Consider the following 114,486-nt stretch of genomic DNA (forward strand, 5'->3'; position numbering starts at 1 on the left):
TGCAGCGTAAAATATAATTGACACCGCTCAAGCGGTTGTTGATCTGCTGCTTCTCCCTCTTTTACACACATCTTAAAAAATACACAGGCGTATGTCATTGACCCAGGTGGGCTATCAAGAAATCTCAGCAAGAGTTTCAGCGGAATAGACGTGTGAGCATAAAGCCTTAAAAGAGACATGTTAAAATGACACGATGTCTCAATATCATGTCTTAATCCCCAGTGCTGGTCGTGGTTCGCGTATGCAATCATCACGACCGAAACAGTATTTACCATTGAATGGTGAGCCGCTGTTGAAGCATGTAATCCAGACATTTGAGTCGTTTGCAGCCATCGCTAGCATTTCGGTGGTTATCGCAGAGAATGATCAGGACTGGCAACCGGCTTTACTTGCGGGATGCCAGAAAACACGCGTGCTGCTGTGTGGTGGTGCGACCCGCGCTGAAAGTGTGCTAAACGGATTGCGTGCCCTGAATACTCAAGTTCAGGCGCGAGACTGGATTCTGGTGCATGATGCCGCGCGGCCTGGCATAGATCATGAGATGCTATTACGGTTAATAGACAGCGTGGGTGATGACGATACTGGAGCAATTCTGGCTTTGCCGCTGGCCGATACGCTAAAGCGTGCCGGGACGCAGACCACGATTGCAGAGACCATCCCGCGTAATCATTTATGGCAGGCTCAAACGCCACAAATGTTCAGATATGCGGAGTTGCAATCTGCGCTCAGTCACTCGATCGAAAAACAACCTACCGATGAAGCGCAAGCCATGGAGTGGATGGGACATCACCCAAAACTAGTCCAAGGTAGCCTTAAAAACATGAAAGTCACTTATCCTGACGACCTGCAAGTGGTTGCTGCGTTGATGCAGATGAGCCAGTCATAGAAAGCAAAAAGTATGATTCCTGTGAGAATTGGGCACGGTTTTGACGTGCACGCCCTGGTAACCGGGCGGGATTGCATTATCGGTGGCGTGAATATCCCGCACAGTCATGGACTGGATGGGCATTCGGATGCAGATGTCTTGTTACACGCTATTTGTGATGCCTTGTTAGGGGCTGTCGCGTTGGGAGATATCGGTAAGCATTTTCCACCAACAGATATGCGCTTTAAAGGCATAGATTCACGCGAGCTTTTGCGGCATGTGGTGCGCTTGCTGCATGACAAGGGTTATCTGGTTGGTAACATTGATGCCACGGTGATATGTGAGGCGCCACGACTGGGCAAGCATACTTCGCAGATGTGTATGAACATTGCCAGTGATTGCGATGTGGCGATTGAACAGGTCAACGTCAAAGCGACGACGACTGAAAAGCTGGGCTTCACTGGCCGCAGTGAAGGTATTGCGGCAGAAGCCGTTTGTACTGTGTATTCCAAGTAGTTGATGATGCGATTGTTTAGCCGTTTTGAAGCACTGGTTTCGCCGTTTCCTGCCGAAATCCTGACGCGTTTACCTACGCGTTTCTGGCCTTTTATGTGGGCCTGTTCGTATGGGATGCGCCGTTATATTTTAATCATGACGCTGCTGACAGCCTGTATCGGCTCGTTTGAGGCTTTGCTGTTTGCCTTGATGGGCAAGGTGGTCGATAAGTTGACAGCCATCCAACCGTCACAATTATGGACGACGCATCAATCTACATTATGGCTAGTGGCGGCGGTATTGGTTGGCAGTACCGTGGTCATTCTGTTCCAGACCTTACTCAAGCATCAGACATTGGCTGGTAACTTCCCAATGCGTTTGCGCTGGCAGTTTCATCAGCATATGCTCAATCAAAGCATGGGGTTTTATCAGGACGAGTTTGCTGGCCGCGTGTCGGCGAAAGTGATGCAGACTTCATTGGCTGTGCGCGAGGTGTGGTTTATTCTGGCCGATATCATGGTGTATGTGTTGCTGTATTTCACTACCATCGTCACGGTGGTGGGCAGCTTTCATCCTTGGATGGTTTTGCCGTTTTTAGGCTGGTTAAGCTTGTATGCCTGCGCGCTGGTTTATTTTATTCCGCGTTTAGCCAAAGTCTCGCAGCATCAGGCAGATGCGCGTTCTCTGATGACCGGCCGGATTACGGATGCCTATACCAATATTTCCACGGTTAAACTGTTTTCGCATGCCGGGCGCGAGGCCAGCTATGCGCAATCGGCCATGCAAGAGTTTTTGGATACCGTGCATGGGCAAATGCGCATGGTGAGCTGTGTCGAGAGTATCAATCACTTTTTAAATATGTGTTTGATCATTGCCAGTGGCAGCATGGTGCTATGGCTGTGGTCAAAGGGCCTGGTCGCTGCCGGTGCGGTTGCGGCGGTGATGGCAATGAGCCTGCGCTTAAATGGCATTTCACATTGGGTCATGTGGGAGCTGACCTCGTTGTACGAGCAAATTGGCACCGTACAAGATGGCATGAATACGCTGTCGATTGAAAACCGCGTGCTCGATCAGCCAGATGCCGTCGCGTTAAACGTCCCTAAGGGTGAAGTCGTATTTGAGAAAGTGGAGTTTGCTTATGACAAGCAACCACCCCTGTTGAAGCAGTTCGATTTGCATATCCGTCCCGGAGAGCGTGTCGGCCTGGTCGGCCGCTCTGGCGCGGGCAAGTCCAGCATCGTCAATTTGCTGATGCGGTTTTATGACATTCAGGCCGGGCATATTTGTATCGATGGGCAAGCGATCGCTTCAGTGAAACAAGACTCCTTGCGACAACAGATTGGTATGGTGACGCAGGATACTTCTCTATTACACCGCTCCGTCAGGGAAAATATTTTATATGGCCGCCCAGATGCAAGCGATGAAGAGATGATAGTGGCTGCCAAGCGGGCCGAGGCACATGACTTTATCCTCACCTTGCGCGATGCTAAAGGCCGTACCGGCTATGACGCCCATGTCGGTGAGCGCGGGGTTAAACTGTCTGGTGGGCAGCGGCAGCGCATTGCCATTGCCCGTGTCATGCTGAAAAATGCGCCTATTCTGGTGCTGGATGAGGCCACCAGTGCCCTGGACTCTGAAGTCGAGGTCGCTATTCAACATCATTTGTCGCAGTTGATGGAAGGTAAAACCGTCATTGCGATTGCGCACCGCTTGTCCACCATTGCAGCCATGGACCGGTTGATTGTGCTGGATCAGGGGCGGGTGGTCGAAACCGGCACGCATCAGGCCTTGTTGGCGCAGGATGGGATTTACGCCAAATTATGGACGCATCAGAGTGGTGGTTTTCTGGGCGAATAGCCCGTTCAACTACCAGACGTTTCCTTTTCTAATATCACGTTTGAATCATCAGGCCATTCGGCCTGATTTTTTTATGGCTGTGCTTGGCGTCGCCTCTGTTCAATTGTGACAGTCTGTCATATTACCGCCACTTTTCTGCAATCTAATCTGCTTAGTATTGTCATCAAATTTTCATGGAGTATTTTCGATGGCTAGTCTTGCTATCCGTTGTAATCGCGGGTTTACCTTGCTGGAGTTATTGGTGGTGATGGTCATTATCGGCCTGTTGGCCGGCTATGTCGGCCCCAAATATTTCCAGCAGATTGGCAAGTCAGAAGTCAAAACGGCCAAAGCGCAGATCGCCGCGCTGGAGCAGGCTCTGGATCAGTTCCGTCTGGATGTCGGGCATTATCCGAGTACCGAACAAGGTTTGACGGCCCTGATGAATAACCCAGATAACCAGCCAAACTGGGCCGGCCCTTATTTGAAAAAAGAAGTGCCCAACGACCCTTGGGGCAAGCCTTACCAATACCGTATGCCCGGCCAGCACGGCGAGTATGATCTCTACAGCCTGGGTAAGGATGGCCAGGTCGGTGGCAGTGACGAAGCGCAGGATATCAGCAACTGGTAAATGCCATGCAATATCAGGCAAAAGTGTTGAATGGCAGCACCCTGACCATGGTGGAGCTGCAAGCCGATGATGAGCAGGATGCTTACGCCCAGTTAAAGGCGAAAGGCTTGTTGCTGGTCTCGCTGCAGGCACAAAAGCAGGGCAAAGTAGCCAAGCGCCAGGCGTTTCCGTTGGCTTTGTTCAGCCAGGAGTTGCTGGCCTTGCTCGATTCCGGCTTGAACCTCGTCGAAGCCATTGATGCACTGGCTTTGCGGCAGGATCACACGCGTGGTGTTTTGCAAGGCATCTTGCAATCACTGCAGCAGGGTAAGTCGTTTTCTGCGGCTTTAGAGCGTCAGTCAGCTGTATTTCCGCCCCTCTATATCGCCACGGTGAAAGCCGCCGAGCGCACGGGCGACCTGGGCAATGCCTTGTCTCGCTATATCGCTTATGACAATCAGGTGTCATTACTCAAAAAGAAAATCGTCAGCGCGTCAATTTACCCGCTGCTGCTCATCGGGGTTGGCGGCTTGGTCATTGCGTTTTTGATGGGCTTTGTTGTACCTAAATTCAGCAGTGTCTACGAAGGCACGGGGGCAGACTTGCCCTGGATGTCGCAGCTGATGCTGCAATGGGGCAGCCTGATTGCCCAGCATGGCGAGCTGATGTTGACGCTACTGGTCAGTGTATTGGTCATGCTGGTCGTGTTATTGAAACATCCAGCCATGCGGCAGTGGATGTTACGCACCTTGTGGCGTATTCCTGCCATCGGTGAAAAGCTGCAACTCTATCAATTGGCACGCTTTTACCGCACGTTGGGGATGTTGCTGGCGGGAGGGACCCCTGTGATGGTGGCGCTTGATTCGCTGGAAGGATTGCTGGATAGCAGTCTTGCGTTGAGTCTCAAGCAGGCACAAACCATGATTAGCCAGGGGCAACCCCTGTCGCAAGCCTTCCAGGTCAACGGCATGACGACGCCGATTGGCGAGCGTATGTTGCTGGTGGGCGAACGGGGGGGCAATGTGGCACAAATGATGGACCGCATCGCCAGCTTTTATGATGAAGAGCTGGCACGCTGGATAGACTGGTTTACCCGGCTGTTTGAGCCCTTGCTCATGCTGTTTATTGGCCTGGTGATCGGCGTGGTGGTGCTGTTGCTGTATATGCCCATTTTTGAACTGGCAGGACAAATTCAATGAACCAGCCTCTCCCCAATCAGCACGTGCCTGCTGAGCCACTACAGTCGCTCTCTGCAGAACTATTATCGCAAGCACAAACGCAGGCCTTGCAACAGCAACGGCGCGTGATCGAGGTGCTCGAAGACCTGCTCCCGGTGGACACGGAAATCCTGGTGAGCCAACTGGCTGACTTGCTGCATTACCCGGTCGCCACCATGCGCGATATGCGCGAGTGGCAGGTGGCTTTTGAGGTCATCAGCTATAACGAAGCCCAGCAAAAAGAGTGTCTGGCGTTTTATGACGCGCAAAAAACACTCATTCTGGTGTTTGCTGACCCGTTTAACCGCCAATTGCCATTGTGGGTACAGCATGCCGTAAAGCAGCCGTTTGTCTGGCAGTTGGCACATCGGCTGGAGATTAGCGCCTACCTCGCGGGCGAAGAAGAAACCATGCGCGCCATGGATGGCGTAGGTTTGCCCAGTGAGCAAATGCAAGAAGGCGAGGACGAGCTGGTCATGCAGCTCTCGCTCAAGTCCATTCACGAAGATGCCAACCCCATCGTCAAGCTGATTAACTCCACCTTATATGATGCCCTCAAAACAGGCGCCAGCGATATCCACCTCGAAACGCATGCAGGCGGTCTGGCCGTGAAATACCGGATTGACGGCGTGATGGCCAGTATCGCCAATAGCCCCGGTCTGGACAGTGCCGAGCAGGCTATTTCGCGGATCAAGGTCATGGCGCAACTCGATATTGCTGAGCGCCGGATTCCGCAAGATGGCCGCTTTAAAGTGCATGCCATGGGCCGCCTGATTGATTTTCGTGTCTCTATCATGCCCAGTGCGTTTGGCGAGGATGCCGTACTGCGGGTGCTGGACCGCAAGGCCTTGACCGAACAGGCGCAAGGCTTGAGTTTGAAAGCGCTTGGCTTTGATGCCGATGTGATTGCCAGATTCCGCAAATTAGCCAGCGAGCCGTATGGCATGGTGCTGGTCACTGGCCCAACCGGCAGTGGTAAAACCACCTCCTTATATGCCGCCATTTCAGAGGTGAATACAGGGTTTGACAAGATCATCACCATTGAAGATCCGGTTGAGTACCAGTTGCCTGGCGTGCTGCAAATCCCGGTCAATGAGAAAAAAGGCCTGACCTTTGCGCGCGGCCTGCGGTCAATTCTGCGGCATGACCCGGACAAGATTATGGTGGGTGAAATCCGCGATGCCGAGACTGCACAAATTGCCGTGCAAGCGGCGCTGACTGGCCATCTGGTGTTTTCTACCGTGCATGCCAACAGTGTGCTCGATGTCATCGGCCGTTTCATGCATATGGGCGTAGACCCTTACCATTTTGTGTCAGCAGTGAATGGCATTATTGCCCAGCGCCTGGTGCGCGCCTTGTGTCCGCATTGTGCCGAGCCGTTTGTGCCGGATGCTGACTTGCTCAGTGCCTCTGGCTTAAGCGCTGAGCAGGCCGCCAGCATGCAGTTTATGCATGCCCAGGGCTGTGGCCATTGCCGCGGCACGGGTTACAAAGGCCGTAAAGCGGTGGCCGAAATACTGGTGCTTAATGACGAGTTGCGCGAGATGATTATTGCCCGCCAGCCGATCCGCCAGTTGAAAGAGGCGGCTGCCAGAAATGGCATGCGTACCATCCGCGAGGCGGCGATCAGCGCCGTGGCTGAAGGCATGACCAGTTTGCAGGAGGTTAACCGTGTCACGTTTGTTGCCTGAGTTCAGCGTACTTGGCCTGACGCGGATCCTGGTGTTGTCTGACCAGTTGCAGGCCGAACATATTCCGGTGGGTTTTGCTTCGTCCCCTGTCTTTGCGACGACTGCCTGGTCAGGCGCAGATGCACTTGCGTTGCAGCCAGCATTACAGGCAGTGCTGGCACAGTTGCCAGCCACACGCTGGCAAAAGATAGAACTCTATCTCGCTGACCAGCATGTGCATCTGATGCGCTTGCCTGCCATGACCCAAGGTCTGCAGGCATTTGACTGGAGCGGGCAGGATCAGCAAGCCTATGCGCGCGCCATGCTTATGCAAACTTATGGTGAAGCCGCACGTAGCTGGCCTTTCCGCTTACAGGATGTTTGCCAACCACAAGATAGCCTGCTGGTGGCTATCCCGGTGTTGCAGACACTGGATTGGACTGCGTTGTTACGTCCGCATGCCCTGCAATGGCAGGTGCAAGCCTATGCTTGCGCCTTGTGGGCCAACACCCGGCTGCCCAAAACCGGTACCGTGCTAACCGCAGAGCCGCAAATGCTCAGGCTGTTGCAGCTTGAGCAAGGGCGTATCATGCATGTGGCTGGGCTGGCGACCTCTCTGCAGGCAGTGGAAACCATGGCAGACTGGGTGTTGCGTGAACGTACTTTGCTGGGCGTGCAGGCGTCAGCGTGTTACTGGGTAACCGAGCCCGGCAACCACAGGGCGTTAAATACCGGTCATCGCCTCAAACAAGCTTTGGCGGGTCAGGTCAACTGGCAGCTGTTGCCATCAGCGAGACCGCTCACTCAGTTGCGTCAGGAGGTCAGTCATGTGGCTGCAGCCTGAGTATCATATGGATTTTGCGCGTCCGTTATTTGCCTGGCAACGTGTGCGTTGGCCAGGACTGGCGCTGGTGGCAGCATTATTGATGACGGTATGGCTCACCTATGCCGAAGAGGCCGGGCAAACCGCGCACTTGCAGTCACTCACTGAGCGGCAGCAGCAACTGACCGAGCAGCAGTCCGCAATGCAGGGCGCTGCACCGCGTACTGAGCAAGACCCACTGAGTCAAGCCAACATCAAGCCGGTAGCGGTATTAAGCCAGCCGCAACAAAAGGCGGCGCAAAAAATTGTGCAGCAACTCAATGTGCGCTGGTTTGACTTGTTGCAGGCGCTAGAAGCGAGCCAGGTCGCCGATATCGCGTTGTTGCAATTGACCCCTGATGCCAATCGCGGCCAATTTGTATTGTCAGGCGAGGCGAAGAGCTACGCGGCGTTATTGAATTATGTGAGTCATTTGCAAGGCCTGACGACGCTGCATGAGGTGCATTTGCAAAAACACCAGGTCAATGACAGCCATCCGCAGCGCCCGGTCAGCTTCGAAATTCAGGGGGGCTGGCAACCATGAAATCGGCACGTATGTTTTCGGCCCTGACTATGGTCTGGCTGCTACGCCGTGCGGCTTGGTATCTTGGCTGGCTGCCCATGCTGATGAGCGTCTTGTTGCTCGTCTTATGGGGCGTGTTGTCGCAGCAGCAGTCTGCCACCACGGCGCAAATTGCCTTGCTCACGCAAGCCATCCAGCAGCTTGAGAGCCAACCGGTAGCACCTGTGGCCCCGGCCTCAACCGTCATTGCCAAACCGGTGGTGAGCGAAAATGCGCCGGAATACCTGGCCGCCTTATGGCAGCAATTACCAGAGTTTGCCGACCTGTCACCGCGCATGATGCAGATTGCGCGCCTGGCGCAAAAACGCCAGATGGCCTTGAATGTGGGCGATTACCAGTGGCAACTGCATGCCGCCAGTGATGCCACGCAAGAGATTCAGCAATATGACATGCGCTTCAATATTCAGACCGATTACCTAACTTGCCGGCAGTTTATTGTCGATGTGTTGCGGCAATATCCTGCCATGGCCTTGACTGGCCTTGAGTTGCGCAAAAACGAGACCATGCAGCCGATGCTGGACGCGACGCTGACGTTTTCAGTGTTTATCCGGGGAGGGCGCAAGCATGGCAGTTAGCGCCAAATCCTCGACTTCGCCCGTGATTTGGCTGGCCTTGCTGTTAACGTTGGGCTTGGTCTACTGGCAATGGTCGGCAGCGCCTCAAGCGGAGCTTGATCTGGTTGCGGTCAGACCTGCCAAGAAGACAGCTGTGGCTCAGTCTGTGCCAGTCAGTGTCGACCGCAGTGACAGTCGCACAGATACGCATCAGCCGTCCGCGCGTGTGGCGAGCAGTCAAACTGCCAGCCCTCAAGACGAAACCGTAGCCATGCCAGAGGCCGCGTATTTTAAGCGCAAATTGCCCGCGGGCAAGCCTGCGCATGTGTTGTTTGCAGCGCATGAGTGGTTACCGCCCCCGGTCAAGCCGCCCCCACCCCCTCCGCCGCAGGCGCCGCCTTTGCCTTATAGCTATGTCGGTAGTCTCAAGGAGATGCCGGGGGGCGACTTGGTGATTTTAATGCAGCAGAAAAAGATGTTGATGCCCAAACTGGGCTCACAGGTCGACACGCAATGGCGCTTGGACCGCGAGGATATGCAGGCGGTGTATTTCACCTACCTGCCATTAAACAAAGGGGTGGTGTTGAGTAAAAGCAAAGCGGCAACCACGCGTCAGGTTGAGCCAGAAAACAATCCAACAGAAGAAATGTTAAACCAATGAATGTTTTGAATCCAAGTCTGCGATCATGGTCAAGCGTGCCACGCAGTTTGTCTTTCGCTGCCTGTACGCTGGTACTGTCATCGTGCGGCCTGTTTCCGCACAAACTGACGGCGACGACCCCGGAAGGCAAAGTCCAAGAGCTGGCCCAACAGGTGGCAGAGCATCCTGCGGATGTGACTTTGCGCAACCGCTGGTTTCGCGAGCGTGAGCTGGCAATCAACGCCTTGCTGGCGGACGCCGCTGCGGCAGATGCCAAAGGCGATATTGCCACGGCCAAGCAAGCTTATGCCCGCATCCTGACGCTGGATCCTTATCAACCTAAAGCGCTGGATTATGCGCGTGCCAGTGATCGTGAAATTGTGCTGCGCAAGCAGTTAGAGATTGCCAAGCAGCATATCAACCAGCCCAAGCAGGCACTCAAGGAAGTGCGCGATATTTTGTTGGAGCAACCGACCAATAGCGAAGCACAGGCGCTGGAAAAGCAACTGATAGCCATGGAGCCGCGTGCACGTGCCAGCCTGCCGCAATTGCAAACCGCCATCAACAAACCGGTCACGCTGGAATTGCGGGATGCCAACATCAAGGTAGTGTTTGAGGCATTGTCCAAAGCCACCGGGATTAATTTTGTGCTGGATAAAGACATTAAAGCCGAGACCAAGGCCTCGGTGTTCGTCAAGAAAATGCCAATTGAAGAAGCGGTGGAGATGGTGCTGGCCAGCAACGGCTTGCAGAAAAAAGTGCTGTCCCCCACCAGTGTGTTGGTGTATCCCGCCACCCAGCAAAAAAACAAAGACTATCAGGACCTGTTGATCCGTAACTTTTATTTTGCCAACACCAGTGCCAAGCAGTGCGCGGATATGTTACGGACGATTTTAAAAATCCGTGATGTGTATGTCGATGAGCGCCTGAACATGCTGGTGTTGCGTGACCGGCCGGAAGTGTTGGCCTTGGCAGAAAAAATGATCAAGGCGCAGGATATTGCTGACCCTGAGGTCATGCTCGAAATTGAGGTGATGGAGGTCACGCGTGGCAAGCTGCAACAACTGGGCATCAGCTATCCCACCTCACTCACGGTGCTCAATAGCCCTTTGACACTGGAGGCGCTCAAGAGCATCAAGTCGAGTGATATTGGCGTCAGCCCAAACCCCGGGGTACAGTTCAAAACCACAGACAGTGATTTGAATCTGTTATCCAATCCACGGATCCGCGTCAAAAATAACGAAAAAGCCAAGGTGTTGGTGGGTAACAAGGTGCCGGTCATCACCACCAATACCACCGCCAATGTGGGGACTTCCGAGAGCGTGTCCTATGTCGATGTTGGCCTCAAGCTGGAAGTCGAGCCGCGCATCATGCTGGATGATTTTGTCAGCATCAAGGTGAACCTCGAAGTCAGCTCACTGGGTGAGGCTGTGACCTTGAGCAATAACTCCAAGGTTTACAATATTGGTACCCGCAATGCCAGCACCATCCTGCGGCTTAAGCATGGCGAAACGCAGATCCTGGCCGGCTTGATCCAGGATTCCGAGCGCAAGAACGCAACCAAATTACCTGGGCTGGGCGAAATCCCGATCTTGGGCCGCCTGTTCTCCAACAACACCGATGACAAGAGTAAAACAGAAATTGTGTTGGCGATTACGCCCAAGGTTATCAGTAACGTCACTTTGCCAGAAGCCACCTTCTCTGAGTACTGGAGTGGCACCGACAGCGTGATTTCAGACAAACCACTGATGAACAGCATGCCAGCTGCGCCTACCCTCACACGTAGCCAGCAAATCCGTGAGCTGCAGTTACAGCGGCAAAATGAGTTAAATGAGGGCAGCAACACACCTGCCAATGAGCCCGCCAATGATACGCCTGACGCTGCGCCGCCGCCCGAACCGGCCTTACCCGCGCCAGACACGACACCGGCCAATACAAATGCCGCGCCACAAGCGACGCCCTCATCAGATGGTCTTTCAAACAATATCAGGGACTTGCCCGAACAGGGCACGACCAGTTTGCCAGCGCCCAAGGAGATCCCCTGATGCGCCAACGCGCGTGCTTGCAGTCTAGTGCTTGCCCAGACTGTGGATTCACGTTGATTGAGCTCATGGTGTCGCTGGCGATTATCGCCATCATGGCCAGCATTGCCACGCCCATGATACAAGTCACCGTGCAGCGGCAAAAAGAACAACAGTTGCGTACACATTTGCATGATATCCGCCGCGCGATTGATGCCTATAAAAAGGCGGCGGAGGATGGCCGGGTGAAAAAAAATTCAGATGCCAGCGGTTACCCGCCCAACTTGCAAGTGTTGGTCGAGGGCGTCGACGACCTTAAAGACCCCAAGCACAAAAAATTACGTTTTTTAAGGCGCATCCCTTTTGATCCCATGCTCAACAAGCGCGACGACACAGCACCAGTGGCGGCTTGGGGCTTGCGTAGTTATGACAGTCCACCCGACCAGCCGCGCTATAACCAGGATGTCTATGATGTGTATTCACTGAGCCCGCGCATCGGCCTGAATGGAGTTCCCTATGCGCAGTGGTAGTCGTTGGCGGCGGTGGCGTGGCTTCACGCTGGTGGAGTTATTGGTGGTACTGTCGATTTTAGCCTTGCTACTGTCGCTGGCACTGCCGCGCTATTTTTCTGGCGTACAACGGGCCAAAGAGCAGGCGCTCAAACAACAGTTAATCACCACGCGCAAGGCGCTGGATGAATTTTATGCCGATCAGGGGCAATACCCGGAAAGCTTGCAAGAGCTAGTGGACAAGCGCTATCTGGACAAATTACCTTGGGATCCAATCTTGGAGCATAACGATACCTGGGTAATTACACCGCCAGAGCTGCCTTTGCTGGGTGGCGTTTATACCTTGCATAGCAGTGCGACCGGCCAGGCTTCGGATGGCAGCGCCTATACGGACTGGTAATGGGCCAGGGCTATGTCGCTTGATATGAGGCCTGTTAAACCAGCAGTCACCTCTCTGCCTGGAGGCGTGTTCCTGCGCGGCTTTTCGTATTTAGGCATCATGGTCACCCTGGCGATTGCCGCCATTGCCATGCAGGGCGCGGCCAGCCTTTGGCAGCAACAGTCCCAGCGTAGCAATGAGGCGCTCTTGCTTGAGGTGGGAGAGGCTTACCGGCTGGCAATCGGCCGCTATTATGAATCTACGCCGCAAGCCGTTAAACAATACCCGGGGAGTCTTGAAGAGCTGTTAGAAGACAAACGGTTTCCTGTGCCTAAAAGACATCTGCGCAAAGTGTACGCAGACCCTTTTGCGGTCAAGCAGGGCATGCGCCTGATCCTCAAGGACGGGCGCATCATCGGCGTCTACAGTCCGTCTACGCTTGTGCCCATCCGTCGCAACGGTTTTCAGGATACGCAAGCCGACTTTCAGGCGGCCAAGCATTACAGTGACTGGAAGTTTGTATACGAGCCGAATAGCCTGGCCGGGTTGGAAGAGGCCTGGGCCAACCGCTAATGCAGCGGCTGGATGAGTTTGGACTTAAATACCTGATAGTAGCGCAATACTTTAGGCACATATTGCTGAGTCTCAGCATAAGGCGGCACCGTCCGCTGATGCGATTTGACCGCTTGCGGACCAGCATTGTAAGCCGCCAGCGCCAGCACCACATCGCCTTCAAACAAGTCCATGAGCTGCTTTAAATAGCGGGATCCCCACAAGATTTGCTGCGAGGCAGACCAGGCACGCACCGGGGTAGGGGTCAGCGTTTTAGCAGTGGCAGGCATCACCTGCATCAGGCCATAAGCACCTTTGGGCGAAGTGGCTTTGGCATTGTAGCCAGACTCGGTAGCAATCACGGCATGAATCAATGCAGGCTCGAGTTGTGTGACTTGTGCCGCCGCTTGTACTTCTGCCTGATAGGGCAAGTGCGCTGTGGACCAACGAGACCCTGTCAAGGTTTTGCGCCCGTCGTCTGCAATTACTGGCTCGGTTTCTGTGTCCGTCCCCCCGGTATTGCTGATCACAATTTCTGTGTCATCAGAAGGGTCCAGTACAATTTGTCCGGCCAGGTGTTCAATCGCGTCAGCCGCGTGTGCTGGAATGCACACCAGTAAGGTGAGCACAAAAAATACACGCAATTTGACTACGAGGTTTCGCATTTCTCAATAGTCTCATGCGCAAGTGACATTCTTAAGACACGTAGACTGGTTATATTGTTAATGAGCGCTCAGTGCGTGAATGCTTCTATAACCATTGCTGTTGCTTGATGACTGCTTTGTCTGATGAATTTCTCTCTTCGTAAATAATAGTCCGCGTATTAATCCATTGTCATTAATTCATCAACAAACTGACGCTGTGCAATCATTTTTGTGTCACAAATTTTGAGCACACTTGCTGCACATTTATATCAATGTGCACAACACATGGACACCATAATCACAGGGAACGATCAGGCCAATGATCAATGGACGTTGGCACTGAATGAGGAACAACGCACGCTATTTATGGAGGTGATCGAGGAATCACTTCGTCTGCAAAATCGTGCACATTTATTTAACTGGCTGCAGCGTGGCTTTCAATATTTGCTTGCCCACGAAGTGGTGATTATCGCTGTGCGTGGCATGGAGCGTGCCAGTTACGATTACGAGTATCTGACCTCTAGTCGTTATTTCGGTGATGCGCAGTTCGATCTGGTGTTGCACGAACAAGACGGTCTTGTTAATCAGGCTTTTATGCAGTGGGGAAAACTTGGTACCCCTCTGTTCTATACCACCGAACACGCATCACAGGTTCATAGTCATTATGCAATAGAACAAATTGCTGCCGAGCATATGCTAGCTTCTGAGCTTAAACGGTTCGTGGTGCATGGATTTGGCAATGAGCATAGCCGAATTGCCACCATGGTGATGTTTGGCCGCTTGAGCTCCCCATCCAACGCACGTACTGCACATCTTCTTGAGTTGTTGATGCCACACTTGCACTGTGCGATTGTCAAAGTTACCTCTAACAAATGTCCATCTGTATTATCAACCGCAACCAAAAACGGTCGAGTCAAGCCGTTAAGCAAGCGGGAGGTTGAGGTGCTTGAGTGGTTGCTGGTCGGAAAAACCAATTGGGAAATTGGCAATATTATGCAAGTCAGCCCGCTCACAATCAAAAACCACGTCCAGAATATTTTGCGTAAGCTCGATGTTGAAAATCGTAGTCAGGCTGCGAGCAAGGCGCTAAAACTAGGGTTAATTCATAGAAAGCAGTAAACCTGCTGTCGTTTATTTTGTACCGTCTTCAAGCCAATATAGTCCGATAGGACTAGTCTTTGTTGAATGGATGTCATCTCCTCTCCTTACACTCTGCTGGATTAATCGACTGGCAAATTCTTTTTGTTTTGAACTAGTCCATGTGGACTAACTGCAAATCATATGTATGACATGCCAGCCTGACAATATTTCTGATGTTGTGTTTTAAATCGCCATCTTGATGGTCTGTTCTTTCAGCTGTTTTTAATAATTCTTAGGAGAGGTTTATGAAATTTCAATATAAAGCATTGGTAGCCGCGTTGGCGTTGTCTACAGCATCCTTGTCTGCACAGGCGGCGTTTGATCTGAACGCAAGTGGAGACTCCAGTTTCTTCCTGACTGTAGTTGATAACACCAATAATGTTTCTGCATTGTTTGATCTTGGTTTTAATAATAGCCAGTTCAGCGCTATGGTTTCCCAAGCAACAGCAAATGGTGGTGTATTGAGCTGGGATCTGACAAAAGGTGACTACGCAAGCGCATGGAGCAGCTTCTGGTCAATTGCCCAAGATAATGCTGCTTTGCAATGGGGTGTAATGTCTGCTGACAACACAGGTGGTGCAGCAGGTTCGAGAAACGTTATCACTACTTATGCATCAGGTACCAAGTTTGTTTCAACTACGCAAATGCAATCATCATTAACAAACTTTGATGACTATTTGAAAGCTAACCAGAGCTTAGGTAACCACGCTGATGTTGCAAATGGTGCTAGTACTGCTACAGCAGGAGCAGCTTTTGCTGAAAGTAAGGCCTATGGCACATCTGGTCGTATTAATGGTACTGGCTACGATACAACAAAACGCCTGGGTGAGGTAGCTGATATTCGTCAAGTGTTTACAGGCGCTAACGCACCTGCTCCAGTTACAGAATTTACACTGGGCAATGCAAATGGCCGCTATACATTTAGCCTGAGCAGTGCCGGTGTGTTGACCTTTGCTGCTCCTGTTCCAGAAGCTGACAGCTACGCCATGTTGTTGGCAGGTTTGGGTGTGATTGGTCTGGTTGCACGTCGTCGCAAGGCTTAAGAACAACATTAAAAGCCATGAATTGAAAGCCAGCCAAAAGCTGGCTCCTCATCATATAGATACTTTTACTGAAGGAAGCGAAAATGTTTACATTAAATAAACTGTTGCTGGCTGTTGCTGGCACTTTGATGGCAGGTCAAGTATTTGCTGTGCCAGTGACGCCAGATGATATTAAATCAGCCAAGCAAAATGGCAGCCTGCATGAAGCTTGGATTTCAGGCGCTTCTGCACCTACATACAATGTGTTCCAGGGGTTTGCTGCTGGTTGTGATCCAGATACCTTGTCATTCTTCCATGATCAAACAACCACAAATGCTGTAAGACCAGGCTCTGCAGGCGATAACCTTGGTTATGCTTGTAAGCGTGGCGGCACTGTTTCAGTGTTGTATCACACCATTGCTGGTGGCTCTTATAACGCATTTGCGCCCCACGTTGATGGCGTTAAATTAACTCGTCTTAAAAATCTGAATAGCTTATCCAACAACGGCTGTGTGGCTGGGCCTACTATCCGTGTGAATGACAACCAGACTGCTGTTCGTGTTTATCGTACTTGTGCTACTGGCGTTGGTGCAACTCTAAATGACAATGCACCAACCTTGCCAGCAGGTGGTTTTTCTGATGTTGAAGCGCAATTGTTTGGCAAAGATGTCAGTGCTGTGGGTTCACAAGCACCTGCTAACGTAGGTCAGGTATTTGGTGTTGCAGTGTCTGCCCCTCTGTATCGCGCATTGCAAACTGCACAAAAAATTGCCAAAAATACTGATGCGTTAGACCCAGGTTTCGATCCAGAAAACGCACCTAGTATCAGCAGCGCGCAATACACGGCCTTGATTACTGGTACTTATACTGACTGGAACAATATTGTTCCAAGAGCTACTTGGGACAATATTATTGGGAGCAATAAAACGGCTCAAATACGTATTGGTCGTCGTGTCGATACTTCAGGTACACAAGCCTCTTCAAATGCGTTCTTCTTGAAGAACCCATGTAATGGTGATCCTGCGATTTTGGGTGCATTGCCTCCACAATCTGCAGCATCTGCTGCAAGCCTTGAGGTTCCTACATACATCGTGACTGAGGATTCCTCTACCTCTTCACTGAAGTCCAAGTTCAAAAATTCCACATCAACACAAGAAGATGATTATGTAATTGGCATTATGTCGCTGGAAAACAACTGGCGTACAGAAGTTAATACTGCACGCAATGGTTACCGTTTTATCAAGGTTGATGGAATTCACCCTGAAATGCCACAAGCAGGGAAGACTTACGCTGCTCAGGAAGCTGTGAATGGCGTATTGGTAGACGTAACAACGACTAAGTATGATCCAAATGCCCGTTTCAATGCTGCCAATGGCCAGTATGGTTTCCACATGGAAATGGTTTCATTTGTGGCTAACTCCGCTGCTGGTACTTTTGGTGAGACAGTGATTGGTGAGATCGTGGGTGCATTTGCAGGCTTGGCTTGTGCTGATGTTCCACGTGGTTTGACATTGAACCCACTGGCCGGCTCATCATGCGTCGCTGGTGAAGAAGTGGCAAAAATGACACGCAGTGGTAACAATTGCCAAGCAAACCAGATGTTGTTCTAAGTCATAGTAATCACTACGATCAAAAGTCGTAGTATGCTGATTTAAAGCACACCTTACCAGGTGTGCTTTTTTATTTATGCTCTGGTTTTTGAATGCTCGTTGATGTATACACAGCACCATTCAAACGCATTTTTCAGCCACCCACTGATTCATTGATTCGCATTCGATTGCTATAGAAACGACTTGATCTCATCGGATCGCTGCAATGACCCACTCGGGCTAACCAAATCAGCCACCGGACTAGTCCGCATTTCATCTTTGTGACACGGTGTGCTCTCAAAATGGCAAGCCTTAAGAAGCGCCTTTGGCGATTCAACTGATTTTGAAAGGGCTTGCAATTGTTGCTACGTGTAATAACTTTGACCTGTGCGCTTTGGTCTTTTGCCTTGTATGCGGAGGAGACCGAGCTATCTGCACCAAAACCGATGAATGCATGGGGCACAACAATTAGCGACGAGGCTAAGGCGAAAGCACTGGTCGAACCACAAGCAGAAAACAAAGATCAGTTTGATATTTTTGAATATGTGATTGAGGGCAATACTGTTCTGGGTATTTCTGACATTGAAAAAGCGGTTTACCCCTATCTTGGAGAGCAACGCACGATTGAAGATGTCGAGAAGGCACGCAGTGCGCTTGAGAAAGCGTTTCATGATGCGGGTTATCTCACCGTATTTGTGAATATTCCCGAGCAGGAAGTCAATGCCGGGCTTGTGAAGCTGGACGTGCTGGAAGGCAGGGTTGAGCGGCTCAATGTTGTTGGCTCCCGGTACTACTCTCTCGGTAAGATCAGACAAAGTGTTACCGAGTTCAAGGAAGGTCAGGTTCCACATTTTCCAACTGTGCAGAAACAAATTGCCTCAGTGAATATCAATCAGGATCGTGTTGTCGCGCCTGTGTTGCGCCCTGGCAAAACACCTGGCATGGTCGAAGTGGATTTGAAAGTAGACGACAAGCTTCCATTACACGCCAGTATGGAATACAACAATCGCTATACGCCTAACACGACTAAAACGCGGCTTTCCGGCAACTTGAGATACGACAATCTATGGCAGAGCGATCATAGTCTTGGTTTAGGTTTTCAGGTGACCCCTGAAGATACAAATCAGGTCAAGGTCTTTTCAGCCACCTATGTGATCCCTTATGCCGGAGACTACTGGGCCATTTATGGTGCGGTTAATGAAAGTGATATTAGTGCTGTGGGTGATTTGAATGTGGTCGGCAGGGGGGATTTGTACGGACTGCGCTACATCCATCCGATGCCTAGCCCGATTTCTGGATTTAATCACAATGTGACACTCGGTGTCGATTACAAGGATTTTCAGCAAAATACTCGGCGATTGGGTGCCGACTTGGACAGTAATCCGATTACTTACTTGCCTTTTTTGATTGGCTACAACGGCAATCTATCTACCTCTGCAAGTACAACCAAACTGGACTTGAACTTTGTGTTTTCTACCAAAGCGTTGGTCAATGATGAAAAAGAGTTTGCACTCAGGCGTTATTTGGCGCGGCCAAATTTTTCTTATTTGCGCGGTCAGCTTGAGCACACACACACCTTGCCATACCAATGGCAAGCCTACGGTTCTATTGGTGGTCAGGTCACAGGTGACTCTTTGGTTTCCAATGAGCAGTTCTTTTTGGGTGGCCTAGATACCGTACGCGGCTTTCTTGAAGCCAGTGCGCTCGGTGACAATGGTGCCAACCTCACGATGGAGTTGCGGACACCGCCCTTGCAAAAATATGTTGGCTCTTGGGTGAAAGAGTTACGCCTGCTGGGTTTTTATGACTATGGTCTGGCCAAAACACGTAATCCACTTTCTTTTGCCGACGACAGGATTTCACAAATTGAGCGCTATATTTTGTCGTCTTATGGATTTGGCGTAGATGTAAAAGGCTTGCGAGGGTTATTTATGCGGCTGGATTTTGCCCGCGTTTTGCAGTCAAGCTGGGAGCTTGAAAATGGGCGGAGAGCAACCAAACCTGCTGGTATGTATGAAAGCGGTGATACGCGGTTGCATTTTAGAGTGGGTTTCGACTGGTAATACAAAAACTGACTTTTGTCAGTGGGTTCCTGAAGTATATGAGGTGATGTGATGAACAAGTTACGATTCAAATTGGTATTTAGCAAACGTTTGGGCATGCTAGTGCCTATTGCGGAAATTGCTCGGACGCATCAGAAAACAGAGAACTCTTCCAGCCGCTCTTCAACAGGTGTACGGGCGGCAACGATTCAACCCTCTTTATGGCGCATCTCCAGCGCAAGTGTTGCCTTGCTATTGGCAGGCTATTTGAGCTGGGTTTCATCGTCAGTGTTTGCAATGGATGCTAATACCTTGCCAACAGGCGGCAGCATCGTTTCTGGTGCTGGCAATATCCCGACAAATCCAGTTGGGAATATTCTGGATGTGACCACGACGACCAGAAATGCTGTCATTCGCTGGGATAGTTTCAGCATCGGTTCAAACGCAGCCGTCAAATTTATAATGCCTGATAGTTCCTCTAGTGTGCTTAACCGGGTGATGGGTAGTACTCCCAGTATCATTAACGGCCTGCTTGAGGCGAATGGCCATGTTTATATCGTCAATCACAATGGCATTTATTTCGGCGCTGGTTCACAAGTCAATGTTGGTTCGTTGACTGCGACCACACTGGATAACGTGTTCGACAAGAGTATTGAGGATGTTTACAACCGGGGCATTTTGTCTAACCAAAATGAGCCAGTGTTTTCATTTGCTGATGCTGTTGGCATCATTGAAGTCGCTGGGGCCGTTTATAACGAAAAAGGCGAGTTGGTCAAAAAAGGCGCTGAGATCAGAACAGCTCCTAATGGTCGCGTGATGTTGTTAGCACCAGATGTGAAAAATAGTGGTTTGATTTCAACCCCGGATGGTCAAACCCTGCTGGCGGCGGGTAAAACCATTTACATGGCCAAACAAAATGAAAATATTCTGGTAGAGGTTTCCTCTGGCGGTACGGTAAAAAATATTGGTCAGATTGTCGTCGGTAACGGCAATGCGAGCCTAGTTGGTTTAGCAGTAAACCAGGAGGGCAGAATCACAGCTACTACCTCTGTCAGAAACAACGGTAAAATTCTTTTAAAGGCTGAAGAGATTCAATCTAAAGGTACACCTGCGAATAACCGTTTGGGCACCGTTACGCTGGCAAAAAACAGTACCACAGAAGTGTTGGTTGATATTGCGAACACTGAAGAGGCCGTTCTTGCTCAGAAGGTCGGGGAGAAAAATCAGTCTATCGTTGAAATTCTGGGTAAAACCATTGATATTCAAGGCCGCGTGACGGCCAACGCTGGGCAGGTGAATGTGACGGCAAACTCAAATGGTATAGGAGAGTCCAGAATATTTTTGGGTGAAAATGCGATTATTGATGTGTCTGGCGTAGATGCAAATGCCCCGATGTCACGTAATCAACTCATCATACAGCTTTACTCAGAGCAGTTGAAAGACTCACCTGTGCTGCGGGGCGGCCCATTGTTTGGCGAGTTCCTGTATCTGGATTCAAGAGACGGAACGCCTATTATTAGTCAGGCAGTCATCGAGCAGGCCAAGCAGTCACAAAAACAAACCATTGCCGAAGCTATGACTAATGGTGGTAGCGTGAAGTTTACAGCAGATGGGGTGGTAACCAAAGCAGGTTCTGTGGTGAATACTTCCGGAGGTAAAACTACCTATGCATCTGGAGCAATTAAAGAAAGCAGGCTGCTCTTCAATGGTCTATGGGTAGATGCCTCTGATGCTCAGGCCGGGGTCGCTTATGAGTCTACGGGTACAAAATTCACTATCAAAGATCCACGGTGGAGTGCGACACGCACTTGGGATTTAGCTTCAAGCCCTGATGGCACATATCAGGCTGGCTACGTACAGGGTGGTAATGCAGGGTCTTTTACTGTTAACTCAAGTCAACTGGCATTGCAAGGTGATCTCGTTGCCAATACGACAGCAGGTACTTACCAGCGTGGAGATACAGCTAATCGTCTGACACCTCAGGGAGGTGCCCTCAATATCAACTTTACAGGTAACAGTACCCTGAACTTTGTCAACCAGTTGAGTGACCCGTTGAACACGGCTTTTAATGCCAATAGTGATTTAAGTGATAAGCAAAAAGCCGTTTCAGAAATTGACACCAAGGTGTTGCGTCAAGGGGTTAATCGATTAGTTGTGAATGCGAACAGCCAGATCAATGTCAACACGCAATTACAAGCCAATCCTAATGGCAGTATTCAACTGGATGCCAATGGCGGTTTAAATGTCAATGCCAATATCATTGTGGCAGGAGGCAATATTACGTTGGCTGCCAGCGAGCGTAACAATGTAGTTTTGGCTAAGGGAGTCAACATCAATACCTCTGGCCTGTTAACCAATGATAAACCTGGCATTGCAGGTGCCATGACAGGTTTGGTAATCAAGGATGCTGGCAATATTACGGTGGCTGATGGTCTAGTCATGCAAGATGGCGCAAGGCTAGAGGCTAATGCAGGCGCTTGGATCACGCAGGACAAAACTACAGAAACCGGGCATGGCGGTGATATTAATGTCACGCTGGCACAAAACAAGGTGGATCGAGAAGCTTTTTCAGCTTATGGTTTCTATGATGATGCTAAAACTAGTCAGGGCGGCAAGCTGACAGTCAACTTACAAGGTGATACAGGTTCGAGTCAGGTCCGGAATATTCAGTTGGGAGGAGTTAATCCTGAAAAAGCCGAGACTTTGTGGCTTGATGAAGGCTTTGTCAGTCGCGGTGGTTTTTCGAATTATGTGTTAAGTAATGAAAGTCGCGTGGATGGTGATATTGTTATTGGTCAATCTGGTGTGAGCACTCTAATACAACCACAACAAAATGCTCGTATCTTGATTGATAGTGCCCTAGTTGCAAGCAGTGGTAGTGCAATCAATAGCGTTTCATCAGTCACTGCACCTCCTGCTATTTTCCGCAGCCCCGTGGCATTAACCATGAAAGCAGGAGACGATCTTACGCTACACGAAGGTGCCGCGATCATCACACAGGCACCTAACAGCAAAAGTGACTTAAGAGGAAATGTGAATTTAACTTCCAAAGGGCAAATGACCATTTTGGGAGATATTACAGCACCGGCCGCAAGCATTTCATTGACGGTTCAGCGGCCAGATGGAATGGATCCGATTACGCCTAACAAGCAGTTTGATCCGACCTTAAGCCTGTTTGTCGGAGAGAAGTCGGTACTCTCGGCCAGAGGTCAATATATTGCACCACCAACAGTAGACGGGACTCTTAATAACGCAGTGGTACTCGATGCAGGCCATATTACAGTTAAGTCTGGTAACGGTGTAGTCATCCTTAAAGAAGGAAGTCAGCTTGACGTGTCTGCCGCTTCAGGTCTTGTAGATTTGCCAACCGTTAACAACTTTGTGCGGCAACAGGTGGATGGCAAGGCCGGTATCATCGAAGTCGAGGCGCGTGATGGCTTGGCGTTAGATGGCAGCATGATAGGTAAATCTGCAGGTCAAGGTGAAGGCGGTACATTAAGAGTCACGCTCGGCGGTGATACTTGGAGTGCGATTGAGAAAGATGATAACAATCCCTTGTTTTTCGCCAATGGTAAGCGCTTGTTAACGGTGACACAAACCAAGAAAATGATGGCTGGCTTAAATCAACCTGGCAGTGATGCAGGCAATCTCATCCAAACCAATGACCCTGATCTGCCTTTAACTAATGCTGTTGGTAAAGGGCAGGTTTCGCAAGCCCAAATCGCCGAAGGCGGATTCGATCATGTGCAGTTAAAGGTGAATAATGCAAACGGCAATCCGGACAGCAAGATTATTCTAGAGTCTGGCACTGTACTCTCAGCACCTGCTAGTGTGACTCTAGATGCAACTGCAATTGCGGGTGCTGGCCGGATCCAAGCTTCGACAGTGAGTTTGAAAAATACCGGTAGTGTAATACTGGATGCACCTGCTAACGGCAATGGAGAGATGGTGGTTGATGCCAATTTCATTGACCTGATTGGTAATGTGACACTGGACCAAGTGTCATCAGTAAAGCTTAACAGTAAAACCGACATCCGTGGACGTGGTGTAGCCAATGGCTTACAGAGCATTGGTTCATTGACCGTCGCTAACAAGCTGGCGATGGATGCAACGCAAATTTATCCAGTCAGCGCAGCCACTTTTAATATTAACGCTCAAGGTAACCAGAGCCGAGTTGAGGTCACGAATTCACAGGGCATTAAGCCACAAGTTCCTATGTCTGCTCAGGGCAAGTTGACTATTAGCGCCAATCAAATTTTGCAAGAAGGTAATTTGCGCGCGCCCTTAGGTGAAATCAATTTAAATGCCAAGCAAAGTTTGGTGTTGGGTAAAAACAGTCTGACTTCTGTTTCTGCCGAGGGGAGTGTGATTCCTTATCTCATGACCGTGTTAGGGGGTACAAGCATGGTAGAGCAGGAAGGGAATGAGCAAGCAATTGCAAAAAGTAAGCTAAACGAAAAGAAAATAACACTGAATTCCAGCAGTATTGACTTACAGGCTGGAGCCAAGGTAGATATCTCTGGTGGCGGGGATACACTCGCTTACGGATGGATACCAGGAATAGGCGGCTCAGAGAATGTGCTTGCCAAGCAGGGGTACTATGCGGTCTTGCCTAAATTGGGTCAGCAATATGCGCCGTATGATTACTTGATGTATGGCAGCAATAATCCCTCAGATCTAAATGTCGGGCAGGCCATTTACCTGAACGGCGGGAGTGGACTGGCGGCAGGGACTTATACCTTGTTGCCTGCGAGATATGCCTTGGTCCCAGGCGCTTATCTGGTGAAGGTCAATACTGACAGCGTGCCTATCAATACCTCACTGATCCAGTTAGATGGTTCCAGCAATATGTCGGGTTATTTTACCCGTCTGGACGGCACCAGCCGAGGCCAGTTTGCCAGCTTTAATGTCATGAGTGGACAGGTCTTTTATAACAACGCTGGCACAAAAGACTATAAAGGTCCTGCAGAGTATTTAGTGACGTTGGGCAACCAGTTTTTTATGAATAAAGCCAGCCAAGATGGAACTGTTACTCCTCAGTTGTCTACAGATGCCGGGCAACTCTCTATCAGTGCAACATCGCAGTTGAATCTTGACGGTCAGATTGTGGCGCAAAAGCCAACTGGTGCAAAAGGCGGGTTGGTTGATATTTCATCTAACAAAATCCAGGTTGTCTCGAATGTGGGGGCGGTGCAAGACGGGGTACTGCAATTAAGTGCCAAACAGTTATCTAATATTCAGGCTGACAGCGTACTGTTGGGTGGGGCGCGCAGCGTTTCTGGTAATGCGCAAACCATTACCACGCAAGCGTCCGAAGTCACCTTCACTAATGATGCAAACCATGTGGTAGAAAATGCAGAGTTGATTGTCAGTGCGAAAGACAAAGTCAGTGTTAAGTCAGGTGCAGTCATTAAAACAACAACCGCTGCAGCCAATCCTGGAAATGTGACTTTAAATACTAATGGTGATGGTGCCTTGCTGGCCGTTTCCTCCAGTAATCATTTAAGCTTTAACCGGACAGGTGCCAATGGTGCAGCTGGCGAACTTGAGATTGATCAAGGCGTCAAGGTAGATGTTGCTCGCTCTGCAGTTTTTGATGGAACAAAGGTTTTTGACAAATCTGGTGATGTGAATGTCGCCACTGGCGGCAGCTTGACATTAGGCTCGCAGCAGTTTGCGCTGGGTGACAGTAACCCGAATGCCGCCACCAAAATTGATGCTGCCACCTTGCAAAGTTATGGTCACTTGTCCTCGGTAGCGCTTAATAGCTACAAGCAAATTGATATCTATGGCGCACTAGATTTCGGATCTCGTAATTTGAATCTTATGTTGAATTCGAGTGGTTTGGCGCATCATGGTGACGGCAGTGTCGTCATCAATGCAAAAACGCTTACCTTGAGTAATACGCTGGGAAATAGTTTTGTGACTCCTCAGGATACAGGAACATCACAGTTGACGTTGAATACTGAAAACACAGTATTCGGTGCTAGCAATCAATTGAATATTGATGGTTTTGATCAGGTCAACGTCAATGCAGCGCAACAAATCAAATTTGCGGATACGGGCAAGCTCAATATCAATGCCGCAGAAACTAATTTGCGCTCTGCTGTGGTGACAGCAGACACGGGGGCCAAATATGACCTGAGCACAACCGGCGCTTTAGACCTGCTCAATAACGGCAATACTGCTGCAGCGACCACTGGCCTGGGGGCAAATGTTGCCTTGACATCGCGTGCAACGACGATAGCCAATCGGGTAGAAATGCTGGCTGGGCAGTTTAAAGCCACTTCAACTAATGCAGACTTAACGGTGGCTGCTGGTGGGCAGTTGGTTACGAAAGCGGCTACTGTCCAATTTGACCAAACACATAGTAAAACGACCAATGCGGGCAATGTGACACTCGTTTCAAATACTGACAATGTGGCGGTGGCCCAAAATGCGTTGATAGATGTCTCTGGTGGTCAACAGGCCGGTGATGCTGGCAGCTTGACTGTAGAGGCCAAGCGTGGACGGTTTACTGTCGCAGATGGCACGCTTAAAGCCAGTGCTGCTGGCAAGCAAAAAAATGGGCAGTTTAATCTGGATGTCAACCAGCTAGATAACTTTAGTGGTGTGAATCGGGCACTGGAGAGCGGCCAGTTTAATCAGACGCGTGATATTCGTGTCAGAAGTGGCAATGTTGATATTCAGGCTACGGATATGGTGACTGCTAAACAGTTTTCCTTGGGGGTAGATAACGGCAATATTCAGGTAGCGGGTACCGTGAATGCGGATGGCGATAAAGGTGGAGATGTCGCCATGTATGCCAGGGGCACGGTCACCCTTAAAAACTCTGCCAAAATTACCGCTAGAGGCACACAAACCAATCAATCTATTGGCGATGCGCAAACTGGCTCAGGTGGTAAGGTGTTGCTATCATCCAATAGCTTGGCAACGACAGATGCAGTATCGGCTGAGAGCGGTGCATTGATTGATGTAAGTGGCTACGACAAAAAGACAAATAGCAATGTAGGTGTGGATGGCGCAGATGGCACGGTTACTTTACGTGGTCGCCGTGGCATCAATGACACTGCTGATACCGTTAATGTGGCTTTTAATACCACTGGCGCAATTAAAGGCGCAAGTGAAGTGAGGGTCGAGGGTGTCAGGACCTATACACAACCTAACCTCACGCTCGCCAATCTGGCTCCAGTCATTAATGATACCAATAGCTTTTATAACGCTAACCTTGGTGCGGGCAGTTATGCCAATACACAAGATGGTTTGGCGGCGCAAGTATTGCCTTATATCGAACTTAGAAGCACCGCTGGTAATACTGCGACTAACATGACCTCCAGTACCGACCTTAACTTGCGTGCATTAGGCACCTTGATAGCAGGCAGAGGAGGTGTGTTTGCATTGCGTTCGAGTGGTGACCTAAGTCTGAATAGCGTCAGTGATGGTTTTAGTACTGCATTAGCAAACACAGGCGTCTTGCAGGATAAAATCAAGACTTTTGATTTGAATTTTGTGGCGGGAGCAGATTACACCTCGGCAAATGTGAATAAAACAGTCGCAGGCATAGGTAATTTCACACTGGCCAATAACAAGATTATCCGAACTGGCGAGGGCGATATTACTATCTCATCAGGTAATAATATTACGCTCGGCACAGGTGTTATTTACACAGTTGGTAAAGCGGATATCGGTGCCGATGGTTTTACCAAACCATCGGCAGCCACCGCGGCTAGCTATGTGAACAACGGGGGTGATATTCATATTGAAGCACAAGGGAATATTTCAGGCACTGCTACTACGCAAAGTGTCAACCAGTGGTTGTTGCGTCAAGCAAGTAACGCTTCCAGTGAAACGGATACCAGCTGGTGGGTACGGCCTGATTTGTTTCAACAAGGCGTTGCCGCACTAGGCGGTGGTGATGTGAATATCACTGCTGGTGGTAATATCACTAACGTCTCAGCCTCGTCTGCTACCAATGCGCAGTTTGATAACAGAGGGGCTAATGCCACCAACAATAGTGTTGTCAAAGGTGGTGGCGATGTGAATGTCAGCGCGGGAGGGAATGTCACTAATGGTGTGTATTATGTTGGTCGTGGTAAGCTGAATATTGATGCCGATGGAAACATTGGTAAACCAGAAAATGCGCCTGCCAACTCACAAGGTCTGTTGATTGCCCTGCAAGATGCAAGTGCTAATGTCAGTGCCAATGGCAACGTCAAGGTGGATACTGTATTTAACCCTACGTTATGGGCACAAGGTTCAACCAATTCTAGTGTGGCAGCTAATAATAGCTATTTTAATACATACTCAAATCAAGCTAGTTTTGAAGTTTCTTCTCTGGTTGGGGCAGTGCAACTCGGCTTGCAACACAGAGACAATATCTCCTCCGCAGGTTTAAGTACCGCAACGGGGTCGCTTAAGAATCATGACTATGGTGCAATACATCCAGGTATAGTCAAAGCAACTGCGTTTTCGGGTGATATCACAGCGTACAAAATGATATTGGCACCTTCGCAAAATGGACAATTGCAATTGTTAGCCGCTAATAATGTCATTGGTGTTACTTCAACATCAACAGGTGGGCAACTCCCCACTGCATCAGTCATTATTTCGGGTGCGGATGTTTTAAATCAGTTTACGATTAATCAACCCTTTGTTGGTAATGCAGCAGATGGCACATTAGTTGACTTTGTTGCAGCATTCAAAACTGGTCAAGCTGCAATACCTGTGCACACGGGGGATAGCAGTCAATCGATCATTATTGCAAGAGCGGGTAATGTTGAGTTTAAAGGCCGACCGTCTTCCAATGCCTCTGATAATGTTTATGGCTTGAAGTCATCGATGCCTGTTTATATCAGTGCGGGCCAGGATGTGACCATGCACGCTTCTATACAGCATAATAATCAGGGTGATATTTCTATTGTCAAAGCGGGTAATGACTTTGTCATGGATCTGCCCAATCCGGACGCCGCGTTTGTGGTCCATGGTCCTGGCGATTTGTTGATTGAGGCCTCCCGTAATATTAATCTTGGCAAGACCAACGGCATATTGTCTGTCGCCAATACTGTTAACGCTAATTTGCCCGAAAATGGTGCCAATATCACCATACTGGCTGGTTTGAGCAAAGATGGTGCAGCAATTAACGAGTTTGTAAATACTTACATTAACCCAAATGGTACGGGACCCCAAGCGATTGCTGGAGATACGCAAAAATTAAGTGCATACCGCACTGTGGTGGCCGATAGTGTTCAAGTATATATGCAAAATAGAACTGGCAAAGTACTGAGCAAGGAGCAAGCGATGGCCTTATTTTTGGCACTTTCTGTCGATGAGCAGAAGCCACTTGCTTACGCAATGTATGGTATAGAAATGACCAATGCTATAGTTGATTATGTACAGACTGGCAAACCCATCCGAGGTGAGGAGCTGATCGCAGCCATGTTCCCCAATACTCGTAAATATGAGGGGGATATGTTGATGTATCAGAGTCAGGTTAAAACCTTGCGCTTTGCGGACATTAATCTACTCACACCTGGTGGGCTGATTAATGCTGGTGTCCCGGCTACAACTGGTGATGATGCCGGTAAAGATATCGGTATTGTTACCGAAAAAGGTGGTGCATTAAGAGTCTATGCTGATAAAGGCTTTGAAATCAATCAGTCCAAAGTCTCTACGTTATTTGGTGTTAAGGGGGGGGGCAGTGATCAGGATGCCAATGGAAACTTGCTTGGAGTTCGAGGCAAGGGAAGTGATTTGAGTGCATGGGTGAATAACGGAGATATTGACGCAGGTCGAGGCTCCAAGACTGCGTTGGCTGTACCTGAGCGCTTGGGCAAACTTGACGATTTTGGTAATCGGATTGTTGAGCTGAAAGGGGTCGCTGCAGGTAGTGGTATCAGTACCTCAACCTATGATCCTGATGGGCCAATAGGCATTCAAAAAGAGGTTAAGGCTGGTGTCGTGTTTTTAGCCGCGCCCAATGGTGTCCTCGATGCTGGTGAGGCAGGTGTTTCATCTGGTGCAGATTTGTTTGTTGGCGCGCAAGTGATCAACAACGCAGCTAATATTTCTGCCGCCGGCACTTCTGCTGGCGTGCCGGTTTCTGATACTGGCAGCTTGGCCGGGGCCGCTTTAAGTGCAACCAATACTTCAGCGGGGGCCACCAATGCGCTGACTGAGAACATCGCCAATCAGATGAATAACCAGAGCGTTGCGCCCAAGGAATTGCCACCGATTGTGACAGTTAAAACGATCCGCCTAGAAGATTAGCCGGTGACGTTTCACAATTTTACGCCCGCCTTTTGGTGGGCGTTTTTATTTCTGATCCCTACCTCTGCTGAGTCATGAAGAAGTGTCTTTCTATGGGCTGTTCTGACCACAGCCGGACTACCAGTCCGTAGTCAAGCAAGACTAAAAAAGTACAAATCCCCCCTTGTTTTTAGCAGATTTCATAGTCCGAGCTACCTAGTGTTATGGCGCGAAAATTAATATTGGCAGCAATCTAAGTTGCTAAAGTATTCAGGATTTTACGTGAGCAGATAACGACGGAGTTCTGAATGAAACTAAAAAAAATGCATTGGTTGCTGGCTTGTCTGGGCTGGTCTTCTTTAAGTCTTCCTTTACATGCCGAGGTGGTGATTAGTCAGGTGTATGGCGGACAGGGCAGTGTGTATAACCAGGACTACGTTGAGTTATTCAACAACGGTAGCGCTGCAGTTGATATCAGTGGCTGGTCTGTGCAGTATGCCAGCGCGACAGGGACGGGGAATTTTTCTGCCAATGGGGTGACTACTCTGTCTGGCTTGTTGCAAGCGGGTCAATATTATCTGGTGGGTTTGCGTAGCGCAGCCAATGGTTCAGCCTTGCCAACGCCTGATGCCAGCAATAATGGCACTGATATGAGTGGCACCAATGGCAAGGTGGTGCTGGTTAAGAGCAGTACTGGCCTGACTTGTAATGGCAGCTCTAACCCATGTAGCAGCAGCCAGTTGGCGCAGATTGCTGATCTGGTGGGCTACGGCACGGCTAACTTTGCTGAGGGTTCAGCAGCGCCGGCGATTAGCAGCAGCAAGGCCTTGTTGCGCAAAGGCGACGGTTGCCAGGATACCAACCAGAACAGCAGCGATTTCGTCGCTGGCACGCCTGCGCCACGCAATAGCAGCACGGCCGTGAATGTCTGCGGTGGCGGCAATAGTGGTGGTGGCAGCACAGGTAATCAACCGATTGTGACCTCCTGCCCGGCGATCACGCTGCAAGTGGGCGAGACAGGTGCAGGTCAGGTGCAGGCGTCGGATGCTGACAGTGTAGTCAATGCTGCGACCTTGGCTTCTAATGCGCCAAATGGCGTGAGCCTGGTTAATTTTGCCGCAGCCAGCAATGATGGCCAGTCAGCCAGCGCCGCTTTGCAACTGGATGGCAGCTTGCCAGCCGGACAATATACGGCCGATATCCAGTTTGCCAATAACGAAGCGCAGACCGCGACTTGTACCGTCAATATCACGATCAAAAACAGCAATATCACGCGTATTTACCAGATTCAGGGCAGCGCCTTGGGCACCGCCTCTGTCAGCCCGCTGAATGGTCAAACCGTCACCACTGAGGGTGTGGTCACAGCCGTGTTTCCAAGCCTGAACGGGTTTTATCTGCAAGATGCGAGCGGTGACGGCAACCCACAAACCTCAGACGGCGTGTTTGTTTATCTGGGAACCGGCGTTGCACCTACCGTCAGCAAAGGCCAAAAAATCCGCTTAACGGCCAACGTGACCGAGTTCAATACCATCACTGAGTTGGTGAATGTGAGTGGTTTGCAAGTATTAAGCAGCAACAATGTCATCTTGCCGACCGACATCAGCCTGCCTGAAGTGACCGAGGGCGATCTGGAAGCTTACGAGGGCATGCTGGTGCGTATCACCACCCCAATGACCGCCTCACAGAATTACTTTTTGGGTCGCTATGGTCAAGTCACGCTGTCTGCGGATGGCCGCATGCTCAAGCCTAGCAATCTGTATCCAGCCAACTCTGCGGCAGCAGCCCAGTTAGCGGATGAGAATGCCCGTCGCCGTTTGGTGCTGGATGACGGCAGCAGTGCACAAAATCCTAACCCGATCCCGTTTATCGGGGAAGACAATACGCTGCGCGCCGGCGATATAGTACAAAACCTGACCGGGGTGATTGATTATGGCCTGATCACGGCCTCCAGCACCGGCCCACGCGATTACAAGTTGAATCCTACCGAGCCTGTGCAGTTCCAGCGTGAAAACCCACGTACGGCAGCGCCTGCCAGCGTGCCGGGCAATCTCAAGATTGCCAGCTTTAACGTGCTGAATTACTTCACCACCTTTGCCAATGGCACCACAGCGAGCGGCCAAACTGGCCAGGGCTGCAGCCTGGGCGGTAGTGTCTCTGCCTCTAACTGTCGCGGTGCCAACAACCTGGCCGAGTTTAACCGCCAGCGTAACAAAATCATTCGCGCTTTAAGTGCAATGAATGCGGACGTGGTGGGCCTGATGGAAATCCAGAATAACGGCAGCACCGCTGTCCAAAATCTGGTAGACGGCTTGAATGCAGCGGTTGGTGCCAATACTTATGCGGCGATTGCTGATCCAGTGACTGGCACAGGGACTGACGCGATCAAAGTGGCGATGATCTACAAGCCTGCCAAGCTGACCCCGGCTGCGGCGGCCTTGTCTGATAACGACAGCATCAACAACCGTCCAACCTTGGCACAAACCTTCAAGGCGGCCAATGGCGAAAAATTCACAGTGTTGGTCAACCACTTTAAATCCAAGAGCTGTTCCGATGCCTCCGGTAGCAATGCCGATCAGGGCGATGGTCAGGGCTGTTACAACACGCGCCGTGTGGCCCAGGCCGATCGTTTGTTGCAATTCATCAATACCGTACAAGCGCAAGCAGGTGATCAGGATGTGGTGGTGATTGGCGACCTGAATAGCTATGGCAAAGAAGATCCTATCCTGACCCTGACCTCAGGCGGCTTGCAGGACCAGATTGCCCGCTTTAGTGGCGACAGTGATTACTCCTATGTGTTTGATGGCGAGTCTGGCTATATCGACCACGCCTTGGCCAGCAACAGCATGGCGGCACAAGTGACTGGTACCACGCACTGGCACATCAATGCCGACGAGCCGATGGTGATTGATTACAACACCGAATTCAAACCGCAAGACCTGTATAGCGATAGTCCATACCGCTCATCAGACCATGACCCGGTGATTGTCGGCGTGCAATTGGTGAAAACAGTCAATGGCACGAATCAGCGCGATACGCTGACCGGCACCGCAGGCGATGACGTGCTCACCGGCGGCTTGGGTGCAGACACCCTCACTGGTCTGGCCGGGCGCGATACCTTTGTTTACCAGAGCATGCGTGATGCCACTGACACCATTACCGACTTTACGCCCGGTGAAGACCAGTTGCAGATCAGCGAATTGCTGCAAAGCCTGGGTTACAGCGGCAGCCAGCCGTTTGCCGATGGCTACGCCCGCTGGGTGAGCGTATCAGGCGGCGTGCAATTGCAAATCGATGCCGATGGCACAGGAGGGACGGCCACCGCCAGACCACTGGTCACGCTGAAAGGATTAGCCATGAATCAACTGGATGCACAACGCGATGTGCGCTGGTAATCAACCATAACAAATCAATAAGTTGTTTTTAACAAACCGAGTGAGAGGATATTTAAGATGAAAAAAATCAGTTTAATGGCAGCTTTGTTGCTGTCTAGCCAAGCCAACGCGGCCCTGAATGCCGGTGACATCATGTTCACTGCGTTTAATGCCGATGAAGATGGTTTGTCATTTGTGACCTTTGTCGATATCGCCGCCAACACCACCATTTTCTTCAGCGATAACGAATGGACTGGCAGCGCTTTCAACAGTGGCGAAAGCTATAACCAGTGGGTTTCCAGCGACGTGGTTGCTGCAGGCACAGTGGTACGTTTCTCTGCCTACGACAAAACCAGCCTGTCTGCTTCCACTGGCGTGCTGTCTCGTGTCAGCGTGAGCGGTAGTGCAAACTGGGGTATTTCGAATTCTGGCGAAACTGTTTATGCCTACCTGGGTACTGCTGCGACTGCACCAATCACATTCTTGAGCGCCATTACCAACGGGACGTTTGATGCCCATGGCCCTCTGAACAACACTGGTTTGACTGCAGGCGTGAACGCCATTGAATTGACGGCTAAAGCCGGTGCCTCCAGTAATCCTGACTACGCCGAGTATAACGGTGTACGTGGTGGCCTGAATCACTTTACTGATTACAAGGCGCAAGTGGCTAACGTCAATAACTGGAATGTAGACACTGTAAACAACAGTGATTCTGCTGCATTGGTTCCCAATACCACAGCGTTTACTGTGGCTGCTGTGACGCCAGTGCCCGAAGCTGACAGCGTAGGCATGTTGCTGGCTGGTCTGGGTGTGTTGGCACTGGTACGTCGTCGCCAATCCCGTTAATCCCTAAAGCGTCTATTAATCATTTGTCAGGAGTGTCATGCAAGTGCATGGCACTTTGTGGAGAAAAGCATGTTTAAACTGAAACAATTAGCGGCGTGTGTGGCTTTGGCCATGAGCGCCAGCAGTGTATGGGCTGAGGGCGTGACCCTGTTGCATGTGGGGGATCAGGAGAGCTGGTTGCTGTCTGCCCAGGGCAACCTGCGTGACACCAGTGCCCAGGCAATTTCATTTTATGGTGGCGTCGACCGTCTGGCGACTGTGATCAAAAATGCCGAAACGGCTGCCGTGGCCCAAGGCCGTACGGTACTCAAGCTCAACGCCGGTGATGCCTTTTTGCCTGGCCCACGTTTCACGGCCAGCCTGAACAACCTGTCTACCAGCTACAGTGATGGCGGTCAGGATTTTTATGACGCGATCGCCTTGCGCCAGATTGGCTTTGATGCCATGGTGTTTGGCAACCACGAGTTTGATCTGGGTCCACAAATGGCTGCGCGTTTTGCTAAAGTGACAGGCAGCACTTATCTCTCTAGCAACCTGGACTTTAACGCCACCGCTGAATTCAGTGCTTTAAAAGCCAGTGGTCAAGTGGCGCCTTCCAAAGTGATCACCACCGCAGCGGGTCATAAAATTGGCCTGGTCGGGGCGACTACTCCGCTGTTGCCTACCATTTCTTCACCGGGTGCAGTCAGCGTGATCGGCTACGATGCCAACCACACCGAGGCACAAAACCTGCAAGCCTTGATTCCCCTGATTCAGGCTGAAGTCAATCGCCTGCGTAACGAGCAAGGTGCGACCACCATCATCTTGATGAGCCATCTGCAAAATGCCGCTAACGAAATTGATGTCGTGGTCCCTGCATTGTCCGGGGTGGATCTGGTGTTGTCTGGCGGTGGTCATGAACTCATGGTGGATCCAGATGACCTGCTGATCAACGGCGGAGTCGGTGCCACTTATAATTCTGATCCGGTCTATGCCGTAGATGCCAATGGCCGCAATGTGCCAGTGATGACCAGCCATTTTGGTAACCGTTATGTCGGCCAGCTCAATTTTACGATTGATGATGCCAAAGGCACTTTTACAGCGGTGGAATCCAGCAAGATGATGCGCGTGTCTGGCGCGGCCGCCGATGCTGACCGCGTGGCTGGGGATGCGACCTTGCAAAGCAAGGTGGTGACACCCGTGCAAAACTATATCAATGCGCTCAATGCACAAATCATCGGCACCACTGCGGTGAAATTAAACGGCCCCACACATACGAGCTGTTCTGCTTTGCCATGTACTTTTGTGGCAGGCGTGCGTAATGCTGAAACCGGTTTGGGTGACTTGGTGGCTGATGCGATGCGCTTTGCCGGTAAAACCGATGTGGCGATTCAGAACGGTGGCGGCATCCGTACCAATATTGCTGCGGCTGGCAATGTGTCCGTCGGCGATACCTTTAATATCCTGCCGTTTACCAATCTGGTTAAACGCGCACCCGCCATGAACGCGACCCAGCTCAAAGACTTGCTGGAGCACGGTTATGGCGAGACCAGCCCGACCGGTCGTGCCAATGGCCGCTATGCCCAGATTTCTGGCATGCAAGTGATCTACGACAGCCGCAACCCGGCCAGAACCACGCAAGGCACAGGTAGCCGCATTCAACGTGTGGTGCTGGATGACGGCACCGTACTGATTGATAACGGTGTGGTCGTCAACAATAGCCGCACCTTCTCCTTCACCACCATAGACTTTACGGCCGCTGGGGGCGATGGTTACCCGTTTGCAGCCAATGGCGTGGTGTTTGAAAACAGCCCATTCACGATTACCTATCAAGAGGCCCTGGCTAATTACATCCAGACGCCTAAAGCTGAAGGTGGCCTGGGTCGCTTGAACAATGCCGATGGCGATGAAATCACCACCAACCTGTATGGCCTGGAAAACCAGTATGACAAAGGCGGCCGTTTGATTGACCTGGCAATTGCCAGCACAACCGCTGGCGTCACGCGCACGGGCACGGCTGGCCGTGATGTGCTGGTAGGCACTGCGGGGGATGATGTGATCAATGGTGGTCTGGGCGTGGATACGCTGACAGGTGGCGCTGGTAACGACGTGTTTGTCTACAGCAGTCTGCGTGAAGCGGGTGACACCATCACTGACTTTACCCCTTATGCCGACAAAGTGCAGTTAACTGCCTTGCTGGCTTCACTGGGTGTGTCTGCCAATACTGCATTGACTGATGGCTATCTGCGCCTGGTGGATGTGACAGGCGGTGTGCAGCTTTGGGTAGACAGTGACGGTGCTGCTGGTCCTGCCGCTGCCAGATCGCTGCTCACGCTCAAAGGCCTGACGGCGAAACAAGTGATACCTGCTCGCGATTTCACACTTTAACGCTCAAGTTTTCACAGATTTACTAATGCATACTTTTACTATTTAAAAGTTTTACGATTTCAAAGTTTTCTAGAGGAATATTGCAATGAATATGATCAAAAAAATCACCTTAGTGGCCTTGCTGGCAGTGGTGATGCCTGCGCAAGCCGCTATTCAATCCCTGCAGTTTAATGGCCTGGTGGATTCCGGCTATTACAATGGCACCAGCTACCAAGGCTTATTCAGCTTTGATGATGCGGGCCTGCTGTCCAGCGGCACTGAGTTAATTAACCTGAGCAGCTTGAACTTTAAATTTGGCAGCAGCGTGTTTGATTTGGCCACGCCGGCGTTGGCTAATGCAACCGCTGTGTTTCAGGATGGCGTGTTTACTGGCATTGAGTGGTCTGTTAACTCGAACACCCCGGCGATTGGCTTTAGCTTTATCGCGGGCAGTGCTGATGCCTCCGATGCTTACTTTACCTATGACACCACACTGGGTTTGTCCGGTGCTGGTAGCCTGACTTACGCAGCTGCAGTGCCTGAGCCAACCCAGTCTGGCCTGATGCTGCTGGGCTTGGGCGTGATTGGCTGGATCGCTACCCGCCGTCAGTCATAACCCTGTTTGCACTTGTAGCAAAAAAAGCCCGGTTCGCCGGGCTTTTTTGCGCTCTGCCTATGTGTCAGAAAAAACTAGTCCGACTAGTCCTGTCTTAATGTGACTGCAACATTCACTCTTTAGACTTGCTGCTCAAATTCACTTGTCAGCAAAACTATGAAGAACACACTTGGTTTATTGGTTGCAATTTTAGGGCTCACACTCTCTGTTTCCGGCGAGGCTGCATGGAACAAAGACTGGGCTACCCAGCAAAAAATCAGCATAGACACTACCAATATCAAAGAGGCAGTCAACCAGGCGCCGATGCTGGTGCGTCTGCATTCCGGTAATTTTGATTTTACCGGCGCCAATGTAGATGGGGCTGATCTGCGTTTTATTGCGGCGGATGACAAAACCGAACTCAAGTTTACCCTGGAAAAATATGATGCCGTCAACGAATTGGCGGTGGCCTGGGTGGTGTTGCCGCAAGTATCTTCGGCCAACAAGGATTTGTTTATCAATCTGGCAGCAGGCAATGAGTCTGCCACAGCCGCCAGCGATGCGCAGGCACTGAATGATCCGGCCTTGCTGGCACGGTTTGCCTTCTCTGAAAATGCCTTGCTCAAGGATAGCGGCCCGAGCCAGCTGACGGCCAGCGGCAACGCGACTGTACAAAAAGCCGGATTGATTGCAGAAAGCGCCGTACTGAATAACAGTCCATTGGCATTGACTTTGCCTGCCGTACCTGCGTTGGCCAATGGCAGCACCTGGTCAGTCTGGCTTAAGCCTGCCAGCTTGCCACAAACCGCCGTGTTGTTCAAAAGCGGCAATGTCAGCCTGCAGCTGGATGGCAGCGCCTTGTCCTTGCAGGCCGGTGGTGCAGCCACCAAAGCAGGCGAGTTAAAAGCCGGTCAATGGCAGCATGTGGCGTTGGTGTTTCAGGCTGGCCAGGCTTTGGTTTACCTGAATGGCCAAGTCGCTGGTCAAGTAGCAGTGACCGATGCGCAAGCGGCTGCGACATTCACGCTGGGCGAAAACCTGAATGCTGAAGTCGATGAATTGCAGTTGGCGAACACTGCCCGCAGTGCCGCCTGGCTGACCTTGGTTGCCCAATCACAAGGCGCGGATGCCAGCATGGTGAAAGTGGCTGCCGCGGGCGGGGAGGAAGAAGCAGAAGGCGGCGAAGCCAACTACATGGGCATTCTGATCAACAGCCTGACCGTGGACGCCAAAGTGGTGATCGCGATTCTGGCGGTGATGTTCGCCATCAGCGCCTGGGTGATGGTGAGCAAAGCACGCCTGGTGAGCCGTACTGACAAAGACAATGACCTGTTTCTCAAGCGCTTTCAACAGTCTAATGCTGCTGACTTGCTGGCACTGGACAAAACCGGTAGCTACACCCACTCCAATCTGTTTGGCTTGTACAAAGCGGGCTTACGTGAAATCAAAAAACGTGAAGTGGATGGCAAAGTGGCTTTGGGCGGCGCCTCAATTGATGCGATCAAGGCCGCTGTGGATGCCGATCTGGTCCGTGAAACCCAGCGCATGAACAGCATGATGGTGTTGCTGACCATTGCGATTTCCGGTGGACCTTTCCTGGGCCTGTTGGGGACTGTGGTGGGTGTGATGATCACCTTTGCTGCCATTGCTGCCGCCGGTGACGTTAACGTGAACGCGATTGCGCCGGGGATTGCGGCCGCCTTGCTGGCCACGGTGGCTGGCCTGGGCGTGGCGATTCCTGCCCTGTTTGGCTACAACTATCTGGCCAGCCGTGTCAAAAACATCACCATCGCCATGCAGATTTTTGTCGATGAGTTCATTACCCGTACCGCTGAACTGTACGGTAAGGAATAAGGCATAAGCGATGTCAGAAGGCGTCAAAGAAGAGAACCAGCTCTACGATGAGATCAACATTACGCCCATGCTGGACTTGGCGTACGTACTGCTGGTGATTTTTATCATCATGACTACCGCCTCCGTGCAAGGCGTCAAAGTCGACATGCCACACACGGTAAACTCTGCTGCCTTGGCCAAACCGCAAATGCGCGCGATTACCGTTACCAGTGATGGCAGTGTCTACCTTGATGCGTTCCCGGTGGATATGGCACAGCTGGAGCAGCGTCTGGCGCAATACAAAAGCAGTAATCCCGAGCTGCCGGTGGTGCTCAAGGGCGATGCCGCCGCGCATTATGAAAAGGTCTCTGAAGTGCTGGAAATCTGTAAACGGCTGGACATTACCGAAGTCGGCCTGGTGACCAAGAAAGTGGTGGAGTAAGCCATGCAAGTCCAGAACGACGCTCAACCATACGACACCATCAACATCACGCCCATGCTGGATTTGGCCTATGTGCTGCTGGTGATTTTTATCCTGATGACCACGGCGGGGGTGCAAGGCTTGACCATGAATCTGCCCAAGCCGTCCAACAAGCCCAGCACTGAAAAACACGACATCAAAATCGTGCAGGTACAACAGGGCGGCACGCTCACCATCAATGGGGTTGGCGTGACCATGGCTGAACTGGAGACACAACTCAACCAGGCCAAGGCCATGGATCCCAAGTTCAACGTCATGATCAAGGGTCAGCCACAAGCGCCTTATGCTGGCGTCATCGGTGTCATTGACCTCGTAAACCGCCTGCAAATTGAAAATGTCGGCCTGGTGACCGGCAAAATCGGGACTTAGGGTATGGCGATGGAAGATAACCTTTCCACTGACACGCCGGTACACCCCGCACGGCTGTGGGCGACCCGCATCCTGATCGCTGTATTGGTGCTGGCCGTCTTGGCTGGCATCGCTTATGGCATCAAAAAACTGTTTTCGGGTGGGCCGACGCAGAAAAAGCAAATCACTACTGTGAAATTGCTGCCCGACACACCGCCGCCACCGCCGCCGCCTCCGCCTAAAGAGCCGCCCAAGGAAACGCCGAAGGAGCAGCCGAAAGAAGCGCCCAAAGAGCCTGAGCCCAAACCGGTTGAAGCACCGCCTGCCGAGAACCTCAAGATGGAAGGCGCTGCGGGTGATGGCCCAAGTCCCTTCCAGTCCGGTGCCGTGAATAATGAGTACAAGGGGGGCGACGTCACCACTGGTCCCAAAATTGGCGGCAAAAAGAATATGGCTGCGTTTGCCTGGTTTACCAACAAGGTGGATGCGCAAATCAAGAAAGCGCTGGATGCAGAAAGTGGACTGAGCAAAGTGAAGTATCAGGTCGATGTCAGGGTGTTTTTAAATGCCCAGGGCGACATTGATCATGCGGAATTGATTGACTCCAGTGGTGATGCTGAAACCGATGCCTTGATCCGCAAAGTATTGAGCCGGATTCCGCCGTTGAAAGAGTCTGCGCCAGAGGATATGCCAAGAAAGGTCATCGTCAGAATGGCCTCGAAAAACATGTCATGAAGTACGGAACACACAACAGCGTTAATCAATATTGATCGCAAGCCTCGCAGTAAAGAGCCTCTTGCTAAAGAGCGAAAGTAACTAGGGAAAGATATGAAGATAAAAGCAAAGAACTGGATGATTCCATGGCTGGTGGCCGGCCTGTTTAGCACACAAGCGCAGGGTGTAATCGCCGGTGAACGTGAATCACTGGAAGAGGTGCGTGCCACCACCATGAATTTGATCGAGTTGCTGGTACAAGAGGGTGTACTGTCTAAAGAAAAAGCAGATGCTTTGCTCAAGCAAGCGCAAGCGGCCAAACAAAAAGCACAAGAAGAAGCGGCCAGTGTCGCCGAATCTGCCGCACCAGATGCGCCAGCTGCGGCGACGCAATCGAAAGCGATCCGCGTGCAATATGTGCCTGAGCATGTCAAAAACGAAATGCGTGCTGAGATTGAGCAAGAGGTGATGAAAAAACTCAATTACAAGGCAGGCGAGCGGTTAGGGATTCCAGAGTGGATTGATCGCGTTGAGTGGACGGGGGCTCTGCGTTTGCGCTACCAGGAAGATATGTTCAGTGATAATAATGTGACGCCTGCAGATCTTGCTTCTAATAATAGGCAATATATGCAAGTCAATAACACCAGTGAAGACAGGCAGCGTCAGCGTATTCGCGCCTTGTTTGGCGCTAATCTACATATTAATGACTGGTTGAATGGTGGTATTCGGTTTACCACTGGTATGCTACAGACGCCAGTGACTCCAAACCAGACAGAAGGCTTCTCGCAGGGTAAATTTATCTTTGGGCTGGACAGAGCTTTTCTTGAGGCTAAACCCTATGATTGGTTAACCTTAACAGGCGGCCGGTTTGCCAACCCATTCTTTACTGGCAATCAGACGTTCAACACAGACTTGCTCTGGGATCCTGATTTGGCATTTGATGGCTTGGTAGCGAGAGTCAATCCTAAACTTAACCAACACTGGCAACTCTTCTCAACAGCAGGAGCTTTCCCTATTGAAGAGATTGAAAGTTCAGATACCAACAAGGCTCGCGATAAATGGTTATATGCCGCGCAAGGTGGGATTGAATGGACCTCTGATAACAACAGTAAGGTGAAGCTTGGCGTTGCCTATTATGATTTTAAAAACGTTGAAGGTAAGCCGAGAGAGTTTGTTGGAGATACACGCTATGACGCGACTGTTCCTCTCTGGCGACAAAAGGGGAACAGTACCTTTAAAATGAACCCGTTTGGAAATAACTGCGGCAGTCAAAACAATCCTTCACTTTGTGGGCTGGCCTCTCAGTTTCAGCTAATCAACTTTACTGGTGAGGTCGACTTGGCAGTTTTCGATCCTGTCCATGTCATTTTGCATGGGGCCTATGTTAAAAATATCGGCTTCGATCAAGAAGAAATATTGCGTCGAACCAACACATTATATGATGAGCAGGATGAGGGGTATGAGTTTGCGCTCATGGTTGGGCATCCAATGATTAAAAAACTGCATGACTGGCAGGTGTTTGGGGGATATAGGCGTCTTGAAGCTGACGCTATGTTGGATGGTTTCACCGACTCTAACTTCCGTCTTGGTGGCACAGATGCCAAAGGCTTTTATTTGGGCGCACAGTACGGCTTGGGCAAAAATGCCTGGTTATCTTCCAGATACGTCAGTGCCGATGAAATTTCTGGTTTGCCATTCTCTGTGGATACCTTTTTCCTCGACTTTAATGGCCGGTTTTAAAGGGACTGTATGAAACTCATCTCGTCACTCCTGCTGAGCCTGAGCTTGATTGGACTCTGTGTAGAGCCAACGGCTGCTGCAGAAAAGCAGGACAAATCGGCCAAACGTGCCGCCATCCTCATGCAAAAAATGAAGCAGGATTTGGAGGCTGAAAAATCTGCCCTGCAATCGCAGTTTGAGCAAGAAAAACAGGGCTTGTCGCAAGCCTTGGATCAGGCGCAGTCTGCACAGCGCTCGCATTCGGCCAAATTGCAGGGACAGCTCAAACGTAACCAGCAATTGCAGTCTGACAATCAGAAGCTGTTGCAGGAAAAAGACGCGTTATCTGCACAACTCAAACAGTTGCAAACGCAGCTCGCCGAAAAAAACCAGCAACTTGAGGCGGCCGAACAACAACTCAAGCTTGCACATGCGACGCAAGAGAGCAACGAGCAGCAACGCAAACAACTGCTTTCCAAAGTGAGTGACAACCACCAGAAGCTGACCAGCTGCGAAGAAAAAAATAGCCGTTTGTATGCGTATGGGCATGAGCTGGTGGATTTGTATGACAATGCCAGTTTTTATCAAAAAGTGCTGCGTTCAGAGCCGTTTTTTCAATTAAAGCGGGTTGAACTCGAGAATATCCTTCAAGAAAAACACAGTCAGTTACTGGAAAACAAGGTCGACAAAGTTGCAACGCCTTAAGTGGCTTCCAGCATAGGCAGGTAGACTGTTTGATGATAGGCTTGCCTGTATGATGCGTTTAATTGATCACTGGTTCACGCGCGCAGAATGTGCGCGCATCTTTCCGTTTATCGGCTTTATTTTGCTGTTGGCCCTGCAGCCTTGGTTAGTGGATCTCTTCACTGCGCTGGGGGTGGCGGGGCAAGCGGCGTATTTGTGTCGCTGCTTGCTGGCCTTGGCGTGCCTGTTCTACTTTAGAGCTGATTATCGCGAGTTGACCGACAAGCCTGCGCGCGCGCAGGTCGGGCTTGCCTTACTGGCGGGGGTGTTGGTGTTTGTGCTGTGGATTGCGCCTTACCCAGTCTGGTTGGGCGGGAGCGAGACACAAGCCATCGTGGCGATGCCAATGCAGACAGGGGAGGATCTGTTCTGGTTAGCTTGCCGTTGGGCGGGTTCTGCATTAGTGGTGCCTGTCATTGAAGAATTGTTCTGGCGTTCGTATCTGATGCGCAGGCTGGATGCGAACGATTTTCTGACTGTGTCACCTGCCGCAGTCACGACTTATGCAATCCTGCTAAGTAGCGTATTATTCGCTGTGGAGCATCAGCTCTGGTTTGCAGGGCTGTTGGCAGGATTGGTATATGCCTGGTTATACCGTCATTTCCAGGTGCTCTGGGTGTCAATCATTGCGCATGTCACCACCAATGCGCTCTTAGGGGCGTGGGTAGTGTTTGGTGACCATTGGCAATATTGGTGAACCGAGTGTGTAAGCGTTTGTCTTGAACAGCGCGTCTGGCTCAAGACGGCGGATTAAAAACCGTTATCAGGTTGCGAGTGATCGCAACAGAAGTTAAAAATAGCGAATATTAAAGGGTGATGATGAAAAAAATCGCATTGATCGTACCAGCACTGATGCTGGTAATGGCTGGTTGCAGCAAACATGATGAAGCCAGTAAAGGCGGCTCCCAGGTGGTTGCCAAGGTGAATGGCAGCGAAATTACTGTGCATCAGTTGAATTTTGCCTTGTCCAAACTGGGCAAGCTGGACCAGTCGCAAGTGAAAGCCGCATCTGAAAAAGTGTTGCAGCAAATGGTAGACATGGAATTGCTCAAGCAAAAGTCTGTGGACGAAAAACTTGACCGTGACCCGAATGTGTTACAAGTGCTAGAGGCCACCAAGCAGCAAGTGTTGGCGCAAGCCTATATGCAAAAAGTGGCGGCAAAACAGGCCACCCCTTCAGCCGATGAAATCCAGAAGTTTTATGACACGCATCCTGAGTTATTCAGCGAGCGTAACGTCTATGTCATCCAAGAATTCGCAGTACAGGATGGCACACAACACGTCAGCGAGATTGAAGCAGGCATTAATGCCGCCAAGACGCCTGAGGAAATTGCGAAATGGCTGCAAGACAATAAATACGTTTTTAACGTAAATGCCAGCCGCAAAGCCGCCGAACAGTTGCCACTCGAGTTGCTCAAGCAGCTTAACGCGTTGAAAGCGGGCGATACGCTTGTAGTCAAGAGCCCACAGGCATTGGTTTTGCTGTATCTGGCCAAAGTTGATCGCCAACCGGTCAATTTTGACAATGCTAAACCAGTGATCCAGCAGTTCCTGGTCAACTCTGGGCAGCAAACACTGATCAAGAATGAGGTTGCGAGTTTGCGCAAAGAGGCCAAGGTCGAGTTTTATGGCGACTTCTCTAAAATGACCCTGAACGCTGACACCACTGCGCCTGCAGTCCCGGCAGCCAAACCAGAACCTGCAGCGGTTGCACCAACATCGCCAACAGAGGCCACACATAATCAGGCGATTGAAAAAGGCTTGTCCGGCTTGTAAGTATCGACTTGCCAACGGAACGGCAGACCTGCCAAATCAACAAAAGCCCTGCATCTTGCGGGGCTTTTTTATGGGAGGATTTTCATATGCAGACAAAAACCGTAATGCCGCTTTTGTAGTTTTGTAATTAGAAGGCGGGCATGCAAAGCAAAGTTAATGGCGTCAAAGATCTTTATTTGCCAAAGGATAGCAGTCAACGAGAAAGCGAATTTACTTAAGCATCACTATGGCTGGACCATGAAGTGGTTTGTTTTTTTGTGTTCTGCTTATGCATTTTTAATCCTGATAAAGGTAATTCGTTTATTGCTGAGTCGCAGCAAATTGTGATCGTAGCAATTAATAATTAATTTAAACAAAATCAATTGATAGGCTATGAAGTCAAGCACGCTTAAGGCGCACTCATTTACAGTCCGCAGTATGAAATAGATTCAATCATCAGCTCAAGCAAAGTGATGATCTTGCGGCCATCAAGCGTCCTCTCAATCCTCTGAACACACTAACCTTTAACCTTACCTCAAGCACGCTGTTTTCTGCGCCAGGCCCAGCCGCCAGCGAGCAGCAAGGCCAATGGCAGCCCAAACTGGAAACCGTTAAACAGCAGCATCAGCCAGGTACGTTGCGTTGGTAATGCAATCACGGTATCGCGGAGTGGCGTCACGGGCAGGCTGACGGTAGGCTGGTTATTCACGACCCATTGCAGGTTTTGCAGGCTGAGTGCCAGGTTGCCGCCGCGCTGGATTTGCTGGTTAGAAAAAAAGTCTGGGCTCGCGATGACCAGAATGCGTTGTTTGTTGCCTGAGGCCAAGGGTTTTTCCAGCGCCAGCATCAACGTGGCCGGGCCGGGTGTATCTTTTGTGGCATTAAAGGTCATGGCGGAGGGCGCCGGATGTGCGGCGGGCTGATAGCTTGTGCTTACCCAGCCTTGTTCTGCTGCTGCCACCAGAGGCAGGCTTTGCCACGGGTCATTCGGGATGCGCTGGTGCTCTATCGAGTGCGCCTGGTGGAAGAAGGTGCGCAAGCCAAATTCCTGCGTCGGTCCGCGGGCGCCATAGCGCTGGGTACTTAAATCATGCAGGGGAATATCAAACTGGCGATTGACTGGATCAATGACTATGCCTGGGCTAATGGTCAGGCGCAGGTCTTGTGCCAGTGCTTGCAAGCCCTGTGCCTGTGGCGAGGTGGTGAGCCAAACCAGGTTGCCGCCTTGTTGCACATGTTGGCGAATCGCCGCGATTTGTGCAGGCGAGTAGGGTTTGTCGCTCCCGGCCAGGACCAAACTTGGTAAGGTTTTCGCTGGCGTGGCTGGCAGGTCTCCGGTCAAGACGGGGATGCCTGCGTTTTGTAGGGCTTGTGCCAATTGGCTCAAGCCAGTGCCATGCGTGTCATGCAATGCATGGGCCACGAGAAATTGCAGCGGGGCGCGTTCGCCATGCTGCAGGCTGAGTAAGGCATTGGTAAAGGCTTCTTCGGTGTAAGGCAAATACAGGCGCTGCTGCTGGCCGGCATAGCGGATCAGCATTTCGCCTTCTTTTTTAATCTGCCACTCTCTGGCCAGCGTAGGTGCGGTGGCAGGATCAATAAATTGCAGATGTATGCCGCGGTGTTGCTGCTGATAGCGCTGCACCAGCGCCACAATCGACTTGCGGAAATAGCGGCCCTTGAACGGGCTGTTGCTGCAAAAGGCGATAATCTCTATTTGCCCCGGCAGGTCGTGGAGAACCTGCTGGCTGGCGGCAGATAAGGTATTACGATGATTGTGTGTGGTGTCTGCCATGGCATGAAACTGCCAGGCCAGCCAGCCCAGTCCCAGTGCCACAATCAGCAGCGCAGGCACCACCAGTTGATGCTGCCACCAGTGGGCAAGGCGTTGGCTTAAAGGAGGGGCGGTGGAGGTGTCTTTGGTTGTATTAGCCATACAGTCGGTCCGCATGTAAACGCCGGATCGCCAGCAGCACAAAAAAGCCGGCAAACAAGACAAAAAACAGGATGTCGTAGCTATTGAGGATGCCCAGCGCAAACTGGCGGTAATGCTGCATCAGTGAAAAATCATGAAACAGGGCCTGGTGGTCGTCGCTGAAAAACTTGTCCAGCAACAGCCAAAAAGTCAGCGCGGTCAGGCTGCAGAATGCTGCCAGGATAGGGTTGGCGGTCAGGCAAGAAATATAGAGCCCGAGCGCACTGCTGGCTAGCATCAATAACCATAAGCCAAACGCATGCGTGAGCAGATAGGGCAGGTCAATTTCTGCCCAGGGCAGCAGCAGCGCGATCATCAGCACCATGCTGAGAATTAACAGACTCAAATAGCTGAGGATGCCAAGCAGCTTGCCCAGGATCAGTTCAGTCATGCTGAGTGGTGCACTCATGAGCAAGGCCATGGTCTGGTTTTTGCGCTCCTCACTGATCAGCTTCATGCTTACCAGCGGCACCACAAACAGCATCAGCACGGCTGCCACACCAAACACACCTTCTGCCATAAACTGGGTGAGGCCGATACGCTGTACCTGCCAATGCGCGCTTTGCATGATCTCGAAATACTGGTTAAAACTCAGGCTGTAATAAGTGCCAACAATGGCCTGAAAGATGGCCAGCACCAGCCAGCCCATGGGTGTGGCAAACAGGCTGCGTAATTCTTTGCGGGCAATGATCAGTATCATGGGCAACCCTGCGCTTACAAGCCCTTGATAATGCCAAAACGCACGGCAATATGCACCAGCTGGCCCGTGGTTTCGACGCCCAGCTTTTGCCGCACACTGGTCTGGATATTGGCGACGGTTTTGTAGCCAATATGCATGGCCTTGGCAATTGCCGCCAGCGCCTCGCCCTGGGCAATGCGCCGGAACACTTCAAACTCGCGTGGCGAGAGTTTCTGGATCGGGTTTTCCTGGCTTTCCAGGTGATACATGGACAAACTCTGCGCCAGTTCGTTATTGATATAGCGGCCGCCCTTGAGGATTTTCTGCACCGCCTCCAGCACCACTTCTGGCGGCTCAGTTTTGGTCACATAGCCGCGTGCGCCTGCTTGAATCGCGCGCGTGGCATAGATGCAGTCATCATGCATGCTAAAAATCAACACGCGCATCTGCGGCTTGCGGTGCAAAATGCGTTTGAGCGTTTCCAGCCCCCCTATGCCAGGCATGTCCAGATCGAGGATCAGCAAGTCCGGGTGGTTTTTTTCCACCAGCAGGCAGGCTTCTTCGCCGCTCAATGCATCTTGCGTGACCTGGTGGTTGGCCTGCTCCAGCATGGTCCGCAAGCCTTGCCTCAGCATGGCGTGGTCATCTGCGATCATTACTTTGGCCATGACGCGTACGACTCCTTACTTCTTGTTGGCAAAGGTGATGTTCACACATTTGTCGTTGGCAAATGTGAGTTCGGCGGTATTGAAATATTTATTTGGCGCATATTGAATCTTGCCCTGGTAATACCACATTTCAACGCTGTCACCTTCGCCTGCCGTCGCTTGACCTTTTTCCTTCAGGATCTGGTCAGCGTTATGGGGTTTAACGGCCACTTCTTTTTTCACCGGTTTGCCCAGTTGCTCTTCGACAAATTGGCGGGATTTTCCGCTATAAGCCTGCAAGAAGGGTTGCTCTAGCGTGTTGAGGTCTTTGGCTGCGAGCGAAAAAGGGAACAGCAGTACGATCAGGCATGGCCATTTAGGATGTTGCATAGTCATTGACTCCCGGGTTGGTGGGTAAGGAAGAGGCAGGCAAAGCCTGCGGGTGTGCCTGCAAGGGCAATAGGCCAGTAATCAAGGTGCCGGCTTGCAAGCCACTCATGAGCTTGAAGCTGCCATGCAGGGATTCGATGCGTTCGCGCATGCCGACCAGGCCGACGCCTTCGGTGGCCAGTGAAGTATCCATGCCTTTGCCATTGTCACGTACTTCAATCTGCAACCACCATTTGTCCTGACGCTGGATCACCTGCAAATCGATCCAGACTTCGGTGGCCTGGGCGTGACGTGCAATATTGGTCAGCGCCTCTTGCGTCACGCGAAACGCCACGATATTGATATCTTCGTTTAAGGCATGCTCGCCGGTATCCAGCAGCAAATGGCAATCCACGCGCGGATTGAGTTTTTTCCAGTCACTCACCAGTCGCTCGATGGCCCCGACCAGGCCCAGTGAATCCAGCGCGGGCGGGCGCAGATGCTTGATCAGGGCGCGGATGGATTGCTGGACGTGTTGCGTATTGGAGGCGATTCTGACCGCAATCACATGCGCCTGCTCCGGCGTGCTTTTTTGCAGGGTGAGTGCATCCATACGGATCGCCGTCAGGTATTGCCCGGTTTCGTCATGAATCTCGCTGGCAATATATTTGCGTTCATGCTCTTGCACCTGCATGGCATGGCGCGCCAGCACACGGTTTTCTTTCAGGGTACGTTCCAGGTCCTGCTCGACTAGGCATTGCTCAGTCATATCTACCAGATACCCATGGATTTGTGCGGCCTGGTTGTCGCTGGGAGCCATGTAAACAAAGCGGGCACTCACATAACACGGCAGGCCATCTGGGCGGCGGATTTGCAGCTTGTTGAAGTTGATTTCCTGCTGCTGTTGCAATTGCACAATAAATGGCAGCCAGTCAAAGCTGAACAACTCACGTGTATTGCGGTTGTGGCTCAGTGGGCGGCAAATACGCTCAAAGGCGCGGTTGTGCATGCCGATGTTGCCTTCCAGGTCCAGCACTACATTCCCGGTCAAATCTCCATCAAACAGGGTTTTATAGAGCTGCTGGCTGCTACTCAGACGCGCCTCGGTCTGTTTGCGGCGCTGGATTTCGGCATGAATCTCACGCCAGCGGCGCTGGCTGAACCACACACTGAGCAACACCAATACAAACAGGGTCAGTGGGACTTCGTCTAGTTGCGCATATTCATAGGTGAGTAGCCAGGCGTTCACACGTTCTGCCAGGTCGAATGCGGATGACAGCACAAAGGTGACGGCCACGCCTGCGATCACGATAAGCGTGTCACGACTGGCCCGACTGAGATGGCCGAGCTGATGAAATACCCTAAAGAATGGCATAGACCAATGATATGAATGCATGACTTGAAAGATCCACTCAGTCAGCGCAGAGCACATCTGCTATTGACGGTGTTGGCGGTCAATTTGCGCCAAGTGAATGTGCGCCACTATAGACCACATCCTTAGGCTGGCTGTAGTGAAAGATTCCCGTTGTGGGGTGTGATGCGATGATGAATTCTTGAATAGATGATAGGGAATGTTTCATCTATTGCCAATGTTACAAATTATTAACAATTTCGGTCGTGAAGTGCAGCATTCGGGGGGGTGACTGCAACAACACATCAAACTCATTCTTGAGAGATTAGGAGATCGTATGAAAAACAATTCAACACGTGCCATTGTTGGCGCTTTGGTTGGAGGCTTGTTTGCCAGCGTTTCTGGTCTGGCATTTGCGGATGCTGACCTGGACAAGGCATTGAACACCCCAGGGGCTTGGCCTGTGGCAACCGGTGGCTATTATAGCCAGCACAACAGCCCGCTGGCACAAATTAACAAATCCAACGTTAAAAATGTGAAAGCAGCCTGGTCATTCTCTACCGGTGTGCTCAATGGTCACGAAGGTGCGCCATTGGTCATCGGCGACATGATGTATATCCACTCCGCTTTCCCAAATAACACTTATGCTTTGAATCTGAACGATCCAGGCAAAATTGTTTGGCAACACAAACCTAAGCAAGATGCTTCTACCAAAGCAGTGATGTGCTGTGACGTGGTAGACCGTGGTCTGGCTTACGGCGCGGGTCAAATCGTGAAGAAACAAGCCAATGGCCATGTACTGGCGTTGGATGCCAAAACCGGTAAGGTGAACTGGGAAGTGGAAATGTGTGATCCGAAAGTCGGTCAGACATTGACACAGGCACCGTTTGTCGCCAAAGACACGGTCTTGATCGGTTGTTCTGGCGCTGAGCTGGGTGTGCGTGGTGCGGTTAACGCACTGGACCTGAAAACAGGTGAACTGAAATGGCGTGCGTTCGCAACCGGTTCTGACGAGTCCATCCGTTTGGCAAAAGACTTCAACAAAGAAAACCCACACTACGGTCAATTTGGCCTGGGCCTCAAAACCTGGGAAGGCGATGCCTGGAAAATCGGTGGCGGTACTAACTGGGGTTGGTATGCTTACGATCCTAAGTTGAACCTGTTCTACTACGGTTCCGGCAACCCAGCACCATGGAACGAAACCATGCGTCCTGGCGATAACAAGTGGACCATGACTATCTGGGGTCGTGACCTCGACACCGGGATGGCGAAATGGGGTTACCAAAAGACACCTCATGACGAGTGGGACTTTGCTGGTGTGAACCAGATGGTGCTGACTGACCAACCTGTTGACGGCAAGATGACACCGCTGCTCAGCCACATTGACCGTAACGGTATCTTGTACACGCTGAACCGTGAAAACGGCAAGCTGATCGTGGCTGAAAAAGTCGACCCAGCCGTGAACGTGTTCAAGAAAGTGGACCTGAAATCAGGCACACCAGTGCGTGATCCAGAGTTTGCAGCCCGTATGGACCACAAAGGCACCAACATTTGTCCATCTGCGATGGGCTTCCACAACCAGGGGGTTGACTCTTACGACCCAGAAAGCCGTACCTTGTACGCAGGTCTGAACCACATTTGTATGGACTGGGAGCCGTTCATGCTGCCATACCGTGCCGGTCAGTTCTTCGTCGGTGCAACTCTGGCGATGTACCCTGGCCCGAATGGCCCAACCAAGAAAGAAATGGGTCAGATCCGTGCATTTGACTTGACCACTGGTAAAGCCAAATGGACCAAGTGGGAGAAATTTGCAGCTTGGGGCGGTACTTTGTACACCAAAGGCGGCCTGGTTTGGTACGCAACACTGGATGGTTACCTGAAAGCGTTGGATAACAAAGACGGTAAAGAGCTGTGGAACTTCAAGATGCCATCTGGTGGTATCGGGTCTCCAATGACTTACTCCTTCAAGGGTAAACAATACGTCGGCAGCATGTACGGTGTCGGTGGCTGGCCAGGCGTTGGTCTGGTGTTTGACCTGACAGACCCAAGTGCTGGTTTGGGTGCGGTTGGTGCGTTCAAAGAACTGCAAAACCACACACAAATGGGCGGTGGCCTGATGGTGTTCAGCCTGTAATTCAAGTCCTGAACCTGTTGATGTAGTGTGCAGGGTGGCCGTCGGTCGCAAGACGGGCCGGTCACCCTGTTCTCAGCCCTAGAGTGAAGAGAGCAAATATGTTTCCTGATGTAAAAAGAGTCCGTGCTGGCTGGGTTAGCGCCTGCCTCACGTTGGCATTCAGTCTGTTGGCGTTGCCTGCCGTGGCTGCAAATGCGCTCAATGTCTGTGCTGGTAAGTCCGAGCTGCCTTTTTCAAATGACAAGCAAGAGGGCTTTGAAAACAAGATTGCAAATGTGATTGGCAAGGCCATGAATCTGCCAATCAACTATTTCTGGTGGACCAATCCACTCACCCTGCAAAAAGACATGGAAGCAGGTAAATGTGATGTGTTGATTGGCACCGATCCGAATGATCCGCGTGTGCTGACGACCAAACCTTACTATCGTTCAGCTTACGTGTTTATCACACGCAAAGACCGTGAAATTGATGTGACCTCCTGGGATCATCCCTACCTCAAAGAGAAAAATTTCCGTATCGGTGTCATGCCGGATAGCCCCGGTAAGAACATGTTGCTGCAAATCAACCGTTTTGACGACATGTTTGACTACTTTACTGAAATCCAGAATTTTCAGTCCACCCGCAACCGTTACATCCACGTCGAGCCGTCACGGCTGGTGAATGATGTGGCCAATATGCACTTGCATATGGCGATGTTGTGGGCGCCAGAAGCTGCGCGTTATGTGCGTGCTTCCGAAGTGCCGTTGAATATGGTGATCGTCGAAGATACCGCCAAAAAAACCAACGGTGAAAAAATCCCCATGCACTACAACGTGGTCATGGGTGTCAACAAGCAGCACCCCGAGCTGGTGGATGCTTTGAATCGTGTCATTGATGCGCATGGCGCAGAGATTACTGCCATCCTCAAGGATGAAGGCATTCCTCTGTTGAGTCTGCATTAAGTCACTGTATTTTGTTAATCAAGTTTTGGAGTTTGAATTGAAAGAATCTCAACAACCGCATTTACGCCGCCTGCGTCAACCGCTGACCATGGCTTTGGGTCTGACGGGTTTGGTCATGGCTGCTTTTCTGACGGTGGCCTGCGCCAAAGATGAATCTGCTGCGAGTCCTTCTGCGGCTAAAGCAGAGGCGCCTGCCACCCCAGCCACTGCCGTGCATGTCGCGTTGAAAGATGGTCCGCCATTGGAGTTTCGTGGCACGATTTCGGGGGATGTGCTGGAGATCGCACCGATGGACGGTGAGACCTTTACCCCTGAAGCCAAGCATTTTTTAGCCACCGGTGAAAACCCCTACCGCTCCGATCCTGAAGCAATCAAAAAAGGCTATACGATTTTCTCAACCGCCTGTTCTGGTTGCCATGGTCACCTGGCTGAGGGCAAGTTAGGTCCGGCGCTGGCAGATGAATACTGGACTTATCCTAAAAATCAAACCGACAAGGGCATCTTTGAAACCATTTATGGTGGGGCGAACGGCATGATGGGGCCACAACAGGGCCGTCTGCAAGTGGATGAAATTATTCATATCATTGCCTGGATTCGTCACCAGGAGGAAGAGAACCTTAAAAACAGTGGCGCGGCAACGCCTCACGGTTAAACGACTTACCAGAGGGTTAGGCTGGTGGGCCCTCTGATAATTGAAAAAAATACACCAGCTAATTTGTGATTAAGGAGAAATGTGATGAAACACGTAATGACATTACTGGCCGTGGCTGGTGTGTTGGCAGTGTCCAATCAGGCTCTGGCTTACGATGGTCAAAATTGTAAAGAGCCAGGTAACTGCTGGGAAGCCAAACCCGGCTATCCGGAAAAAATTGCGGGTTCCAAATACGACCCAAAACATGATCCGGTGGAACTCAACAAACAAGAGGAAGCCATCAAAGCCATGGATGCACGTAATGCAAAACGCATTGCAAACGCCAAATCCAGCGGCAACTTCGTATTTGACGTGAAGTAATCTTAAATTCCCCCCAGGAGACTGACATCGTTTCCGGTGTCAGTTTCGTCCCCCGTTTGCATGTGACATACCGGTGTCGATTGTGCGCAGTCGATAGTGGCCTGTTTCATTCTGAATCATGGGTGGTGTATGGAAAAACAAATGGATTTGGCCGCATGGCGTGAAGGTGCGCTGGCGTTCGAGCAAGCATTAAACAGTGTGGTCGTTGGCATGCCTGAGCAAGTCAGGGCGCTCACGATTGCGATTTTTTCACGTGGCCACGTGCTGCTGGAAGGCGACGTCGGCGTGGGTAAAACCACGCTGTTACGCGCGGCGGCGCAATTGCTGGGCGGCGGCTATCAGCGCATTGAAGGTGCGATTGACCTCATGCCGAGTGACTTTTTGTACCATGCCTATATCAACGAGCAGGGGCAGGCTGCGGTCAAGCCGGGGCCACTGTTGCAACATGAAGAGGCGCTCTCGGTGTTCTTCTTTAACGAAATCAACCGTGCCAGACCACAGGCCCACGCCTTGTTTCTGCGCCTGATGGCTGAGCGCTCGGTCAATGCCTTTAACCGCGAATATCATTTTCCGCACCTGACCGTGTTTGCTGACCGTAACCGGCTGGAGCGTGAAGAGACGTTTGAGATCCCGGCAGCGGCACGTGACCGTTTCCTGATGGAAATTTCGGTAAAGGCGCCGGATGCACGTGAGCTGCAACGGGCACTGATGTTTGATACCCGCTTTTATGATGTCGATGCACTGGTCGGCCAGTTGCCGTCAGGCCTCACACCCTATGATCAACTGAATGCGCTGGCTACGCAAGTGCAAAGCACCGTGCGTGCAGAGATGGCCTTGCAGGAGTATGCGGTAGAGCTCTGGCGCGTGCTCAAGGACCCGCTGGCCGCTGGCATCAGCCTGCCCGAGGTGGATATGAGCCGCTTGCTGGCAGGTGGTGCCAGCCCACGGGGCATGGCCATGTTGATGCGCAGTGCGCGTACGCGTGCCTGGCTCGAAGGCCGCGATTATCTGACCCCGGATGATATCCGTGCCGTATGGCCGTATGTGGTGACGCACCGCGTGTTTTTGAGCGGCGCCTATGCCTTGCAGCATGAGCGGATTGCCCCGCAATTGCTGCAAGCCGTGCTGGATAAAGTCTCTGCGCCCTAAGCGGTGCTGCAGGTTCAAGTCATGATGCAGACCGATGTATGTGTATGGATGTGAGTGAAGCATGGTAGCTGCAAGCAACGCAATGGCGCAACAGACCGGGCAGGGGCCTATGCAGCCTCTCTCGGCGGCGTCCGTGCAAGCGGCCTTCGAGCCGCACCAGTTCTTTTATCCGGTGCCATGGCGGGCACACAGCTATCACGCGGGCGCGACGCTCACCAAGCATCATGGCAACGGTACTGACTTCGCTGGCTATGCTTCTTTACTGGCTTGCCCGGATCCCAAACGGATTGATATTCGGGCCAGTGTACGCACGCAGCCACAGCAATGGCTGGTCAGGACCTATCTGGAACGTGCGGCTATTCATGTCTATGCCATTGTGGATGTTTCCAGCTCCTTATTTTTTCAGGGCCCTTCTGCCCAAGACTTGCAGCAGCGACTAACCCGGTTTGTCGCGTCGCTCGCGTGGTCGGTAACGCGCCAGGGCGATGGCTTCGGCATGCACGCTGCCAGCGACCATTTACCAGGCAGTTTGCAACGCCTGCCCAGTTTTCAGCCTGGCACAGCGCAGCAAGTACATGGGCTGCTCAATGACTATTGGCAGCAGGCGCGCAGTTTGGGTGCTGATCACGGCCACACGGCCAGCGCGCTCCCTGCTGCGATAGAGGCCATCGGTCCACGGCGTGCGCTGGTATTCCTCATCTCTGACTTTTTCTGGCCCGAGGCATTATTGCAAGCCACCATGCGTGCGGCTCAGCCACATGATGTGGTGCCTGTGGTATTGCGCGATGCCTCGGCGTTTGAGGCATTGCCGGCGTTCGGCTGGGCGCGATTACGCGATATGGAAACCGGGCAGGAGCGCAGCTGGCTATTGCGGCGCAAGTTGCGCACACAGATCGCCGCGGATGCCGCGCAGCAAACGCAGTCGCTCAATCTTGGCTTGGTCAAGGCGGGTGCCAGATCCCCTTTGTGGCTAGCCCCAGATTGGCGTGCGGAAGACGTGAGCCGACACTTGATGGAGACGATGGCATGAGTATCACAAGCAACCGGTTTGCGGGCACGATGCAGTTTACGCGCTGGCTGGCGACATTTTTTGCAGGGTATCTGCTGGCGGCCACTACGCTGGCATATGCCGCCAGCACCACAGCAAGCACCCAAGCCACAACGCACGCCAGCATACGCGTAGAAAGCGCCACGCGTGAGGCAGATTACACGCTGGGCAGCATTGCAACACAGCATCTCAAGATTCATGTCCCGCCTGGTTTTGTGCTGGATCCGGCCAGTTTGCCTGCCCCGGCACAAAATGAGGCCATTGAGCTGCGCGATGCCCATTGGCAACATGAGGACCTAGCGAATGAGCGCGTGATTAACCTGCAGATAGACTGGCAAATTTTTGTTGCCGGCGACACGGTTAAAATCCTGCCCTTAAAAAAACTGCACCTTGAATTCACCTGCGATCAGTCCAGCTGCGCCCAGCAACGGTTGACCGTTGATGTGCCGCCAGACAAGGTCATTGTGTCGAGTTTGCTGCCTGCGCGGATTGATGCCGAGCACGTCAAGCTTTACCCGGATGCGCCCATGCCAAGCTGGCCGCTCGCGCCACAACTGTGGTCACTGGCAGGTTGGGGCAGTGCGCTTGTACTGGCATTGCTTTACCTGGCCTGGGTGGCCGGCTGGATCGCCTTGCCACAAGAAAAACACATGCCTTTCCGTCAGGCCTGGCGCCAGATACGCAAACTCAGGGGAGGGGCGGCCTCGGATAGTTTGCAGGCCATGCGCTTGCTGGTGCGGGCCATGGATCAATTTGCCGGGCATGCGGTGACTGCCGAAAATCTGCCACAGTTAATGCAGCAGCAACCCAGGCTACAGGCCTATGCGCCTGCGCTTGAGGCCTTTTACGCGGATGTACAGCAGGCGTTTTTTGCTGGCCGAGCTGTGACGTCTTCGATCGCTTTGCTGACACAATTAGCCAAAGATTTGAGTCAACTGGAGGTCGCTTAAGCATGTGGCAGGCCTGGGGGCAATCCGTCATCACCTGGAGCGGCTTGGGGGAGTCATGGGGGCTGACACAGGTGTGGCCCTTGCTGTTATTGCCATTGACCGTATTGCCCTGGTGCATGCGTGGTCAACGGCATTTCAAGCATCCGGCCTTGCAAGGGTTGCCCGAAGACCCGCTCTCTGTCTGGCTGGAACGTGCCTGGAAAATCAGTTTAAGTACTTTGCTGCTGGCACTGGCCATTGCGCTGAGTGGCCCGTTTCTAAAATCGCAATCCATCGAAAAAATTGGGCGCGGTGCGCATGTGATGATTGTGCTGGACCGCAGCGCCAGCATGAACGAGCCGTTTGTGAACAAGGGCGATGCTCAGGCGCGGCAACCGAAAATGCAGGCCGCGCGTGAGGTGTTGAAGTCATTGGTCAAGCAGGGCCATGAAGACCTGATGGGCATGGTGACCTTTAGTACCTCACCGATTCTGGCGGCGCCTTTGGGGAATGACCGGGCGTTTGTGCAAGCCGCGCTGGAAGCGACCGAAGCCGGTGGCATGGGTTTTACGGCGGTCGCGCGCGGACTCGGCATGGCGCTCGATTATTTTGCCGATCAGCCGGTGACCGGGGCGCGTGCGATTGTGCTGGTCTCTGATGGCGGTGCACACCTGGATGGCAAAACCCAGGACATGTTGCGTGCCATGTTTATGCGGCAACAGGCCTCTTTGTACTGGATTTACCTGCGCTCTGAAAACGGCGTCACCATCAAGCAAAGCCTGGCCGAAGGCGAGAATATTGACGCCTATCCCGAGGTGGCCTTGCATGACTATTTCCAGACGCTCAATGTGCCTTATCACGTGTATGAGGCAGAAAATCCGCAGGCGGTCATGGCGGCCGTGCGCGATATCGCCAAGCTTAAAAACAAACCAACCCGTTACCTGGAACCGATTGCACGACAAGACTTGAGTCAATACGCCTATGGTCTGGCCTGGCTGGCAGCCTTGCTATTAATCGCGATGGTACAACTGGAGTTAACACGGTGGCAAACATGAGTCATCCCAACATAAGAAGGCAATGGATCAATCATTTACGCCGCGGCGGGCTGTGGGCTGCGCTGCTGGTGGTGCTATCACTGGTGATGCTGGCGCGTCAGGGCGTGGAGCTCTATCAGTCTGCAGTGTATAGACACAGCCTGGCGCCGCATGTGCTGATCCGTTCTACCCTGCTGGGGGCTGATCAGACGCCGCAGGCCTTGTTTGCCAATGCAGTGTTTTATGACGATCAACTCAAATCTGATCAGGCGCTGGCGCAGTATGCCGCCGTGATTGCCCGCACCACCGATAGCCAACCCTTGCGCAAGCAGGCCTATTTCAACTCGGGCAATGTCTATTTGCGCACGGCAATCCGCTTGCTCGAACAGCGTGGCCTGCCTGCCTGGGATGAGGCGGGCCCACTGGTCGCCCTGGCCAAAGAGAGTTACCAGAAAGCCTTGCGTATCGAGCCTGACTGGTCAGAGGTGAAGTACAACTATCATCTCGCCCTCAGACTGGCGCCGACCACCCACGGCATGAATGGGCCACAACAGTACGAAGACGAGCAGATTAAAGCAGAAGAGCAACCCAGTGGCTGGCCTGCCATGCCTGGCAATCCGAGAGGCATGCCCTGATGATGGCTTGGTTTAAACAACTCAGGGCTTTGCTCGTTGGCAGCCCTGAAAACGCGCTGGTGACGCCCGGGCTTGTCTGGCGCAAGCGATGCTTGTGGCTGATTGCGCTGTTGCTCACGCTCACGCTCTTTCATCCGCAACTGAGTTTACCCAACCGTGTGTATGACTGGTACTTTGTGGTGGATATCACACAAAGCATGAATGTGCCCGACTATCAGCTGAATGGGAAAAGCATCAGCCGCCTGGAGATGGCCAAGCAAAGCATACGCAAAACCCTGTCTGTGTTGCCCTGTGGCTCACGCGTGGCGCTGGGCATGTTTACCGAGCGCAATACGGTTAATGTGGTGAAGCCGGTGGAGGTTTGCAGCCATTTTGCCGCGCTGGATCATACCGTCGCCAGCATGGATTGGCGCATGGCCTGGGCCGCAGATTCGTTTATCGCCCATGGCCTCTATCACGCGCTGGAACAAGCGCCGTTGTTGGGCAAACAGATGCGCCTGCTGTTTTTTACCGATGGCCAGCAAGCGCCGCCGGCCAATCCGCAATACATGCCCAAATTTGCAGGCAAACCTGGTGAGGTGCAAGGCTACCTGGTGGGCATGGGCAAGCCCACACCGAGCAAGATCCCCAAACTGGACGAGAAAAATGCCGTAGCCGGCTATTGGGAGCAGGAAGAGGTTCAACGGTTTGGCAACTTTGGCATGGCCGAAACGCTGTCAGTGCTGGCCATGGAGCAGGGGCAGCATGACCGCAATTCCGGACATGGGCCAGGGAACGAACTCTTAAGTAATGCCCATTTATCTGCGCTGGATGAAAAAAACTTGCAGCGTCTGTCGGTAGAGACCGGTTTGCATTACGCCAGGCTGGAGCATGTGGCACAAAGTGGTGACTGGGCGACCGGCTTGGGCATGACGGCCTGGCGCTGGGCCAAAACCGATTTGCGGCCCTGGCTGGCGGTGCCTGCCTGCCTATTGTGGCTCATGTTTATGGGGCTGACGTTTGCCGATAGCCCCTGGCTGCTTGGCATGCGGCAAATGTTTAAACGATTTTTTAAGAAGGAGTAGTGTTTTATGAAGTGGTCTTTATGCGGAATGATGATGTTGTTAAGTGTGCAAGCTTGGGCACACGGGCCTACGCCGCAAAAAACGGATGAATCCATCCAGGTCAACGCATCGGCTGACGCGGTATGGAAACGTGTCAGCAGCCCATGCAGTCTGGCGCAATGGCATCCGCAAGTCACGGCTTGCGAGCCTGTGAACGACACCCAGCAAAAACTGACCCTGAAAAACGGCAAGCAATTGATGCAGGAAATCGACGAAGTGTCTGCGGCAGACATGACCGTGTCTTATCGTCTGTTTGGGGACATTGATCTGGAAGCGCTGCCTGTGAGTTCTTTGAACGGCAAAATCAAAGTTGCTGCTGATGGCAGCAACGCCAAAGTGACCTGGAGTGCCCGTTATTACCGCGCCTTTACCGGCAATGAACCCCCTGCAGGCCAGGATGATGAATCCGCCAAAAATGCGGTGGATGCCTTTGTCAAAGCCGGTTTACAGGGCTTGAAAGAAGGTCGCCAGAATGCTGCGGCAAACAGCCAGGGCTGGCGCCAAAAACTCTGCGCCAGTTTGCGCCCCTTGTTTAAACGCATGGGTTCCAGCCTGTGTGCATAAATTGAGCTCCGCCGTGTTGATTGTTTGGATTCAGCGAGGCATGTCATGGTGAGTAAACACTTAGGGTTATCCCGGCAGTCTGGATGGCTGTGTATCTCTTCAGTGGTCAGTCTCCTGGCCCAGTGGGCAACGATGATGTTGCCAGCCGTAGCTTGTGTTTTGGCCGCAGCCAGTCTGCCCGCCAGGGCGGAAGAGGGCGTCGCCAGCAATGAGGCAACATGGGTGATACTCGAAGAGACGGATGACTCGTTATGCCTGGCGCATGGCGGCAAACTGATCACGCTGGCCCTGACTGACAGCGGCCAGCGCGCTGCCCCGGCCGGACTGGAGGTGTGGGTGGACCGCTGGTTTATGCAGGTGCAGACCGCAGACCATACCCGCCATCAACTCACCGCCGAACACCCCAGTCAGGAGTTGGGGTGCTCACAAAGCATCGCTGGCCCGCAACACTGGACACTCAGTACCATTAAACGCCTGCCCGAGCAGGCGCATCCTTAGGAATCTCGTATGCAAACAACCAGCCCTTCCGATCCGCAATCCAATCTGGCATCTACCCAAACCGCTGCCGTGGTGCAGACACTGGCAAGCCAGGCGCAATTCAATGCGTGGGTGCAGGCGCATCCGCTCGCCGTGGTACTGTTCACGGCCGAATGGTGTGAGCCTTGCCAGACCTTTGCCCCCGTCCTGGCAGCGGTTGCCGCCCAGCATCCACAAGTCGCGTTTGCGGTAGCCGATGTTGATGTCGCCACCGATCTGGTCGCCAATTTCCAGGTGACACAAGTGCCTGCACTCATGGCGGTGCGTGATCGCGTCATCATTGATATGGTCAGGGGCGCCATGCAGGCGCATGAGCTGCAGCACCACCTGCAAATGTGGCAAGCGCTGGATATGCGCGCCATCAACGCACATTTCTCCCAACAGAGCGCCTCTGCTATTGCATGAAAAATTCCTGACCCTTTGCGGGAACAGGTCTCAATCCTTACGGCTCACATCGCGCTATCGTAACGCTTGTATGAGGACGATTGATGTGAGCGCGTGCTGGCGCCTGCGCTTGAAAGCGTTGTCGGTTACGCTCAGTCTTTGTTTTACGCTGGGCGCATCCGCGGCAGAGTTCGCCTATATCACCAATCAGGGAGAGCACACGGTTTCGGTCGTAGACCTGCGTCAACTGCAGGTGATCAAAACCATCCCGGTCGGCCAGTCGCCGGTCGCCGTCGCCATTCATCCTCAACAGAAAAAAGTGTACGTGAGCAATGTCGATGGCCGCTCAATCTCGGTGATAGACATCACGCGGCAGCAAGTGGTGCAGACTCTCGCGCTGCCGATTGCCCCGGTCGGACTGGCCGTGAATCAGGCCGGTAACCGTTTGTATGTGGCTGACTGGTATCACCATAGTTTGCTGGTGGTTGAGCCGGTGCACGGGCAAGTGCTGGCGAGCATAGAGGTGGGGCAGGCACCAGGCGGCTTGCAGTTAAGTCGCGATGGCCAGACGCTCTACGTGGCGAATCGCGACAGTAATGATGTGAGCGTGGTCGACACGCGCGCGAACAAAGAACTGCGCAGAATTAAAGTGGGCGAGCACCCGTTCGGTTTGGGGCTGAGCCCCGATGGCAAGCAGCTGTATGTGGTGAATGTGTACTCAAACTCAGTGAGTGTGATAGCCACGCATGACCAGCGCGTGGTGGCCACGCTTAGCGTGGGGCGGCACCCTTACTGTGTGACCACAGACCCGCAAGGGCAGCGCTTGTTCGTCACCAACACCGGCGAAGATAGCGTCAGCGTGATTGACCTGGCCAGCCAGCGGCCGCTGGCTAAAATTCGCGTCCCCGGCACGCCCGAAGGCATTGCTTTTGACCGCCAGCAACAGCAGCTCGTGGTCACCAGCTGGATGGACAACGTCGTAGCCGTCATTGATGGACAGCGGCTGGACTCGCCGCGACAGGTCAAGGTTGGGGCACAGCCGCGCGCCTTTGGTGGATTTGTGTTTGAGGCTAGCGAATGAGTATAGCGTCGGGAGTTTATCCCGGTTAAATCGGGAAGCATGACGCTATTGCCAAGGATTTTAAGTGCTTAATATGCAATGGTCATTTAAATTTCAAATTTAATTGATTTGCATAAAGTATATCTCCATGTTCTGGCCAGTTGTTGCAGCAACTGGCCGACTTTTTTTAAGGATGCTCTATGCAATACGCTCGATTGTTGACCCTCACCGCAGGCCTGCTAGCCAGCCTCACTCTCAGCGCCCAACCGCTCGCTTATGTGCCTAACGAAAAAGACGGCACGGTTTCAGTGATTGACACCAGCACCGACGAAGTCATCAACACCCTGCCCAAAAAAGGCAAGCTCGGCAAAAAAGTGCAGGCTGCTGCCATACATCCCAGCAATCAAAAACTCTACGTCGTTGTGCGCGATAAAAACGCCGTCTCGGTGGTAGACACCAAGCTGGGCAAACAAACTGCCCTGATCAAAGTCGGCGACGAACCAGAAGGCATTGATATTTCACCCGACGGAAAATTGCTGGCCGCCTGTCTGGAAGAAGAAAACGCGGTCTCGCTGGTAGACCTGCAAACCAACAAGCTCAAACACACCATCAAAACCCAGGGCAAAAACCCCGAGCATTGCGTGTTTTCACCCGACCAGCAATGGCTGCTCGCCAGCAATGAAGAGAGCAACAACGTGGATGTGATTAACCTCAACACGCTCAAATCAGAACACCTGATCGCATCCACCAAACACCCGCGCGGCGTTGGTTTTAGCCCCGATGGCAAATGGGCTTATGTCGCAAATGAAGCCGCCAGCCTGCTAGAGATTGTCTCTACCGCCGACTGGAAAGTGCAAGCCAATATCAAGGTCGGCCTGCGCTCTAACGGCGTTAAGGTCAATGCCGATGGCAGCCGTATTTACGTTAGCAACGGCGGCGATCATAACCTCAGTGTAATCGATACAGCCACCCGCGAAGTCATTGCCACCATCCCCGTCGGCCAACGCCCGTGGAATATGGCACTCACGCCGGACGGCAAAAAACTCTATGTCGCCAATGGCCGTAGCAATAATGTCTCGGTGATTGATACCCAAACCAATGCCACGCTGAAGGATATTTCTGTGGGGAATCTGCCTTGGGGGGTGGTGATTCGTTAGGTTTGACTGGCCATTGTTACTTTTCGGGGGCCATCAATACAAAAGTCGGCGTATCGTACACACGTACGCACTATGAGGTCTCTTAAAATTGGATTGAGAAAGAAAGACAATATATTCAAAGCATGATCAGCACGGCTAGTATATTTCCTTGGTTTAAGCATTCGTGTGCATTGCGCAAAATTTAATGATTTTTAAAGTTAAAGGTTTGAAATTGATAAGTAAACAATTTTTAATGACTATTTTTTTGCTAATTTCTTTTAATAGTGTAATGGCAGAGAGCATTTCTATTAGGCCCATTGTAAAGAGTTCAGTTGAGGAGTGTCAGGTTGAAAAGTTGAAATTAATTGGCAACCTAAATAAACCTGAAAAGGATTATGTTTTTCAACATCCATTAAGCCAAATATCTCTCTTCAAAAGAATGCTTGCCCAAAATAATGCAGCTGTAGATTATCAAGAGAAAATGAAAAACAATATAAAACAATGCACTGAATTTATATCTTTAGCAAAATCATATGGTGGCAATATTAATAGTGTTGAAATTTTAAATAGCGACAATATTAATGAGGCAATGGATTTAGGTTGGAATCCTGACACGGTTGAGTCTGTATTTAAGATTCACCCTATTGGAGTCAATACACTCATCGAAAACATTCAGGGCTTTGTATTTTTTAATGGGGATTACGAATGTTATGAACGTCTTCTAAGTGCATTTAAAAAAATTAATGGTGTTGATAATAATGGAATGACACCACTAGCCTTGATATCACAAATTAGAGCCAATTCTGAATTTAAAGACAACATCATAAAAATGCTTGTGAAGCATGGTGCAAAAACATCATGGAAATTCAAGTCTAAAACATTTAGAGCCATTGATTACTACAACGGAAATAGTCAAGAGGTTATGCAAATTCTTATGTGATTGTTAAAGTCGAGTAGTCTGTAGGGTGGGCAACTCGTTGCCCACGCGTAAACTCGTTATCCGTCACCAAACGCTCGATCCACAAAATCTAGCCCAACACCCCAATGCTCATATCATAAACGCCCGCTTTAACATATCGGTGAAATGTTGAATAAGGCCAATCTTTCACATTGCTCACTAAGCCATGCTTAAGCGGGTTGAAATGCAAATAATCCATAAATTTTGCATAATCGTTATCATCGCGAATTTGATGCTCCCAATAACGGCGTTGCCAAATGGTCGATTCACGATGTTTTGTTTTGGATGCTGACATCCATTCTGTATGGTTTAAACGCGCACCGCAAGCACGGCTCACATAGCGTTTAATGAGTTGCCAACGAAGCGCAAAGTTTGCATCATTGGGTGGTAGCGTCCATATGGCATGGATATGGTCTGGCAACAAAACCCATGCATCGATTGTAAACGGGTGGTCAGTACGGACTTTTTGGATGGCATGTTTTAACGCATCACGTACATCATCATCACAAAGAAATCTTTGCCTGCGGTAAGTCACTACTGTGAAAAAGTAAGTAGCTCCAGCAGTATTCGCGCGACGATAACGTGACATGGTGGAATTGTGCGTGAGTTTTACCGCGTGGGCAACGAGTTGCCCACGCTACCAGGCTATCGCGCAGCGTCCAGCGACCGAAGGGAGCGAGGTTGAGCGCCATGTTATGAGCGACTACTTGAATAAGTCAGTGTAAAAACTATTAATGCTCGGATTTTGAAATTGGATTACTTTTAGAAGTTCGTATGCATTTGGTGTTCTTGGTAATTCTCCTAAGAGATTCCCGTAATCATCTATAAACTCAACTTTCATTTGCTCCTCCCAAGAGTACCTTTCTTCGTCAAGATAATACTTGAAATGTAGCTTATAAACTCTAATGTTTCGGCCGATATGGTTTGTAATGTAAACTAGGTCTATACGTGAATCAGGCCCAAGTATTAGTGGGATTGGATCCGTGCTTTGCCAAAGCACTTGATTGTGCTGGGTTAGTTCGATAAGTTTGTCAATTATTTCAACGGCCTGTCGTGTGCTAAACATATTAATTACCCACCATTAGTGATTTTCTGTGATGAACAAGCTCAGCAGAAACGACAGATAAGCTTGTTTTTATTTCTCTGGCCGAAGCCTCGTTTTTTTTGCTAAAAAACCAAATCCTTGATCGGTATTTTTTGATCAGTTTTCTGGCATTTTTTATATCAGACAAAAGATCGTCATTGGAGCCCTTTTGCATTGATCGTAATTCGACATCCACCAAAGCGAACTGTTCTTCTATTTGTTGTTTATTCTCTGTGTACTGGCGAAGTAATATGGTAACTTCGCTTGATATGTTTAGAATATTTTCAGCATGGGTGTCAATGCTTGATCTAAATAAAAATCTTTTTTTGATTTTCACAACGGCTGTTGCGGTGAAAAACGTCACGGCAAGACCAAGCAGTGACGCCCAACTTCCTACGTCGCTTAAATTCAAAGAAAGAATGTAGTCGATTAATTTTTGCATCAGTTTTGACACTCAACTCTTGGCTCATAACGTTTGAATTAACGGGCTGGCTTTAGCCAGTCCCTGTTGAATGATGGGTTGGGCATAATTATTCACCTGCCACAAAATAAATCATACGCCAGCCCTCACTGGTTTGCTTAAAACCAGCACGATAACTTGTACCCGCATTTTTAGGACACTCAATGGACTGGTCAACCTTTTTCACACAATCTCGGCCTGTAACACGATAAAGCTTTTTTAAAAGAGATGGATCAGCTTTCCAAGCTTGAATGGCTTGCTCCGCATCACCATCACCACCAAAACTCCAAACAAACTCAGTGACCATCAGTTTTTTCAGTGCGTCTGTATCTTTTTTACTTGCAGCCGCATGTACTTTTGAAATAAGAGCTTGCGCCTCTATTGGAATAGGTGCTGCTAGTGCCGGTATGCTGAGTGTTGTGAAAACCAATAAGCTGATAAAGCGCATACCTAATGTCATGATGCCCAACGTAAAGTAGGCATTCATGACGCAAAACTTTCCGGCATGGATGCTTTTTTAATTGAAGGTTTAAGGCTTTTATTTAACATTTTCAAGCTGTTATTAATTTTAGACCATCCTAAAATACAACCTTAACTGCGTCAACTTCTATCAGTTGTATACAATAATCAACACCTTTTAATGGCATATTCATCAAAAGTCGAGTTTGCCGAGAACAGTTCCATGCCTTCTGGCTTGGCTTAGCTTGAGTAAGAAGCAATCCGTCCAATGGGGCTTTGTGGTGAGCAGGCAGGTTTTGTGTGAGGCGTTACAATTGGCATGTGACCCCACGCCTTGATAATTTCTTGCTGTATGAATGAATAGGGAAAAATTCCCGAATGTTTTTGGTGAATACTCTTTAAAATCCCCCTAGCATGATGAAATCTCTCAGCCTTCAATTCAAACTCAATCTGATTATTACCCTGTTGTTGCTTGGGTTGCTGCTGACGTGGGCGGTATCTGTGGTTAAAAACGCGCGTGAAGATGTGCTGGCGGAGGTGCAGTCGACGAGTAATCTGGTGATGCATTTGCTGGATGCGGAGATTGCCCATTACATGACGGACTTTGGCTGGTTGCAGCATAACCAGCAAGAAGGGGTGCAGATTTTCCGGCTGGATGAGTTGAGGAATATCCGCCATTTGAAGGTGGATTTTTACGATAACAATGGCCGGTTGCGCGAATCTAACCGAAGTACGCGCATGGCGCATAGCGGGGAAGACCCCCCCAAATGGTTTGTGAAGTTGCTGGATATTTCGAGTGTGCTGAATGAGCCCAAGCGCAAAAATATCATTTTGAATGGCCGTTTTATTGGTGAGCTGGTGATTACGCCGGACCCTAGCTTTGAGTTGCGCGAGATTTGGGATGATACGTCTGGCTTGCTTGCGATTGTGAGTTTGTTTGGCTTGAGTGTGCTGCTGTTTGTGTATTGGACGGTGCGGGCGACGTTTAAGCCGGTTAAGCAGATTATTCATGGCTTGAACCAGATTGAGCGCGGTGAATACCAGAGCCGTTTGCCGGGTTTTGAGCAGGTGGAGTTGAGCGAGATTAGCGACAAGTTCAACAGTATGGCGAGCACGCTTGAACAAAGCATTCGCAACAATCACCGCTTGACCCAGCAGATTATTCATTTGCAGGAAGAAGAGCGTAAAAAACTTGCGCGCGACTTGCATGATGAGATCGGCCAGTATTTGACTGCGGTGCATGTGGATGCGAGTGCGCTGGTGGCGGCGAAAAAGCTCAGCTCAGCGCGGGAGAGTGCGCAGGCGATTGCGCAGATTACGCGGCAAATGATGGTGACGATACAGGATATTTTGTCGCGCTTGCGTCCGCGTGTGTTGGATGAATTGGGGTTGAGCCTGGCGCTGGCGGAGTTGATTCATCACTGGCGCGACCGCAATCGCGGCATTATGGTGGTGAATCAGATTTCTAACCATTTGTTGCAGCCGGATGAAGCGCTGTCGGTGACGGTGTACCGCATTTTGCAGGAGTGTTTGACCAATATCAGCAAGCACGCCGCCGCGACACGGGTGACGATTGAGGTGAAGGAGACGGAAAACGGCCTTTACCTGATGGTGGAGGATGACGGACGGGGCTTTGATCCGCAGTCGCAAACGCGCGGTTACGGCTTGGCCGGGATGCAAGAGCGGGTAGAGGGCTTGATGGGGCGCATGCATATTCATACGGCGCCTGGTCAGGGGACGCGCATAGAAATCCATTTTCAGATGACAGAAGCATTTCAGGAAGCAGCGGTATGACAGTCAAGGTGGTGTTGGTAGATGATCACACAGTGGTGCGATCAGGGTTAAGGCGTCTGCTTGAAAGCCACAAGTCGATAGAAATTATCGCCGAGGCGGATACGGGCGAACAGGCTTATCAGGTGTATGGTGAGGTCATGCCTGATGTGATGCTCATGGATATTTCCATGCCAGGCATGGGCGGGCTAGAAGCCGCCAAGCGTATTTTGCAGCGCTATCCACAAGCCAGAATCATCATTTTCTCTATGCATGAGGCCGTTTCGTTTGCCGCACAGGCGCTTAAAACCGGTGTGAAAGGCTATGTGACTAAAACCGGCGTGGCTGAGGACCTGGTACAAGCGGTGCTGGATGTGTCCAAAGGGCGCACGTTTTTAAGTCAGGATGTGGCGCAGAAAGTCGCGTTACAAACCCTGGTGGGCGACAGTAATCCGCTCCAACAGCTGACGTCACGAGAGTTTGAGGTGTTTCGGCTACTGGCCGAGGGCAAACGGGCGGATGAGGTGGCAGACATGCTGAAAATCAGCCAAAAAACCGTGGCCAATTACTACACCCTGATTAAGCAGAAGCTCTCTGTGAACAGCCCGGTAGAAATGGTCAGGCTGGCCATGAAACATGGGCTGATTGATGCGAGCTAACAAGCTGATAAGCTCAGCTTTTATTTGTTAAGCCTTTACTCTCAATCCACACACAGCAGGTCTTTCCAGTTGGTCGTATAACTCGGGCTCTTGCGCGTTTGCTTCATTTGCCAAGGCTGTTGTCGGCCTTCGCTTGCCAGCCGCAAGGTGGCTCTGCCCATTTTGCGGTTAATTGCGTCCATGGCCTGCATCAGCCGCGCAGTGTTGTCGGCTTGCGGCCCTGAATGAAACAAATCCTGTTGTATTGCCTGCGCAGGCACCAATTCGCCCAAGGATACGCCGGCTTTGGCATAGTCGTGTCCGGGCTGGTAAATGCGCCTGAGTGCCCAGAGTGCCGCTTTGACCAGTTGCCGGGTATCGTGCGTGGCCACCGGTAGTGGCACGGTGAGGGCATTGCTGTAAAAGCGGCTGTCCTCGCGGAAGGGGCTGGTGCGGATATACACATAGACACTGCCAGCAAACAGCTGTTTTTTGCGTAACTTTTCGGCAGCACGGGTCGTGTACAACGTCAGCGCTTCAGACAGGCCTTCGATTTCTCTGACCGGCTGGCCAAAGCTGCGTGTGCTCAAAATCTGTTGCTGAGGCCCGCGCACTTCTTCGAGTTCCAGGCACACGGTGCCATTCAGTTCACGGATGGTTTTTTCCATCACCACGCTAAAGCGCCTGCGCATGGTTTCGGCATCACTATATTTGAGGTCATAGGCGGTGTGAATCGCTAGCGGACGTGCATGCAGCGTGGCGGCCAGGCGGCGGCCGATTCCCCAGACTTCATCCACCTGTATTTCGGCGAGACGGGCATCTACCGCGGTTGGCGGCAGGGCGTTGAAATTGCATACGCCTTGCATGGCAGGGGTATGCTTGGCGCAGTGATTGGCGAGTTTAGCCAGCGTTTTGCTGGCGCCTATGCCGACACACACCGGTAAACCGGTGCCGCGCATGATGGTTTGCCGCAAGGTTTGTGCATACTCGGTCAAATCGCGCCGCGTAAACCCGGTCAACTCCAGAAAGCATTCGTCAATGGAGTAAATCTCCTGTGCCGGACTGAACTGACGCAAGATGGACATGACGCGGTTGCTCATGTCTGCATACAAGGCATAGTTAGAGGAGAAGGCAATGACGCCAGCGCGTTCTGCCTGCTTGCGAATCTGGAACCAGGGCGCGCCCATGGCGATGCCCAGCGCTTTGGCTTCGGCGCTACGCGAGACCACGCAGCCATCGTTATTGCTCAATACCACCACGGGCCGTTGGCGCAATGCGGGTTTAAACACGCGCTCACAGCTCACGTAAAAGTTATTCACGTCAATCAGTGCAATGGTGCGTGCATGCATGCTTGGGCAGTCTGTCGCGTTCATTGGCATGAGGTGTGTTTCATGAAATTCCCTAATCCTTGTTCATGATCGGCAATAGCAGGATTTTGGCCCGCCGGGTCGATAATACTTTCACACGGGCAAGACATGGGGTCGGCCCGGGACAACAACAAGGAGATCAATCATGTGGACTAAACCAGCTGCAACTGAAATGCGTTTCGGTTTTGAAGTAACCATGTACGTCATGAACAAATAATTGTTCTGACTGACGGACAAGAGACCCGGTCGCCTAGTACCGGGTTTTTTGTGCGCGACGCATGACTCTCTTGCCGGTTTGCAACGCGCTGTTTTTGATGTTGCCTCAATGTCTCACCCATCAGCATGGCGGCCGTCAGCATAGAAGACGGCTGCCTGATACGACATTCAGCTGGATGCGCTGGCATGCGCATGCAGACCAGACACCTAGCCGCGACTCCCCTTGTTAGCAAGCCTGATCGCGGCTTTGCACGTCGCGCTTGATTAATAGGCGTAGGCTGCGCGCATGGAGAACATGCCCGGTGTCGCCTGCAGGCGCGGTTTGGCGGCGGTTTTTGGTTTGAGGAAGGCATGAATCGCTGCCGCCAAACGGGCGGGTTCATCGTATGGCAGCCCGTGCCCTGCATCCTGAATGACCTTGTATTGCAGATCAGGATTGATGCGGTGCAAGGCGCGTGCCGTTTCCGCCGAGACCACGCCTTCGCTGCCAAGCAGCATTAAGGTGGGCACATAAATATTGCGGATCAGTTCATCAAACTCTGGATTCGGTGGAATCAGCACATCAAATGCTTGCAGGCTGGTTTGCAGTCTGGCTTCTATCAGGTGCTCGATAATGGCCGAGGCGCGAAAACGGTGTTTCGCCTTGTCTGCTTTAAATAATGCTTCTTTGCTGGAAGTCAGCATCTGTTGATGTTGCTCAACCAGCTGGCGGTGATAGACCTCATGCGGCCACTCTGCACTCAGAAAGGTCGGGTCTGCCAAAATCACGCCATTGATCGCCAGGCCGAGTCTGCTGGCGACCATGGCCGCAGTCATGCCTCCCATGGAGTGGCCGAGCAGGTAGGGCGATTTGATGCCCAGCGTGCGGATCAGCTCAATCACATCATTGGCGTGGTCTTGATAGGTGTAGCCATGCAGGGGCGCGCTGGATTGGCCATGGCCGCGCGCATCCGGCATGATGATGTCATAGTGTTGCTCCAGCGCACGGGCAATGGGTGACCAGCATACGCTGTTGCCGGCCAGGCCGTGCAAGGCAATGATGGTCGGTTTGTTGCCGCCAGTGCGCAGGTAGTGAATATTGATACCGTTTGCTCTGCAAACGCCATCTGTCCAGTGAGAAGCAGGGGTATTTTGACGTGCCATGATTAAAACTTTCTAAAAGAACCAGTCACCACGCCCCAGATTTCAAACTGCATGTGTTGCGAGATCAGGATAGGGGCGTATCTTCCTGATGAATTAGCGGGTAATAACTTGGGCATACCATCTTTTTGTTTGGCCAGGGTTTTGACCGTAAATTCGCCATCAATCATGGCCAGCACAATATCGCCCACAGCGGGCACCTTGTCTTTTTCAATCACGGCTTTATCGCCAGGCATGAGGCCCACCTCAATCATGGATTCGCCTTGTATCGTGACAAAGAAGGTTTTGTCGGCCTTGTTGATCAGATAGGCATTCGGGTCCATGCGTGCATCGACATGGTCGTCAGCAGGGGACGGTAATCCGGCGGGCACTTTGGACTCAAACAGCGGCAAACTGACCTGGTCAAGCTCAGCTGATAACTGTGTAAATTCTTCAATGCGATCGAGATGGTCTTTCAGCTGCGCCAACCGCTGTTTTTTCGCGTAGGCCTCCAGAAAGTCGCTGATGACCGGCTTTTGGCTGTTAGGCACGCGCATGACCGAGGTTTCTTCCCGGTAGGTGCCTGTGCCTGACTTGCGCCCGGCGCCCGCTCTTTTGCCGCCGTGTGTATTGTCTTCATCGTTCATGGAAATTATTGTAACAGCAATCAAGTGATATTGTAACAATAATCAAGATTTTTTTAAGTGTGATGAAAAAAACGAGTGCACCCTGGCTAGGGGGTCACAGCAAACAGCTGTCGGTGGGCACAGTGTGCCCGGATGTGTGACTGATCAGGAATGGGTTTTTTGATGGATCTGCAGGTGCTTATCTGAAGCGCCTGAATGAGCCAATGACGACGCCCCAGATTTCAAACTGCATGCCGTCTTCGATCAGAATCGGGCGGTACTTGCCTGAGGCATTGGCCGGTAACAGTTGTGGTTTGCCATTTTTTTGTCTGGACAGGGTTTTGATGGTGAATTCGCCATCAATCATGGCCAGCACAATATCACCCATCACCGCCTGTTTGTTTTTATCCACCACGGCTTTATCGCCAGGCATGAGGCCCACCTCAATCATGGATTCGCCTTGTATGGTGACAAAAAACGTTGTATCTGCCTGATCAATCAGGTATTCGTTGGGGTCCAGCCGTTGTTCGATATGATCATCCGCAGGCGAGGGGAAGCCTGCCGCCACTTTGGACTGAAATAAAGGTAAGGCAATGCCTGACGTATCGCGCGCCGGTTGCGCAAAAGATTGCGGGTTATCCAGGCTATCCGGTGATGGTTGCCGCTGTTTGCGGCCATAGCTGGCCAGCAATTGGCGAATGGCGGCCTGTTGGCTGGCAGGCACACGCATGCCCGTTGTCGCTTCCTGGTATAAGCCAGCGCCAGGGTTGCGCCCGGCACCTGGGCGCTTGCCCCCAGCTTTTTGATCAACCATCTCGTTCATTTGATTATTGTAACAAAAATTAGTGCGTGGGCAGTTAAACAAAACAGGTGGGATGCAAAAGAAAAAATAATCTCAGAAGGTATACTGTGCGGCCTATCATTCAAAAAACTGCTATGGACTGGTTAACCGTTTTTTTTGAACAATATGCTGTGTTTTGCCTGATGGGCGTGATTGTCGGTGTCTTGTCTGGCTTGCTCGGGATTGGTGGCGGCATTGTACTGGTGCCCATGCTGCATGCCATTTTGGTCGCCAAAGGCTTTGCAGCCGACACGGCTTTTCATATGGCACTGGCGACCTCGATGGCTTGCATCGTGTTTACCTCGCTTTCCAGCATTTTGGCGCATCATAAAAACCAGAATATTGTCTGGCCCTATGTGTGGGCCATGGTGCCGATGGCGTTTGTGGGGTCGTTGCTGGCGACGTTGGTGGCGATTCATCTGGATGCCAGGTATTTGACGCTGTTTTTTGCCACCTTTACTTTTTTTGCGGCGGTGCAATTATTTCTGGATCGCAAACCGACCCAGCATAAAGTGCCAGACAAGGTTGAGATTGGCCTGGTTTCATTGCTGATAGGCGGTGTGTCTGCGCTGGTGTCGATTGGCGGCGGAACCTTGACGGTGCCTTATTTAGCCATGCGCAATGTGTCGGTGAAGCAGGCGATTGGGACCTCGGCGGTATTGGGCTTTCCGATTGCTCTGGCCAGTACGGTCAGTTATTTGCAAGATGCCTGGCGGCAAACCGCACATGCGCCAGAAACGTTTGGCCTGCTGTATTTACCCGCGGTGATACTGCTGACGCCTTTTAGCATGCTCTTTGCACCAATGGGTGTCGCCCTAACGAGACGACTTCCGGTCAAGGTCTTGAAGCGCATTTTCGCCGTTTTTTTGATCGGTGTGAGTCTGAATCTGGTATGGTCACAACTGTCCTGAAACATCTTTTGCCTCGCGACATCCACCAGTCAGCTTGCAGTCGTCCATGGTTATCCGTTGTCGCTATAATGTTGGTCAGCAGGCTAGCCAGCGCTCAACATTCAATCATCATTATCAGGGAGAATACATGCAGGTCGATGAACTGGAGTATGTTAGTTTTTGGGCGCGTGTCGGGGCTTCGCTCATTGATACGATCTTGTTGGGTGTGATTATCTGGCCAATCCTGACCGCCTTATATGGCGAGTCCTACTGGTCCAGTCAAAAGATGCTGCAAGGCCCGATGGATTTCATCATGTCGTGGTTGTTTCCTGCCGTGGCGGTGATCATTTTCTGGCTGACAAAGCAGGCGACACCGGGAAAAATGGCTATTTCAGCAAAAGTAGTCGATGCAAGAACTGGACAGAGTTTAACCACAGGGCAATCTATCGGCCGTTATCTGTCCTATTTTCTTGCTGGTCTTCCGCTGGGCCTGGGGATTCTGTGGGTGGCTTTCGACCGTCGAAAGCAAGGATGGCATGACAAACTTGCGGGAACCGTTGTGGTGCGTCAGAAAAACAGGCATCCGGAACCGGTCACCTTTGAGCGCTAGCATATTGTTTTTCGGGTGAAAGACCGTGGATATCTGCGAACTTACCCGCCATAAAAAAACCGCCGGAGTCCGGCGGTTTTTTGTTCAGCTCACTTGTGATTAAGACAAGCGCTGATTATTTGTTCATGACGTACATTGTTACTTCAAAGCCAAAACGCATTTCAGTTGCAGCTGGTTTAGTCCACATAATCGTCTCCTTAAGTGTTTGTTTAAATGCATCATGATTGATGTATTTGTATGACTCTCACTATACGCGGGTGTTTCAATCCAGGCCTGAAGCGAATCCGTAAAAACGGCTCATGATTTTACGTAGTTTTTATAATCAGGTCGCTCACTCGGCGTAGAATAAGGCTGTCTGGTCTATGCAGGATTCGAGGTCTATATGATGCAGCGATTGCCACGCTGGGTAGAGTGGGGCGGGTTTTTAATGGCATTGAACGCCGGCTTTATTAATGCGGTGGGGGTATTAGGCTTCAGACATCAGGCGGTGTCGCATCTCACCGGGATTTCGACTTTTTTCTCCATTGAAATCATGCAGGGCGACGGGTTGCAGGCCTTGCACCTGCTCTGCGTGATGCTGTTTTTCTTGCTGGGCGCCATGCTCAGTGGTGTCATCATCGGGCATGAGGCACTCAAGCTCGGGCACCAGTATCATTGGGCGTTATGGCTGGAGGCCGGCTTGTTGGCCGCTGCTATCCTGCTGTTGAATACGGGCTGGCACAGCGGACAGTGGCTGGCCTCGGCGGCTTGCGGCTTGCAAAATGCCATGACCAGCACCTATAGTGGCGCCGTGGTGCGCACCACGCATGTCTCGGGCCTGTTTACCGATATCGGCATTGCACTCGGCTTGCGCTTGCGCGGCCAGGCCGTGGATAAGCGCCGGCTCACACTGTATTTGTTGCTGATAGGCGGGTTTGTTTGTGGCGGGGTATTGGGTGCCTGCAGCTTTATGCGCTGGCATTTTAATGCCTTGTGGTTGCCGGTGGGCCATGTGGCCGCGTTGTCGCTGCTGTATTTTAGTCTGCGTCATCGCGCAGCCTGAATCATGCGGAGAAATCCCGCCGCACACAAAACTGCCATCAATTTGTAATACAATCAAGCTTAGATTTTTTTACATTTCACGAAGCCCATATCATGTCGATTCAAACTGTCGCTACACAAGCTTTTTCTGATCAAAAACCCGGGACCTCTGGCTTGCGCAAAAAAGTGCGCGTTTTTCAACAGCCACACTACCTGCAAAACTTTGTGCAAAGTATTTTTGATACGCTGGAGATTCCTGCCAATGCGACTTTGACGCTGGGCGGGGATGGCCGCTACTTCAATAAAGAAGCGATTCAGGTCATTATCAAAATGGCGGCGGCCAACGGCTTTGGTAAAGTGCTGGTCGGCCAGCACGGTATTCTGTCTACACCGGCGGCTTCTCATCTGATCCGAAAATACCAGACTTTTGGCGGCATTATTCTTTCTGCCAGTCATAATCCAGGCGGACCGGATGACGATTTTGGCATCAAATACAACACCAGCAACGGCGGTCCGGCACCGGAAAAAATCACTGATGCCATTTTTGCCAATAGCAAACAAATCAGCCAATACAAACTGGCCGACTTGCCAGAGGTGGATCTCTCCAGTATCGGTGTCACCACCCTGGATGGCTTCGTGGTTGAAGTGATAGACGCGGTCAGTGACTATGCTGAACTGATGGAAAGCATGTTTGATTTTGCTGCCATCAAGCGCTGGCTGGCCGCGGGGCATCGGCTGACGTTTGATGCCATGCATGCCGTGACCGGGCCGTATGCCAAAGAGATTTTGGGCAATCGCCTGGGCGCGTCTGCAGACAGCCTCATGAATTGCGAAGTCTCCGAAAACTTTGGGGGCGGCCATCCGGACCCTAACCTGACCTATGCCGAAGACCTGGTCAAAGTGGCGTATGGCGCACAGGCCCCGGATTTTGCAGCGGCTTCTGATGGCGACGGGGATCGCAACATGATTCTGGGCAATCACTTTTTTGTCACACCGTCTGACAGTTTGGCCCTGATTGCTGCCAATGCCAAATTGATCCCGGCCTATGCTCAGGGCTTGTCTGGCGTCGCCCGCTCGATGCCAACCAGTGGTGCCGTAGACCGCGTGGCCGCCAAATTGGGCATCGCTTGTTACGAAACACCCACCGGCTGGAAGTTTTTTGGCAATCTGATGGATGCTGGCCGTGTGACCTTGTGTGGTGAAGAAAGCTTTGGTACCGGCAGTGACCATGTCCGCGAAAAAGATGGCTTGTGGGCGGTGTTGTGCTGGTTGAATCTGCTGGCCGCCACGGGTGAGAGCGTTGAGTCACTGGTGCGCAAACATTGGCAAACCTATGGCCGCAATGTGTATTCTCGCCATGACTACGAAGGCGTGCCCACCGAGCAGGCCAATGCTGTGATGGCACATATCAAGGCCCAGTTTGCCAGCTTGCCTGGTCAGGTGTTTGGCAGCTACACCGTGAACACGGTGGATGACTTCAGTTATACAGACCCCGTCGATGGCTCTGTCAGCACTGGCCAGGGCTTGCGCATTCTGTTTGCCTGCGGCTCACGGGTGGTGATCCGTTTATCCGGCACCGGCACTGAAGGTGCCACCATCCGCGTTTATCTGGAGGCCTTTACGCAAGACCCGGCTCAGCAACAGCTCGATGCTCAGGAAGCATTGGCAGAACTGATTACGGTCTCGCATCAGATTTCGCAGTTGCCACAGCTGACTGGCAGACAGCAACCTACGGTGATTACTTAAGCAAAGGCTGCACAGGGAAGCCGTGGAGTGATCATGATCAAAAAAAGCATTCTTTGTCCGCTGATAGTATCTGCAGGCCTGCTGGCTTGCGGGGTGAATCCGGTCACCAAAGAGCGGGAGTTTCAGTTTGTCTCGCAAGACAAGGAAATCCAGATTGGCCAGCAAAATTATAGCCCGGCGCGTCAATCGCAAGGCGGCGACTACACGCTGGACCCTGAGCTGACACGCTATGTGCAGCAAGTCGGCCAGCGGTTAGCCGCGGTCTCTGACCGCCCGGATTTGCCCTATGAGTTTGTGGTGCTCAATGACTCAGTGCCCAATGCCTGGGCTATGCCGGGTGGCAAAATTGCGTTTAACCGGGGCCTGTTATACGAATTGAACAGCGAAGCTGAACTGGCGGCCGTGTTGGGCCATGAAATTGTGCATGCGGCGGCCAGGCATGGTGCCAAAGGCATGGAGCGTGGCATCTTTATGCAAGGGGCCATGCTGGCGGTGGGCCTGGCCACGCGTGACTCCAATTATGCCAATCTGGTGGTCGGTGGCGCGCAATTGGGCGGGCAACTGATCACGAGCAAATATGGCCGTGAGGCTGAGTCCGAGGCAGATCACTATGGCATGAAGTATATGAAGCTGGCCGGTTATGACCCTGCTGCGGCGGTGACGCTGCAAGAGACCTTTGTCCGGCTCAGCCAGGGCAAACGGCAGGATTTTCTGTCCGGCTTGTTTGCCAGCCACCCGCCTTCGCAAGAGCGTGTCGATCTCAACGAAAAAACCTTGGCCGGGCTGGGCACTGGCGGTGAGATGGGTAAAGAGATTTATGCACAAAAAGTCGCCAAACTGATGGCGACGCGCGAGGCTTATAAAGCCTACGATGAAGGCAAAGAGGCCTTGCAAAAAGGCGATACCGAAAAAGCAAAAACTTTGGCGAAAAAAGCCATCAGCATCGAGCCGCGCGAAGCCCGTTTTCAGGAGTTGCTGGGCGACATTGCCCTCACCAAGAAAAATACTACCGAAGCGCTGGCGTTTTACGACAAAGCCATCCAGATGCAACCGGACTACTTCAAGCCCTATGTGCAAAGTGGCATTGCCTTGTTTAATGCAGGCAAAAAAGAGCAGGCGGAATCCTTTTTGAAAAAAGCCAACGCCTTGTTACCAACGGCACCAGGCTATGCCTTGCTCGGGCAGATTGCTGAAGGGCGCGGTGAAACCGCTCTGGCGTTGCAGCATTACCAACTGGCGGCAAGTTCAGATTCCGAAATCGGCAAAGAGGCTGCGGCAAGAGCCATGCGACTCGATTTACCACGTAACCCTGGCCGCTATTTGCCGGCTGGCCCGCTGGCTGATGATACCGGCATGGTTTACGCTGCCGTGCAAAATAACAGTAATGTGCCGGTGGGGCGCGTGCAAGTGCGTATGCTGCAATACGACAGCCGTGGCCGCATGGTTAACCAGACGCGTTCGATGTTGATTACGGGCGGCATTGCCCCCGGTCGGCGCGGTTCAGTGGCCACCGGTGTCCGCATCATCGACCAGGCCGATTTACAGTTTTTCCGGGTCGTGGTTGAAGGCGCCGAACTCGCCAATTAATCACGCGATTATTCAATCATTTGGTTTTATCCTATGGCCATTACCGATTCCTGTGTCTCCGTCTCTCCCTACTTTGAAATCCAGCCTGGCCAGGCTTCTGCCTTTCGGGCGATTTGCGAAAAATATGTGAGCTGGTCATCCCGTGAGCCTGGTTGCCTGTATTACGGCTTTAGCTTTCACGGTGACCTGGCCCATTGCCGCGAAGGGTTCACCAATGCAGAAGCGCTGTTGGCGCATATCGAAAACCTGCGGCCGATTTTGCACGAGATGGGTGAAGTGTCTAAGCTGGTGCGGATTGAAGTGCATGGGACAGAAGCTGAATTGGCCAAGCTGAGGGAGCCGTTGGCAGGGATGCATCCGCAGTGGTTTGTGCTCGAATTCGGCTACAGAAAATAGCCTGAAATTTAATAGCAGCCTTATTCTGCGTTCTGAATGGTCATGGTGCCTTTGTATAAGCGTACATCCATTCTGCCTAAAAAGCTCATGCCGAGCAGGGCATCGCCTTCCAGTCCAGGCGAAATCGTCGCGGCGACATCATGGGCGACGACGCCACCCAGTTGCACGGTTTTAAGCCTTACCAAATAAGCGACCGCCGTGCCGTTGGCAGTGTGGGTGCTAATCGCGTCATGGCTGACCAGACCCAAGCGGTCTGCCACATTTTGTGAGATGGCGACACCGGTGGCTCCGGTATCCACCAGAACGCGTACCCGTTCGCCATTAATAAGGGCTTCGGCACTGTAATGGCCGTCGGTGCCGCGCTTGAGCGTCACCACTTTTTGCTGGCCGAGTTGTTCCAGGGTGTTGGGGTGTTGTACGCGGTCTACCAGAAACCAGATCAGTGCAGCTAGCCCCAGCCAGAGCAGGGTGTAAAGCAGGCTGCGCCCGCGGAGATGGTTTTTTTGAGTGGCATGTCGCATGCTCATTCAATGGAGGCTCAAAAAGGGATTTTCAAGTCTGGGTGAGCGCTGAGTAGCCGTTGTTTGAATGTCTGTTGAATGCGGGTTAAGGCCGCATTGTCATCGGCCTCAAAGCGCAAGGTCAACACGGGTGTGGTGTTTGAGGCGCGAATCAAACCAAAGCCATCGGCATACTCAACGCGCAAGCCATCGATGGTGATCACTTCTACTGCGCCCGGAAATTGCGCGGCTTGTTGCAGTTGCGCAATAAAGGCATGTGGCTCGCCTTCTTGCATGGCGATTTGCAGTTCTGGGGTGTTGAGGCTGTCTGGCAGGGCTTCTAGCACGGCGTTGGCATCGGGGCTGCGGCTCACCAGTTCGAGCAGGCGTGCCGCGCTATACAGGCCATCATCAAAGCCAAACCAGCGCGGGGTACCCGCGACACAGTCATTAAAAAACAAATGACCCGAGAGCTCACCACCGATGGCGGCACCCGTTTCCTTGATTTTGGCTTTCATCAGCGAGTGGCCGGTTTTCCAGATCACCGGTTTGCCCCCATGTTTTCGTATCCAGGGCGCGAGATGGCGGCTGGATTTGACATCAAACACCACTTGGCTGCCTGGTTGCTGGCTGAGTATATCCTCTACAAACAACATGAGCTGGCGGTCGCTGCGGATGATCTGCCCGGATCGGGTGACCACGCCCAGACGGTCGCCATCGCCATCAAAAGCAATCCCGATTTCGGCGGTGCCGCTTTGTAACGCACCGATGACGTCTTGCAAGTTTTTGGCTTCCACTGGGTCTGGGTGGTGGTTGGGGAAATGCCCATCGACCTCACAAAACAGTGGCTCGACCTCGCAGCCTAATGCCTGGAAGATGGCGGGCGCGTAGGCTCCGGCGACACCGTTGCCGCAGTCGATGACCACTCGCATAGGGCGTGCGAGCTGGATATCCGACACAATGGCTGCCTGATAGGCAGGATAAATATCGTAGCTGGTTTGATTACCAGCTTGGTCGGGCTGGTAAAACTGCTGTTGCATGATGCTGTGCTTGAGGGCCTGGATGGCTTCGCTACTAAGCGTCTCGCCCGCAATCACCATTTTGAGCCCATTGTATTGCGGTGGGTTATGGCTGCCGGTGATCATGACGCCACTGCGCGTTTGGGCAAGGTAATGCGTTGCAAAATACAGCATGGGCGTAGTGACCATGCCCAGATTCAGCACATTGACGCCAGTTTGCATCAGCCCTGCACTCAAGGCGGTGGCCAGTGCCGGGCTGGATAAGCGGCCATCATAGCCCACGCAGACACTATGCTCGCCGTGCACCTGAGCCAGCGAGCCAAGTGCCAGGCCAATCTGCTGCACAATCTCTTCTGTTAATGTGTCGCCGACAATGCCACGGATGTCGTAGGCTTTGAAAATCGACGCTGGCAGCAATGGAATCATTTATTCGGCTTCTTCTATCCAGGCCAGTTGAATCGCCTCCAGGATTTTTTCGCCGCAGCGGGAGGGCTCATCATCAAAGTCCTCCAAATCCATCACCCATTGCATGAGGTCGGTAAAGCGGATGGTTTTGGGGTCAATCTCGGGGAATTGATCATACAGCTCTTCAGCAATGCGCTGGCTGTCAGTCCATTTCATGGTGGTGGGCTCCTGTCGATGTGAGTGAGATGGGCTCATTATAACTGACAGTAGGTGCCGGATTTGCCAGAATCCACCTACAGCGCTGTCAGACGTGGGGCACTGGTCAGCCTGAGCTGCACGCGGCATCATAACGGGTTATGAGTGATATTGATAAAACACCCCGCGCTCCCCTGTTTGCACGCTGGCTGGGGGGCATGCTACTTGTGCTTGTCTTTGTAGTCATGGTCTGCGAAATGCTGGGCTGGCCTTTTTTGCGCCAACCCCTGCAAACCGCGTTGCAAAATCAGTTACAACGGGCCGTGATCATAGACCGTCCTTTCCATTTGCAATTGCTGGGTGGCATCCGGTTGCAAGTAGGCGGATTGAGAATTGCCGCGCCCGCAGGCTTTGACGCGCCTTATTTTGTTGAAGCGCATGGCTTGTCGCTGGCGTTGCGCTACCGTGACCTGTGGTCACTCAAAGCACGCGATCCTTATCGCATTGCATCGATTCGCGCGGACCGTTTAAATGCTTACATGATCCGCCATGCCAACCAAGAGGCCAGTTGGGATTTTGAGCTGGATGACGGCAGCCCGCCCCGTCCGTTTCCCATCATTGAGCAACTGGCCGTTAATGAGGGGCAAGCCAAGGTTGCCGATGCCGTTACGGATGCGCAACTGAACGTCAAGTTTTATACCGAAGAGGGCGCCCATCTTAAAACGCCGGAATCGCAAATCAAAGTGGATGGTCAGTTCCGTCGTTTGCCCTTGCAGGCCGCATTGGTGACGCAAGGCTTTTTACCAATTGCCACTCAGGGGCAGGACTCACCGCCAGTTAACTCACAAGGATGGTTAACGTATGGTGCCGTGCATGCCACGTTCCGCGGTGCCGTATATGATGTCTTGGGTGTCCAGCGTGTCAAGGGGCAGGTAGAGGTAAAAGGTTCATCGCTGGCCGATGTCGGGGACTTGCTGAGCCTGACATTCCCTAGGACGCCGCATTTCAAAATCAAGGCGGCGGTTGAAAAAAACGCGACGCAGTGGGCTGTGAATGTCGCCTCTGCACACATCGGCAACAGTCAGCTGGCGGGACAGTTTGTGTATGATATTGCACCAGAAACGCCGATGTTGACTGGCAAACTGCAAGGTTCTTTATTGATGTTGGCGGATTTGGCGCCCGCCTTTGGCGCTGCAGCGACTCCAACGACTAGCAACCCGCATCCAGGCAAATTGTTTCCAAATACCTCGCTGGATTTTACGACCTATGGCCGTATGAATGCGGATATCGATGTGCATATTGATGCGGTCGATTTAGGATCGGCCTTCAGGCAGCGCATTGCACCGCTTAAATTGCGCTTGCGCTTGCAAAAACACAAGTTAAGTCTGGCAGAGCTGGAGGCCAGTACGGCTCAAGGCTCGCTCTCAGGCGAGCTATCGATTGATGCGCATGATGTGCAAAACGCCGACTTGTCGCCACCCGCTGCCCCGGATTGGGAGATTGCGCTGGCGGTGCATGATATCCGTTTGGAACAGTGGCTAAAAGTCTCGCCACAGACGGATAAAAAATCGACCAGTGACGAAGCCAAAGAGACCAGCCAACAGCCGGCGCCAGCTTATGTGAGCGGTAAATTGAATGGGCGTGCCAAGCTGCAGGGGCATGGCCGCTCAACCGCCGAATTATTGCGCTCGCTGGATGGTCAGCTCGCCCTGATGGTGCGTCAGGGGGAAATGTCTCACTTGTTGATTGAGGCGGCTGGATTAGATATTGCCCAAGCGGTTGGTGTCATGATCAAGGGCGATCAGCCCTTGCCCATGCATTGCGCCGCGATGGGCTGGCGGGCCAAAGAGGGTGTTTTGACACCAGAGGCAGCCGTGATTGATACGCCCGTGACGACCGTCACGGTCAATGGTGCCGTCGATTTGGGTCAGGAGCAGCTCAACCTTAAACTCCAGGCCAGTCCTAAAAACTTTTCGCCGTTAACCGTGCGCTCGCCTATACTGGTGACAGGGCCTTTTGTGGACCCCCAGGTTTCGATCAGCCCGGGGCCGATTGCCGCACGGGTCGCTGGCGGCATATTACTGGCATTGATCAATCCGTTTGCCGCCATCCTGCCATTTCTCGATCCGGGCGATCAAAGTGCAACTACGGATGTAGGCTGCCAGCAAACCTTGCAACAATTAAAAATGCGTCAACATTGAGTCAAGACAAGACAGCATCCCCTGAAAAAAAAGAACCCAACCGAAGTTGGGTTTAGGGAGCGATTTTGGAGATATACGCTTACGGATCTTACTAAGCATAAGCTGTGCCAGATTTAAAAAGATAATTTAAATCAATTGCTTAAGTATTTAATTCTGTTTTTTGGTGCATGTTGTTTCAATCAGGTTGGTCATGTTTGCACTGTATTGGTGCGCTTTGTGTCTGGATTACACCACGCCTCAAAGTGATAGGCGCTCAATGAGCGCATCGCTAAAGATGGATGCTGAGGTCGCCTCATGCTAAAATCGCGCTTTATTTTTGTGATACGGAAACTTGATCGTCATGTTTAGCTTTTCAAGAAACTTAAGCGTTGCAGACCCGGCCTTGGCCCAAATGATTTCTTCCGAAGTGGAGCGTCAGCATCAGCATATCGAGTTGATTGCTTCAGAAAACTACACCAGTCCAGCGGTGATGGAAGCCCAAGGCTCGCAATTGACGAACAAGTATGCTGAAGGGTATCCAGGCAAACGCTTTTACGGTGGCTGTGAGTTTGTTGACCAGGTTGAACAGCTGGCGATTGACCGACTGAAAGCCTTGTATGGTGCAGAATATGCTAACGTGCAGCCACATTCTGGCTCACAGGCGAATCAGGCCGTGTATTTCTCCATCCTGAAACCAGGCGATACCGTGATGGGCATGAATCTGGGTCACGGCGGGCACCTCACACATGGTTCTCCGGCTAACCTGTCCGGCAAGTTGTTTAATATCGTGCCTTACGGTTTGAACGATAAAGAAGAGATAGACTACGATGAGATGGAGCGTATCGCGCTTGAGTGCAAACCAAAGTTGTTGATTGGTGGTGCTTCTGCGTATGCTTTGCGTTTTGACTGGGCGCGTATGGCCGAAATCGCCAAAAAAGTCGGTGCTTATTTCATGGTCGATATGGCGCACTATTCTGGCCTTATTGCAGCGGGTGTCTATCCTAACCCGGTGCCCCATGCTGACTTTGTGACTTCAACCACGCACAAGACCTTACGTGGTCCACGTGGCGGTATCATCATGGCCAAGGCCGAGTTTGAAAAATCACTGAATTCCAATGTGTTCCCAAGCTTGCAAGGCGGCCCGTTGATGCACGTTATCGCCGGTAAGGCGACAGCTTTCCTCGAAGCGGCACAGCCAGACTTCAAAGCGTATCAGGAACAGGTATTGAAGAACGCCAGCATCATGGCCAGCACGTTGGCTGCGCGTGGTTTGCGTATTATCTCTGGCCGTACCGAGTCTCATGTGTTCCTGGTAGACCTGCGTCCTAAAGGCTTGACCGGTAAGGCAGCAGACGCTTATCTGGGCCAAGCGCACATTACGGTCAACAAGAATGCGATTCCTAACGACCCCGAGAGCCCGTTCGTGACTTCCGGTATTCGTATCGGTTCGCCTGCGATCACAACGCGTGGCTTTAAAGAAGCCGAAGCCGAGCAAGTGGCTAATCTGATTGCCGATGTGCTGGATAATCCGGAAAGCGCTGAAGTGATTGCGGCCACCAAGGCGAAGGTGCATGCCTTGACCGATCAATTTCCGGTGTACGGTAAGTAATTTTTCCGGCTATCCACAGCCATGAAATGTCCGTTTTGCGGTGCTGATGATACGCAAGTGGTGGATTCCCGCCTCAATGAGGAAGGGAACTCCATCCGCAGGCGCCGTCGCTGTCAGGTGTGTGACAAGCGCTTTACCACCTATGAAACGGCAGAACTGCATCTGCCACAGGTGGTGAAGCAAAACGGGACGCGCGAAGAGTTCAAGCGCGAAAAATTGCGTCTCTCATTTACACGCGCCCTGCACAAACGTCCGGTGCCTACTGAATATGTCGATAAAGCACTGGACCGTATTGTTCAAAAAGTGCTCGGTTTGGGCGCGCGCGAAGTGCCTGCGCGGTTGCTGGGTGAAACCGTCATGCAAGAGTTAAAACAAATGGATCAGGTGGCGTATATCCGCTTTGCTTCGGTGTATCGAAGCTTTTCAGATGTGGATGACTTTCATAACGCCATCCGCGATCTGGATAACTGACAACAACCATTGCCAGACGCACCCTCTGTGCGCTGGTGTATGTGTTCCGTGTGCCTTGCTTCAACCGGTGCACGGTCTATCAATGTTGCATGTGAAGGCGGGGGCGTATGAAATTGATCAAGCTGTCTGCAGTGGTATTAGCGGTATTCACCGTGATTCTCACCATCGTGTTTTTTACCTGGTGGGCATTTAAAGATGAGGCTGTGTTTGGTCGAGACAAGTTTGACCAGACCCGCTGGATGGAATTGGCCAACACTGTGCAAAAGGAGTGCAGACGCGGTGACATGGCATACGATCTCAAAAATCACATCCTGATTCGAGGCGCCAAAAAAGAGGCGGTCATGGCCTTGCTTGGGCGGCCTAGCCTTGAGGACGCCAATGCACTTGAATATGATCTGGGTAAGTGCATGCATGTTTATCATGCCTTACGCATATACTTTGACCAGGACGGACGTCTCACCCATAGTCAAATCTCCTCTCATTAGCTTTCTTTAATACGCGCTTTTTCAGGGCGTGGTCTTAATATTCACTGGCCGTTCAAAGGTGGCCGCCATACAAAACCACCGCAAGGCAGGCTTTTTTTGTATGATGCTAGTCTATGTTACACAGTGCTCAAGATATTCAATGGATGACCCATGCCTTGCGTCTGGCGGCGCATGGACTGTATTCGACCACGCCTAATCCGCGTGTCGGTTGTGTCATCGTCAAACAAGGCCAAGTGCTTGGAGAAGGCGCTCACCTCAAGGCGGGGGAGCCCCATGCTGAAGTACACGCCTTGCGCGCCGCTGGCGAGCAGGCAAGAGGTGCAACTGCATATGTGACTCTGGAGCCCTGCAGTCATTTTGGCCGGACGCCCCCCTGCGCCGATGCACTGGTGAATGCCGGTGTGAGCCGGGTCGTGGTTGCCATGCAGGATCCGAATCCTTTGGTTGCTGGCAACGGCATTGCACGTTTGCAGGCACAGGGTATTGCTGTCACGGTTGGGGTTTGCGAAGCGCAGGCCAAGGCGCTGAATCCCGGGTTTATTCTGCGCATGACGCAACAACGCCCTTATATCCGTCTCAAGGTCGCTGCCAGTCTGGATGGCCGCACAGCGTTGGCGAATGGCGTCAGTCAATGGATCACGTCGCCGGAGGCACGGAAAGATGTCCATCACTGGCGTGCGCAAAGTTGTGCAGTGATCACGGGTATCTCTACCATTCTGCAGGATAATGCCTCGCTCACCGTACGTGAGGTGAAGACGCCACGCCAACCGCTACGCGTCATTCTCGATAGCCAGTTACGCATCCCGATAGACGCCAAGGTGTTGCAGGATGGCCATGCGCTGGTGGCGTATGCGCACGGGGAGGCCGCCAAGCTGGAGATATTGCAAGTGATGGGGGTACGTACCCTGCATGCACCGAATGTGCAGGGGCAGGTGGATATTGCTGCCGTCATGCAGGCACTAACGGCCTGGCCTTGTAATGAGGTATTGGTCGAGGCGGGGGCAACGCTGAATGGGGCCTTTTTGCAAAGCGGGTTTGTGGATGAGTTATTGCTGTATTACGCACCCAAGCTAATGGGAGACGCGGCACGCGGCATGTTTGCCCTGCCAGCATGGACGCAGATGGCAGACATACATACGCTGGACATCATGGATCTGCGACAGGTCGGGCAGGATATCCGTCTTCAGGCCAGGCTTAAGCCCTGATTCTTATGCTGATCGACACCCACTGTCATCTGGATGCCCGTGAGTTTGATGCCGACCGTGAACTGGTCTGGCAGGCGGCCTTGACGCAGGGCGTTCGTGCGGTGGTCATCCCGGCCGTGACGCAGGCGAGCTTTGAACCGATTATGGCCTGGTGTGTGCAGCATCCTCAAGCCGGCTTCGCACTTGGCTGGCATCCCATGTATGTGTCTGAGGCACCTGAGGATGCGCTGGCGCAGCTCGAGCAAACCGTCGCCAGGGTGCTGGAGGGCCCTCAGGCGCATCAATTGCTGGCGATTGGAGAGATCGGTCTCGACTTCTACCTGACGCGCGAACATGAGGCCAGACAGCTAGAGCTATATGAAGGACAGTTGCGCATTGCCAGGCAGTTTCATTTGCCTGTGATTTTGCATGTGCGAGGTGCGATAGACACCATCCTCAAATATTTGCGCAAGCATGCGTTAACGGGGGGCATTGCACATGCTTACAACGGCAGCAAGCAACAAGCGGAGATATTTGCCAGTTTGGGATTCAAATTAGGGTTTGGTGGTGCCATGACCTGGCCGCGCGCATTGAAGCTGCGTCAGCTTGCTGCAGAATTGCCTGTGGAAACACTGGTTCTGGAGACCGATGCGCCGGATATTCCGCCGGTTTGGCTGGGGCATCAAGGAAGAAATGCGCCGGATCAATTAAAAAAGATCGCAGAAGAGATGGCCCTGATACGTGGCTTGGAAGCTTTGCAACTCATTGAAATGACTGGTAAAAATTCTGTAGAAGTTTTGCCAAAAATAGCCCATTTATGCACATGACTTAAAGTGACACTTTAAGAATGTGTCGAAAGTGACTATATTATAGTGGTGCTTTGTAAGTTATTGATTTTATTGAATAAAAAAATAGATTAAAAAAATGAACTTTTGGAAAAAGTCCTTATAAATTGGTAAGTTACGGAATTAAGACACAGCAATCCACAAAGTTATCCACAGATTTTGTGGATAGCAAAATACGGTGTTTGTCCTACAAGAAAAGCAAGTGGTTTTACAAACTTTACAATTACTAATCGGTGCTTGGCCAGGCCTCTCATATGCACATTCAATCCCAACATTTCCGTAGCATTTGGCAACAAGCCAACGCTGTTTATATCATTGACCAGACACGGTTGCCGTTTGATTTTGTGACGGTGGAATTAACGTCTTTGGCGCAAATATGTCATGCCATCCGCCACATGCAGGTCCGTGGTGCACCCCTCATTGGAGCTGCGGCAGCCTATGGTGTGGCGTTAGGTATTCAGCAGGATGCCAGCGATGAACACTTGCAGGCGGTGGTAAAGCAGCTGATCGCCACGCGACCGACTGCCGTCAATCTGGCCTGGGCGGCACAGCGCATGCAACAGACGTTAATGCCGCTGGCTGTGGCGCAACGCGCAGCTGCCGCTTGGCTGGCGGCACAAGCGATTGCTGATGAGGATGTGGCGCAGAATCTGGCGATTGGCCAGCACGGTAAAGCCTTGATCGCTGAAAAGGCCACGGTGGATGCCAATCAGGCTGTGAATATTTTGACCCATTGCAATGCCGGGTGGTTGGCCACGGTGGATGGCGGGACGGCCTTGGCGCCGATTTACGCCGCGCATGATGCAGGTCTGAAAGTACATGTCTGGGTAGATGAAACGCGGCCACGCAACCAGGGTGCCAGCCTGACCGCCTGGGAGCTGGCGCAACACGGGGTTCCGCATACGGTGATTGCCGATAATGCTGGCGGCCATCTGATGCAGCATGGTCAGGTAGATCTGGTCATCGTCGGTGCAGATCGTGTCACCAGTCAAGGGGATGTCTGCAACAAGATAGGCACCTATTTAAAAGCGCTGGCAGCATTTGATCAGCAAATCCCGTTTTATGCTGCGGTGCCGACGCCGACCATAGACTGGCAGATCGCACGCGGCGCAGAGATCGAGATTGAAATGCGTGATGCGGATGAGGTGGCTTATATGCAAGGGCAGACTGCAACAGGAGACATACAGACGGTCCGGGTGATTCCGCGTGAAAGCCCGGCATTGAATCCGGCGTTTGATGTGACGCCAGCCAGGCTGGTGACAGGGGTGATTACCGAGCATGGGGTGTTTGCCCCAGACCAGTTGCATGCGCTGAAAACGCATAGTCTGGGCGATTAACATGAGCAAGCGCTCGCCTGCGCAACAGTTGTTATACACGGCCCAGCAAATGGCCCTGACTGGCCTGAATAAAGGCACCTCTGGCAACGCCAGTGTCCGGCTAGAAACGGGTTTTCTGGTGACGCCTTCTGGCGTGCCGGCAGAACAGCTGCATGTTGACAGCATGGTACATATGGATTGGCAAGGCCGGGCTGAAGCCGGGAAAAACCCCTCCAGCGAATGGCGTTTTCATCTGGATATTTTACAGGCGCGGCCTGAAGTTAATGCGGTTGTGCATTGCCACAGCATGTTTGCGACTACGGTAGCCTGCATGGGGCACGACGTGCCGCCGTTTCATTACATGATTGCCAGCGTGGGTGGAGATAATATCCGTTGCGCGCCCTACGCCTTGTTTGGCACCCAGGCGCTGTCTGAGGTTGCGCTCGCTGCATTGCATGAGCGCAAGGCCTGTTTGCTGGCACATCATGGCATGATCGCGCTGGGCAAGGATTTATCCCACGCACTGGCCGTGGCGGTAGAAGTGGAAAACCTGTGTGAGCAGTACTGGCGACTGTTACAAGTTGGGCAGCTCCGCTTGCTGACGCCTGCGCAAATGCTTGAAGTCCATGCCCAATTTAAAGGCTATGGGCAATGGCGTGATCCGGTTTAATTACACCGGATGGATTTAGAGTTTTGGAAATAGCGCCAGGGTGGTCATGCGCAATAGAGCGCCAGGGTCACAAATGTAGGTGTTCTGTTTCATCTCGCTAGCGGATGGAGGTACTGCGAGGATGGCTTCTGCGGGAGCAAAGCATTTGAGCAGAACGCCACCGGATTCTACGGCGTTGAGTCCTTTGGCATAGCTGGTGGCCAGCGCCTCCGAGGGTGTCCAGCAAAAGCCAATCTGGTCTTGATCAAACAAAAACCAGCTTTCGCCACGATACAGGGTCAGTCCCTGCAGCGGTTGATGCCGCGTGTCGGCCAAGCATTTTTTCAGCACGCGCAGTACCAATGCGTCATTTTTAATCAAGGCGCGCAAATCGCCGCCATATTGTCGCCACAATGCGGCAATGCTTGATTGGTCAAAGCCGGATTCATCCTGAATCCGGCCGATGTATTCGAAGGTTTGCCGCCATAAAGCAGCATCCACGGTATTCACGTACTGACCATGACAAAACTGCCTGGCCAGCGACTGTACGGAGACACTTTGCATACGTATTGAATCAGGCGTCTTCATCGCTGGCCCAGCTGGGTTAACGCACCCATACGCCCTCAATCAGTTTTTCCTGCGGCTGGAACTGCTGCTTGTAAGCCATTTTCTGGCTGTCTGCAATCCAGTAGCCCAGGTACAAATAGTCCAGGCCGAGTTGCTTGGCCCACTCGATTTGCCAGAGGATGCTATAGGTGCCATAACTCGCTTTGTCATGCGTATCATAAAACGTGTACACCGCAGACAGACCATCCATGACAATATCAATCACGCTGACCATCTTGAGCTGCTGCTGTGCATCTCTAAACTCGACCATTACGCTATCTACATTGCTTTGACATAAAAACTGCTGGTATTGCGTCGCTTCGTCTTCTTGCGGCATGGCTGACTCCAGACTGCTGGGATGACGCTGTTGCTGGTAGGTCAGGTACAGGGCGAAGTGTTCTGCATCATAACTGGCTTCACGGATGGTGGCCTGTAACGGTGCATGCTTCTTAAATGCCCGTTGCTGGCTACGCGTGGCTTCAAACGCATGTACCGGTAAACGGACCGAAATGCAGGCATTGCAATGTTCGCAATGCGGCCGGTAAGCAAACTTGCCACTGCGGCGAAAGCCCTGCTGTATCAGTCCGCTATAGACGCGGCCATCTACCAGTGTCTGCGGTGTGGCAATCAGGCTTTGCGCCAGCTTTTTTGGCAGATAGCCACAGGTGTAAGCGGTGGTCACATAAAACTGTAATTTTTGCAGAGGTGCGTCGTTAGGTAGGGTCATATTGCACTAAATGCGTTAATTCTTCGATAAACCGGTCTCTGGGAATTTCATAAGCACCAAAACTGGCAAGTAACGGTGTATGCATCTGACAATCAATCATACCGACTTGTTGCGTGATTAACCATTTCACCAGATGCGCAAATGCCACCTTGGACGCATTGCTGACATGGTGAAACATGCTTTCACCATAAAACATGCGGCCAATCTTGACCCCATAACAACCGCCAACCAATTGCCCATCTTGCCAGGCTTCCATACTATGCGCGTAGCCCATGGCATGCAACTCGCTGTATGCCGCAATCATTTCATTGGTGATCCATGAGCCGGATTGACCTAGGCGCGGGGTGGCAGCACACGCCTGCATCACGGCGGTAAACTGCGTATTCATACGTAACTCAAACGGCTGTTGCTGGATGACCTTGCGCAAGGAGCGGGTGATTTTCAGCGCTGGTGGAAACAGCACCATGCGTGGGTCCGGACTCCACCAGAGGATAGGCTCGCCCGGACTAAACCATGGAAAAATCCCTTGTTTGTAGGCGCTCAACAGGCGTCGTGGCGTCAGGCTACCGCCGATGGCGATCAGGCCGTTGGGCTCTGTCAACGCCTGCTGCAAGTTCGGGAATGGGGTCTCTGCTGCGAGAATGCGCACCGGCCCGCCCGGGAGAGGATAGTAATTGTCATGCATAAACAGTCATTGCGGTGGTGTAGGGACGCAAGTTAATCGTATTACGGTTTAGTCGGCTCTCCATGATTGCCAGATACTGATGAGTCTGGTGATCACATAGCCATCCTTTAACGCACATGAGTAAAGTCAGCGTGATATTCAATACGTCATTAGGCACGCTTTATGCGGGACTGATACAGGCCCTTACCCGCACGCATCTGCATTTGGTACTAGAACTTAAACGGATTGTGCTTGCTCGTCCATTCTATAACCTTATGGCCGGGGATGCCACGCGAGATGCCAAACCCTTGGGCATAGTCGCAGCCCAGTTCGGCCAGAATCTGCGCCTGCTCGGCTTTTTCGACGCCTTCAGCCACCACCTTGCGGCCGAAGTCGCGGCAGAGCGTAATCACGCCACGGATCACCGCCATGTCTTCCTGGTCACTTAACATGTTATGGATAAAGGACTGATCAATTTTAATGATGTTGACTGGCAGGCGGCGCAAGTAAATCAGCGAGGAGTAGCCTGAGCCAAAATCATCAATCGAGAATGCAACGCCCAGCGCCTGGCATTGCTGGATGACGCGGTTGACGCGGGCAAAATCGCTGATGGCAGCACTTTCGGTGATCTCGATATGCAGCTGTTGCGGCTTGATCATGGCATACTTTTTAAACAAGTCAGCCAATCGTTCCGGAAACTGCTTATGCATTAAATGCTGGGCGGCGATGTTGACGGAGACTTGTGTGTCCAAGCCCTGGCTTTGCCACTCGCTCAATTGGCGCAGGCTTTCTTCTATCACCCAGTTACCAATGTCCACAATCAGATTGGTATGTTCGACCGCGGTCAGGAAGTCGTTAGGGTAGAGCAGTCCGCGCACCGGATGCTGCCAGCGCAGCAAAGCCTCAAAACAGAAAATTTCACCAGACTGCATACAGACTTGCGGTTGGAAAACCAGGCGAATATGGTTGTTTTGGATGCCATGCAGCAAGTCCTTGAGCAACGCTTGCTGTTGCTGGGATTGCTGCGCAGACGCTAGGTCAAACAAATGGCATTGATGCCCACCGTGCGTTTTGGCATGGTACATGGCATGGTCAGCATGCCGTAGCAAGGTGTCTGGCGGGTTGCGGTCTATCGGGTATAGCGTATAGCCAATGCTGGCTGAAATGGAAAACTTGAATTTATCTACCTTGAACGGTTTTTCAATCGCCGTCAGCAACTTTTTGAGCAGTCGTGCATATTCGTTGGCCGTCCGTAGCCCGCACAACAACATGGCAAATTCATCGCCTCCGAGCCTGGCCAGGGTATCTTGCGGTTTGAGCAGGCCATTCAGTCGGGCTGCCAGTTGCATGAGCAAACGGTCACCGTATTCGTGGCCGTATTGGTCATTGACGATTTTGAAGTCATCCAGGTCAATATAACAAATGGCCACCAGCGTCGACTGGCTTTCCGCTTCGTGTAGCGCTTGTTGCAATCGGCTCGAAAACAACACGCGGTTAGGCAGTTGCGTCAGCACATCATGATAAGCCAGATGCTCAAGCATGTTTTGTTGCTCTTTGGCGCGCGTAATGTCTGAGAAGAGGCCGACATAATGCTGAAATTCGCCCGCCTGGTTGAGCACTGGCGACAATTCGAGTTCTACCAGATACTCATGACCTTGTTGATGACGGTTCCAGACCTCGCCCTGCCACTCCTGAAAGCCATGCTGGCTGTCATATAGAGACTGGAACAGGTCTGGTTGCTGATAAGCGATGCCCAGTTGTTGCGGAGTTTTACCCATGACTTCAGGTTGTGCATAGCCTGTAATCACGCTGAAGGAGGGATTGCACTGAATGATATGCCCCTGGGTGTCGGTAATGAAAATTGCATCATGGGCATGGTCAAACACGCTGGAAGAGACCTTTAGCCGGCTGGCATTGGCCTGCAGCTGGCTCACCATTTCACGCAGGCGTCTGCGCATTTTAAGCATGTTGGCGATCAGGCTGTCGGGGGCTGCCGTGGTTTGGTCTTCGGCAAAGTCGCCGCTTTCAATCCGCATCAATAAATGCTTGGCTGTCTCGGGATCGCCGCCCAAGGGGTTCAACACAAACCGCTGCAAGCCGCTGACAATGGCAATCAACACGACCAATGTCAGGATAAAGGTAATGATCATCAAAGGCGACAGCGCGCCCAGTGCAGACCAGTAAGCCTCACTGGTCGGGTACACAATATTGATTTGAAAATCCCATTCTGGCACCTGCCGCGTGACCTTGGTCCAGCGGTGCTGGCTATCTTTGAGGGCGGTTTCTGCCTCCAGGCGTGTCAGTCCATTGGTCAGAAAGCGGATATTGCCGTGTCCGTCGGTGATGGCAACAAAGCCTTTTTTCAAAAATCCCCATTGCCGGATCGCCTGGTCAATGGCGTTAAAATCAAGCTTGTAACCGACGTACCAGGCCCCAATCAGGTTGCCGTGATTATCCTGCATGGGTTCATAGCGGGAGAGATATGATTCCCCAAGGATATCTACCACGCCAAAATAAGCCTGATTTTTTTGCAGTGCGACAATCGCCTTGCCAAACGGATCCAGCTCTGTGCCAAAGGCATTGGTGCCATCCGCTTTTTTGACATTGGTAGAAATCCGCAGAAACTGCCCGCCACGTTTGACAAAAATGGTGGCGGTACCGCTACCTATGCGTGTCACTGAATCGACCAGTAGTGTGCTGCCGGTTTGAGGGGTATCCCCAAATTGCAAGTTTGGGACGTCCATTCCCAGTATCTGGGTCGTGCCGTTAATATTGGGCGGGCCTTCAAGCGAGCCATATTGTTTGAGCAAGGCCATACTTGAGAATACATGTTCGCTGACCAGGGTTTTCGCCGTGATCAACAGGTTGGACAGTTTTTGTGTTTCTTCCTGAGCCTGGGTTTCGATATTGTTTAAATGCGCGTTGAAAATAAATGCGAAAGAAACTAGACCGATCAGCAACCCCAAGCTGGTAAGTGGTAAAAGGATTTTTTTTAAAAGAGTGTAGTGCTTCATTGTAAGTTTATGTAATTATTTTATAAGTAATTTCCCCGTCCTGCATTTTTGTTTATACATGGCTTTACAACTGACTGCAATCATTTATAAGACCGGCCCCCTGTGCGAGCCCAATTTTAAATAAATGTCGTCTTATTTATTACACAAATATTTGGGAATGGTTTGTGGTGATGAATGATTGTGATTGATTTGGCCAGGTAAGGTGGCACTCACCTGAATGTTGTGAGAAAAATCTTTCAAATCAATCAATTAATGCGTAAAATGCGCAACTCTCAAGCATTAGCTGGTTACCCGCGTGGAAATCTATACTTCCCTCACTGCCAAACCCATTCAAAGTTACCGTCCTTATTGGGCGAAACGCTTTGGCACCGCCCCCGTGCTGCCCATGAGTCGCGCCGAAATGGATGCATTGGGCTGGGATAGCTGCGATATTATTCTGGTCAGCGGCGATGCCTACATTGACCATCCCAGTTTTGGCGTCGCCCTGATTGGCCGCTTGCTTGAGGCACAAGGTTTTCGCGTGGGCATTATTGCGCAACCAGACTGGCAGTCGGCAGAACCGTTCAAAGTGCTGGGTAAACCCAATCTGTATTTTGGCGTCACGGCCGGGAATATGGATAGCATGGTCAACCGCTATACCGCGGACCGCAAGATACGCTCGGATGATGCCTATACGCCGAATGCCGAGGCCAATAAGCGCCCTGATCGCGCGGTACTGGTTTACTCTCAACGTTGTAAAGAAGCCTATGCGGATGTGCCGCTGGTGATTGGCAGTATTGAAGCCAGCCTGCGTCGGATAGCGCACTATGATTACTGGTCAGATAAAGTCCGCCGTTCTATCTTGATGGATGCCAAGGCGGACTTGCTGGTGTTCGGAAACGCCGAGCGTGCCATTGTAGAACTGTCGCACCGTATTGCCCGTGGAGAAGCGATCCATGAGATTGAGGATATTCGCGGCACCGCGTTTATCCGCAAGCAAGTGCCAGATGAATTTGTGGAGGTGCCCTCTACCCGTCTCGACCGGCCAGGGGTGGTGGATAAGCACGAAGACCCCTATGCGATGAAAATGGGCAAAGCCGATGCCAGTTGCGCAACGGATGATCAGGCGAAAGACGCCAATGCCGCGGCGATCAGCTTGCCTTTACCGCTGAAAGCTGCCAAAGTGCCGCGCGAACGTCAGGTGATCCGCATGCCTTCTTATGAAGAGGTGGTGAGTGATCCTGTCATGTATGCGCATGCTTCACGCGTGTTGCATTTGGAGTCTAACCCGGGCAATGCACGGGCACTGGTACAAAAGCATGGCAACCGGGAGGTCTGGCTCAATCCGCCGCCGATTCCACTCACGACCAAAGAGATGGATTATGTTTATGACTTGCCTTATGCCCGCAAGCCCCATCCGGCCTATGGCGATGCCAAAATCCCGGCCTGGGAAATGATCCGCTTCTCGGTCAACATCATGCGTGGCTGCTTTGGTGGCTGTACTTTTTGTTCGATTACCGAGCATGAAGGCCGCATTATTCAAAGCCGTTCAGAAGACTCGATTTTGCGTGAAATTGAAGAAATCCGCGACAAGGTGGATGGCTTCACCGGGGTAATCTCAGACTTAGGCGGCCCGACCGCCAATATGTATCGCCTCTCCTGCAAGTCTGAAGAGATCGAAAAAAATTGCCGCAAGTTGTCCTGTGTCTATCCGGGCGTGTGTGAAAACCTCAACACCGACCATTCCGCGTTAATCCAGTTGTATCGTAAGGCGCGCAACCTGCGCGGTGTCAAAAAGATTTTAATCGGTTCCGGCTTGCGTTACGACCTGGCCGTGAAGTCGCCCGAGTATGTGAAAGAGCTGGTGCAGCATCACGTGGGCGGCTATCTCAAGATTGCGCCTGAACATTCTGAAGAGAATGTGCTAAGCAAAATGATGAAGCCGGGCATGGGCGCCTATGATGAGTTCAAGCGCATGTTTGAGCGCTTCAGTGCCGAGGCGGGTAAAAAGCAGTATTTGATCCCGTATTTTATTGCCTCGCATCCAGGCACCACCGATGAAGACATGCTCAATCTAGCCTTGTGGCTCAAGCGTAATGATTTTAGATTGGATCAGGTGCAAACCTTTACGCCGACGCCGATGGCGATGGCCACAGCCATGTATCACAGCGGTAAAAATCCGCTGCGTAAAGTGACGGCGGATTCTGAAACCGTGCCCGTCCCTAAAGCAGGCAATATCCGCAAATTGCACAAAGCGTTTATCCGCTACCACGATCCACAAAACTGGCCGATGCTGCGTGAAGCCTTGAAGAAAATGGGCAGAGCGGATTTGATTGGCAATGGTAAAAAGCACCTGGTGCCCGCATACCAGCCTGCCGTGTTGCCTCAAATCGTGCAATCGGACGGCAGCCGCTTCCAGGCCAAGCCATTAGCTAAAGGCTTTAACCAGACCAAAAGCTTTGCCAGCCCGAAAAAGCACGCGCCGCGCAGCAAAAAACATTGATGGATTAGCGTGCCGCTTGCGTCGGCACTATGCCGGCATTGAGCAGCGTAGGCGGGCGATAATCGGCTTGTGCCAGCCATTTTTCCGCTACCGAACTATCCAGCGTTACGTTAACCGCCGTCACCGGCAGGGCTTGCAGCGCATTGGCTAGGTCGGGGGAGGGCGTGACTGGGCTGCCACGATAAGGCCGGTAAAATCTACCATCGCCTTTGCTAAACAAGCCCTTGAACAAAGCATACAGGCCATAAGCAAACGCTTTGTATGCATCTGTGGGGCTGGATAAGCAGGCATTAGGGGCCACTGAAAACGGTTTCAGTTTAAGGCCTGCGGCACGGGCTTTGTCCAGCATCCATCCCAGTGCAATGGTGGCCAGCGGGTCATGGCCATAACCGCCGCCGACATTGGCGTGCGCGCCGATAAACCAGCGCTGCTCCACCGCAATGTTCTCAGGTTTTTGCTGGCCGCCCGCATTAGTCCACATCGCTACTTTATAAGCTTCACGGTGTTCGTCTATTGCCATCGCATGGTAGGCATAAGAAACGATTTTTGACAGCTCGGTATCATGCCAGGCATAAAATCCCTGCTCTGAAATCATGGTGCCGGGGATGCCGAGCGCGCCGACGGTATCCCAAATTCCCAGAAAATGGACACGGACTTCCTGGCTGTAGGTCTGCCTGAACGCCAGGCACTGGGGGCTCTCCGGTGCGGCGGATTTGTCGCGGTAGAGCGCTTCAGCGCGTGCGAGCAAATCAGGTGTGCTGGTGTTGAGCAACCCGCATTTTCGGATCAAGCCGACCAGGCTTCTGGCCGTATACGCGCCACGGCTAAAGCCAAACACCCAAATTTCATCGCCTGCCTGATAGCGCCTGACTAGCCAGTCATAGCCTTTAAGCAGGTTTTTGCTCAAGCCATACCCAAATAGTCCCCCGCGCAACTTTTCGCCGGTGCCGGTCCCCACGCCAGGTTCATAGAAAAAACGCTGTTCAATGTCGCCATCCTTGGCTTCGATTAAGGTTGAGAGTTGGTAGACGTTGGTCAGGTCTTGCGGGTCGTTCCAGGTGCCATCAAATAAAACAATCAAACGTTTGTTGCTTTTCATCTGGCTGTCTCCGGGGTTGAGGGGGAAGTGTCGCTGTATCCTTGAGTGCTTGATCATGGAGCTACCTGCCTATGGTAGTCCTCGGCGTGGGGGCTGGCAATGACGGCCTGATGCCTTGCAATCATGGCAGCGGATATTTATTTGTGAGACGATGTCACAATGCCGGTTGCTGAGGGTTTGCAACTGTTTAGCTAATCACAAAAAGTGAGGAATTTGATGCGAAGTGTCCGTTTGTTCGCCCTGTGTTTATTGATGGTAACCCCACTGCTGCAAGCGGCTGAGAAAGGCCTGTTCTGGCAGCTGGAGGCGCCCAATGGCCAGGTCAGTTACCTGTTTGGCACTATGCATACCGACGATAACCGGGTCACCAACTTTTCAGCGCCGGTGATTCAGGCGCTTAAAAATGTGAATATGTTTATGCTGGAGGTAGCAGAGGCGCCGCCAGTGAGTCTTTTGCAAATGCCAGACAGCAATTTGAAACAGTTACTCTCTGAAGCAGAATTGCAGCAGGTCGCTGCGCTGGCAGACATGCACGTGATCCCGATGGATGCGGTGGTCAAAATGAAACCCTGGTTGCTGGCAGTCATGTTTGATTTGCCCAAGCCACAAACGCCGTTTGCGCAAGATCTGTTGCTTAAAGCTAAAGCAGAGGAGTTCGACAAACGTATTGTGGGATTAGAAAGTGCGCAAGCGCATTTTGGGGTCATGGATAGTTTGTCCATGGATGAGCAGTTGCTCATGTTGCGTGCGGTGCTCAAACGCAGCCTAAAGCAAAAGGAGCAAGACTTTGAACGGTTGATGAAAGCTTATCTGGCGGGGGATGCCGAGCAGGTCGCGAATATGGATGATGCCATGACGCGTGGCATTTTGCCGGCCGCTTTGTGGCAACGCATGCGCGTCAAGTTGCTGGACGAACGCAATGTGGTGATGGCCGAGCGTAGTCTGGAGCAGGCGCGACAAGGCAGTGTGTTTATTGCCGTTGGTGCAGCGCATTTGGCCGGTAAAAATGGCTTGTTACAGGCCTTCAGGCAGGCGGGCTTTAAAGTCACCGCCATCAAAAAATAGCGGTTAAACTGTCTCGTTGGAAAGCGTTATCAGCTGTTGGTCTAGCGCGCCTGCGCAGAGGCGACTTCCTGTGCAATCTGGTTAATGTGGGCGACAAAATCAGCATCTTCGCCGACCAGCAGTCGTGGCAGGTGCTGGCGGAAATCCTCACGCTGGCACCATTCGCGCATGTAATCCTCCCACGACATCCATCGGCGCAAGCGTTTGCCACGCATGTCGGGATCGTAAGCCAGCAAATAGGCGCGCTCAAACAGTGAAATAAGGATTTCAAACAACACCAGTTTGCGCTCCTCCTGTTCGGCGCTGAGCGCCAGGGATTCGCGGTTGGAGCGCAATTGCAGGTCAGGGTGAGCCATCACCAGCTTGAGAAAATCCGTGTAGTTATCTGCCAGTAACTGGTAGACCTCTTCATCTTCATTTTCGCGCTCTTTGCGCTGTTCAAGCACAAACGTCACAATGGCCAGCGGCAAGCCGACCACGGTGACCACATAGCTCAGTAATTCCCAGGTTTCTAATGACATCAAAGCACCGCAGTGTTTCAGGCCGGGTCCGGCCAGGGTTAAGAAGGGTAGTTAGTTGATCTGGCTGGCACGCTGTTGAATGATGTCTATGCACTCATCAAACTGCAAGGACTTGTCAAAAAAATACTCTACGCCCATATTTTGCGCCAGATTACGATAGTAACTGTTGCCATGATTGGTCAACATGACAATGTCAGGCGTTTTGTAAGGGTAGCTCTGCTGGCGGGTATGCCTGACCACATCAAAGCCCGTGCCTTTGGCCAGCTCAATGTCGAGCACGACCATGTCGTACTCATGGGCATTGAGCAGGTTGATCGCTTCATCACTGGTGGTGGCGACATCCTGGATATCAAGCTGCTGACAGTCTTGCAGCATTTCCACAATGACATCACGGATCAACGCAGAATCTTCAACTAACAATAATCTATACATAACAATCTCACCAATGACTCCCTGGGTGATCTAATTTAAGCAAGTTGAATGCTGACATGACAAAAGGGCGCCTTGTTAGTGATTTTTCTTTAGTTAAGTAGCCCATATTTAATGGCATAGTATGTCAGGTCAGCATTTGATTTCATGGCCATTTTTTCCAGAATGCGACTGCGATAAGTGCTCACGGTCTTGATACTGATGAAGAGCTCCTCTGCAATGGCCGTTGGGGTCTGCCCCGCAGCCAGCTTGACGAATACTTGAAACTCGCGGTCGGACAGGGTTTCATGTAACTGTTTCTCCGAAGGATGACTCAGTTCATTGGTCATCAGCTCTGCCAGTTCGGCCGAAATATAGCGTTTGCCGCTGGCAATGGTGCGGATGGCCTGAATGATTTCATCTGAATCCGCATTTTTCGACAAATAGCCCTTGCAGCCGTTACGCATCAGGTTCAATGCATACTGGTCTTCAGAATAGCCGCTCAGCACCAGCACCGGCAAGGTCGGGGCGACGTGCTTAAGCTCATGCAGCGTATCGACCCCATTTTTATCCGGCATGGAAATATCCAGCACCATGGCATCAAACTCGTTTTTGCGTACCAGCTGGATGGCTTCTGAGCCAGAGCTTGCTTCTCCGGTGACCTGCAGGTCAGACTCAAGCTCAATCAGGTTACGTAAACCATCACGAACAATACTGTGATCATCTACCAAAAGAATTCTTTTCATGTGGTTCTCTTATTGTTTTGGGGTGTCAGAAGCCGGTTTTTCAGTATGAGCTGCTTCGCCACCCTCATCTTCAGGTGTTGCCGGTGGCGGTGGCGCAATCTCGTTGCGGAATACCTGCCAGTCATGACTGATCATTGACAGCGAATCTGCAAACAATGGTTTTTTGTACCACTGTGCACGCACTGCCAGAAACACAATCAGCCCGATGGCGGCAGGAATCAGCATCACCAGCCCCAGAATCAAGGTGCGATGTGGATTCTCCCACAAGATGGAAAACAGCCACATCAACCCGAGCAAGCCGGTAAAAATAAACATGCTGAAGACCACCAGCAGGCCGACAATGCTGGTAGCCATACGTTGGGTTTCCTCCAGAAAATCCTGCTTCATGTGTTGCGCTCTGTCTTCGGTATAGTCAGCCACATGATGGCGCAAATTGATGAAATTATCCTTCAATGCCGAGACTTTACGGTCTAGAAACAGTACAGCCACAAATTTCAGGAGGTTTAACCACATAGATTTCCTTAATTATTCGCGACGCTTGGCGCCCAACAGGTATCCTATCAGCAAACCGACGCCAGCGGCTACCAGTACCGTACCCAGTGGATGCTCTTGCACCGTGTCAGCGGTTTTGTCCTTAATGCTGTGGTAGGTATCGCTGACTTCACGCTGTACCTGATCCTTCACACGGCCTGCTTTCGCTGACAGGTTAGAAGCCAATGCCGCTGCATTTTCTTCGCTGGTCAAACGGTCGATATTTGCTTTCAGGGTGTGAATCAAGGCCTTGGCCTTGTCTTGTGTCGTGTCAGCCGTGTCATTGACTGCGTCCAGCAAATCATTAGCGGTGGATTTGACTTGCGCTGCAATTTCTTCAATGGCTTGGTCAGATTTTTTAGCTAAATCATCCGTTGTATTTTCAACATGGTCTTTGGAAAAATTAAACATTTTGCAACTCCTTTAAAAAGTCATACAGCATGGTTGAAATCGATCTTGATGTTATATGAGCATTAAGATGCGTTTTCAATATGGTGCCATCTTAACTGCCCGGCCTGCGAGAACCTATCGGCTCACTACCGATTACACGGTCAGAATTCTCTGACAATGCTTATTTGGCTTGATCACGCATGTTTACATTGCCCATCCTCATCAAGCCCGTTATGATGATAATGTATTGTTCACAATGCACATTAAAATACGCTGGATTGACCCTTCTTTCAATCTTTATCCTTGTAAACCCGCATGCAAAAAATCAGAACCCAATTGATGGCCTTGCTGGACAGGCTGGAAGTCATCAGTGATACCTTTGGCGGTAATACGGTGGCTTTACTGACGGTGAGTTTACTGCTCGCTGCGGCCATGCTGGTGGTGAACGATCGCTTGATCGTCAATACGCGTGAAAAAACAGACCTGCTGACCAAACTGGACCAGCTCCTGATGGAGGAGTGGAAAACACAAGCCAGTCTTTCGGTGGCTGAAAGCGCGCAGCGCGGCTACTTGCTCACCCGTTCGGAAAACTATTTCGCGCCTTATGACGAGGCGACGCAGGAGATCAGCGAACATCTGCAAAACATCAATACGCTGTTGAACCACACCAATCTGGTCAAGCACATCACGATACAAAACATCATGAACCAGCTGGTCAACAGCATAGCCAAAAAATCTGCCGAAATGAGTGTGACCATTGATTTTGCCAAGAAGCACCAGTTCGACAAGGCATTGGCCGTGGTCAAGCTGGACTCTGGCATTAAAGAAAGTGCGAACGTGCAAATGCTCTCGCGCCAGTTTGAGAAGGAAATCACCGATTACCGTCACGAACTGGCCGAGGCGAGAAATAATATGCGGCGCATGATGCGCTGGTTTGTCATGGCGTGCCCGTTGATCTTTGTGTCACTGGTGGTACTGGTGATTCGCCGTTTATTGCGTGAGCTGGCAGAAAAAGCCAATTTGCACGAACGCTTGACGGATGAGAACGCTGAATACGAGCGCAATATCCAGACCCTAACCGTCAGCCTGCAACGACAGGCCCTGCAGGCACAGACCAACATTGAGCGTGAGCGATACCAGCTCTCGCGCGAATTGCATGATGAGCTGGGCTCGTTGTTGACAGCCATTAAAATGGATATTTCCTGGGCGATCAAATACTTAAAAGACAGCTCGCCGCAAATCACCGACAAGCTGAAAAAGACCAACCAATACCTGGACCGTAGTATCAACTTTAAACGTGAGATTGTGCAAAACCTGCACCCCTCCATGATCAAGAGTTTTGGTCTGATCGCCTCGTTGCAAAACCTGGTTGATGAGGCCGCTGCCCGTAACCATTGGCAAATGGATATCATCATGCCCGAGCAAGAGCTCATGATGAACGAGACCTTGAGTTTGATTATTTATCGCCTGGTGCAAGAGAGCCTGAATAACTGCAGCAAGTATGCACAGGCCAGTGGCGTTTCGGTGCATCTGATGCACGACGACCAGCATATCAAGCTTGAAATTGCCGATAATGGTATCGGCTTTGACATGAGTAGTCTGAACAGTAGTAACACCGGCATTAGCGGCATGCGCAACCGGGTAGAGTCTATTGGCGGCCATTATGAAGTCACCAGTACGCCTGGCCAGGGCACCAGTACGCGGGTGATGTTACCTTTCCTCGCTGCCGAACCGGCAAACAACTAAGCCTCCTTATACAGCGTTTTGCACGCTGTAGTCATATTCTGACAAGGGATTCAGTCGGTGGACGACTGACCCCTGCGCTCCCAGCCAGTAACATGGCTACACATCGCATCAACTACTTTGCGATGTGCGTAAATAAGGAGACGCAAATGTCAATGTCAAAATATAAACAAGCAATCATCTTTGGCAGCCTGTTGGCAACAACAATCACTGTGAATGCCTTTGCGTTCGATTTGGACGAAGTGCAAAACGGCGTACAGCCCTATCAGGAAGAGTTTAAGGCCTTGGACAAGAATGGCAACAGCACCTTGACCTGGGCAGAAATACAGCAAGACAAAAACGTAAAGAAAAAAGATTTCAAAGCGTTTGACCACGACAATGATGGCACTTTGAGCTATGAAGAATTTGCAGAGCTTAAGACACAGACCAGCCAGAAAGCCATTAAAGGCGCCATGTCTGACAGCTGGATCACCACTAAAGTCAAAGCCAAACTGCTCGAGGAAGAATCCTTGAAGTCACTCAAGATCAGCGTGGAAACTCATAAAGGCGAAGTATTGCTGAGTGGATTTGTGGGAGATGCCTCTCTCAAAGCCAAGGCTGAAGAATTGGTGACTGGTGTAGAGGGCGTTAAATCTGTGAAAAACGCTATTGTGGTGAAAGGTTAACTCACACCCCCTCGCAAGCTACATATCCTCTCCCAATGATGTAGCTTGCTTTTTTTGTTTGGCGGGTTGTCCTACAAGTAGTTGTTAGATTCATCCTCTTTGCAGCTTGGACAACTCGCCCTCTTAATCACGTGTACAAATGAAAGGAAACATCATGAAAATGAACCGTTATCTGACTATGAGTGCTTTAGTAACTTTAATGGGTCTTGCCAGCACCCATGCGCTGGCACAAGGCGAACCGATGTATAAATTTTTGCCTAGCGAAACGGTGGTCGACAATGTGAAAACCCTGTTGCAGAGCCATGGCGTAGATGCTTCAGCAATTGAAGTGAATTCTGACACCCATGGTGTGGTTCAACTGAGCGGTCAGGTTGCTTCCAAAGAGCAGGTTGAAACGGTGACTAATCTGGCCAAACAGGCTGAAGGCGTGTATGCCGTTCTGGGCGAGTTGCGCTATACCACAGGTGAAGTGGTGCCAGCCCCTGCGCCCGCAGGCATGGATACAGTGATGGATACCCCACCTGCACCTGGCAGCGCTGTTGAGCAGATGGATGCCCAATGAACTGATGGACAAGGCCATGCGGTGGTATCAGAGATGTCCCGGCAGGAGTTATTGATGCTGGGGCATCACATGTCTACCGGATTCGTACTCGGCCTGGTTGGTTTGTCGGATGAACAGTAACTGATCGGTGGCAAAACCCAACTCTTTGGCTTTGGCCATCAAATGTTGTTTGATCGGGTAGGGGAGTTGTGGTGTGCGGGAGAGTATCCATAAGTAGTCTCTGCCACTGCTAACCAAGGCATAGTTGTAATAAGGCTTATCGATTTCGAGGATGGTGTAATCACCATAAAAAGGGCCGAAGAATGACACCTTGAGTTTGCCGGTACGGCTGCCGTCAGGATTGGCCGGATCGACAAATTTGGCCTTGCCGGTAGCGACACTCCAGTCGTTTTTCTGGGGATCGAAGCCACGGTTCACTACCTTGAGCGTGCCATCCGCTTCGATGGTGTAATTGGCCGTGACTTGCTCCAAGCCTTTTTCAAATCGGTTGTCCAGTCTGGCAATTTCATACCAGGTTCCGGTGTATTGGTTAGGGTCAAAGCTGCGGACAATGGATTGCTCGGCCTGGCTGGGCATCGGCGCTGAGCAGCTGATGAGACAAGTTGACACGATGCAAATGCAAAAGAGGCTGAGACGGCTATTTAACATAACAATATAGTCAATAAACAATATATGGTTTTTCAAAGACCATTTAAAATAGCATAAATTCAAACAAGGGATACAACATGAAAAAATTGATTTGGGGTGTGTTGTTCATATGCGCAACACCAGTCATGGCAGATAATCTGGAAACAGGTCTTGGCGGCGGCCTGGGCGCTGCAGCCGGGACTGCAGTAGGTAGCGTGTTAGGCGGCTCTACCGGTGAGGTCATCGGTGGCGCTGTCGGCGGTGGTCTGGGAGGCGCGGCGACCACAGGCCGTGCGGGACGGACCGGTGCCATTTTGGGTGGGGCTGCGGGCGGTGCCACCGGGGCAATGGTTGGGCGTAAAGTGAGCGGTACTACCACAGGCGCTGTGGTCGGCGCCGGTGTTGGCGGTGCAGGCGGTGCAGTGGTCGGTAAAGTGATAGACGAGCCGGATCCCTATGCAGGGCGTGGCTATGGCAAACGACACAAAGGTCCGCGCCATCACCACAAGCACAGACACCATGATCACGATTAAGACTGCTGATTAAGCGCGCGTGTCGTACAAGTGTCTATTTGATCCTCTTCCCTTTTTCATTGAATGGAGCATGACATGAAAACATGGATGATTGCTGTCAGTTTGCTGATTGCCAGCAACCCCAGTTGGGCGCAAAGCTGTAATAGCAAAAATGTCGGTGCCAGTGGCGTCGGTGGCTTGGCTGGTTCAGCCATTGGTGCCGTGATGCTGGGGCCCGCGGGTGAAGTGCTCGGGGGCGCCGTAGGTGGTGCCGTGGGGAGTGTGGTCGCCAATGGCGGCAAAGCACAGCCGGCGACGATGTTGGGGGGTGCCGTGGGCGGGGCCGGCGGTGCAATCCTGGGGCGTGGTTTGGGTGGTGGCAGGTTGCTCGCGGTGATTGGTGCCGGTTTAGGCAGTGCAGGCGGCGCTTGCGTGGCTCAGCAAAGTGGAGCCACAAAAACACATCACGTCTCACACACGAAAAAACAGACTGCCAATAACGCCACTGCCAAAGCACAAAAATTGCTCGGTAGTTAAATCCAGGCTTGGGGGCAGCTTGAGTTTCAAGTTGCCCGGCTTTCACACAACAGGATTTAAAATTGCCAGTTTGCTAATGCCAGTGCTTGCTGGCAGTTAATGCGCCGCCAGCTTGAGGCCGATAATGCCGGCCATAATCATGCACAAGCTGAAGATGCGCAATGGAGATACCGGTTCATTAAATAGCCAGATGCCGCCGATCACAGTACCGACAGCCCCAATGCCAACCCAGACGGCATAAGCCGTGCCGACAGGCAGCTGCTTGACACAGACGCCCAAAAGCCAGACGCTGATGACCATGGTCACGATGGTCCAGAACGAGGGCCAAAACTTGGTGAATCCCTCGGTATACTTCAAACCGATAGCCCAGGCGGTCTCAAACAATCCCGCAATTATCAGCACTAACCAGATCATGAAGGTCCTTTGTTGATCGTTCAGGATTGAACGGCAATTAAATCCTCGTCGGTGAGCCAGCGCCATTCCCCCACTGCCAGAGTCTCTGGTAGCGCAAGTTGACCAATTTTGATACGTTTCAAGGCTTCTACGCGGTTGCCGGTGGCGGCGATCATGCGCTTGACCTGATGGTATTTGCCTTCTGCCAGCGTGAGGTGTATCACGTTCTCTGTGATCTGTGTGGCGGCCAAGGCAGCAATCGTTTCGTCTTCATCAATCAGTTGCACGCCTGCCAACAGGTGCTGCATATCGGCAGTGCTCAAAGCGTGTTTGCAAGTCACCTCGTATACCTTGGGTACATGGTGTTTGGGTGAACTGACTTTGTGAATAAACTGGCCATCGTCTGACAGTAAAATCAGGCCGGTGGTATCTTCATCCAGCCGTCCGATACACTGTACTCCGCGCTCTACCAGCGGGCTGGGCAGCAGTGTATAGATGGTCGGATGAAATTGGGTTTTATGCGTACATTCATAATGCGCCGGTTTGTGCATCATCAGGTAACTATGCTCGCGGTATTGCCAGGGCTCACCTTCCACCGTGAAGTGCAGGCTGTTGTCGAGCGCAAACTTAGCGTCCGGGTCATCACAGGGTTCACCATTGACGGTCACTGCATCGTTAACAATTAAAATGCGGCACATTTTGCGTGTGCCAAAGCCCTGCCGGTGCAAGATACGTTCTAAATCAAGTGTTTTTGCCATGCAGGAATTATACGTGAATGGTGCGCAGCTTTGGGCTGGGCGCGTATTTGTGGATGGATTCCAGGCAAAAATCAGCCAGCCGCGCAATTCACGTATAATTCCTGCATGGCTTTTAAACATATTACCTCCCGCGATAACCCTGTCTTCAAGCAATTGCGCAAGCTGGCCGACCAGTCGCGTGAGCGCAAAAAAACGGCGTCTACCCTGTTGGAGGGCGTGCATTTGATTGAAGCCTACCATCAGGTCTATGGTGAACCCAGGCTGCTGATTATCCCTGAAGGGCATAGTAATGACGAGGCGACGGCCTTGATACAGCAGTTGACGGATGTGGATACGATGCTGTTGCCTACGTTGATGTTTGCCGAGTTGGCGCCAGTGGCATCCAGTAGTGGTGTGATGGCCTTGGTGGATATTCCTGCTGCGACGCTGCCCGCGCACTGTGATTTTGCACTGGTGATAGAAGATATCCAGGATCCGGGTAATTTGGGCAGCATCTTGCGGACGGCCGCGGCCGCAGGCGTGCAGGCCGCCTATCTGACTAAAGGTTGTACCGATGCCTGGTCGCCCAAAGCGCTCAGAGGCGGGCAGGGGGCACAGTTTATTTTACCGCTGATGGAAAGCGTGGATGCGCTCGAGGTGATTGCGGGCTTTTCCGGCAAAACCCTTGCTTTGACCATGCAGGGCGCCAGCTTGTATCAGCAAGGGCTGCAAGAGCCCGTCTTGTTTGTGGTGGGCAACGAAGGGGCTGGGATTTCTGCTGCGCTGCAAGCCGCGGTTGAGACCTGTGTCACCATTCCTATGGCACATCAGGGCACACTGGCCCTGGAGTCTTTGAATGCGGCCGCAGCCACCGCGATTGCGTTATTTGAATGCCAGCGCCAACGCGGACTGGGCACATAGCCGCAGATTAGTGTTTGATGCCAGGCGAGTTGTCTGCCTCAAACAAGGCGAGCGCTTCTTCTTCATCAACCACATAGTGTTTGTGGCAAAAGTCACATTGAATCTCAATGCTGCCTTGCTCCTGCAAAATGCTTTGCACTTCTTCCAGACCCAGCATTTGCAGCATATTGCTGACATTGGCTTGCGAGCAACTACAAAACGCCTGCACTTCGCGCCCGCTAAATAACCGTACATCTTCTTCCACAAACAACCGCTGCAAGAGGGTGACCGCTTCCAGATCCAACAGCTCCGGGGCCGTGACAGTACCCGCCAGATGTTGCACACGGTTCCAGCAGTCCAGATCACTTTCTTGCTGCTGCGGCAATTTTTGCAACAGCAGGCCAGCCGCGCGGTTTCCCTCCGCGGTCAGCCATAGGCGGGTGTCAATCTGTTGAGAGCGCAGCATGTAGTTTTCAAGCATGCTGGCTATGCTGTCACCTTCTAGCGGCACAATGCCCTGATAAGGCTCGCCCGTTTCAGGCATCAGGGTAATCACCAGCTGGCCTTGTGCGAGCCAGTCTATTAAATGTGGGCCATTGAGTTCGCCACTGATCTTGGCTGTCGCGCGGATATTTAAAGCAGAAGTGCATTCAACCACCAATAACTGCAAGGCGCCTTTACTTTGCAATTGCAAAATCAGTTTCCCTTGCATTTTGAGGGTAGAGGTCAGCAACACACTGGCTGCCGCAAACTCACCAATCACGCTTTTGAGCGCATCAGGCAGGCTCTGATGCTCAAGCGCAGTGAACAGGCTTTGATTGAGCTGAACAAAATTACCGCGCACGGCGGACTGTTCAAAAATAAAAGGGTGCAGTTGGTCTGGACGTTGTGCATTTTTCATGTGCGCTATTTTAACATTGAAGCTTGGCGTCGCTGACACCCGCAATAAAAAAGCCCGCACAGTGGCGGGCTAAAATCACATGCATGCTAGATCAGAAATGATAGTTCAAGGTCGCACGGGCGTTTAAAGGCGCACCGGGCGTAATGTTATTGTTGTTGTGCGCAAACAGGGCATAGTCTTTGTTAGTCAGGTTCTCGATATTGATTTGCGCATCCCACTGCGGGCTTAACTTGGCAAAAATCGCTGCATCAAAACGCGTGTAACCAGGCAGCAGCGTGCTTTGGCTAGCCGTTGGGGTGGCCGCATACATTTCTGAGCGGCTGACCATGCCCAACGCGACGGCCCACATGTCATTGATCTGGTATTTATTCCACAATGAGAAGGTGCGGGTGGGTGTCATTGCCAGATTGCTGCCAGCCAGGATCGCACTGTTGCCTGCGCCTTGCTGTTTGGTGATTTCGCCTTCTTGCAACGTGAATGCGCCCATGACCTGCCATTGGTCAGTCACCTTGCCGCTCAGGCCAACTTCCAGACCTTTGGTTTCCTGGCCGTCAAGCAGAATAGAGTTACCTGTATTTGTAGGGTCTGCGGCCAAAACATTTTCTCTTTCAAGTTGAAAAATGGCGGCAGTCAATGCCAGATTGGGGTTGATATCCCATTTTGCGCCGACTTCTTTATTAATGAATTTTTCAGGCTTGAAGCTTTGAGTGCTCACGGTAAGACCAATCAACTGATCCCCAGCGCGCGGCACATATGAGGTGCTGTAGCTTGCATATAGCGAGCTATCCGTCGTAGGTTTGTAAATCAGCCCGGCTCGCGGTGAAAGCAGATTATTTGTGACATTGATATTAGCAAAGTTACCTGTTCGCAAGTCGGTGTAATTTGTTTCCAAATGATCATGTCTTAAGCCCAGGACTGCCTGCCATTTGGGGTTGAAAACGATTTGATCCTGCAAGTATATGGCGGCAACGGTAAAGTCACTTTTCTGATTGCGGCTGGTTGCATTAAAGGCTACATTGGAAACTGTAGGGTTATCGGCCGAGACGCTGCCAGTTAAGTTTTCACTCGTTCCCTGAGTGAGTCGCTTATTTGTCGTATCTTGTGCAGCAAGCTCTGTCCCAGCCAGCAACTTATGTTCTACATTTCCAGTTTTGGCTGTATAGGTAATATCAGTTTGGTTAATCAGGTTCTCACGTTTTGTCTCATCTCGATAAGCGCCTAATTGCAGGGTATTGGCGGTTGTCACACTGCTATTTGCATAAACGTTTTGATAATACTTATCGTAGTAGGCCAAACGGGTACTGTTTTTGACCTGCACGCCGTTATCAAAGGCATGGCTGATGGCAGCATTAAAGGCGACAGTTTCTGTTTCGGTCGGGCTTAATTTTGCGTTACCAAAAAACTTGTCATAATCCTTGATGCGATAAGGACGATTATTCAGGTTGCTGTTGTCCCCACCGATAAAAGACGGTATGCCTCTATCCGCAGTGCGTTCGTCTTTAAAGTATTCGGCACTTAAAACAATCTCGGTTTTATCCCCCGGCTTGATCGTAAAGGTCGGTGTCATGCCGTAGCGTTTTAATTCCACGCCATCACGGTAAGAGTTGGAGTTTTCATACACCGCATTGAGTCTGAATGCTAATTCTTCTGACAACCCTTGACCATAATCAGCGGTGATCCGGCGGTGATCGAAACTGCCGTAGCTCACGCTCAGGTCTCTGACGGGATCCCAGCCGGCTTTTTTGCTGACGCGGTTCACGACACCGCCTGCGCCGCCGCGGCCAAAAATCATGCCGTTAGGGCCTTTAAGCACCTCGATACGGTCAGTGTTATATAAGTCGCGGTAAGTCTGAATGTCATCGCGCAGGCCGTCTACAAACAAGTCACCCGTAGTCTGGTTGCCACGTAATACAAGCTGGTCACGGTTACCTTCACCTTGTGCCGCTTGCACACCAGGCACATAGCGTACAGCATCAGCGATGCTTTGCATGGACTGGTCTTGCATAAAGTCGCGCGTAATCACGGTAATGGCTTGCGGTACGTTGACCAGCTCGGTATCGGTTCTGGTCGCGGAGGTGGAGCGCTTTGCGTTGTAACCCTTGACCGGTTTGGTGTCACTCTGTTTCTCTGCCTTGACCTCGACCTCTTGTAACTCGACGGTTTCGCGCTCACTGGCGCCTAACGCGGTCATGGATAACAGTGCGCTACTAAAAAACAGCCCGATCGAGAGCAGCGTTGGACGAGGTCTGAACGGATTTTCTTGGGTATTTTTAATCGTCATAAAATTAATATCCTCTCAATGATTGTCGCGAATATTAACTTAGTTGATAATGGTTATCAATAAATTTTGTAAGTTTTGTCAGCAAATCACGGGATAAGCGTGAGTACTAGTCGCTAGCAAGCTGGCCGAGTTGCCAATGGGCCATTGCCCATTGCCACAGCGCAGGCAAGTTTGAAAAATTGGGAACCGGTTGCGGTAAATAGGGTAGAAAGTTGAAGGCGGCAACGAGCGTGGCCAGGATATTGTCGAGCGGCAAAGCGGTTGCCAGGGTTTGTTTGCTGAGTTTTTGCCCTTGGTCGTTCAATACCAGCGGGATATGGGCATAAGCTGGGGTGGCATAGCCCAAGCACTGTTGCAGATAGATCTGCCGCGTGGTGGACTGCAGCAGGTCAGCACCGCGCACCACATGGGTCACGCCTTGCAAAGCATCATCAACGACCACGGCTAACTGGTAGCTGAACAGACCATCGGCACGCTTGATCACAAAGTCACCGATGTCTCTGGCCATGGCATGTTGCTGCCAGCCGACAACTCTATCGGCAAAGCCGATATTGATAGCAGGCGTTTTCAAGCGCCAGGCAGCTGGTGTGTCTGGTTTAATGGGATGTTGCAGGCAAGTGCCAGGATAAATGGCACCTTCAATGCCCAGTTGTGTTGAGCTGTCGGCAATCTCCTTGCGCGAGCAGGTGCAAGGGTATGCCAGGCCCCGGTGGCGTAACTGCGCCAGGGCCTGCTCATAGTGCTCGGTGCGTTCACTTTGGTAGACGATTTTCTCATCCCAAACAAAGCCATAATGCTGCAGGGTGCGAATCATGTCTGCGCTGGCGCCGGCTACGCGGCGGGTGGTGTCTACATCTTCTATACGCAGCAGCCAGCGGCCGCCCTGGCTTTTAGCATCGCAGTAACTGGCGACGGCGGCGACCAGTGAGCCAAAATGCAAGGGGCCGGTAGGCGAAGGGGCAAAGCGGCCAACCACCATGGTGTTTTACTGGGTGACGTAAGGCGGAATATGCCAGGCTACCAATTGGCCGCCTCGCAATTGCAGATGACAGGCCATGCGCTCAATGCCCTGGCTGGAGACGTCAAAGGTATACGTGCGTTGTAACTGCATGCGACCATTGCCGTCCCTTGCAAAACCGACGCGGGCGCAAGCCACGGTTTCATCCAGAAACTGCAGATGGCAGCGCTCAGCCAACTGGCGGCCAATCTTGAGCGCGATCTCACGTTTCGAAATCGTATCCATCCAATACCATGCGCCCGCCATCAAAATGGCTAATAAGGCCCATTCAGCCATCGTTGTTCTCCTTTAAGACGATTATCTTTTTCAGTGTATGATGACCAATAATCCGTTTCATATTCATTTCATTCTTATTTAGTGTTGTTAACGATGAATTCAAGCCGCGAAGCAGATGCGATTCAAGCTTATTATAATTTATTGCACAGCAAGGGCGCTGATGCTGCCATCATGGCACAGCGCGACGCGGTGCTGGCTGAGTTAACGCCGCTATTAAAAGACCAGGAATGCAGCAGCACGGTCTACCGGCAAGCGGTGGACGATTGTCTGGCCGACAAGGAAGCCCAGCGCTGGCCAGAAATCCTGACCATTATCCGCGAGTTTTATCCTTTTTGGCGTGGCGATGTGAAAGCCGTCATGCAATATGCCGATACTGTCGGCTTTGAATTACATCCTATCGGTTGGCAGCCGGCGGTGATTGATTTGCAGTCCGTTTGGCCGGCGTTGCAGTCCGAGAAGTTTGAAACAGCAGAATTATGGCCGCTTAACGGCTACGTCAAAGCGCTCAAATCCATGGAGCACAAGCAGGAGATGGATATTGAACTGCGTACGCGCATGGCAAAGCTCATGTTGTTGCGCTTGCGTGAAGCACCACTCACAGAAAAAAACGCCTACCGCATCACCGCTGACGCAACCCTGCCGCTATTTAATCTCAAAAATACCCGTCACCTATTTTTAAACGCGGTGCGTGAATTTTACTATTTCTGGTCTGCGCATCCTGATGCGGTCGAAATGCTCAAGCAATTGCAACCGGTCGAGATCATATAAGTCTGTCCCTCCTCCGTATTGGCATACGACGATACGGTTATCCACCGCTTTATCCGTGTTTTGTTGACGCAAACTCTCGATGAGTTCGCATGGCATGCCTCATTCATCAGCATTTGAGCATCTTTAAGTACTTTTGTTTAAATATGCCCTAATTTGCACCAATAATGTGCAATGCACTTTTGATTGAGTTATTTTGGGGCGTTTTTGCCGGTGCCCAAACTCCACTCCTTTTAAAATCAATCACTTAAAAATGGCCTGATATTTGCTTGAAACCTGCGCATTTTAAAAAGGCGTGTCTTTCAAACAAAACGCCAATCAATAATTATTGAATTCGGAGAGCGAAATGGAATCATTAGTGACAGCTAATGACGTCCTGTTTGTATTGCTGGGGGCCATCATGGTCTTGGCAATGCATGCCGGTTTTGCCTTTTTGGAGGTCGGCACAGTACGTCAAAAAAATCAGGTGAATGCCCTGGTTAAAATTATGGTGGATTTTTGTGTGTCTACCATTGCCTATTTTTTTATTGGCTATGGCATTGCTTACGGCATCCACTTTTTCAATGGTGCCGAAACACTGACCGTGCAAAACGGTTACGGTCTGGTCAAGTTCTTCTTCTTGCTCACCTTTGCCGCCGCCATTCCTGCCATTATTTCTGGCGGCATTGCTGAGCGCGCCAAATTCAACCCGCAACTGGCCGCAACATTTTTGCTGGTTGGCTTTGTTTATCCGTTTTTTGAAGGCATTGCCTGGAAC

Annotated in this window: 108 protein-coding genes (1 of these 108 only partly in view); 74 read left to right on the forward strand and 34 right to left on the reverse strand. The window is 51.6% G+C overall.

Going from position 1 to position 114,486, the window contains the following annotated elements; translation table 11 throughout:
- The first annotated feature begins 193 nt into the window (after positions 1-193).
- The 14 genes from ispD to ACFQ1T_RS11805 all read left to right on the forward strand — a co-directional run bounded on the left by ispD (position 194) and on the right by ACFQ1T_RS11805 (position 12,814).
- Positions 194-886, forward strand: coding sequence for a 2-C-methyl-D-erythritol 4-phosphate cytidylyltransferase (gene ispD, locus ACFQ1T_RS11740; RefSeq protein WP_379076964.1), 693 nt, complete (start codon positions 194-196; stop codon positions 884-886).
- 12 nt (positions 887-898) lie between these two features.
- Positions 899-1,381 carry a 2-C-methyl-D-erythritol 2,4-cyclodiphosphate synthase gene (gene ispF, locus ACFQ1T_RS11745; RefSeq protein WP_275357215.1) on the forward strand — a complete coding sequence of 161 codons (483 nt, stop codon included), beginning with the start codon at positions 899-901 and terminating at the stop codon, positions 1,379-1,381.
- 6 nt (positions 1,382-1,387) lie between these two features.
- Complete coding sequence (locus ACFQ1T_RS11750; RefSeq protein WP_379076967.1) at positions 1,388-3,217, forward strand: ABC transporter ATP-binding protein; 1,830 nt, start codon at positions 1,388-1,390, stop codon at positions 3,215-3,217.
- A 187-nt stretch (positions 3,218-3,404) separates the two neighbouring features.
- A complete protein-coding gene (gene gspG / locus ACFQ1T_RS11755) occupies positions 3,405-3,827 on the forward strand; it encodes a type II secretion system major pseudopilin GspG (protein ID WP_194747452.1) in 423 nt (140 codons plus the stop codon).
- 5 nt (positions 3,828-3,832) lie between these two features.
- Positions 3,833-5,005, forward strand: a complete 1,173-nt coding sequence (locus ACFQ1T_RS11760) for a type II secretion system F family protein (protein WP_379076970.1) — start codon at positions 3,833-3,835, stop codon at positions 5,003-5,005.
- Positions 5,002-6,714 (forward strand): GspE/PulE family protein, encoded by a 1,713-nt coding sequence (locus ACFQ1T_RS11765; protein ID WP_275357210.1) that lies wholly within the window; start codon positions 5,002-5,004, stop codon positions 6,712-6,714. The genes ACFQ1T_RS11760 and ACFQ1T_RS11765 overlap by 4 nt, the downstream gene beginning before the upstream one ends.
- Positions 6,695-7,537: a hypothetical protein gene (locus ACFQ1T_RS11770; RefSeq protein ID WP_379076974.1), complete on the forward strand. Its 843-nt coding sequence runs from the start codon at positions 6,695-6,697 to the stop codon at positions 7,535-7,537. Before ACFQ1T_RS11765 ends, ACFQ1T_RS11770 begins: the two co-directional genes overlap by 20 nt.
- Positions 7,521-8,099, forward strand: a complete 579-nt coding sequence (locus ACFQ1T_RS11775) for a hypothetical protein (RefSeq protein WP_379076976.1) — start codon at positions 7,521-7,523, stop codon at positions 8,097-8,099. Before ACFQ1T_RS11770 ends, ACFQ1T_RS11775 begins: the two co-directional genes overlap by 17 nt.
- Positions 8,096-8,713: a hypothetical protein gene (locus ACFQ1T_RS11780; protein WP_379076979.1), complete on the forward strand. Its 618-nt coding sequence runs from the start codon at positions 8,096-8,098 to the stop codon at positions 8,711-8,713. The genes ACFQ1T_RS11775 and ACFQ1T_RS11780 overlap by 4 nt, the downstream gene beginning before the upstream one ends.
- A complete protein-coding gene (locus ACFQ1T_RS11785; RefSeq protein WP_379076982.1) occupies positions 8,703-9,353 on the forward strand; it encodes a hypothetical protein in 651 nt (216 codons plus the stop codon). Before ACFQ1T_RS11780 ends, ACFQ1T_RS11785 begins: the two co-directional genes overlap by 11 nt.
- Positions 9,350-11,377 carry a secretin N-terminal domain-containing protein gene (locus ACFQ1T_RS11790; protein WP_379076985.1) on the forward strand — a complete coding sequence of 676 codons (2,028 nt, stop codon included), beginning with the start codon at positions 9,350-9,352 and terminating at the stop codon, positions 11,375-11,377. Before ACFQ1T_RS11785 ends, ACFQ1T_RS11790 begins: the two co-directional genes overlap by 4 nt.
- Positions 11,377-11,883 (forward strand): type II secretion system protein, encoded by a 507-nt coding sequence (locus ACFQ1T_RS11795; RefSeq protein ID WP_379076988.1) that lies wholly within the window; start codon positions 11,377-11,379, stop codon positions 11,881-11,883. The genes ACFQ1T_RS11790 and ACFQ1T_RS11795 overlap by 1 nt, the downstream gene beginning before the upstream one ends.
- The gene (locus ACFQ1T_RS11800) at positions 11,870-12,262 is read left to right on the forward strand and encodes a type II secretion system protein (RefSeq protein WP_379076991.1); all 393 of its coding nucleotides are present in this window, start codon (positions 11,870-11,872) and stop codon (positions 12,260-12,262) included. Before ACFQ1T_RS11795 ends, ACFQ1T_RS11800 begins: the two co-directional genes overlap by 14 nt.
- Positions 12,263-12,286: 24 nt before the next feature.
- Positions 12,287-12,814, forward strand: a complete 528-nt coding sequence (locus tag ACFQ1T_RS11805) for a type II secretion system protein (RefSeq protein WP_379076994.1) — start codon at positions 12,287-12,289, stop codon at positions 12,812-12,814.
- Here the strand turns inward: ACFQ1T_RS11805 and ACFQ1T_RS11810 are convergent.
- Positions 12,811-13,458 (reverse strand): lytic transglycosylase domain-containing protein, encoded by a 648-nt coding sequence (locus ACFQ1T_RS11810; RefSeq protein WP_379076997.1) that lies wholly within the window; start codon positions 13,456-13,458, stop codon positions 12,811-12,813. The genes ACFQ1T_RS11805 and ACFQ1T_RS11810 overlap by 4 nt on opposite strands.
- Before the next feature lie 264 nt (positions 13,459-13,722).
- Here ACFQ1T_RS11810 and epsA point away from each other — a divergent pair, with 264 nt between their 5' ends.
- The 17 genes from epsA (at position 13,723) to ACFQ1T_RS11895 (ending at position 44,248) form a co-directional block, all read left to right on the forward strand.
- A complete protein-coding gene (gene epsA / locus ACFQ1T_RS11815) occupies positions 13,723-14,556 on the forward strand; it encodes an XrtB/PEP-CTERM-associated transcriptional regulator EpsA (RefSeq protein ID WP_379077000.1) in 834 nt (277 codons plus the stop codon).
- Between the two features lie 266 nt (positions 14,557-14,822).
- Positions 14,823-15,620, forward strand: a complete 798-nt coding sequence (locus ACFQ1T_RS11820) for a PEP-CTERM sorting domain-containing protein (protein ID WP_194747428.1) — start codon at positions 14,823-14,825, stop codon at positions 15,618-15,620.
- Positions 15,621-15,703: 83 nt separating this feature from the next.
- On the forward strand, positions 15,704-17,209 hold the full coding sequence (locus tag ACFQ1T_RS11825; protein WP_194747427.1) for a hypothetical protein: 1,506 nt from the start codon (positions 15,704-15,706) through the stop codon (positions 17,207-17,209).
- Between the two features lie 341 nt (positions 17,210-17,550).
- Positions 17,551-19,251 carry a ShlB/FhaC/HecB family hemolysin secretion/activation protein gene (locus ACFQ1T_RS11830; RefSeq protein WP_228518686.1) on the forward strand — a complete coding sequence of 567 codons (1,701 nt, stop codon included), beginning with the start codon at positions 17,551-17,553 and terminating at the stop codon, positions 19,249-19,251.
- Between the two features lie 51 nt (positions 19,252-19,302).
- Complete coding sequence (locus ACFQ1T_RS11835; protein WP_379077004.1) at positions 19,303-29,496, forward strand: filamentous haemagglutinin family protein; 10,194 nt, start codon at positions 19,303-19,305, stop codon at positions 29,494-29,496.
- Positions 29,497-29,783: 287 nt separating this feature from the next.
- Positions 29,784-32,867 carry an ExeM/NucH family extracellular endonuclease gene (locus ACFQ1T_RS11840; protein ID WP_379077007.1) on the forward strand — a complete coding sequence of 1,028 codons (3,084 nt, stop codon included), beginning with the start codon at positions 29,784-29,786 and terminating at the stop codon, positions 32,865-32,867.
- A 57-nt stretch (positions 32,868-32,924) separates the two neighbouring features.
- Complete coding sequence (locus ACFQ1T_RS11845) at positions 32,925-33,692, forward strand: PEP-CTERM sorting domain-containing protein (RefSeq protein ID WP_379077010.1); 768 nt, start codon at positions 32,925-32,927, stop codon at positions 33,690-33,692.
- 69 nt (positions 33,693-33,761) lie between these two features.
- Positions 33,762-36,059 (forward strand): 5'-nucleotidase C-terminal domain-containing protein, encoded by a 2,298-nt coding sequence (locus ACFQ1T_RS11850; protein ID WP_379077013.1) that lies wholly within the window; start codon positions 33,762-33,764, stop codon positions 36,057-36,059.
- Between the two features lie 85 nt (positions 36,060-36,144).
- Positions 36,145-36,654 (forward strand): PEP-CTERM sorting domain-containing protein, encoded by a 510-nt coding sequence (locus ACFQ1T_RS11855; RefSeq protein ID WP_379077016.1) that lies wholly within the window; start codon positions 36,145-36,147, stop codon positions 36,652-36,654.
- 156 nt (positions 36,655-36,810) lie between these two features.
- Positions 36,811-38,487: a DUF2341 domain-containing protein gene (locus ACFQ1T_RS11860; protein WP_379077018.1), complete on the forward strand. Its 1,677-nt coding sequence runs from the start codon at positions 36,811-36,813 to the stop codon at positions 38,485-38,487.
- Positions 38,488-38,497: 10 nt separating this feature from the next.
- A complete protein-coding gene (locus tag ACFQ1T_RS11865) occupies positions 38,498-38,908 on the forward strand; it encodes an ExbD/TolR family protein (RefSeq protein ID WP_018986307.1) in 411 nt (136 codons plus the stop codon).
- Between the two features lie 3 nt (positions 38,909-38,911).
- Entirely contained in the window at positions 38,912-39,316 is a 405-nt protein-coding gene (locus ACFQ1T_RS11870) for an ExbD/TolR family protein (protein ID WP_194747416.1), read from the forward strand.
- Positions 39,317-39,325: 9 nt separating this feature from the next.
- On the forward strand, positions 39,326-40,030 hold the full coding sequence (locus ACFQ1T_RS11875) for a TonB C-terminal domain-containing protein (RefSeq protein ID WP_338656804.1): 705 nt from the start codon (positions 39,326-39,328) through the stop codon (positions 40,028-40,030).
- A 93-nt stretch (positions 40,031-40,123) separates the two neighbouring features.
- Positions 40,124-41,749: a putative porin gene (locus ACFQ1T_RS11880; RefSeq protein WP_379077022.1), complete on the forward strand. Its 1,626-nt coding sequence runs from the start codon at positions 40,124-40,126 to the stop codon at positions 41,747-41,749.
- 9 nt (positions 41,750-41,758) lie between these two features.
- Entirely contained in the window at positions 41,759-42,433 is a 675-nt protein-coding gene (locus tag ACFQ1T_RS11885; protein WP_313983273.1) for a hypothetical protein, read from the forward strand.
- A 49-nt stretch (positions 42,434-42,482) separates the two neighbouring features.
- Positions 42,483-43,169 carry a CAAX prenyl protease-related protein gene (locus tag ACFQ1T_RS11890; RefSeq protein WP_379077025.1) on the forward strand — a complete coding sequence of 229 codons (687 nt, stop codon included), beginning with the start codon at positions 42,483-42,485 and terminating at the stop codon, positions 43,167-43,169.
- Between the two features lie 119 nt (positions 43,170-43,288).
- Positions 43,289-44,248 carry an EpsD family peptidyl-prolyl cis-trans isomerase gene (locus tag ACFQ1T_RS11895; RefSeq protein WP_379077027.1) on the forward strand — a complete coding sequence of 320 codons (960 nt, stop codon included), beginning with the start codon at positions 43,289-43,291 and terminating at the stop codon, positions 44,246-44,248.
- A gap of 514 nt (positions 44,249-44,762) precedes the next feature.
- Here the strand turns inward: ACFQ1T_RS11895 and ACFQ1T_RS11900 are convergent.
- Genes ACFQ1T_RS11900 through ACFQ1T_RS11920 form a run of 5 tightly spaced genes read right to left on the reverse strand, consistent with a single transcriptional unit; the run spans position 44,763 to position 49,293 of the window.
- Complete coding sequence (locus tag ACFQ1T_RS11900; protein WP_379077030.1) at positions 44,763-46,163, reverse strand: DUF4350 domain-containing protein; 1,401 nt, start codon at positions 46,161-46,163, stop codon at positions 44,763-44,765.
- Positions 46,156-46,902, reverse strand: coding sequence for an ABC transporter permease (locus ACFQ1T_RS11905; RefSeq protein ID WP_194747403.1), 747 nt, complete (start codon positions 46,900-46,902; stop codon positions 46,156-46,158). The genes ACFQ1T_RS11900 and ACFQ1T_RS11905 overlap by 8 nt, the downstream gene beginning before the upstream one ends.
- 14 nt (positions 46,903-46,916) lie before the next feature.
- Positions 46,917-47,549 carry a response regulator gene (locus ACFQ1T_RS11910; RefSeq protein WP_194747401.1) on the reverse strand — a complete coding sequence of 211 codons (633 nt, stop codon included), beginning with the start codon at positions 47,547-47,549 and terminating at the stop codon, positions 46,917-46,919.
- Between the two features lie 15 nt (positions 47,550-47,564).
- Complete coding sequence (locus ACFQ1T_RS11915; RefSeq protein WP_379077033.1) at positions 47,565-47,918, reverse strand: hypothetical protein; 354 nt, start codon at positions 47,916-47,918, stop codon at positions 47,565-47,567.
- On the reverse strand, positions 47,905-49,293 hold the full coding sequence (locus ACFQ1T_RS11920; protein WP_379077036.1) for a histidine kinase: 1,389 nt from the start codon (positions 49,291-49,293) through the stop codon (positions 47,905-47,907). Before ACFQ1T_RS11920 ends, ACFQ1T_RS11915 begins: the two co-directional genes overlap by 14 nt.
- Positions 49,294-49,585: 292 nt before the next feature.
- On the opposite strand from ACFQ1T_RS11920, the gene ACFQ1T_RS11925 reads away from it, so the two are divergent.
- The 16 genes from ACFQ1T_RS11925 to ACFQ1T_RS12000 all read left to right on the forward strand — a co-directional run bounded on the left by ACFQ1T_RS11925 (position 49,586) and on the right by ACFQ1T_RS12000 (position 63,854).
- Positions 49,586-51,382, forward strand: a complete 1,797-nt coding sequence (locus ACFQ1T_RS11925) for a methanol/ethanol family PQQ-dependent dehydrogenase (RefSeq protein WP_379077039.1) — start codon at positions 49,586-49,588, stop codon at positions 51,380-51,382.
- A gap of 98 nt (positions 51,383-51,480) precedes the next feature.
- Complete coding sequence (gene moxJ, locus ACFQ1T_RS11930) at positions 51,481-52,323, forward strand: methanol oxidation system protein MoxJ (RefSeq protein WP_275357162.1); 843 nt, start codon at positions 51,481-51,483, stop codon at positions 52,321-52,323.
- Between the two features lie 37 nt (positions 52,324-52,360).
- Positions 52,361-52,975: a cytochrome c(L), periplasmic gene (gene moxG, locus ACFQ1T_RS11935; protein WP_379077043.1), complete on the forward strand. Its 615-nt coding sequence runs from the start codon at positions 52,361-52,363 to the stop codon at positions 52,973-52,975.
- Between the two features lie 84 nt (positions 52,976-53,059).
- Positions 53,060-53,335: a methanol dehydrogenase [cytochrome c] subunit gene (locus tag ACFQ1T_RS11940; RefSeq protein ID WP_194747393.1), complete on the forward strand. Its 276-nt coding sequence runs from the start codon at positions 53,060-53,062 to the stop codon at positions 53,333-53,335.
- Positions 53,336-53,464: 129 nt separating this feature from the next.
- Positions 53,465-54,484: an AAA family ATPase gene (locus ACFQ1T_RS11945; protein WP_379077046.1), complete on the forward strand. Its 1,020-nt coding sequence runs from the start codon at positions 53,465-53,467 to the stop codon at positions 54,482-54,484.
- A 61-nt stretch (positions 54,485-54,545) separates the two neighbouring features.
- Positions 54,546-55,514 (forward strand): DUF58 domain-containing protein, encoded by a 969-nt coding sequence (locus tag ACFQ1T_RS11950; RefSeq protein WP_379077049.1) that lies wholly within the window; start codon positions 54,546-54,548, stop codon positions 55,512-55,514.
- Positions 55,511-56,482 (forward strand): hypothetical protein, encoded by a 972-nt coding sequence (locus ACFQ1T_RS11955; protein WP_338656826.1) that lies wholly within the window; start codon positions 55,511-55,513, stop codon positions 56,480-56,482. Before ACFQ1T_RS11950 ends, ACFQ1T_RS11955 begins: the two co-directional genes overlap by 4 nt.
- 2 nt (positions 56,483-56,484) lie before the next feature.
- Positions 56,485-57,516: a vWA domain-containing protein gene (locus ACFQ1T_RS11960; protein ID WP_338656827.1), complete on the forward strand. Its 1,032-nt coding sequence runs from the start codon at positions 56,485-56,487 to the stop codon at positions 57,514-57,516.
- Positions 57,513-58,130 (forward strand): hypothetical protein, encoded by a 618-nt coding sequence (locus ACFQ1T_RS11965; protein ID WP_379077052.1) that lies wholly within the window; start codon positions 57,513-57,515, stop codon positions 58,128-58,130. Before ACFQ1T_RS11960 ends, ACFQ1T_RS11965 begins: the two co-directional genes overlap by 4 nt.
- Positions 58,130-59,194, forward strand: coding sequence for a vWA domain-containing protein (locus tag ACFQ1T_RS11970; protein ID WP_379077055.1), 1,065 nt, complete (start codon positions 58,130-58,132; stop codon positions 59,192-59,194). Before ACFQ1T_RS11965 ends, ACFQ1T_RS11970 begins: the two co-directional genes overlap by 1 nt.
- A gap of 6 nt (positions 59,195-59,200) precedes the next feature.
- Positions 59,201-59,797: an SRPBCC family protein gene (locus ACFQ1T_RS11975; protein WP_275357149.1), complete on the forward strand. Its 597-nt coding sequence runs from the start codon at positions 59,201-59,203 to the stop codon at positions 59,795-59,797.
- A gap of 45 nt (positions 59,798-59,842) precedes the next feature.
- Positions 59,843-60,295: a hypothetical protein gene (locus tag ACFQ1T_RS11980; RefSeq protein ID WP_379077058.1), complete on the forward strand. Its 453-nt coding sequence runs from the start codon at positions 59,843-59,845 to the stop codon at positions 60,293-60,295.
- Between the two features lie 9 nt (positions 60,296-60,304).
- Entirely contained in the window at positions 60,305-60,739 is a 435-nt protein-coding gene (locus ACFQ1T_RS11985; RefSeq protein WP_379077061.1) for a thioredoxin family protein, read from the forward strand.
- Positions 60,740-60,824: 85 nt separating this feature from the next.
- On the forward strand, positions 60,825-61,799 hold the full coding sequence (locus ACFQ1T_RS11990; RefSeq protein WP_379077064.1) for a YVTN family beta-propeller repeat protein: 975 nt from the start codon (positions 60,825-60,827) through the stop codon (positions 61,797-61,799).
- A 179-nt stretch (positions 61,800-61,978) separates the two neighbouring features.
- Positions 61,979-62,935: a beta-propeller fold lactonase family protein gene (locus tag ACFQ1T_RS11995; RefSeq protein WP_379077067.1), complete on the forward strand. Its 957-nt coding sequence runs from the start codon at positions 61,979-61,981 to the stop codon at positions 62,933-62,935.
- Between the two features lie 184 nt (positions 62,936-63,119).
- The gene (locus tag ACFQ1T_RS12000) at positions 63,120-63,854 is read left to right on the forward strand and encodes a hypothetical protein (protein ID WP_379077070.1); all 735 of its coding nucleotides are present in this window, start codon (positions 63,120-63,122) and stop codon (positions 63,852-63,854) included.
- Between the two features lie 88 nt (positions 63,855-63,942).
- Here ACFQ1T_RS12000 and ACFQ1T_RS12005 read toward each other — a convergent pair whose 3' ends face one another.
- The 3 genes from ACFQ1T_RS12005 to ACFQ1T_RS12015 all read right to left on the reverse strand — a co-directional run bounded on the left by ACFQ1T_RS12005 (position 63,943) and on the right by ACFQ1T_RS12015 (position 65,903).
- Entirely contained in the window at positions 63,943-64,461 is a 519-nt protein-coding gene (locus ACFQ1T_RS12005; RefSeq protein ID WP_379077073.1) for an REP-associated tyrosine transposase, read from the reverse strand.
- A gap of 478 nt (positions 64,462-64,939) precedes the next feature.
- A complete protein-coding gene (locus tag ACFQ1T_RS12010) occupies positions 64,940-65,398 on the reverse strand; it encodes a hypothetical protein (RefSeq protein WP_379077076.1) in 459 nt (152 codons plus the stop codon).
- An 88-nt stretch (positions 65,399-65,486) separates the two neighbouring features.
- On the reverse strand, positions 65,487-65,903 hold the full coding sequence (locus tag ACFQ1T_RS12015; protein ID WP_379077079.1) for a hypothetical protein: 417 nt from the start codon (positions 65,901-65,903) through the stop codon (positions 65,487-65,489).
- A gap of 386 nt (positions 65,904-66,289) precedes the next feature.
- Here ACFQ1T_RS12015 and ACFQ1T_RS12020 point away from each other — a divergent pair, with 386 nt between their 5' ends.
- Positions 66,290-67,669, forward strand: coding sequence for an ATP-binding protein (locus ACFQ1T_RS12020; RefSeq protein WP_379077082.1), 1,380 nt, complete (start codon positions 66,290-66,292; stop codon positions 67,667-67,669).
- Positions 67,666-68,304: a response regulator gene (locus tag ACFQ1T_RS12025; RefSeq protein WP_379077085.1), complete on the forward strand. Its 639-nt coding sequence runs from the start codon at positions 67,666-67,668 to the stop codon at positions 68,302-68,304. Before ACFQ1T_RS12020 ends, ACFQ1T_RS12025 begins: the two co-directional genes overlap by 4 nt.
- A gap of 41 nt (positions 68,305-68,345) precedes the next feature.
- Here ACFQ1T_RS12025 and ACFQ1T_RS12030 read toward each other — a convergent pair whose 3' ends face one another.
- Positions 68,346-69,662 (reverse strand): Y-family DNA polymerase, encoded by a 1,317-nt coding sequence (locus ACFQ1T_RS12030; protein ID WP_379077088.1) that lies wholly within the window; start codon positions 69,660-69,662, stop codon positions 68,346-68,348.
- Positions 69,663-69,795: 133 nt separating this feature from the next.
- Between ACFQ1T_RS12030 and pqqA (ACFQ1T_RS12035) the strand changes: the two genes are divergently transcribed.
- Positions 69,796-69,867, forward strand: a complete 72-nt coding sequence (pqqA, locus tag ACFQ1T_RS12035; protein WP_081624291.1) for a pyrroloquinoline quinone precursor peptide PqqA — start codon at positions 69,796-69,798, stop codon at positions 69,865-69,867.
- Positions 69,868-70,130: 263 nt separating this feature from the next.
- Here pqqA (ACFQ1T_RS12035) and ACFQ1T_RS12040 read toward each other — a convergent pair whose 3' ends face one another.
- From ACFQ1T_RS12040 to ACFQ1T_RS12050, 3 genes are all read right to left on the reverse strand, one after another.
- On the reverse strand, positions 70,131-71,009 hold the full coding sequence (locus ACFQ1T_RS12040; protein WP_194747362.1) for an alpha/beta fold hydrolase: 879 nt from the start codon (positions 71,007-71,009) through the stop codon (positions 70,131-70,133).
- 2 nt (positions 71,010-71,011) lie between these two features.
- Positions 71,012-71,632 carry a LexA family protein gene (locus tag ACFQ1T_RS12045; protein WP_194747360.1) on the reverse strand — a complete coding sequence of 207 codons (621 nt, stop codon included), beginning with the start codon at positions 71,630-71,632 and terminating at the stop codon, positions 71,012-71,014.
- A 178-nt stretch (positions 71,633-71,810) separates the two neighbouring features.
- The gene (locus ACFQ1T_RS12050; protein ID WP_379077091.1) at positions 71,811-72,434 is read right to left on the reverse strand and encodes a LexA family protein; all 624 of its coding nucleotides are present in this window, start codon (positions 72,432-72,434) and stop codon (positions 71,811-71,813) included.
- Positions 72,435-72,547: 113 nt separating this feature from the next.
- Here ACFQ1T_RS12050 and ACFQ1T_RS12055 point away from each other — a divergent pair, with 113 nt between their 5' ends.
- Both ACFQ1T_RS12055 and ACFQ1T_RS12060 read left to right on the forward strand, forming a co-directional pair.
- Entirely contained in the window at positions 72,548-73,363 is an 816-nt protein-coding gene (locus ACFQ1T_RS12055; protein WP_379077095.1) for a sulfite exporter TauE/SafE family protein, read from the forward strand.
- Between the two features lie 127 nt (positions 73,364-73,490).
- On the forward strand, positions 73,491-73,952 hold the full coding sequence (locus ACFQ1T_RS12060) for an RDD family protein (protein ID WP_379077098.1): 462 nt from the start codon (positions 73,491-73,493) through the stop codon (positions 73,950-73,952).
- A 115-nt stretch (positions 73,953-74,067) separates the two neighbouring features.
- Here the strand turns inward: ACFQ1T_RS12060 and pqqA (ACFQ1T_RS12065) are convergent, their stop codons facing one another.
- A complete protein-coding gene (gene pqqA, locus ACFQ1T_RS12065) occupies positions 74,068-74,139 on the reverse strand; it encodes a pyrroloquinoline quinone precursor peptide PqqA (RefSeq protein ID WP_081624291.1) in 72 nt (23 codons plus the stop codon).
- Positions 74,140-74,334: 195 nt separating this feature from the next.
- On the opposite strand from pqqA (ACFQ1T_RS12065), the gene ACFQ1T_RS12070 reads away from it, so the two are divergent.
- From ACFQ1T_RS12070 to ACFQ1T_RS12085, 4 genes are all read left to right on the forward strand, one after another.
- On the forward strand, positions 74,335-74,994 hold the full coding sequence (locus tag ACFQ1T_RS12070; protein WP_313983349.1) for a YoaK family protein: 660 nt from the start codon (positions 74,335-74,337) through the stop codon (positions 74,992-74,994).
- Positions 74,995-75,086: 92 nt separating this feature from the next.
- Positions 75,087-76,718 carry an alpha-D-glucose phosphate-specific phosphoglucomutase gene (locus tag ACFQ1T_RS12075; RefSeq protein WP_379077101.1) on the forward strand — a complete coding sequence of 544 codons (1,632 nt, stop codon included), beginning with the start codon at positions 75,087-75,089 and terminating at the stop codon, positions 76,716-76,718.
- Between the two features lie 33 nt (positions 76,719-76,751).
- Complete coding sequence (locus ACFQ1T_RS12080; RefSeq protein ID WP_379077104.1) at positions 76,752-78,305, forward strand: M48 family metalloprotease; 1,554 nt, start codon at positions 76,752-76,754, stop codon at positions 78,303-78,305.
- Positions 78,306-78,338: 33 nt separating this feature from the next.
- Positions 78,339-78,701, forward strand: a complete 363-nt coding sequence (locus ACFQ1T_RS12085) for a putative quinol monooxygenase (RefSeq protein WP_379077106.1) — start codon at positions 78,339-78,341, stop codon at positions 78,699-78,701.
- Positions 78,702-78,721: 20 nt separating this feature from the next.
- Here the strand turns inward: ACFQ1T_RS12085 and ACFQ1T_RS12090 are convergent, their stop codons facing one another.
- From ACFQ1T_RS12090 to iscX, 3 genes are read right to left on the reverse strand one after another with little or no spacing between them, the layout of a single operon-like run.
- Complete coding sequence (locus ACFQ1T_RS12090) at positions 78,722-79,228, reverse strand: retropepsin-like aspartic protease family protein (protein ID WP_379077109.1); 507 nt, start codon at positions 79,226-79,228, stop codon at positions 78,722-78,724.
- A gap of 11 nt (positions 79,229-79,239) precedes the next feature.
- Positions 79,240-80,646, reverse strand: coding sequence for a phosphomannomutase/phosphoglucomutase (locus ACFQ1T_RS12095; RefSeq protein WP_379077112.1), 1,407 nt, complete (start codon positions 80,644-80,646; stop codon positions 79,240-79,242).
- On the reverse strand, positions 80,647-80,841 hold the full coding sequence (iscX, locus tag ACFQ1T_RS12100; RefSeq protein WP_194747352.1) for a Fe-S cluster assembly protein IscX: 195 nt from the start codon (positions 80,839-80,841) through the stop codon (positions 80,647-80,649).
- Positions 80,842-80,981: 140 nt separating this feature from the next.
- Here iscX and ACFQ1T_RS12105 point away from each other — a divergent pair, with 140 nt between their 5' ends.
- From ACFQ1T_RS12105 to ACFQ1T_RS12140, 8 genes are all read left to right on the forward strand, one after another.
- A complete protein-coding gene (locus tag ACFQ1T_RS12105; RefSeq protein ID WP_379077116.1) occupies positions 80,982-83,021 on the forward strand; it encodes an AsmA family protein in 2,040 nt (679 codons plus the stop codon).
- Positions 83,022-83,361: 340 nt separating this feature from the next.
- The gene (glyA, locus tag ACFQ1T_RS12110; protein WP_379077119.1) at positions 83,362-84,609 is read left to right on the forward strand and encodes a serine hydroxymethyltransferase; all 1,248 of its coding nucleotides are present in this window, start codon (positions 83,362-83,364) and stop codon (positions 84,607-84,609) included.
- Between the two features lie 21 nt (positions 84,610-84,630).
- Positions 84,631-85,080, forward strand: coding sequence for a transcriptional regulator NrdR (nrdR, locus tag ACFQ1T_RS12115; protein WP_194747349.1), 450 nt, complete (start codon positions 84,631-84,633; stop codon positions 85,078-85,080).
- Positions 85,081-85,187: 107 nt separating this feature from the next.
- On the forward strand, positions 85,188-85,565 hold the full coding sequence (locus ACFQ1T_RS12120; RefSeq protein WP_338656859.1) for a hypothetical protein: 378 nt from the start codon (positions 85,188-85,190) through the stop codon (positions 85,563-85,565).
- Between the two features lie 113 nt (positions 85,566-85,678).
- The gene (gene ribD, locus ACFQ1T_RS12125) at positions 85,679-86,770 is read left to right on the forward strand and encodes a bifunctional diaminohydroxyphosphoribosylaminopyrimidine deaminase/5-amino-6-(5-phosphoribosylamino)uracil reductase RibD (RefSeq protein WP_379077123.1); all 1,092 of its coding nucleotides are present in this window, start codon (positions 85,679-85,681) and stop codon (positions 86,768-86,770) included.
- A 5-nt stretch (positions 86,771-86,775) separates the two neighbouring features.
- Entirely contained in the window at positions 86,776-87,576 is an 801-nt protein-coding gene (locus ACFQ1T_RS12130) for a TatD family hydrolase (RefSeq protein ID WP_379077125.1), read from the forward strand.
- A 272-nt stretch (positions 87,577-87,848) separates the two neighbouring features.
- Positions 87,849-88,931, forward strand: coding sequence for an S-methyl-5-thioribose-1-phosphate isomerase (gene mtnA, locus ACFQ1T_RS12135; protein WP_379077128.1), 1,083 nt, complete (start codon positions 87,849-87,851; stop codon positions 88,929-88,931).
- Position 88,932: 1 nt separating this feature from the next.
- On the forward strand, positions 88,933-89,580 hold the full coding sequence (locus tag ACFQ1T_RS12140) for a class II aldolase/adducin family protein (protein ID WP_338656865.1): 648 nt from the start codon (positions 88,933-88,935) through the stop codon (positions 89,578-89,580).
- Between the two features lie 15 nt (positions 89,581-89,595).
- Here the strand turns inward: ACFQ1T_RS12140 and ACFQ1T_RS12145 are convergent, their stop codons facing one another.
- The 4 genes from ACFQ1T_RS12145 to ACFQ1T_RS12160 all read right to left on the reverse strand — a co-directional run bounded on the left by ACFQ1T_RS12145 (position 89,596) and on the right by ACFQ1T_RS12160 (position 94,570).
- Positions 89,596-90,123, reverse strand: coding sequence for a hypothetical protein (locus ACFQ1T_RS12145; RefSeq protein ID WP_379077131.1), 528 nt, complete (start codon positions 90,121-90,123; stop codon positions 89,596-89,598).
- Between the two features lie 40 nt (positions 90,124-90,163).
- A complete protein-coding gene (locus tag ACFQ1T_RS12150) occupies positions 90,164-90,892 on the reverse strand; it encodes an arginyltransferase (protein WP_194747342.1) in 729 nt (242 codons plus the stop codon).
- Positions 90,879-91,577 (reverse strand): leucyl/phenylalanyl-tRNA--protein transferase, encoded by a 699-nt coding sequence (gene aat / locus ACFQ1T_RS12155; protein ID WP_379077134.1) that lies wholly within the window; start codon positions 91,575-91,577, stop codon positions 90,879-90,881. Before aat ends, ACFQ1T_RS12150 begins: the two co-directional genes overlap by 14 nt.
- 209 nt (positions 91,578-91,786) lie before the next feature.
- Positions 91,787-94,570, reverse strand: a complete 2,784-nt coding sequence (locus tag ACFQ1T_RS12160; protein WP_379077137.1) for a bifunctional diguanylate cyclase/phosphodiesterase — start codon at positions 94,568-94,570, stop codon at positions 91,787-91,789.
- Positions 94,571-94,865: 295 nt separating this feature from the next.
- Here ACFQ1T_RS12160 and ACFQ1T_RS12165 point away from each other — a divergent pair, with 295 nt between their 5' ends.
- Complete coding sequence (locus tag ACFQ1T_RS12165; protein WP_379077140.1) at positions 94,866-97,052, forward strand: YgiQ family radical SAM protein; 2,187 nt, start codon at positions 94,866-94,868, stop codon at positions 97,050-97,052.
- A 4-nt stretch (positions 97,053-97,056) separates the two neighbouring features.
- Here ACFQ1T_RS12165 and ACFQ1T_RS12170 read toward each other — a convergent pair whose 3' ends face one another.
- Positions 97,057-98,151, reverse strand: coding sequence for a DUF2235 domain-containing protein (locus ACFQ1T_RS12170; RefSeq protein WP_379077143.1), 1,095 nt, complete (start codon positions 98,149-98,151; stop codon positions 97,057-97,059).
- 216 nt (positions 98,152-98,367) lie between these two features.
- Between ACFQ1T_RS12170 and ACFQ1T_RS12175 the strand changes: the two genes are divergently transcribed.
- Positions 98,368-99,216: a TraB/GumN family protein gene (locus ACFQ1T_RS12175; protein WP_379077146.1), complete on the forward strand. Its 849-nt coding sequence runs from the start codon at positions 98,368-98,370 to the stop codon at positions 99,214-99,216.
- 41 nt (positions 99,217-99,257) lie between these two features.
- Here the strand turns inward: ACFQ1T_RS12175 and ACFQ1T_RS12180 are convergent, their stop codons facing one another.
- The 5 genes from ACFQ1T_RS12180 to ACFQ1T_RS12200 all read right to left on the reverse strand — a co-directional run bounded on the left by ACFQ1T_RS12180 (position 99,258) and on the right by ACFQ1T_RS12200 (position 101,833).
- Positions 99,258-99,737 (reverse strand): hypothetical protein, encoded by a 480-nt coding sequence (locus tag ACFQ1T_RS12180; RefSeq protein ID WP_379077149.1) that lies wholly within the window; start codon positions 99,735-99,737, stop codon positions 99,258-99,260.
- A 51-nt stretch (positions 99,738-99,788) separates the two neighbouring features.
- Positions 99,789-100,169 (reverse strand): response regulator, encoded by a 381-nt coding sequence (locus ACFQ1T_RS12185; protein WP_194747336.1) that lies wholly within the window; start codon positions 100,167-100,169, stop codon positions 99,789-99,791.
- An 89-nt stretch (positions 100,170-100,258) separates the two neighbouring features.
- Positions 100,259-100,891 (reverse strand): response regulator, encoded by a 633-nt coding sequence (locus ACFQ1T_RS12190; RefSeq protein ID WP_194747335.1) that lies wholly within the window; start codon positions 100,889-100,891, stop codon positions 100,259-100,261.
- Between the two features lie 9 nt (positions 100,892-100,900).
- On the reverse strand, positions 100,901-101,404 hold the full coding sequence (locus tag ACFQ1T_RS12195) for a phage holin family protein (RefSeq protein WP_379077152.1): 504 nt from the start codon (positions 101,402-101,404) through the stop codon (positions 100,901-100,903).
- Positions 101,405-101,416: 12 nt separating this feature from the next.
- Entirely contained in the window at positions 101,417-101,833 is a 417-nt protein-coding gene (locus ACFQ1T_RS12200; RefSeq protein WP_379077155.1) for a DUF883 family protein, read from the reverse strand.
- A gap of 294 nt (positions 101,834-102,127) precedes the next feature.
- On the opposite strand from ACFQ1T_RS12200, the gene ACFQ1T_RS12205 reads away from it, so the two are divergent.
- The 3 genes from ACFQ1T_RS12205 to ACFQ1T_RS12215 all read left to right on the forward strand — a co-directional run bounded on the left by ACFQ1T_RS12205 (position 102,128) and on the right by ACFQ1T_RS12215 (position 104,782).
- A complete protein-coding gene (locus ACFQ1T_RS12205; protein WP_379077158.1) occupies positions 102,128-103,558 on the forward strand; it encodes a sensor histidine kinase in 1,431 nt (476 codons plus the stop codon).
- Between the two features lie 146 nt (positions 103,559-103,704).
- Complete coding sequence (locus ACFQ1T_RS12210; protein ID WP_275357102.1) at positions 103,705-104,220, forward strand: BON domain-containing protein; 516 nt, start codon at positions 103,705-103,707, stop codon at positions 104,218-104,220.
- Between the two features lie 154 nt (positions 104,221-104,374).
- Positions 104,375-104,782, forward strand: coding sequence for a BON domain-containing protein (locus tag ACFQ1T_RS12215; RefSeq protein ID WP_313983412.1), 408 nt, complete (start codon positions 104,375-104,377; stop codon positions 104,780-104,782).
- A 48-nt stretch (positions 104,783-104,830) separates the two neighbouring features.
- On the opposite strand, the gene ACFQ1T_RS12220 is transcribed toward ACFQ1T_RS12215, so the two are convergent.
- Positions 104,831-105,358 carry a lipocalin family protein gene (locus ACFQ1T_RS12220; RefSeq protein ID WP_379077692.1) on the reverse strand — a complete coding sequence of 176 codons (528 nt, stop codon included), beginning with the start codon at positions 105,356-105,358 and terminating at the stop codon, positions 104,831-104,833.
- 149 nt (positions 105,359-105,507) lie between these two features.
- Between ACFQ1T_RS12220 and ACFQ1T_RS12225 the strand changes: the two genes are divergently transcribed.
- On the forward strand, positions 105,508-105,942 hold the full coding sequence (locus tag ACFQ1T_RS12225) for a glycine zipper domain-containing protein (protein WP_275357100.1): 435 nt from the start codon (positions 105,508-105,510) through the stop codon (positions 105,940-105,942).
- Positions 105,943-106,017: 75 nt separating this feature from the next.
- A complete protein-coding gene (locus ACFQ1T_RS12230; protein ID WP_275357099.1) occupies positions 106,018-106,458 on the forward strand; it encodes a bacteriocin in 441 nt (146 codons plus the stop codon).
- 96 nt (positions 106,459-106,554) lie between these two features.
- Here the strand turns inward: ACFQ1T_RS12230 and sugE are convergent, their stop codons facing one another.
- Both sugE and ACFQ1T_RS12240 read right to left on the reverse strand, forming a co-directional pair.
- A complete protein-coding gene (gene sugE / locus ACFQ1T_RS12235) occupies positions 106,555-106,872 on the reverse strand; it encodes a quaternary ammonium compound efflux SMR transporter SugE (protein WP_194747328.1) in 318 nt (105 codons plus the stop codon).
- 20 nt (positions 106,873-106,892) lie between these two features.
- Entirely contained in the window at positions 106,893-107,609 is a 717-nt protein-coding gene (locus ACFQ1T_RS12240; RefSeq protein ID WP_338656883.1) for a pseudouridine synthase, read from the reverse strand.
- A gap of 105 nt (positions 107,610-107,714) precedes the next feature.
- Between ACFQ1T_RS12240 and ACFQ1T_RS12245 the strand changes: the two genes are divergently transcribed.
- Positions 107,715-108,509 carry a TrmH family RNA methyltransferase gene (locus ACFQ1T_RS12245; protein ID WP_275357097.1) on the forward strand — a complete coding sequence of 265 codons (795 nt, stop codon included), beginning with the start codon at positions 107,715-107,717 and terminating at the stop codon, positions 108,507-108,509.
- 7 nt (positions 108,510-108,516) lie between these two features.
- Here the strand turns inward: ACFQ1T_RS12245 and hslO are convergent, their stop codons facing one another.
- The 4 genes from hslO to ACFQ1T_RS12265 form a co-directional block, all read right to left on the reverse strand.
- Positions 108,517-109,389, reverse strand: a complete 873-nt coding sequence (gene hslO / locus ACFQ1T_RS12250; protein ID WP_313983430.1) for an Hsp33 family molecular chaperone HslO — start codon at positions 109,387-109,389, stop codon at positions 108,517-108,519.
- A gap of 91 nt (positions 109,390-109,480) precedes the next feature.
- Complete coding sequence (locus ACFQ1T_RS12255; protein ID WP_275357095.1) at positions 109,481-111,670, reverse strand: TonB-dependent receptor; 2,190 nt, start codon at positions 111,668-111,670, stop codon at positions 109,481-109,483.
- A gap of 106 nt (positions 111,671-111,776) precedes the next feature.
- Complete coding sequence (gene gluQRS, locus ACFQ1T_RS12260; RefSeq protein ID WP_379077165.1) at positions 111,777-112,649, reverse strand: tRNA glutamyl-Q(34) synthetase GluQRS; 873 nt, start codon at positions 112,647-112,649, stop codon at positions 111,777-111,779.
- A 6-nt stretch (positions 112,650-112,655) separates the two neighbouring features.
- Positions 112,656-112,964, reverse strand: coding sequence for a DUF3301 domain-containing protein (locus ACFQ1T_RS12265; protein ID WP_194747322.1), 309 nt, complete (start codon positions 112,962-112,964; stop codon positions 112,656-112,658).
- 93 nt (positions 112,965-113,057) lie between these two features.
- On the opposite strand from ACFQ1T_RS12265, the gene ACFQ1T_RS12270 reads away from it, so the two are divergent.
- Both ACFQ1T_RS12270 and ACFQ1T_RS12275 read left to right on the forward strand, forming a co-directional pair.
- Entirely contained in the window at positions 113,058-113,732 is a 675-nt protein-coding gene (locus ACFQ1T_RS12270) for a hypothetical protein (RefSeq protein WP_194747321.1), read from the forward strand.
- A gap of 343 nt (positions 113,733-114,075) precedes the next feature.
- Positions 114,076-114,486 carry the 5' portion of an ammonium transporter gene (locus ACFQ1T_RS12275; protein WP_379077169.1) on the forward strand. 780 nt of this gene lie beyond the right edge of the window, so the window shows 411 of its 1,191 coding nt (coding positions 1-411); it begins with the start codon at positions 114,076-114,078; its stop codon lies beyond the right edge, outside the window.

The organism is Methylophilus glucosoxydans (assembly GCF_042676145.1).
GTDB classification, from domain to species: domain Bacteria; phylum Pseudomonadota; class Gammaproteobacteria; order Burkholderiales; family Methylophilaceae; genus Methylophilus; species Methylophilus glucosoxydans.

Excerpts from the sequence above, each read along its gene's own strand:
- ispD (WP_379076964.1), top strand. The coding sequence starts at position 194 with ATGTCTCAATATCATGTCTTAATCCCCAGTGCTGGTCGTGGTTCGCGT.
- ispF (WP_275357215.1), top strand. The coding sequence starts at position 899 with ATGATTCCTGTGAGAATTGGGCACGGTTTTGACGTGCACGCCCTGGTA.
- ACFQ1T_RS11750 (WP_379076967.1), top strand. The coding sequence starts at position 1,388 with ATGCGATTGTTTAGCCGTTTTGAAGCACTGGTTTCGCCGTTTCCTGCC.
- gspG (WP_194747452.1), top strand. The coding sequence starts at position 3,405 with ATGGCTAGTCTTGCTATCCGTTGTAATCGCGGGTTTACCTTGCTGGAG.
- ACFQ1T_RS11760 (WP_379076970.1), top strand. The coding sequence starts at position 3,833 with ATGCAATATCAGGCAAAAGTGTTGAATGGCAGCACCCTGACCATGGTG.
- ACFQ1T_RS11765 (WP_275357210.1), top strand. The coding sequence starts at position 5,002 with ATGAACCAGCCTCTCCCCAATCAGCACGTGCCTGCTGAGCCACTACAG.
- ACFQ1T_RS11775 (WP_379076976.1), top strand. The coding sequence starts at position 7,521 with ATGTGGCTGCAGCCTGAGTATCATATGGATTTTGCGCGTCCGTTATTT.
- ACFQ1T_RS11780 (WP_379076979.1), top strand. The coding sequence starts at position 8,096 with ATGAAATCGGCACGTATGTTTTCGGCCCTGACTATGGTCTGGCTGCTA.
- ACFQ1T_RS11785 (WP_379076982.1), top strand. The coding sequence starts at position 8,703 with ATGGCAGTTAGCGCCAAATCCTCGACTTCGCCCGTGATTTGGCTGGCC.
- ACFQ1T_RS11790 (WP_379076985.1), top strand. The coding sequence starts at position 9,350 with ATGAATGTTTTGAATCCAAGTCTGCGATCATGGTCAAGCGTGCCACGC.
- ACFQ1T_RS11795 (WP_379076988.1), top strand. The coding sequence starts at position 11,377 with ATGCGCCAACGCGCGTGCTTGCAGTCTAGTGCTTGCCCAGACTGTGGA.
- ACFQ1T_RS11800 (WP_379076991.1), top strand. The coding sequence starts at position 11,870 with ATGCGCAGTGGTAGTCGTTGGCGGCGGTGGCGTGGCTTCACGCTGGTG.
- ACFQ1T_RS11805 (WP_379076994.1), top strand. The coding sequence starts at position 12,287 with ATGAGGCCTGTTAAACCAGCAGTCACCTCTCTGCCTGGAGGCGTGTTC.
- ACFQ1T_RS11810 (WP_379076997.1), bottom strand. The coding sequence starts at position 13,458 with ATGCGAAACCTCGTAGTCAAATTGCGTGTATTTTTTGTGCTCACCTTA.
- epsA (WP_379077000.1), top strand. The coding sequence starts at position 13,723 with ATGGACACCATAATCACAGGGAACGATCAGGCCAATGATCAATGGACG.
- ACFQ1T_RS11820 (WP_194747428.1), top strand. The coding sequence starts at position 14,823 with ATGAAATTTCAATATAAAGCATTGGTAGCCGCGTTGGCGTTGTCTACA.
- ACFQ1T_RS11825 (WP_194747427.1), top strand. The coding sequence starts at position 15,704 with ATGTTTACATTAAATAAACTGTTGCTGGCTGTTGCTGGCACTTTGATG.
- ACFQ1T_RS11835 (WP_379077004.1), top strand. The coding sequence starts at position 19,303 with ATGAACAAGTTACGATTCAAATTGGTATTTAGCAAACGTTTGGGCATG.
- ACFQ1T_RS11840 (WP_379077007.1), top strand. The coding sequence starts at position 29,784 with ATGAAACTAAAAAAAATGCATTGGTTGCTGGCTTGTCTGGGCTGGTCT.
- ACFQ1T_RS11845 (WP_379077010.1), top strand. The coding sequence starts at position 32,925 with ATGAAAAAAATCAGTTTAATGGCAGCTTTGTTGCTGTCTAGCCAAGCC.
- ACFQ1T_RS11850 (WP_379077013.1), top strand. The coding sequence starts at position 33,762 with ATGTTTAAACTGAAACAATTAGCGGCGTGTGTGGCTTTGGCCATGAGC.
- ACFQ1T_RS11855 (WP_379077016.1), top strand. The coding sequence starts at position 36,145 with ATGAATATGATCAAAAAAATCACCTTAGTGGCCTTGCTGGCAGTGGTG.
- ACFQ1T_RS11860 (WP_379077018.1), top strand. The coding sequence starts at position 36,811 with ATGAAGAACACACTTGGTTTATTGGTTGCAATTTTAGGGCTCACACTC.
- ACFQ1T_RS11865 (WP_018986307.1), top strand. The coding sequence starts at position 38,498 with ATGTCAGAAGGCGTCAAAGAAGAGAACCAGCTCTACGATGAGATCAAC.
- ACFQ1T_RS11870 (WP_194747416.1), top strand. The coding sequence starts at position 38,912 with ATGCAAGTCCAGAACGACGCTCAACCATACGACACCATCAACATCACG.
- ACFQ1T_RS11875 (WP_338656804.1), top strand. The coding sequence starts at position 39,326 with ATGGAAGATAACCTTTCCACTGACACGCCGGTACACCCCGCACGGCTG.
- ACFQ1T_RS11880 (WP_379077022.1), top strand. The coding sequence starts at position 40,124 with ATGAAGATAAAAGCAAAGAACTGGATGATTCCATGGCTGGTGGCCGGC.
- ACFQ1T_RS11885 (WP_313983273.1), top strand. The coding sequence starts at position 41,759 with ATGAAACTCATCTCGTCACTCCTGCTGAGCCTGAGCTTGATTGGACTC.
- ACFQ1T_RS11890 (WP_379077025.1), top strand. The coding sequence starts at position 42,483 with ATGATGCGTTTAATTGATCACTGGTTCACGCGCGCAGAATGTGCGCGC.
- ACFQ1T_RS11895 (WP_379077027.1), top strand. The coding sequence starts at position 43,289 with ATGATGAAAAAAATCGCATTGATCGTACCAGCACTGATGCTGGTAATG.
- ACFQ1T_RS11900 (WP_379077030.1), bottom strand. The coding sequence starts at position 46,163 with ATGGCTAATACAACCAAAGACACCTCCACCGCCCCTCCTTTAAGCCAA.
- ACFQ1T_RS11905 (WP_194747403.1), bottom strand. The coding sequence starts at position 46,902 with ATGATACTGATCATTGCCCGCAAAGAATTACGCAGCCTGTTTGCCACA.
- ACFQ1T_RS11910 (WP_194747401.1), bottom strand. The coding sequence starts at position 47,549 with ATGGCCAAAGTAATGATCGCAGATGACCACGCCATGCTGAGGCAAGGC.
- ACFQ1T_RS11915 (WP_379077033.1), bottom strand. The coding sequence starts at position 47,918 with ATGCAACATCCTAAATGGCCATGCCTGATCGTACTGCTGTTCCCTTTT.
- ACFQ1T_RS11920 (WP_379077036.1), bottom strand. The coding sequence starts at position 49,293 with ATGCATTCATATCATTGGTCTATGCCATTCTTTAGGGTATTTCATCAG.
- ACFQ1T_RS11925 (WP_379077039.1), top strand. The coding sequence starts at position 49,586 with ATGAAAAACAATTCAACACGTGCCATTGTTGGCGCTTTGGTTGGAGGC.
- moxJ (WP_275357162.1), top strand. The coding sequence starts at position 51,481 with ATGTTTCCTGATGTAAAAAGAGTCCGTGCTGGCTGGGTTAGCGCCTGC.
- ACFQ1T_RS11940 (WP_194747393.1), top strand. The coding sequence starts at position 53,060 with ATGAAACACGTAATGACATTACTGGCCGTGGCTGGTGTGTTGGCAGTG.
- ACFQ1T_RS11945 (WP_379077046.1), top strand. The coding sequence starts at position 53,465 with ATGGAAAAACAAATGGATTTGGCCGCATGGCGTGAAGGTGCGCTGGCG.
- ACFQ1T_RS11950 (WP_379077049.1), top strand. The coding sequence starts at position 54,546 with ATGGTAGCTGCAAGCAACGCAATGGCGCAACAGACCGGGCAGGGGCCT.
- ACFQ1T_RS11955 (WP_338656826.1), top strand. The coding sequence starts at position 55,511 with ATGAGTATCACAAGCAACCGGTTTGCGGGCACGATGCAGTTTACGCGC.
- ACFQ1T_RS11960 (WP_338656827.1), top strand. The coding sequence starts at position 56,485 with ATGTGGCAGGCCTGGGGGCAATCCGTCATCACCTGGAGCGGCTTGGGG.
- ACFQ1T_RS11965 (WP_379077052.1), top strand. The coding sequence starts at position 57,513 with ATGAGTCATCCCAACATAAGAAGGCAATGGATCAATCATTTACGCCGC.
- ACFQ1T_RS11970 (WP_379077055.1), top strand. The coding sequence starts at position 58,130 with ATGATGGCTTGGTTTAAACAACTCAGGGCTTTGCTCGTTGGCAGCCCT.
- ACFQ1T_RS11975 (WP_275357149.1), top strand. The coding sequence starts at position 59,201 with ATGAAGTGGTCTTTATGCGGAATGATGATGTTGTTAAGTGTGCAAGCT.
- ACFQ1T_RS11980 (WP_379077058.1), top strand. The coding sequence starts at position 59,843 with ATGGTGAGTAAACACTTAGGGTTATCCCGGCAGTCTGGATGGCTGTGT.
- ACFQ1T_RS11985 (WP_379077061.1), top strand. The coding sequence starts at position 60,305 with ATGCAAACAACCAGCCCTTCCGATCCGCAATCCAATCTGGCATCTACC.
- ACFQ1T_RS11995 (WP_379077067.1), top strand. The coding sequence starts at position 61,979 with ATGCAATACGCTCGATTGTTGACCCTCACCGCAGGCCTGCTAGCCAGC.
- ACFQ1T_RS12000 (WP_379077070.1), top strand. The coding sequence starts at position 63,120 with ATGATTTTTAAAGTTAAAGGTTTGAAATTGATAAGTAAACAATTTTTA.
- ACFQ1T_RS12005 (WP_379077073.1), bottom strand. The coding sequence starts at position 64,461 with ATGTCACGTTATCGTCGCGCGAATACTGCTGGAGCTACTTACTTTTTC.
- ACFQ1T_RS12010 (WP_379077076.1), bottom strand. The coding sequence starts at position 65,398 with ATGCAAAAATTAATCGACTACATTCTTTCTTTGAATTTAAGCGACGTA.
- ACFQ1T_RS12015 (WP_379077079.1), bottom strand. The coding sequence starts at position 65,903 with ATGAATGCCTACTTTACGTTGGGCATCATGACATTAGGTATGCGCTTT.
- ACFQ1T_RS12020 (WP_379077082.1), top strand. The coding sequence starts at position 66,290 with ATGATGAAATCTCTCAGCCTTCAATTCAAACTCAATCTGATTATTACC.
- ACFQ1T_RS12025 (WP_379077085.1), top strand. The coding sequence starts at position 67,666 with ATGACAGTCAAGGTGGTGTTGGTAGATGATCACACAGTGGTGCGATCA.
- ACFQ1T_RS12030 (WP_379077088.1), bottom strand. The coding sequence starts at position 69,662 with ATGCCAATGAACGCGACAGACTGCCCAAGCATGCATGCACGCACCATT.
- ACFQ1T_RS12040 (WP_194747362.1), bottom strand. The coding sequence starts at position 71,009 with ATGGCACGTCAAAATACCCCTGCTTCTCACTGGACAGATGGCGTTTGC.
- ACFQ1T_RS12045 (WP_194747360.1), bottom strand. The coding sequence starts at position 71,632 with ATGAACGATGAAGACAATACACACGGCGGCAAAAGAGCGGGCGCCGGG.
- ACFQ1T_RS12050 (WP_379077091.1), bottom strand. The coding sequence starts at position 72,434 with ATGAACGAGATGGTTGATCAAAAAGCTGGGGGCAAGCGCCCAGGTGCC.
- ACFQ1T_RS12055 (WP_379077095.1), top strand. The coding sequence starts at position 72,548 with ATGGACTGGTTAACCGTTTTTTTTGAACAATATGCTGTGTTTTGCCTG.
- ACFQ1T_RS12060 (WP_379077098.1), top strand. The coding sequence starts at position 73,491 with ATGCAGGTCGATGAACTGGAGTATGTTAGTTTTTGGGCGCGTGTCGGG.
- ACFQ1T_RS12070 (WP_313983349.1), top strand. The coding sequence starts at position 74,335 with ATGATGCAGCGATTGCCACGCTGGGTAGAGTGGGGCGGGTTTTTAATG.
- ACFQ1T_RS12075 (WP_379077101.1), top strand. The coding sequence starts at position 75,087 with ATGTCGATTCAAACTGTCGCTACACAAGCTTTTTCTGATCAAAAACCC.
- ACFQ1T_RS12080 (WP_379077104.1), top strand. The coding sequence starts at position 76,752 with ATGATCAAAAAAAGCATTCTTTGTCCGCTGATAGTATCTGCAGGCCTG.
- ACFQ1T_RS12085 (WP_379077106.1), top strand. The coding sequence starts at position 78,339 with ATGGCCATTACCGATTCCTGTGTCTCCGTCTCTCCCTACTTTGAAATC.
- ACFQ1T_RS12090 (WP_379077109.1), bottom strand. The coding sequence starts at position 79,228 with ATGAGCATGCGACATGCCACTCAAAAAAACCATCTCCGCGGGCGCAGC.
- ACFQ1T_RS12095 (WP_379077112.1), bottom strand. The coding sequence starts at position 80,646 with ATGATTCCATTGCTGCCAGCGTCGATTTTCAAAGCCTACGACATCCGT.
- iscX (WP_194747352.1), bottom strand. The coding sequence starts at position 80,841 with ATGAAATGGACTGACAGCCAGCGCATTGCTGAAGAGCTGTATGATCAA.
- ACFQ1T_RS12105 (WP_379077116.1), top strand. The coding sequence starts at position 80,982 with ATGAGTGATATTGATAAAACACCCCGCGCTCCCCTGTTTGCACGCTGG.
- glyA (WP_379077119.1), top strand. The coding sequence starts at position 83,362 with ATGTTTAGCTTTTCAAGAAACTTAAGCGTTGCAGACCCGGCCTTGGCC.
- nrdR (WP_194747349.1), top strand. The coding sequence starts at position 84,631 with ATGAAATGTCCGTTTTGCGGTGCTGATGATACGCAAGTGGTGGATTCC.
- ACFQ1T_RS12120 (WP_338656859.1), top strand. The coding sequence starts at position 85,188 with ATGAAATTGATCAAGCTGTCTGCAGTGGTATTAGCGGTATTCACCGTG.
- ribD (WP_379077123.1), top strand. The coding sequence starts at position 85,679 with ATGTTACACAGTGCTCAAGATATTCAATGGATGACCCATGCCTTGCGT.
- ACFQ1T_RS12130 (WP_379077125.1), top strand. The coding sequence starts at position 86,776 with ATGCTGATCGACACCCACTGTCATCTGGATGCCCGTGAGTTTGATGCC.
- mtnA (WP_379077128.1), top strand. The coding sequence starts at position 87,849 with ATGCACATTCAATCCCAACATTTCCGTAGCATTTGGCAACAAGCCAAC.
- ACFQ1T_RS12140 (WP_338656865.1), top strand. The coding sequence starts at position 88,933 with ATGAGCAAGCGCTCGCCTGCGCAACAGTTGTTATACACGGCCCAGCAA.
- ACFQ1T_RS12145 (WP_379077131.1), bottom strand. The coding sequence starts at position 90,123 with ATGCAAAGTGTCTCCGTACAGTCGCTGGCCAGGCAGTTTTGTCATGGT.
- ACFQ1T_RS12150 (WP_194747342.1), bottom strand. The coding sequence starts at position 90,892 with ATGACCCTACCTAACGACGCACCTCTGCAAAAATTACAGTTTTATGTG.
- aat (WP_379077134.1), bottom strand. The coding sequence starts at position 91,577 with ATGCATGACAATTACTATCCTCTCCCGGGCGGGCCGGTGCGCATTCTC.
- ACFQ1T_RS12160 (WP_379077137.1), bottom strand. The coding sequence starts at position 94,570 with ATGAAGCACTACACTCTTTTAAAAAAAATCCTTTTACCACTTACCAGC.
- ACFQ1T_RS12170 (WP_379077143.1), bottom strand. The coding sequence starts at position 98,151 with ATGAAAAGCAACAAACGTTTGATTGTTTTATTTGATGGCACCTGGAAC.
- ACFQ1T_RS12175 (WP_379077146.1), top strand. The coding sequence starts at position 98,368 with ATGCGAAGTGTCCGTTTGTTCGCCCTGTGTTTATTGATGGTAACCCCA.
- ACFQ1T_RS12180 (WP_379077149.1), bottom strand. The coding sequence starts at position 99,737 with ATGTCATTAGAAACCTGGGAATTACTGAGCTATGTGGTCACCGTGGTC.
- ACFQ1T_RS12185 (WP_194747336.1), bottom strand. The coding sequence starts at position 100,169 with ATGTATAGATTATTGTTAGTTGAAGATTCTGCGTTGATCCGTGATGTC.
- ACFQ1T_RS12190 (WP_194747335.1), bottom strand. The coding sequence starts at position 100,891 with ATGAAAAGAATTCTTTTGGTAGATGATCACAGTATTGTTCGTGATGGT.
- ACFQ1T_RS12195 (WP_379077152.1), bottom strand. The coding sequence starts at position 101,404 with ATGTGGTTAAACCTCCTGAAATTTGTGGCTGTACTGTTTCTAGACCGT.
- ACFQ1T_RS12200 (WP_379077155.1), bottom strand. The coding sequence starts at position 101,833 with ATGTTTAATTTTTCCAAAGACCATGTTGAAAATACAACGGATGATTTA.
- ACFQ1T_RS12205 (WP_379077158.1), top strand. The coding sequence starts at position 102,128 with ATGCAAAAAATCAGAACCCAATTGATGGCCTTGCTGGACAGGCTGGAA.
- ACFQ1T_RS12210 (WP_275357102.1), top strand. The coding sequence starts at position 103,705 with ATGTCAATGTCAAAATATAAACAAGCAATCATCTTTGGCAGCCTGTTG.
- ACFQ1T_RS12215 (WP_313983412.1), top strand. The coding sequence starts at position 104,375 with ATGAAAATGAACCGTTATCTGACTATGAGTGCTTTAGTAACTTTAATG.
- ACFQ1T_RS12220 (WP_379077692.1), bottom strand. The coding sequence starts at position 105,358 with ATGCCCAGCCAGGCCGAGCAATCCATTGTCCGCAGCTTTGACCCTAAC.
- ACFQ1T_RS12225 (WP_275357100.1), top strand. The coding sequence starts at position 105,508 with ATGAAAAAATTGATTTGGGGTGTGTTGTTCATATGCGCAACACCAGTC.
- ACFQ1T_RS12230 (WP_275357099.1), top strand. The coding sequence starts at position 106,018 with ATGAAAACATGGATGATTGCTGTCAGTTTGCTGATTGCCAGCAACCCC.
- sugE (WP_194747328.1), bottom strand. The coding sequence starts at position 106,872 with ATGATCTGGTTAGTGCTGATAATTGCGGGATTGTTTGAGACCGCCTGG.
- ACFQ1T_RS12240 (WP_338656883.1), bottom strand. The coding sequence starts at position 107,609 with ATGGCAAAAACACTTGATTTAGAACGTATCTTGCACCGGCAGGGCTTT.
- ACFQ1T_RS12245 (WP_275357097.1), top strand. The coding sequence starts at position 107,715 with ATGGCTTTTAAACATATTACCTCCCGCGATAACCCTGTCTTCAAGCAA.
- hslO (WP_313983430.1), bottom strand. The coding sequence starts at position 109,389 with ATGAAAAATGCACAACGTCCAGACCAACTGCACCCTTTTATTTTTGAA.
- ACFQ1T_RS12255 (WP_275357095.1), bottom strand. The coding sequence starts at position 111,670 with ATGACGATTAAAAATACCCAAGAAAATCCGTTCAGACCTCGTCCAACG.
- gluQRS (WP_379077165.1), bottom strand. The coding sequence starts at position 112,649 with ATGGTGGTTGGCCGCTTTGCCCCTTCGCCTACCGGCCCCTTGCATTTT.
- ACFQ1T_RS12265 (WP_194747322.1), bottom strand. The coding sequence starts at position 112,964 with ATGGCTGAATGGGCCTTATTAGCCATTTTGATGGCGGGCGCATGGTAT.
- ACFQ1T_RS12270 (WP_194747321.1), top strand. The coding sequence starts at position 113,058 with ATGAATTCAAGCCGCGAAGCAGATGCGATTCAAGCTTATTATAATTTA.